123 protein-coding genes and 3 pseudogenes are annotated in these 114,960 nt (G+C 50.5%); 114 read left to right on the top strand and 12 right to left on the bottom strand.

Features of this window, described 5'->3' with window-relative positions; all coding sequences use genetic code 11:
- Positions 1–821 precede the first annotated feature (821 nt).
- The 4 genes from LBW89_RS20395 to LBW89_RS20410 all read left to right on the top strand — a co-directional run bounded on the left by LBW89_RS20395 (position 822) and on the right by LBW89_RS20410 (position 4,390).
- Positions 822–1,409, top strand: coding sequence for a TetR/AcrR family transcriptional regulator (locus LBW89_RS20395; protein ID WP_225040122.1), 588 nt, complete (start codon positions 822–824; stop codon positions 1,407–1,409).
- A 75-nt stretch (positions 1,410–1,484) separates the two neighbouring features.
- Entirely contained in the window at positions 1,485–2,693 is a 1,209-nt protein-coding gene (locus LBW89_RS20400) for an MFS transporter (protein ID WP_225040124.1), read from the top strand.
- 152 nt (positions 2,694–2,845) lie between these two features.
- Positions 2,846–3,532: a FadR/GntR family transcriptional regulator gene (locus tag LBW89_RS20405; protein WP_148450151.1), complete on the top strand. Its 687-nt coding sequence runs from the start codon at positions 2,846–2,848 to the stop codon at positions 3,530–3,532.
- Between the two features lie 78 nt (positions 3,533–3,610).
- Positions 3,611–4,390: an ABC transporter ATP-binding protein gene (locus LBW89_RS20410; protein ID WP_225040126.1), complete on the top strand. Its 780-nt coding sequence runs from the start codon at positions 3,611–3,613 to the stop codon at positions 4,388–4,390.
- A 66-nt stretch (positions 4,391–4,456) separates the two neighbouring features.
- On the opposite strand, the gene LBW89_RS20415 is transcribed toward LBW89_RS20410, so the two are convergent.
- Entirely contained in the window at positions 4,457–4,741 is a 285-nt protein-coding gene (locus LBW89_RS20415) for a hypothetical protein (protein ID WP_225040127.1), read from the bottom strand.
- Positions 4,742–5,932: 1,191 nt separating this feature from the next.
- On the opposite strand from LBW89_RS20415, the gene LBW89_RS20420 reads away from it, so the two are divergent.
- The 17 genes from LBW89_RS20420 (at position 5,933) to LBW89_RS20500 (ending at position 29,714) form a co-directional block, all read left to right on the top strand.
- Positions 5,933–8,002, top strand: coding sequence for a bifunctional aldolase/short-chain dehydrogenase (locus LBW89_RS20420; RefSeq protein WP_225040129.1), 2,070 nt, complete (start codon positions 5,933–5,935; stop codon positions 8,000–8,002).
- Positions 8,003–8,100: 98 nt separating this feature from the next.
- The gene (locus LBW89_RS20425; RefSeq protein WP_225040131.1) at positions 8,101–8,859 is read left to right on the top strand and encodes a DeoR/GlpR family DNA-binding transcription regulator; all 759 of its coding nucleotides are present in this window, start codon (positions 8,101–8,103) and stop codon (positions 8,857–8,859) included.
- Between the two features lie 54 nt (positions 8,860–8,913).
- The gene (locus tag LBW89_RS20430; protein WP_225040133.1) at positions 8,914–9,642 is read left to right on the top strand and encodes a (Fe-S)-binding protein; all 729 of its coding nucleotides are present in this window, start codon (positions 8,914–8,916) and stop codon (positions 9,640–9,642) included.
- The gene (locus LBW89_RS20435) at positions 9,639–11,207 is read left to right on the top strand and encodes a LutB/LldF family L-lactate oxidation iron-sulfur protein (protein ID WP_225040135.1); all 1,569 of its coding nucleotides are present in this window, start codon (positions 9,639–9,641) and stop codon (positions 11,205–11,207) included. Before LBW89_RS20430 ends, LBW89_RS20435 begins: the two co-directional genes overlap by 4 nt.
- Complete coding sequence (locus tag LBW89_RS20440) at positions 11,152–11,886, top strand: LutC/YkgG family protein (RefSeq protein WP_148450140.1); 735 nt, start codon at positions 11,152–11,154, stop codon at positions 11,884–11,886. The genes LBW89_RS20435 and LBW89_RS20440 overlap by 56 nt, the downstream gene beginning before the upstream one ends.
- Before the next feature lie 229 nt (positions 11,887–12,115).
- The gene (gene rhaB / locus LBW89_RS20445) at positions 12,116–13,579 is read left to right on the top strand and encodes a rhamnulokinase (RefSeq protein ID WP_225040137.1); all 1,464 of its coding nucleotides are present in this window, start codon (positions 12,116–12,118) and stop codon (positions 13,577–13,579) included.
- 47 nt (positions 13,580–13,626) lie between these two features.
- A complete protein-coding gene (gene rhaA / locus LBW89_RS20450; protein WP_225040139.1) occupies positions 13,627–14,883 on the top strand; it encodes an L-rhamnose isomerase in 1,257 nt (418 codons plus the stop codon).
- A 76-nt stretch (positions 14,884–14,959) separates the two neighbouring features.
- Positions 14,960–15,811 (top strand): rhamnulose-1-phosphate aldolase, encoded by an 852-nt coding sequence (rhaD, locus tag LBW89_RS20455; protein WP_225040141.1) that lies wholly within the window; start codon positions 14,960–14,962, stop codon positions 15,809–15,811.
- Positions 15,812–16,534: 723 nt separating this feature from the next.
- Positions 16,535–17,521, top strand: a complete 987-nt coding sequence (locus tag LBW89_RS20460) for a hypothetical protein (RefSeq protein WP_225040143.1) — start codon at positions 16,535–16,537, stop codon at positions 17,519–17,521.
- A gap of 15 nt (positions 17,522–17,536) precedes the next feature.
- Positions 17,537–17,806 (top strand): helix-turn-helix domain-containing protein, encoded by a 270-nt coding sequence (locus LBW89_RS20465; protein WP_148450135.1) that lies wholly within the window; start codon positions 17,537–17,539, stop codon positions 17,804–17,806.
- A gap of 407 nt (positions 17,807–18,213) precedes the next feature.
- Positions 18,214–23,811, top strand: coding sequence for a glycerophosphodiester phosphodiesterase family protein (locus LBW89_RS20470; protein WP_225040145.1), 5,598 nt, complete (start codon positions 18,214–18,216; stop codon positions 23,809–23,811).
- Positions 23,812–23,875: 64 nt separating this feature from the next.
- Complete coding sequence (locus tag LBW89_RS20475; RefSeq protein WP_225040147.1) at positions 23,876–24,454, top strand: glycerol-3-phosphate responsive antiterminator; 579 nt, start codon at positions 23,876–23,878, stop codon at positions 24,452–24,454.
- 213 nt (positions 24,455–24,667) lie between these two features.
- A complete protein-coding gene (locus LBW89_RS20480; RefSeq protein ID WP_225040220.1) occupies positions 24,668–25,477 on the top strand; it encodes an HAD-IIA family hydrolase in 810 nt (269 codons plus the stop codon).
- Between the two features lie 142 nt (positions 25,478–25,619).
- Positions 25,620–26,987: an ABC transporter substrate-binding protein gene (locus LBW89_RS20485; RefSeq protein WP_225040149.1), complete on the top strand. Its 1,368-nt coding sequence runs from the start codon at positions 25,620–25,622 to the stop codon at positions 26,985–26,987.
- Position 26,988: 1 nt separating this feature from the next.
- Complete coding sequence (locus LBW89_RS20490) at positions 26,989–27,870, top strand: carbohydrate ABC transporter permease (protein WP_225040151.1); 882 nt, start codon at positions 26,989–26,991, stop codon at positions 27,868–27,870.
- Positions 27,871–27,912: 42 nt separating this feature from the next.
- On the top strand, positions 27,913–28,728 hold the full coding sequence (locus LBW89_RS20495; RefSeq protein WP_225040153.1) for a carbohydrate ABC transporter permease: 816 nt from the start codon (positions 27,913–27,915) through the stop codon (positions 28,726–28,728).
- 56 nt (positions 28,729–28,784) lie between these two features.
- Entirely contained in the window at positions 28,785–29,714 is a 930-nt protein-coding gene (locus LBW89_RS20500; RefSeq protein WP_225040155.1) for a sugar phosphate isomerase/epimerase family protein, read from the top strand.
- A 522-nt stretch (positions 29,715–30,236) separates the two neighbouring features.
- On the opposite strand, the gene LBW89_RS20505 is transcribed toward LBW89_RS20500, so the two are convergent.
- Positions 30,237–33,362: a glycoside hydrolase family 2 TIM barrel-domain containing protein gene (locus LBW89_RS20505; protein ID WP_225040156.1), complete on the bottom strand. Its 3,126-nt coding sequence runs from the start codon at positions 33,360–33,362 to the stop codon at positions 30,237–30,239.
- A 309-nt stretch (positions 33,363–33,671) separates the two neighbouring features.
- Here LBW89_RS20505 and LBW89_RS20510 point away from each other — a divergent pair, with 309 nt between their 5' ends.
- Entirely contained in the window at positions 33,672–34,496 is an 825-nt protein-coding gene (locus tag LBW89_RS20510; protein ID WP_225040158.1) for an AraC family transcriptional regulator, read from the top strand.
- A 108-nt stretch (positions 34,497–34,604) separates the two neighbouring features.
- Positions 34,605–35,174: an Imm41 family immunity protein gene (locus LBW89_RS27755; protein ID WP_318249421.1), complete on the top strand. Its 570-nt coding sequence runs from the start codon at positions 34,605–34,607 to the stop codon at positions 35,172–35,174.
- Here LBW89_RS27755 and LBW89_RS20525 read toward each other — a convergent pair.
- Complete coding sequence (locus LBW89_RS20525; protein WP_225040160.1) at positions 35,169–35,882, bottom strand: M50 family metallopeptidase; 714 nt, start codon at positions 35,880–35,882, stop codon at positions 35,169–35,171. The genes LBW89_RS27755 and LBW89_RS20525 overlap by 6 nt on opposite strands.
- A 154-nt stretch (positions 35,883–36,036) precedes the next feature.
- On the opposite strand from LBW89_RS20525, the gene LBW89_RS20530 reads away from it, so the two are divergent.
- From LBW89_RS20530 to LBW89_RS20580, 9 genes and pseudogenes are all read left to right on the top strand, one after another.
- Positions 36,037–37,962 carry a TerB N-terminal domain-containing protein gene (locus LBW89_RS20530; protein WP_225040162.1) on the top strand — a complete coding sequence of 642 codons (1,926 nt, stop codon included), beginning with the start codon at positions 36,037–36,039 and terminating at the stop codon, positions 37,960–37,962.
- A gap of 50 nt (positions 37,963–38,012) precedes the next feature.
- The gene (locus LBW89_RS20535; protein ID WP_225040164.1) at positions 38,013–39,356 is read left to right on the top strand and encodes an ATP-binding protein; all 1,344 of its coding nucleotides are present in this window, start codon (positions 38,013–38,015) and stop codon (positions 39,354–39,356) included.
- Entirely contained in the window at positions 39,353–41,563 is a 2,211-nt protein-coding gene (locus LBW89_RS20540) for a DEAD/DEAH box helicase (RefSeq protein ID WP_225040166.1), read from the top strand. The genes LBW89_RS20535 and LBW89_RS20540 overlap by 4 nt, the downstream gene beginning before the upstream one ends.
- Positions 41,564–41,634: 71 nt before the next feature.
- Complete coding sequence (locus tag LBW89_RS20545; protein ID WP_148450121.1) at positions 41,635–42,282, top strand: pentapeptide repeat-containing protein; 648 nt, start codon at positions 41,635–41,637, stop codon at positions 42,280–42,282.
- Between the two features lie 130 nt (positions 42,283–42,412).
- Positions 42,413–43,963, top strand: a pseudogene (locus tag LBW89_RS27960) (IS3 family transposase).
- Between the two features lie 203 nt (positions 43,964–44,166).
- Positions 44,167–44,703 (top strand): DUF6932 family protein, encoded by a 537-nt coding sequence (locus LBW89_RS20565; RefSeq protein ID WP_148450117.1) that lies wholly within the window; start codon positions 44,167–44,169, stop codon positions 44,701–44,703.
- Positions 44,703–45,746: a hypothetical protein gene (locus LBW89_RS20570; RefSeq protein WP_148450116.1), complete on the top strand. Its 1,044-nt coding sequence runs from the start codon at positions 44,703–44,705 to the stop codon at positions 45,744–45,746. The genes LBW89_RS20565 and LBW89_RS20570 overlap by 1 nt, the downstream gene beginning before the upstream one ends.
- Before the next feature lie 302 nt (positions 45,747–46,048).
- Positions 46,049–46,390 carry a YolD-like family protein gene (locus LBW89_RS20575; protein ID WP_148450115.1) on the top strand — a complete coding sequence of 114 codons (342 nt, stop codon included), beginning with the start codon at positions 46,049–46,051 and terminating at the stop codon, positions 46,388–46,390.
- Between the two features lie 387 nt (positions 46,391–46,777).
- On the top strand, positions 46,778–47,284 hold the full coding sequence (locus LBW89_RS20580; RefSeq protein WP_091033306.1) for an HIT family protein: 507 nt from the start codon (positions 46,778–46,780) through the stop codon (positions 47,282–47,284).
- Between the two features lie 207 nt (positions 47,285–47,491).
- Here LBW89_RS20580 and LBW89_RS20585 read toward each other — a convergent pair whose 3' ends face one another.
- Positions 47,492–47,710, bottom strand: a complete 219-nt coding sequence (locus tag LBW89_RS20585; protein WP_148450114.1) for a helix-turn-helix domain-containing protein — start codon at positions 47,708–47,710, stop codon at positions 47,492–47,494.
- A 100-nt stretch (positions 47,711–47,810) separates the two neighbouring features.
- Here LBW89_RS20585 and LBW89_RS20590 point away from each other — a divergent pair, with 100 nt between their 5' ends.
- Positions 47,811–48,083, top strand: coding sequence for a DUF6809 family protein (locus tag LBW89_RS20590; RefSeq protein WP_170287001.1), 273 nt, complete (start codon positions 47,811–47,813; stop codon positions 48,081–48,083).
- Positions 48,084–48,543: 460 nt separating this feature from the next.
- Here LBW89_RS20590 and LBW89_RS20595 read toward each other — a convergent pair.
- A pseudogene (locus LBW89_RS20595) lies at positions 48,544–48,609 on the bottom strand (putative holin-like toxin); the annotation flags it as partial.
- A 158-nt stretch (positions 48,610–48,767) separates the two neighbouring features.
- Here LBW89_RS20595 and LBW89_RS20600 point away from each other — a divergent pair.
- From LBW89_RS20600 to LBW89_RS20650, 11 genes are all read left to right on the top strand, one after another.
- Positions 48,768–49,013 carry a hypothetical protein gene (locus LBW89_RS20600; RefSeq protein WP_148450112.1) on the top strand — a complete coding sequence of 82 codons (246 nt, stop codon included), beginning with the start codon at positions 48,768–48,770 and terminating at the stop codon, positions 49,011–49,013.
- The gene (locus LBW89_RS20605; protein ID WP_148450111.1) at positions 49,010–49,435 is read left to right on the top strand and encodes an NUDIX hydrolase; all 426 of its coding nucleotides are present in this window, start codon (positions 49,010–49,012) and stop codon (positions 49,433–49,435) included. The genes LBW89_RS20600 and LBW89_RS20605 overlap by 4 nt, the downstream gene beginning before the upstream one ends.
- A gap of 200 nt (positions 49,436–49,635) precedes the next feature.
- Positions 49,636–50,118 carry a DinB family protein gene (locus LBW89_RS20610; RefSeq protein ID WP_148450110.1) on the top strand — a complete coding sequence of 161 codons (483 nt, stop codon included), beginning with the start codon at positions 49,636–49,638 and terminating at the stop codon, positions 50,116–50,118.
- 183 nt (positions 50,119–50,301) lie between these two features.
- Positions 50,302–50,940, top strand: a complete 639-nt coding sequence (locus LBW89_RS20615; RefSeq protein ID WP_148450109.1) for a DUF4304 domain-containing protein — start codon at positions 50,302–50,304, stop codon at positions 50,938–50,940.
- 371 nt (positions 50,941–51,311) lie between these two features.
- Positions 51,312–51,551, top strand: a complete 240-nt coding sequence (locus tag LBW89_RS20620; protein ID WP_249043311.1) for a DUF5071 domain-containing protein — start codon at positions 51,312–51,314, stop codon at positions 51,549–51,551.
- Positions 51,552–51,739: 188 nt separating this feature from the next.
- Entirely contained in the window at positions 51,740–52,207 is a 468-nt protein-coding gene (locus tag LBW89_RS20625; RefSeq protein WP_148450108.1) for a hypothetical protein, read from the top strand.
- Positions 52,208–52,426: 219 nt separating this feature from the next.
- Positions 52,427–53,077 carry a lysozyme inhibitor LprI family protein gene (locus LBW89_RS20630; RefSeq protein ID WP_148450107.1) on the top strand — a complete coding sequence of 217 codons (651 nt, stop codon included), beginning with the start codon at positions 52,427–52,429 and terminating at the stop codon, positions 53,075–53,077.
- A gap of 326 nt (positions 53,078–53,403) precedes the next feature.
- Positions 53,404–53,499 (top strand): putative holin-like toxin, encoded by a 96-nt coding sequence (locus LBW89_RS20635; protein WP_019639195.1) that lies wholly within the window; start codon positions 53,404–53,406, stop codon positions 53,497–53,499.
- A gap of 727 nt (positions 53,500–54,226) precedes the next feature.
- Positions 54,227–54,751: a DinB family protein gene (locus LBW89_RS20640; RefSeq protein WP_148450106.1), complete on the top strand. Its 525-nt coding sequence runs from the start codon at positions 54,227–54,229 to the stop codon at positions 54,749–54,751.
- A gap of 81 nt (positions 54,752–54,832) precedes the next feature.
- Complete coding sequence (locus LBW89_RS20645; RefSeq protein ID WP_148450105.1) at positions 54,833–55,309, top strand: NUDIX hydrolase; 477 nt, start codon at positions 54,833–54,835, stop codon at positions 55,307–55,309.
- A 640-nt stretch (positions 55,310–55,949) separates the two neighbouring features.
- Entirely contained in the window at positions 55,950–56,432 is a 483-nt protein-coding gene (locus LBW89_RS20650) for a hypothetical protein (RefSeq protein WP_225040168.1), read from the top strand.
- A gap of 106 nt (positions 56,433–56,538) precedes the next feature.
- Here LBW89_RS20650 and LBW89_RS27760 read toward each other — a convergent pair whose 3' ends face one another.
- Positions 56,539–56,913 (bottom strand): hypothetical protein, encoded by a 375-nt coding sequence (locus LBW89_RS27760; protein ID WP_148450103.1) that lies wholly within the window; start codon positions 56,911–56,913, stop codon positions 56,539–56,541.
- A 513-nt stretch (positions 56,914–57,426) separates the two neighbouring features.
- On the opposite strand from LBW89_RS27760, the gene aac(6') reads away from it, so the two are divergent.
- The 16 genes from aac(6') to LBW89_RS20735 all read left to right on the top strand — a co-directional run bounded on the left by aac(6') (position 57,427) and on the right by LBW89_RS20735 (position 68,082).
- Positions 57,427–57,867 carry an aminoglycoside 6'-N-acetyltransferase gene (gene aac(6') / locus LBW89_RS20655; protein WP_148450102.1) on the top strand — a complete coding sequence of 147 codons (441 nt, stop codon included), beginning with the start codon at positions 57,427–57,429 and terminating at the stop codon, positions 57,865–57,867.
- A 30-nt stretch (positions 57,868–57,897) separates the two neighbouring features.
- Complete coding sequence (locus tag LBW89_RS20660) at positions 57,898–58,719, top strand: GNAT family N-acetyltransferase (RefSeq protein ID WP_148450101.1); 822 nt, start codon at positions 57,898–57,900, stop codon at positions 58,717–58,719.
- Between the two features lie 14 nt (positions 58,720–58,733).
- Positions 58,734–59,168, top strand: a complete 435-nt coding sequence (locus tag LBW89_RS20665) for a hypothetical protein (RefSeq protein ID WP_148450100.1) — start codon at positions 58,734–58,736, stop codon at positions 59,166–59,168.
- A gap of 220 nt (positions 59,169–59,388) precedes the next feature.
- The gene (locus LBW89_RS20670) at positions 59,389–59,838 is read left to right on the top strand and encodes a GNAT family N-acetyltransferase (RefSeq protein ID WP_148450099.1); all 450 of its coding nucleotides are present in this window, start codon (positions 59,389–59,391) and stop codon (positions 59,836–59,838) included.
- A 77-nt stretch (positions 59,839–59,915) separates the two neighbouring features.
- Positions 59,916–60,332 (top strand): hypothetical protein, encoded by a 417-nt coding sequence (locus LBW89_RS20675; RefSeq protein WP_148450098.1) that lies wholly within the window; start codon positions 59,916–59,918, stop codon positions 60,330–60,332.
- 10 nt (positions 60,333–60,342) lie between these two features.
- Complete coding sequence (locus tag LBW89_RS20680; RefSeq protein WP_148450097.1) at positions 60,343–60,876, top strand: hypothetical protein; 534 nt, start codon at positions 60,343–60,345, stop codon at positions 60,874–60,876.
- Positions 60,877–60,927: 51 nt separating this feature from the next.
- Positions 60,928–61,497, top strand: coding sequence for a histidine phosphatase family protein (locus LBW89_RS20685; RefSeq protein ID WP_148450096.1), 570 nt, complete (start codon positions 60,928–60,930; stop codon positions 61,495–61,497).
- A gap of 567 nt (positions 61,498–62,064) precedes the next feature.
- Positions 62,065–62,511 (top strand): VOC family protein, encoded by a 447-nt coding sequence (locus tag LBW89_RS20695; RefSeq protein WP_148450095.1) that lies wholly within the window; start codon positions 62,065–62,067, stop codon positions 62,509–62,511.
- Positions 62,512–62,542: 31 nt separating this feature from the next.
- On the top strand, positions 62,543–63,331 hold the full coding sequence (locus LBW89_RS20700) for a metallophosphoesterase family protein (RefSeq protein ID WP_225040170.1): 789 nt from the start codon (positions 62,543–62,545) through the stop codon (positions 63,329–63,331).
- A 33-nt stretch (positions 63,332–63,364) separates the two neighbouring features.
- Positions 63,365–63,907 carry a GNAT family N-acetyltransferase gene (locus LBW89_RS20705; RefSeq protein ID WP_148450094.1) on the top strand — a complete coding sequence of 181 codons (543 nt, stop codon included), beginning with the start codon at positions 63,365–63,367 and terminating at the stop codon, positions 63,905–63,907.
- Positions 63,904–64,647 carry an ATP-grasp domain-containing protein gene (locus tag LBW89_RS20710; RefSeq protein WP_225040172.1) on the top strand — a complete coding sequence of 248 codons (744 nt, stop codon included), beginning with the start codon at positions 63,904–63,906 and terminating at the stop codon, positions 64,645–64,647. Before LBW89_RS20705 ends, LBW89_RS20710 begins: the two co-directional genes overlap by 4 nt.
- Before the next feature lie 16 nt (positions 64,648–64,663).
- The gene (locus LBW89_RS20715; protein ID WP_225040174.1) at positions 64,664–65,086 is read left to right on the top strand and encodes a DUF6843 domain-containing protein; all 423 of its coding nucleotides are present in this window, start codon (positions 64,664–64,666) and stop codon (positions 65,084–65,086) included.
- Between the two features lie 27 nt (positions 65,087–65,113).
- Entirely contained in the window at positions 65,114–65,593 is a 480-nt protein-coding gene (locus LBW89_RS20720) for a GNAT family N-acetyltransferase (protein ID WP_148450092.1), read from the top strand.
- 31 nt (positions 65,594–65,624) lie between these two features.
- On the top strand, positions 65,625–66,764 hold the full coding sequence (locus tag LBW89_RS20725; protein ID WP_148450091.1) for a hypothetical protein: 1,140 nt from the start codon (positions 65,625–65,627) through the stop codon (positions 66,762–66,764).
- A 10-nt stretch (positions 66,765–66,774) separates the two neighbouring features.
- The gene (locus LBW89_RS20730) at positions 66,775–67,236 is read left to right on the top strand and encodes a GNAT family N-acetyltransferase (RefSeq protein ID WP_148450090.1); all 462 of its coding nucleotides are present in this window, start codon (positions 66,775–66,777) and stop codon (positions 67,234–67,236) included.
- A gap of 45 nt (positions 67,237–67,281) precedes the next feature.
- Complete coding sequence (locus LBW89_RS20735) at positions 67,282–68,082, top strand: class I SAM-dependent methyltransferase (protein WP_148450089.1); 801 nt, start codon at positions 67,282–67,284, stop codon at positions 68,080–68,082.
- A 137-nt stretch (positions 68,083–68,219) separates the two neighbouring features.
- On the opposite strand, the gene LBW89_RS20740 is transcribed toward LBW89_RS20735, so the two are convergent.
- A complete protein-coding gene (locus LBW89_RS20740; protein WP_148450088.1) occupies positions 68,220–71,162 on the bottom strand; it encodes an S-layer homology domain-containing protein in 2,943 nt (980 codons plus the stop codon).
- Between the two features lie 497 nt (positions 71,163–71,659).
- Between LBW89_RS20740 and LBW89_RS20745 the strand changes: the two genes are divergently transcribed.
- The 29 genes from LBW89_RS20745 (at position 71,660) to LBW89_RS20880 (ending at position 88,578) form a co-directional block, all read left to right on the top strand.
- Positions 71,660–72,124, top strand: a complete 465-nt coding sequence (locus LBW89_RS20745) for an NUDIX domain-containing protein (RefSeq protein WP_148450087.1) — start codon at positions 71,660–71,662, stop codon at positions 72,122–72,124.
- Positions 72,125–72,168: 44 nt separating this feature from the next.
- Positions 72,169–72,645 (top strand): DinB family protein, encoded by a 477-nt coding sequence (locus LBW89_RS20750; RefSeq protein ID WP_148450086.1) that lies wholly within the window; start codon positions 72,169–72,171, stop codon positions 72,643–72,645.
- A 102-nt stretch (positions 72,646–72,747) separates the two neighbouring features.
- A complete protein-coding gene (locus LBW89_RS27965) occupies positions 72,748–72,867 on the top strand; it encodes a SecDF P1 head subdomain-containing protein (protein WP_412067020.1) in 120 nt (39 codons plus the stop codon).
- Positions 72,868–73,415: 548 nt separating this feature from the next.
- The gene (locus LBW89_RS20755; RefSeq protein WP_225040225.1) at positions 73,416–74,216 is read left to right on the top strand and encodes an aminoglycoside phosphotransferase family protein; all 801 of its coding nucleotides are present in this window, start codon (positions 73,416–73,418) and stop codon (positions 74,214–74,216) included.
- A 35-nt stretch (positions 74,217–74,251) separates the two neighbouring features.
- Positions 74,252–74,572 (top strand): hypothetical protein, encoded by a 321-nt coding sequence (locus LBW89_RS20760; protein ID WP_148450084.1) that lies wholly within the window; start codon positions 74,252–74,254, stop codon positions 74,570–74,572.
- Between the two features lie 52 nt (positions 74,573–74,624).
- On the top strand, positions 74,625–75,020 hold the full coding sequence (locus LBW89_RS20765) for a DUF6508 domain-containing protein (protein ID WP_148450083.1): 396 nt from the start codon (positions 74,625–74,627) through the stop codon (positions 75,018–75,020).
- 166 nt (positions 75,021–75,186) lie between these two features.
- Positions 75,187–75,780 (top strand): O-acetyl-ADP-ribose deacetylase, encoded by a 594-nt coding sequence (locus LBW89_RS20770; protein ID WP_148450082.1) that lies wholly within the window; start codon positions 75,187–75,189, stop codon positions 75,778–75,780.
- Between the two features lie 5 nt (positions 75,781–75,785).
- Positions 75,786–76,460 (top strand): HAD family hydrolase, encoded by a 675-nt coding sequence (locus LBW89_RS20775; RefSeq protein ID WP_148450081.1) that lies wholly within the window; start codon positions 75,786–75,788, stop codon positions 76,458–76,460.
- A gap of 50 nt (positions 76,461–76,510) precedes the next feature.
- Positions 76,511–77,233 carry a hypothetical protein gene (locus tag LBW89_RS20780; protein ID WP_148450080.1) on the top strand — a complete coding sequence of 241 codons (723 nt, stop codon included), beginning with the start codon at positions 76,511–76,513 and terminating at the stop codon, positions 77,231–77,233.
- A gap of 132 nt (positions 77,234–77,365) precedes the next feature.
- Positions 77,366–77,914 carry a GNAT family N-acetyltransferase gene (locus LBW89_RS20785; RefSeq protein WP_148450079.1) on the top strand — a complete coding sequence of 183 codons (549 nt, stop codon included), beginning with the start codon at positions 77,366–77,368 and terminating at the stop codon, positions 77,912–77,914.
- Positions 77,915–77,936: 22 nt separating this feature from the next.
- Positions 77,937–78,632 carry a HEAT repeat domain-containing protein gene (locus LBW89_RS20790; RefSeq protein ID WP_148450078.1) on the top strand — a complete coding sequence of 232 codons (696 nt, stop codon included), beginning with the start codon at positions 77,937–77,939 and terminating at the stop codon, positions 78,630–78,632.
- Between the two features lie 163 nt (positions 78,633–78,795).
- Complete coding sequence (locus LBW89_RS20795) at positions 78,796–79,317, top strand: hypothetical protein (protein WP_148450077.1); 522 nt, start codon at positions 78,796–78,798, stop codon at positions 79,315–79,317.
- A gap of 51 nt (positions 79,318–79,368) precedes the next feature.
- A complete protein-coding gene (locus tag LBW89_RS20800; protein WP_148450076.1) occupies positions 79,369–79,935 on the top strand; it encodes a hypothetical protein in 567 nt (188 codons plus the stop codon).
- A 57-nt stretch (positions 79,936–79,992) separates the two neighbouring features.
- Positions 79,993–80,211, top strand: a complete 219-nt coding sequence (locus tag LBW89_RS20805; protein WP_148450075.1) for a hypothetical protein — start codon at positions 79,993–79,995, stop codon at positions 80,209–80,211.
- Between the two features lie 3 nt (positions 80,212–80,214).
- On the top strand, positions 80,215–80,523 hold the full coding sequence (locus LBW89_RS20810) for a hypothetical protein (protein ID WP_148450074.1): 309 nt from the start codon (positions 80,215–80,217) through the stop codon (positions 80,521–80,523).
- A gap of 16 nt (positions 80,524–80,539) precedes the next feature.
- Complete coding sequence (locus tag LBW89_RS20815; protein ID WP_148450073.1) at positions 80,540–81,190, top strand: class I SAM-dependent methyltransferase; 651 nt, start codon at positions 80,540–80,542, stop codon at positions 81,188–81,190.
- 36 nt (positions 81,191–81,226) lie between these two features.
- Positions 81,227–81,631 carry a hypothetical protein gene (locus LBW89_RS20820; RefSeq protein ID WP_148450072.1) on the top strand — a complete coding sequence of 135 codons (405 nt, stop codon included), beginning with the start codon at positions 81,227–81,229 and terminating at the stop codon, positions 81,629–81,631.
- A 321-nt stretch (positions 81,632–81,952) separates the two neighbouring features.
- Entirely contained in the window at positions 81,953–82,414 is a 462-nt protein-coding gene (locus LBW89_RS20825; RefSeq protein ID WP_148450071.1) for a hypothetical protein, read from the top strand.
- 35 nt (positions 82,415–82,449) lie between these two features.
- Complete coding sequence (locus LBW89_RS20830) at positions 82,450–82,986, top strand: SecY-interacting protein Syd (protein ID WP_148450070.1); 537 nt, start codon at positions 82,450–82,452, stop codon at positions 82,984–82,986.
- Between the two features lie 107 nt (positions 82,987–83,093).
- Complete coding sequence (locus tag LBW89_RS20835; RefSeq protein WP_225040176.1) at positions 83,094–83,378, top strand: hypothetical protein; 285 nt, start codon at positions 83,094–83,096, stop codon at positions 83,376–83,378.
- Positions 83,379–83,404: 26 nt separating this feature from the next.
- Positions 83,405–83,890, top strand: a complete 486-nt coding sequence (locus tag LBW89_RS20840; protein ID WP_225040178.1) for an NUDIX hydrolase — start codon at positions 83,405–83,407, stop codon at positions 83,888–83,890.
- Between the two features lie 39 nt (positions 83,891–83,929).
- On the top strand, positions 83,930–84,295 hold the full coding sequence (locus LBW89_RS20845; protein WP_225040180.1) for a DUF4180 domain-containing protein: 366 nt from the start codon (positions 83,930–83,932) through the stop codon (positions 84,293–84,295).
- Positions 84,296–84,312: 17 nt separating this feature from the next.
- Positions 84,313–84,618: a DUF5316 domain-containing protein gene (locus LBW89_RS20850; RefSeq protein ID WP_148450063.1), complete on the top strand. Its 306-nt coding sequence runs from the start codon at positions 84,313–84,315 to the stop codon at positions 84,616–84,618.
- Between the two features lie 14 nt (positions 84,619–84,632).
- Positions 84,633–85,016, top strand: coding sequence for a nuclear transport factor 2 family protein (locus tag LBW89_RS20855; protein WP_148450061.1), 384 nt, complete (start codon positions 84,633–84,635; stop codon positions 85,014–85,016).
- 15 nt (positions 85,017–85,031) lie between these two features.
- Positions 85,032–85,826, top strand: a complete 795-nt coding sequence (locus tag LBW89_RS20860; protein WP_148450059.1) for a hypothetical protein — start codon at positions 85,032–85,034, stop codon at positions 85,824–85,826.
- A 31-nt stretch (positions 85,827–85,857) separates the two neighbouring features.
- On the top strand, positions 85,858–86,820 hold the full coding sequence (locus LBW89_RS20865) for a hypothetical protein (protein ID WP_225040182.1): 963 nt from the start codon (positions 85,858–85,860) through the stop codon (positions 86,818–86,820).
- A 27-nt stretch (positions 86,821–86,847) separates the two neighbouring features.
- Positions 86,848–87,642 carry a GNAT family N-acetyltransferase gene (locus LBW89_RS20870; RefSeq protein WP_225040185.1) on the top strand — a complete coding sequence of 265 codons (795 nt, stop codon included), beginning with the start codon at positions 86,848–86,850 and terminating at the stop codon, positions 87,640–87,642.
- A 32-nt stretch (positions 87,643–87,674) separates the two neighbouring features.
- Complete coding sequence (locus LBW89_RS20875; RefSeq protein ID WP_225040187.1) at positions 87,675–88,145, top strand: hypothetical protein; 471 nt, start codon at positions 87,675–87,677, stop codon at positions 88,143–88,145.
- Positions 88,146–88,170: 25 nt separating this feature from the next.
- Positions 88,171–88,578 (top strand): hypothetical protein, encoded by a 408-nt coding sequence (locus tag LBW89_RS20880; RefSeq protein WP_225040189.1) that lies wholly within the window; start codon positions 88,171–88,173, stop codon positions 88,576–88,578.
- Between the two features lie 334 nt (positions 88,579–88,912).
- Here LBW89_RS20880 and LBW89_RS20885 read toward each other — a convergent pair whose 3' ends face one another.
- From LBW89_RS20885 to LBW89_RS20900, 4 genes are read right to left on the bottom strand one after another with little or no spacing between them, the layout of a single operon-like run.
- Positions 88,913–89,737: an ABC transporter permease gene (locus LBW89_RS20885; RefSeq protein ID WP_225040191.1), complete on the bottom strand. Its 825-nt coding sequence runs from the start codon at positions 89,735–89,737 to the stop codon at positions 88,913–88,915.
- On the bottom strand, positions 89,734–90,711 hold the full coding sequence (locus LBW89_RS20890) for an ATP-binding cassette domain-containing protein (protein ID WP_148450048.1): 978 nt from the start codon (positions 90,709–90,711) through the stop codon (positions 89,734–89,736). Before LBW89_RS20890 ends, LBW89_RS20885 begins: the two co-directional genes overlap by 4 nt.
- 19 nt (positions 90,712–90,730) lie before the next feature.
- Positions 90,731–91,555, bottom strand: coding sequence for an NAD(P)H-binding protein (locus LBW89_RS20895; RefSeq protein WP_225040193.1), 825 nt, complete (start codon positions 91,553–91,555; stop codon positions 90,731–90,733).
- The gene (locus LBW89_RS20900) at positions 91,552–92,469 is read right to left on the bottom strand and encodes a helix-turn-helix transcriptional regulator (RefSeq protein ID WP_225040195.1); all 918 of its coding nucleotides are present in this window, start codon (positions 92,467–92,469) and stop codon (positions 91,552–91,554) included. The genes LBW89_RS20895 and LBW89_RS20900 overlap by 4 nt, the downstream gene beginning before the upstream one ends.
- 204 nt (positions 92,470–92,673) lie before the next feature.
- Between LBW89_RS20900 and LBW89_RS20905 the strand changes: the two genes are divergently transcribed.
- From LBW89_RS20905 to LBW89_RS21005, 21 genes and pseudogenes are all read left to right on the top strand, one after another.
- Entirely contained in the window at positions 92,674–93,159 is a 486-nt protein-coding gene (locus LBW89_RS20905; protein ID WP_148450042.1) for a tetratricopeptide repeat protein, read from the top strand.
- 17 nt (positions 93,160–93,176) lie between these two features.
- Positions 93,177–93,599 carry a hypothetical protein gene (locus LBW89_RS20910; protein WP_148450040.1) on the top strand — a complete coding sequence of 141 codons (423 nt, stop codon included), beginning with the start codon at positions 93,177–93,179 and terminating at the stop codon, positions 93,597–93,599.
- Positions 93,600–93,623: 24 nt separating this feature from the next.
- Positions 93,624–93,815: pseudogene (locus tag LBW89_RS20915) on the top strand (GNAT family N-acetyltransferase); the annotation flags it as partial.
- Positions 93,816–93,842: 27 nt separating this feature from the next.
- Complete coding sequence (locus LBW89_RS20920) at positions 93,843–94,304, top strand: GNAT family N-acetyltransferase (protein ID WP_148450036.1); 462 nt, start codon at positions 93,843–93,845, stop codon at positions 94,302–94,304.
- A gap of 1 nt (position 94,305) precedes the next feature.
- Complete coding sequence (locus LBW89_RS20925) at positions 94,306–94,959, top strand: NUDIX hydrolase (RefSeq protein ID WP_148450034.1); 654 nt, start codon at positions 94,306–94,308, stop codon at positions 94,957–94,959.
- 20 nt (positions 94,960–94,979) lie between these two features.
- Positions 94,980–95,618, top strand: a complete 639-nt coding sequence (locus LBW89_RS20930; RefSeq protein ID WP_225040197.1) for an HAD family hydrolase — start codon at positions 94,980–94,982, stop codon at positions 95,616–95,618.
- A gap of 15 nt (positions 95,619–95,633) precedes the next feature.
- Entirely contained in the window at positions 95,634–95,894 is a 261-nt protein-coding gene (locus LBW89_RS20935) for a hypothetical protein (protein ID WP_213504905.1), read from the top strand.
- A 30-nt stretch (positions 95,895–95,924) separates the two neighbouring features.
- Entirely contained in the window at positions 95,925–96,443 is a 519-nt protein-coding gene (locus tag LBW89_RS20940) for a DinB family protein (protein ID WP_225040199.1), read from the top strand.
- Between the two features lie 44 nt (positions 96,444–96,487).
- Positions 96,488–96,997 carry a GNAT family N-acetyltransferase gene (locus tag LBW89_RS20945; RefSeq protein ID WP_225040201.1) on the top strand — a complete coding sequence of 170 codons (510 nt, stop codon included), beginning with the start codon at positions 96,488–96,490 and terminating at the stop codon, positions 96,995–96,997.
- Positions 96,998–97,264: 267 nt separating this feature from the next.
- Entirely contained in the window at positions 97,265–97,810 is a 546-nt protein-coding gene (locus LBW89_RS20950; protein WP_148450029.1) for a GNAT family N-acetyltransferase, read from the top strand.
- Positions 97,811–97,837: 27 nt separating this feature from the next.
- Positions 97,838–98,398, top strand: a complete 561-nt coding sequence (locus LBW89_RS20955; RefSeq protein WP_225040203.1) for a GNAT family N-acetyltransferase — start codon at positions 97,838–97,840, stop codon at positions 98,396–98,398.
- A gap of 17 nt (positions 98,399–98,415) precedes the next feature.
- Positions 98,416–99,345 (top strand): AraC family transcriptional regulator, encoded by a 930-nt coding sequence (locus LBW89_RS20960; RefSeq protein WP_148450025.1) that lies wholly within the window; start codon positions 98,416–98,418, stop codon positions 99,343–99,345.
- A gap of 31 nt (positions 99,346–99,376) precedes the next feature.
- A complete protein-coding gene (locus LBW89_RS20965; RefSeq protein ID WP_148450023.1) occupies positions 99,377–100,210 on the top strand; it encodes a class I SAM-dependent methyltransferase in 834 nt (277 codons plus the stop codon).
- A 52-nt stretch (positions 100,211–100,262) separates the two neighbouring features.
- Positions 100,263–101,918, top strand: a complete 1,656-nt coding sequence (locus tag LBW89_RS20970; RefSeq protein WP_148450020.1) for a spore germination protein — start codon at positions 100,263–100,265, stop codon at positions 101,916–101,918.
- Between the two features lie 28 nt (positions 101,919–101,946).
- Complete coding sequence (locus LBW89_RS20975; protein WP_148450018.1) at positions 101,947–103,050, top strand: GerAB/ArcD/ProY family transporter; 1,104 nt, start codon at positions 101,947–101,949, stop codon at positions 103,048–103,050.
- Positions 103,043–104,239: a Ger(x)C family spore germination protein gene (locus LBW89_RS20980; RefSeq protein WP_225040205.1), complete on the top strand. Its 1,197-nt coding sequence runs from the start codon at positions 103,043–103,045 to the stop codon at positions 104,237–104,239. The genes LBW89_RS20975 and LBW89_RS20980 overlap by 8 nt, the downstream gene beginning before the upstream one ends.
- Before the next feature lie 91 nt (positions 104,240–104,330).
- Complete coding sequence (gene yqeK, locus LBW89_RS20985; protein ID WP_225040207.1) at positions 104,331–105,464, top strand: bis(5'-nucleosyl)-tetraphosphatase (symmetrical) YqeK; 1,134 nt, start codon at positions 104,331–104,333, stop codon at positions 105,462–105,464.
- 3 nt (positions 105,465–105,467) lie between these two features.
- Complete coding sequence (locus LBW89_RS20990; protein WP_225040209.1) at positions 105,468–106,082, top strand: NUDIX hydrolase; 615 nt, start codon at positions 105,468–105,470, stop codon at positions 106,080–106,082.
- A 52-nt stretch (positions 106,083–106,134) separates the two neighbouring features.
- Positions 106,135–106,743, top strand: coding sequence for a DUF4269 domain-containing protein (locus tag LBW89_RS20995; protein WP_225040211.1), 609 nt, complete (start codon positions 106,135–106,137; stop codon positions 106,741–106,743).
- Between the two features lie 10 nt (positions 106,744–106,753).
- Complete coding sequence (gene cysK, locus LBW89_RS21000; RefSeq protein ID WP_148451145.1) at positions 106,754–107,689, top strand: cysteine synthase A; 936 nt, start codon at positions 106,754–106,756, stop codon at positions 107,687–107,689.
- Between the two features lie 152 nt (positions 107,690–107,841).
- Positions 107,842–108,261, top strand: a complete 420-nt coding sequence (locus LBW89_RS21005) for a YjdF family protein (RefSeq protein WP_213504891.1) — start codon at positions 107,842–107,844, stop codon at positions 108,259–108,261.
- 73 nt (positions 108,262–108,334) lie between these two features.
- On the opposite strand, the gene LBW89_RS21010 is transcribed toward LBW89_RS21005, so the two are convergent.
- Positions 108,335–109,171 (bottom strand): helix-turn-helix transcriptional regulator, encoded by an 837-nt coding sequence (locus LBW89_RS21010; RefSeq protein WP_148450006.1) that lies wholly within the window; start codon positions 109,169–109,171, stop codon positions 108,335–108,337.
- Between the two features lie 143 nt (positions 109,172–109,314).
- Between LBW89_RS21010 and fabF the strand changes: the two genes are divergently transcribed.
- The 4 genes from fabF to LBW89_RS21030 all read left to right on the top strand — a co-directional run bounded on the left by fabF (position 109,315) and on the right by LBW89_RS21030 (position 114,584).
- Complete coding sequence (fabF, locus tag LBW89_RS21015; RefSeq protein ID WP_225040213.1) at positions 109,315–110,553, top strand: beta-ketoacyl-ACP synthase II; 1,239 nt, start codon at positions 109,315–109,317, stop codon at positions 110,551–110,553.
- Positions 110,554–110,767: 214 nt separating this feature from the next.
- Positions 110,768–112,093 (top strand): hemolysin family protein, encoded by a 1,326-nt coding sequence (locus LBW89_RS21020; RefSeq protein ID WP_225040215.1) that lies wholly within the window; start codon positions 110,768–110,770, stop codon positions 112,091–112,093.
- A gap of 140 nt (positions 112,094–112,233) precedes the next feature.
- Entirely contained in the window at positions 112,234–113,292 is a 1,059-nt protein-coding gene (locus LBW89_RS21025) for a DUF4349 domain-containing protein (RefSeq protein ID WP_225040216.1), read from the top strand.
- 137 nt (positions 113,293–113,429) lie between these two features.
- Positions 113,430–114,584, top strand: a complete 1,155-nt coding sequence (locus LBW89_RS21030; protein ID WP_225040218.1) for a response regulator — start codon at positions 113,430–113,432, stop codon at positions 114,582–114,584.
- Positions 114,585–114,960 lie beyond the last annotated feature (376 nt).

Raw genomic sequence — 114,960 nt, forward strand, 5'->3', positions numbered from 1 at the left:
ACTGAGTGACAAGATTTTCAAATAGGTTTGTGAGTTGATTTTCTGGTATCATAGTCATTGAGTAGAGTCCCTTCTTAGTGGCGTCGTAACCCTGAGAATACTCTACTTTTTTATGTTTTGGATAGACTCCAAAACTTGGTACACAAACTATTTTACGTCATCTCCCTTAGAAGCCGGGCGGGTGGATAAGGGCTTTTTGAGGCGTTATTTTGTCGAATTCGTCCTTTTTGTGAGAAATAGCGGTCTTTTGGGGCCTTATTTTAGGGAAAAGCAGGCCGAAAACCGATTTTTGGACTCGCACCAGAGAAATAAGGCCCTTTTTGGCCGCTATTTTTCCCGAAAACGCAAATGGGGTCGAAATAGCAGCCCAAAACGCCGCTATTATAACGGGCGGCAAGTGAGATTGCGGGGTCGGCAGCACCATGTTAGTTTTAATGCAACACCAGTGGCTAAAAAGCCGCTATTTCGCAGTGCTAAGCCGGATTCGACAAAATGGCGGCGTAAAAGGCTTCTGTCACTATTCACCTGTCTAGCTTTCAAAAGGGAAACGGGCTCCGCCGAATGCGATAAGGTGTTTGGCCCAGAAGTGCAAATCTGCAGGAATTCTATGTATTCAATGGTTGTCTGAAGGGGCGCTAGCTTGCGGGAAGCTATGGAGGCCTGCCCGGGACGAGCCTGGCTACTTGATGGCACGGTTAAGAAAAATTGCGAAATCTTTTTTTATCCCGTATAATACTGAAGAAACGTTCAGTATTATTGTTTTACTGAGCGACGCTTAATGCCCAGGGTCTTCATCAACTGCTTTAGAAAGGGGTGAGCGGGTGAACAAAAAGAAACAGCAGACCGAGCAGACCAAGAAGCGGATCGCCGATGCGGCCAAAGATTTATTCGTTCAAAGAGGCTACAAGGCTACATCCATCGAGGATATCGTGAAAGCCACCGGGTGCAGCGCCGGCAATATTTATTATCATTTCAAAAGCAAGGAAGGCTTGTTTTTGCATTTGATCGAGGAATGGAACAGGGAGTGGGAAGAGAATTGGCTGGCCAAGGAACCGCTCTATCCGACCACGATCGAAAAACTGTACGGCATGGCCGAGCATTTGGCTAACGATCAATTTAACCATCCGTTGACCAAGGCGATTGATGAATTCTACACAAACGCGGAGAAAGCTTCGGACATTGAGGAACGCATGAACGACATGGTCAAAGGCTACATCGCCTTTAATGAGCAGCTGCTGCAGCGGGGCATCGATAACGGGGAGTTCAGGAGCAGGGATGTCACCGGACTGGCCATCATTCTGGACAGCTTGATCATCGGTTTGAACCAACATACGCTAAGGATGGACCGCGAGCGAGCGCTGGAGACCTACCGTTTGGCGATGGATGTTTTTTTGCATGGGATTGTTTAGCCGTCAGGCTAATTTTTTTACAAAGATATAGAATAAAAATTCAGTATTCCGTTTTTTTGGAGGAGAGTTAGAGAAATGGCACTATTACTTAAAAGTCGGGGAGCTATACTGATCCTGATGCTCAATCTGTTTCTTGTGTTTACGGGAATCGGTCTTGTCATACCGATTATGCCGAAGTTCATCGAAAGTTTAGGCATTACCGGGGGAATTGTCGGTATGCTGGTGGCGGCCTTTTCGCTCACCCAGTTCTTGTTCTCGCCGGTGGCCGGCCGTTTGGCCGATTTATTCGGACGGAAAAGACTGATCGTGTTCGGCATGCTCCTGTTTGCCTTCTCGGAAGCATTGTTCGGCTTCACGAGCTCGACGGTACTGCTGTTTGTGTCCAGAATGCTCGGCGGCATCAGCGCGGCCATGATTATGCCGGCCGTTATGGCTTATGCGGCGGATATCACGACCAATGAGGAGCGGGCCGCGGGGATGGGATTTATCAACGCGTCCATCACGACGGGATTTATTATCGGTCCGGGCCTTGGCGGGTATGTCGCCGAGTTGGGGCTGCGGGTTCCGTTTTATTTTGCGGCGGTCGCCGGCGTGCTTGCGGCTTTAATCAACTTGTTGATCCTTCCCGAATCCAAGCCGGTTAAGCGGGAAAGTTCGAAATCACCGGCAGTGGATAAAAAGCCGAGAGGCCTTTTGACACAGCTGCGGTATGCGTATCGGGAGCCTTACTTTTTCAGCTTGATCATCGTATTTGTCATGTCTTTCGGCTTGGCCAACTTTGAGACCGTCTTCGGGTTGTTCGTCGATCACAAGTTCGGATTCGGGCCGCAGGATATCGCGTTTATTATCACGTTCGGCTCCATATCGGGCGCGGTGATTCAAGCCACCGGCTTTAGCTGGATTCTGAAGCGTTTCGGGGAGAAGCGGGTCATTTCCGTTTGCCTTCTTTTTGCGGGCGTGTTTATTCTTCTGACGCTGTTTGTACACAAATTCTGGCTGATCTTTGCGGTCACGTTCATTATCTTTCTCGCGATCGACATCCTGCGTCCGGCCATCAGTACGCAAATGTCCATGGTAGCCGAAGATCAGCAAGGCTATGTCGCCGGCCTCAACTCGGCCTTCACCAGTTTGGGCAATATCGTCGGCCCGATCGTGGCCGGATTTTTGTTCGATTTCGATATCAATTATCCGTATATGCTTGCGTTTGTGGTTCTGCTGCTTTGCTTCTTCCTGTCCATTCGGACGGGGAAACCGGGACGACAGGAAGCGCCGGCATCATCTTGATAAAATGAATAAAAGGCAAAAAGGGGCCGTTCCGAGCAGAGTCATCCGCTTGGAACGGCCCTTGGCGTAGGGTGAAAAGGCGGCAAAGCGCCGGTTTGTTCTTGTCGGCGAAGTCAGGATATGCTAAACTTCTGAAAACAGGAGATGATCAGATGAATGGGAAGCTGTCGTTTAAAGCCTTGAACCAGCCTAAGCTGGTGGACGAGGTCGTCAATCAGTTACAGCATAAAATATCCAGCGGCGAAATTCGTCCCGGAGATAAATTGCCTATAGAGCCTGAACTGATGGAGCTGTTTGGCGTCGGCCGTTCCACGATCCGGGAGGCGATCCGGGTGCTGGTGCACGCCGGTTTGCTGGAGAAGAAACAAGGATACGGCACATATTTGAAGAGCGCTCCCGTAATTCAGGAACCGCTGGTTCATCGTCTGCATCGGGCGGAACTTATGGAAGTGTTCGAGGCGAGGAAGATGCTGGAAGTCGAAATTTCCAGGCTGGCCGCCCTTCGCCGCGAAGATGAGGATCTGCGGAACATGCGCCAACACCTGGACACACGCAGTTTAGCCCTGCAGCAAAACAATCGCGACCTTTACGTGAAGTCGGATATCGAGTTTCATTTGTCCATCGCGATCGCCAGCAAGAACGGCGTCATCATCGATATGTTCCGTACGTTTTCGCACGTATTAAGCGATGCCATGAGTAAACTAAACCAAGAGTACAGTTCGCATGATCCGCAATCCCATAGCCATGAGCAATTATATGAGGCGATCCGCGGCATGAATCCGGATGTTGCCGTATCATGGACCCTGAAAATTTTGGAGGGCACCATGGCGGAGTTATAATCCATCAGTTGCCATTAAACAGCAGATGATATGATGAATAGGTGGTTGTAACCCAGACGATGAGGAGGAGAACAGGGGATGTCAAATATTGTTGAAGTGAAAGATGTTTATTGGAAACGCGAAGAGAAGGTCATTCTGAAGGATGTCAACTGGACGATCTCCAAAGGCGAACATTGGGCTATCCTAGGCCTTAACGGTTCGGGGAAGACAACGTTATTGAATATGATTACGGGATATATCTGGCCGACGGGGGGGCAGATTTCCGTGTTGGGCGAACGTTATGGAACGGTGGATCTGCGGGAAATGCGGCGGCGGATCGGCTGGGTCAGCTCGTCTTTTCAAGAACGGATTCATCCCAATGAACAGACGCAGCATTTGGTCATCAGCGGGCTTCATGCTTCCATCGGCTTGTTCGAGAAACCTACGGACGAACACATTCAAAAAGCCGTCCACCTGATGGAGACGCTGGGCTGCGGACACCTGGTCGACCGCCAATACCAGACCTGTTCTCAAGGGGAAAAGCAGAAGCTGTTGATCGCCCGCGCGCTGATGGCTTCCCCCGAACTGCTGATCCTGGACGAAGCATGCAACGGACTGGACCTCCTGTCCCGGGAATCCCTGCTGCAGAGCATCGCTAACTTGATGAAGGAAAAAGAAGCGCCCACGCTTTTATATGTCACACATCATGTGGAGGAAATTTTGCCGGAATTTACCCATTCCTTGCTGCTTCGGAAGGGAACCGTGTTTGCCAGCGGAAGAACGACGGAGGTTCTTACGAGCGAGCGGTTAACGGCTCTATTTGAAACCCCGGTTCAAGTCACCTGGAAAAATGAACGGGCTTGGCTTTCGTTAACCTAATCAACGGGAAAGGGCCGCCTAGAGCAACCATTACATATCGGTTGTTCCTGGGCGGCTCTCGTTATTTCAACACGGTTCCGGCTTAAGTGGAGGGGGTTGAGGCGGGGGCTTTTTCGCTTTGGACAGCAGCAAGAGCTGGATGAAGGTTAGCAGCGCCGCCCCCAGGATACAGGCCAAAGCCGCATACATGGCCGTATGATAAGCCCCGCCGCTCGACTCGAGCACGGCGAAGTAGAGCGTACCGATGAGCGCGACGCCCAATACATTGGCCGTTTGCATCATCCTGCTGAGCATGCCGGAGGCGGCGCCGATGTGGTTCGGGCCAACCCGCGACAGGATGGCGGTAAACAAGGGCGCGCCGACGATTCCTTGGCCGATTCCCGCAAGAAAGAGCGAGGGGAAATGCGTCCACTGCGGGTTTTCCCCATCTAAACACCATCACCGCCGCACCGGCGGGAAGCAGCCGGAACCCCCATCTCTTAACGCCGCGCGGCGCGAGCATCGATCCGAGAAAAAATCCGACGCCGATGGATAGGAAAGAGAGCGCCGACGTCATCGGTGAGAACGATAGGCCATCCTGCAGAAACAAAGACAGGGTCAAAAACAGCGCGGCATTTCCGTTTTTTGCTGCCCTCCACCAACGATTCCCGGACAAAGGGCAGAGTCATTGCGATCAGACCGATCGGCAGATTGATCGGAAACACCGTTCGCCAACCGAAGCCGAACAAGTCGGCGTGAAGAAGAAGTTAATGGTTTGGTTCGAATTAAAGGGAATTCCTCCCGTTAATTTGGTGAATATGCGGCTGCAGAGGCGAATTAGCTGGAAAACCTCCCGTTAATTCGCCTGAAATTGTGTATATCGGCAATCGGGCCGCGAAATAGATGGAGCTTTTCCAGCTAATTCCGGCCAAAGAGCCAAGAGCGGTACATTAACGGGAGATTTTCCCGTTATTTGATGTAGACTCCGACGGTGGGTTTTCAGTGAATAAGTACCTTAAACGGCGCGATTTTGTCGAACTTGACTCATCGCTGTGAGATAGCGGTGTTTTAGCACTGGCGTTGCATTAAACCTGACATGGTGTTGCCGACCCCGCAATCTCACTTGCCGCCCGTTATAATAGCGGCGTTTTAGGCTGCTATTTCGCCCAAATTCGCTTTTTCGGGAAAAATAGCGGCTAAAAAGGGCCTTATTTCTCTGGTGCGAGTCCAAAAATCGGTTTTCAGCCCGTTTTTCCTTAAAATAAGGCCCCAAATGACCGCTATTTCTCATCGAAAGGACGAATTCGACAAAATAGCGCCTCAAAAAGCCTTTATCCACCCGCCCGGCTTCTAAGGGAGGCGGTTACGGTCATTAGACCCTTCGGGTTAATGAAACGCCAGTGCTGTTTTAGGCCACGAGGGCGCTATGTCGGCGGGCGGCTAGGCTCCTCAGCCGTATAGGCCGAATTTATTTTGTTTTTTTGTTCGAATTACATATATTCAAAAATAAACAATTGAATTATAATCATAAACAAACACAAACAAAAAAAGGAGGTTCGAATCATGGTACAAAATCTTTGGCAACCCTCCCAAGCCCCAACGGAGAAAAACGGGTTGGCCGAACTCGTTTACCGCTCCAATCTGATCGGGACGGATCGGCGGGTCTGCAACTGGGGCGGCGGCAACACCTCCACGAAAACCCGGGTCATCGACTTTAGGGGGCGGGAGGTGGAGGTCATGTACGTCAAAGGCAGCGGCTCCGACCTGGCCACCATGGGTCCCGGCCATTTTACGGGCCTGAGACTGGAGGATATCGCTCCGCTCTTCGAGAGAAGCGAAATGTCCGACGAGGAGATGGTGGCCTACCTGGCGCAGTGCATGATCGACAGCAAGCATCCCCGGGCTTCCATCGAGACGCTGCTGCACGCCTTTTTGCCTTTTCCGCATGTTGACCACACGCATCCCGACGCGATTATCAGCATCTGCTGCGCGGACAACGGCCGCGAGATCGCCCAAGAGATTTACGGCGACCGATTCGTATGGGTGCCTTATATACGCCCCGGGTTCAAGCTGTCGAAAATGATCGCCGAAGGCGTACGGGCCAATCCGAAGGCGGAGCTGGTTCTGATGGAGAAGCACGGTTTGGTGACCTGGGGGGATACCTCCGAAACCTGCTATGCCCAAACGATTAAAGTCATTAATGAAGCCGAAGCCTATATCGAGGCGCGGATCGATCCGAAGACCCTGTTCGGAGGCGAAAAATACGCCCCGCTGACGGCGGACGACCGTCGCAGTCTAGCTGCTCAAGTGCTGCCGGCTATACGGGGATTCGTCAGCGATGGGCGCAGCATGATTCTTACTTTCGATGACGAAGAAGATGTGCTGCAATTCGTCGGCGCCCGGGATGCCTTGACCCTATCGCAAGTCGGAGCCGCCTGCCCCGATCATCTCGTTCATACCAAGGTGACGCCGCTGTTCATCGACTGGAATCCAAACGCGGAGGATGTGAGCGGGCTCTTAAGCAAGATCGAAGCAGGGGTCGGTCAATACAAAGAACAATACAAAGCCTACTTCGAGCGGAATAAGGCGCCCGGTGATGTCATGTTCGAGCCTGCGCCGCGGGTCATTCTGATTCCCGGCCTGGGCATGATCAACACCGGTAAGAGCTGGGCGAACTCCAAGGTGAGCGGGGCGCTGTACCATCGGGCGATCGCGGTCATGCGGGGAGCCACGGCGCTCGGCCGCTTCGTCTCCTTGAGCGAGAGCGAGTCGTACAACGTGGAGTACTGGCCTCTGGAGCTCTACAAGCTTTCTCTGGCCCCGCCCGAAGCGGAATTTTCCCGGCAGGTCGCCTTTATTACCGGCGGTGCCGGCGGCATCGGCAGCGAGACCGCCCGCCGTTTGGCAGGCGAAGGAGCGCATGTCGTTCTGGCGGATTTGAACCTGGAAGGGGCCCGTAAAGTCGCGGAGGAGATCAATGCCAAGTACGGGGAAATGCGCGCGCTGGCCCTCCGCATGGACGTGACCCGCGAAGAGGAGGTTCGGACCGCCTTTCTCGAGGCTTCGCTGAATTACGGAGGCGTCGATATTTTAGTGAACAACGCCGGATTGGCGACTTCAAGCCCGTTTGAAGAAACGTCGCTGAAGGAGTGGAACCTCAACCTGAACGTGCTCGGCACCGGGTATTTTCTCGTGGCCCGGGAGGCTTTCAAAACGATGAAGCGTCAGGGCCTGGGGGGAAGCATGGTGTTCGTCGGTTCGAAAAATTCGGTCTACGCCGGCAAGAACGCCTCCGCTTACAGCTCCGCCAAAGCGCTGGAAGCCCATCTGGCCCGCTGCATCGCTGCGGAAGGCGGGGAGTACGGCATCCGGGTGAACACCGTGCTGCCCGATGCGATCCTGCAAGGCTCGGCGATTTGGAATTCCAGCTGGCGCGAGGAGCGGGCGGCGGCCTACGGCATCGAGCCTGACCAGCTCGAGGAATATTACCGCAAGCGGACGACCTTGCAGGTCAACATTTATCCGCGGGATATCGCGGAAGGGATCGCTTTCTTCGCCTCCTCCAGGGCGGGCAAAACGACAGGCTGCATGCTGACGATCGACGGCGGGGTTCCGGCGGCGTTTACCCGCTAAAGCTTTTGATGGGTTCCGGCCGCATACGTTATAATTTATTTCATGATTGGAACAACGCACGTGGTTTCATCAAATCCGTATCGAAAAGAGGATGTCAGATGCTGGTTGCAGAGCGTTACGAAAAAATCGTTCAGCTTGTGAATGAAAGGGGAAGTATCCGGGTCACCGAGTTAAGCGAGCTTTGCTCCGTCACGGAGGAAACGATCCGAAGAGACCTGGATCGGCTGGAGCAGGCGGGACGGCTCAAAAGATCCCACGGCGGAGCGGTTAGCGTAAAGGAAGCCCAGCTCGAGGTCCCCTACTTCGAAAGGGAAGTTACCCGGTCGGAGGAGAAGAAACGCATCGCCGAGGAAGCGGTCAAGCTGGTTCGGCCGCATGACCGCATTTTGCTGGACGCCAGCACCTCCGCCTGGTATATGGCGAAAATCATGCCGGATATCCCGATGACGGTCCTGACCAATTCCATCAAGGTCGTCACGGAACTGAGCACCAAGGAGAAGGTGGAGGTCATCTCCGTCGGGGGACGGCTGTCCCCCCGTTCGCTGTCGTTTGTCGGGCCGCTCGCCGAAAAGTCGCTGGAGTCCTTCCATGTCGACAAGCTGTTTTTCTCCTGCAAAGGGGTGCACCTCGAACGCGGCATCAGCGAATCCGGCGAACTGCAGGCCCGGCTTAAGCAGCAGATGATGGGCATGGCGGAGCAAAAAATTCTGCTGGCGGATTCCAGCAAGTTCGGCGTGCAGGCTTTTACGCAGGTGGCGGATTTGTCCAGTGTGGACACGGTGATCAGCGATTCCAGCCTGACGCCGGATATCGTGGAATCCCTCGGCGCAGCCGGGCTCACCGTCAAGAGGGCCTGAGTCTAAAGAAGGCGGGCCATCGCAAACTTTTACATGGGAAAGAGGGTGAACGGGTTGAAGGTGTCCATGTTTATTACCTGTGTCAGCGATGCGGTATATCCCCGGGTCGGGGAAACGATGATGCGTCTCTTGGCCAGGTACGGGATCCTGCTGGATTTCCCCAAGCTCCAGACCTGCTGCGGGCAGCCGGCCTATAACAGCGGTTACTGGGCGGAAGCGAAAGCCGCCGCGAGGACGATCCTCGCCGCTTTTGCGGACAGCGACTTCGTCGTTTCGCCTTCGGGTTCTTGCACGTATATGCTTCATCATTACGAAGAGTTGTTCAAAGACGAGCCCGAGTGGCGGGAACAAGCGCGTCAACTCCGGCACAAAACGTTCGAATTCACGCAATTTCTGGTTCGGGTGCTGGGCATTACCGATGTAGGCGCCCGGTTTCCCCACAAAATCACGTATCATCCGTCCTGCCACGGCAGCCGGCTGCTGGGTGTGAAGGATGAACCGATGGAGCTGCTGCGTCACGTCAAGGAGTTGGAGTTCGTTCCGCTCCCTTTTGCCGAGGACTGCTGCGGATTTGGAGGAACCTTTGCCGTAAAGATGCCGGATATTTCCGGCGCGATGGTTGCGGAAAAGGTCGATCATCTCAGGGAGACCGAAGCCGAAGTCTTGGTCGGGCTGGATATGGCCTGCCTGATGAACATCGCCGGTCACTTGCGTTACCGGAACGAGCCGGTTCGGGTGATGCACCTGGCGGAACTGCTCTATGAAGGGGTGGAGCTGGCATGAGCGCAGGGAAGAGTAGCGAGCGAACCGTACAGGAGCGGGCCGGCCTCGCCTTGAACGACGATTTTTTGCGGAAGGCGGTCCGCTTTACGACGGAACGGCTTCGCAGCGGCAAGCGGAAAGCGGCCGAGGAACACGGGAATTGGGACGAATGGCGGGAGCGGGGCAGGCAGATCCGGCTGCATACAATCGCCCATCTGGATTACTATCTCGGCCTGTTTGCGGACCAGGCCCGGGCGAACGGCGTGCATGTCCATTTTGCCGATACAGCGGAGGAAGCCGTTTCACTCGCTCTTGAAATCGCTTCCAAACATGCGGCGGCGACAGTCGTAAAATCCAAGTCGATGGTGACGGAGGAGATTCACCTGAATCGGGCTTTGGAGTCGGCGGGCATCGAGGCGGTTGAAACGGATTTGGGCGAATATATTATTCAACGGGCCGGGGAAACGCCGTCCCACATCATTATTCCGGCGATTCACAAAAACCGCTATCAGATCGCGGACCTGCTGTCCGAGGACGCCGGCGAACGGCTTGCTCCCGAAACGACGATACTGGCGGGGTATGTCCGGAAAAAACTGCGCGAAAAGTTTCTGGCCGCCGACATCGGCGTCACGGGCTGCAATTTTGCGATTGCGGAAACCGGCTCGATCGTTCTGTTCGAAAATGAGGGGAATGCCCGCATGGTCACCACCCTGCCGAAGACGCAGATCTCGTTCATGGGCATGGAGCGGATCATCCCCTCATGGAGCGATCTCGAAGTGATGGCGACGCTGCTTCCCCGTTCGGCGACCGGACAGAAATTGACGGTCTACATGTCGGGAATTACGGGGCCGAAGCGTTCCGGAGACGCGGATGGCCCGGAGGAGATGCATGTCATCGTTCTCGACAACGGGAGATCCTTGCAGTTGGGCGATCCCGAATTCCAGGAGCTGCTGAATTGCATCCGGTGCGGAGCGTGCCTGAACGCTTGCCCCGTGTACCGCCATATCGGGGGCCACGCCTACGGCGGTACTTACAGCGGGCCGATCGGGGCCGTGCTCACCCCGGCGTTGAACAAGAACGTCGCGGAGTGGGACGATATCGCGGGCGCTTCCAGCTTGTGCGGGGCATGCTACGAGGCCTGCCCGGTCAAGATCCCGCTGCATGATATGCTCGTCTCGCTGCGGCGGAGAAAGGTCGAGCGGGGATACGGCGATGCGCGCGAGACGATCGGAATGAAAGCGTACGGCTCGCTGATGTCCCGCTCCAAACGCTATCACGGGTTTTTGAGGCTGGGGAGGCTTGGACAGAAGTTGATCGTGCGAAACGGCGGGATCACCCTGAAACTGGGGCCGCTGAAAGGCTGGAACCGCTACAGAGTGGCGCCGGGCCTGGCCGCCGAACCGTTCCGGGAACGTTATCAAACGTTGGAGGCCGAGCTGCGGCAAGGGCTGCAGGAACTGCCGCCGGAAATCGCGGAGCGGATGCGAAAACGGATCGGCAGCCGAGAGAAGAGCGCGGGAGGTGAGGAACATGGCGGAAGATCACCGGGAGTGGCTGGATCATCTGGATCAACGCTCGAGAGCTAAGCAGGAGGAATTTCTGGGCAAGATCGCTTCAAGGCTGCGGCGTCCGCGTTTGACGCAAAAACCGCGGCAGCCGTACCGGGGAGCGCCCGACTTCTGGAACTCTTACGATGGCTCGGAGGACGATAATCTTCAAAGGTTTACGCGGAACTTTGAGGAGGCCGGGGGTTATGTGATTCGGGCGGACAGCTTGCAGGAAGCGGGCCGGTTCATGACGGAAAAGGCGCTGGAGCTGCAGGCCAAGCGAATTCTAAGGCATGACCGGCCGGCATTGGCGGACCTGGGGTTGGAGTCCTCACTGCCGGAGGCAAAAGTGCAAGTATGGAATTGGAACCGGGAGGCGTCCGAGGACTGGAAGGCGCGCGCCGCCGAAGCGGATATCGGCATCATCATGGCGGATTACGCGGTGGCTTACACCGGGTCCATCGCCATACTTTCCGGCCCCGACAAGGGCCGATCGGTCAGCCTTTTGCCGGCGGTCCTTTTTGCCGTCATCCCGATCGCTTCGCTGGTTACCAGACTGGGCGAGGTGCTGACGGCGTTCGACCGGACCGGGCGGGAAGGATTGCCGGCCGGCATTCATTTTATCTCGGGGCCGAGCCGTTCCGCGGATATCGAGAACGATCTCACCATCGGCGTGCATGGTCCGGGTATCGTTTATGCCGTGCTGGTTTCAGGTTGAACCGAACCGTAGGCGGGAAAACGGCGGTCTCCGGGTCGGGAGGCCGCCACACTCCAGTATGTTGTTTTGTTCTTGATTTAATCGTCAAATCGAAACGAAATCAACCTAAAACAAATAATAAACAAAAATAAAAACATATAAACAAACATAATTTCATTGACAATCGGAAATTTAGCGATTAGGATGAAGGAAAATCCTTCACTTTATTTGACCATAAGGGGAAGAACTTATGTTAAATCATATCGCGGTGGATATCGGGGCTTCCAGCGGGAGGCTGGTGCACGGCGCCTTGATTGCCGGACAGATGGTGATCAGGGAGCTATACCGGTTCGACAACCGGTTTCACAGGGTAGAGGGCCATGATTTTTGGGATATCGATCATTTGCTTGAAGAGATTTTGGCCGGTCTTGTCTTAGCCAAGCGGGGGGGAATCGGGCACTGCACGCTCGGCATCGATACCTGGGCCGTGGATTATGTTCTGCTGGACCGGACGGGGAAGCGGATTCACGAAGTATATGCTTACAGGGATTCACGGACAAATGGCGCGCCCGATAATTTCCACCGGGTGATACCGCGGGAGGCGGTGTACCGCAAAACCGGGATTCAGGAGCTGTCGTTCAACACGTTGTACCAGCTTTTTGTTCATGATCCCGAACAGTTGAAGCGGACCGATGCCATTCTCCTCGTTCCGGATTATTTGTATTTCCGCTTGACGGGGAGACAAATCAACGAGCTGACAAATGCGTCCACCACCCAATTGCTGAATTTGCAGGATGGAGAGTTCGACCCGGAACTGCTAGGCATTCTCGGGCTAGACCGGGCGCAGTTCGCGGAGCTGACGGAGCCGGGGATAAAACTAGGGCCCCTTCTCGCCGAATTGAAGGAAGCTTATGATCTCCCGGAGTGCGAACTGGTCGTGGTGCCGACCCATGACACGGCTTCCGCCGTCGTCGGGGTCCCGGCGGCCGGCGATAGGCCGTGGGCGTATCTCAGCAGCGGAACCTGGTCTCTCCTTGGGACGGAGTTGGCGGAGCCGCTAAATACCGGGTCCGCCATGAGCTGCAATTATACGAATGAACGGGGAGCTTACGGAACTTTTCGGTTTCTGAAAAACATTATGGGGCTGTGGATGATCCAGGAAACCCGCAGGGTTTCGGCGATAGACTGCAGTTTTGCGGAGTTGGTGCAATGGGCGGAAGAGGCTCCTCCTTTCCAAAGCCTGGTTGCCTGCAATCATCCGCGTTTTTTGAACCCGGCCGATATGATCGAAGAAATCCGCAGCTTTTGCCGGGAGACGGGGCAGCAGCTACCCGCGACGGTAGGGGAAGTGGCGCGATGTATCTTTGAAAGCCTGGCGCTTACGTACTGCGATGCGATGGAAGAGCTGGAGCGATTGACGGGCGGCGCGTTCGAAGTTCTTCATATCGTGGGAGGCGGGTCCAATAACGTGCTGCTCAACCAATTAACCGCGGATTTGTTGGGGAAACCGGTGTTTGCCGGGCCTTCCGAATCCACCGCCATCGGCAATCTCGCCGTGCAAATGATTGCTTGCGGATGTCTGTATGACGTCAGGAATGCACGGGAAACCATCGCCGGATCGTTTCCGATTACCCGATATACGCCGCGACCCGTCGAGAATCGGAAGCAGTTGCTGGAGCGGTGGGAACGAGTGAAAACCAGCCCGGTGTTTTAGCGGCGGTTGGAAGGAATTTGAATCTCATGTGAAAAGGAGCGAACCAGATGGATGCCAAAATCGTCGAAAATTACGAGTATGCCAAAGATCTCTATAGCCAGCACGGGATTGATGTCGACCAGGTGCTGACCCAGCTTGCGGATATCAAAATTTCCTTGCACTGCTGGCAGGGGGATGATGTTCGCGGGTTTCTATTTCGGGATAAAGCATTAAGCGGCGGCATCGCGGTAACCGGCAGTTATCCCGGGCGGGCCGGGACTCCCAGCGAGCTACGTCAGGACCTGGAAAAAGCGCTCTCGTTGATCCCGGGGAAACATAAAGTGAACCTGCACGCCATCTACGCGGATACCGAAGAAAAGGTGGACCTGGATCAGCTTGAGCCGAGACATTTCCAAAGCTGGGTGGACTGGGCGCGGGAGCAGGGGCTCGGATTGGACTTCAACCCGACCTGTTTCTCGCATCCCAAGGCGGAGGACGGATTTACGCTGAGCCATCCGGACCGGAAAATCCGCGATTTCTGGATCGCCCATGGCCAAGCGTCGCGCCGGATCGCGGAATATTTCGGCAAGGAACTCGGGCAGACTTGCGTGACGAATTTCTGGATTCCGGACGGTTACAAGGACACGCCGGTGGACCGGCTGTCACCGCGCAGAAGGCTGAAGGAAGCGCTGGATGAGATTTTCCGGGAGGCTATCGATCCCCGCTACAATATCGATGCGGTCGAAAGCAAACTGTTCGGGATCGGATCGGAGAGTTACGTCGTGGGTTCGCACGAGTTCTACATGGGATACGCGATGTCCGCGGGAAAAGCGCTCTGTCTGGACGCGGGGCATTTTCACCCGACCGAAGTGATATCCAACAAAATTTCGTCGGTTCTTATGTTCGTGGACCAGCTTCTCCTGCATGTCAGCCGTCCGGTCCGCTGGGACAGCGACCATGTCGTCGTCATGGACGATGAGCTGCTCGAGATCGCCCGGGAACTGGTGCGGGGCGAGCTGTTGCCGCGAACCCACGTCGGCCTCGATTTCTTTGACGGCAGCATTAACCATGTGGCCGCCTGGGTGATCGGGACGCGCAACACGATCAAGGCGCTGCTCCGGGCCATGCTGGAGCCGGTCGAGCGGTTGAAGGCGGCGGAGCTCGACAAGGATTACACGACGCGGCTCGCGCTGACCGAAGAGTTCAAATCCTATCCGTTCGGAGCGGTCTGGGATTACTACTGCGCTAGATCCGGCGTCCCCGTACGCGAGCAATGGCTTTCGGAAGTCCAGGCGTATGAGCGGGATGTTCTTTTGAAAAGATAGGGACTTGGGATTTTTACATTTAAGGCATTCATAGTTAGCCATTATAGCGAATTTTTATAAAGGGGATTGGATGGTCATGACGGCTTATGTCACGGAATCGCTAAATTATATCGGGTCGGGGGAAGCGCCTTTTATCCGGGAGATGTCCGAGGTAACATCCAATATGTGGAAATACGGATGGGACGAACGGAATGGCGGAAACGTCAGCTATTTGCTGAATGAGGCCGAGGTCGCGAAATACATCGATATTCATCGTGTACTGCGGGTGATCGAGCCTGCTTTTCCGGTGGATGCCTTGGCCGGCAGGTACTTCATCGTGACGGGATCGGGAAAATACTTTAAAAATGTCGGCGATGATCCGGAAGCGAACCTTGGCGTGATTCGCGTATCGGCGGACGGCGAGCGGTTGGAACTGCTCTGGGGCTTTAAAGACGGCGCTGTGCCCACCAGCGAACTGGCCGCTCATTTTATGAGTCATATCGAGCGGCTTCAGGCGGACCCGGGCCATCGCGTAATTCTCCACACCCATGCGACAAATGTGATAGCGATGACTTTTATCCATGACCTTGACGAGAATGCCTTTACCAAAACGCTGTGGGAGATGTGCACGGAATGTCTGGTCGTCTTTCCGGACGGCGTCAGCATTGTGCCGTGGATCGTGCCGGGCACCGCCGAAATCGGTCGCGCGACGGCCGAAAAAATGCGCACCAGCCGCGTGGTCATTTGGCCCCAGCACGGCATTTACGGCGCCGGCAACACGATGGATGAAGCCTTCGGCCTGATCGAAACGGTAGAGAAAGCGGCGCAGATCTACATGCTGATCGCTCCGCATGAGATCAAGCAGCGAATTACGGAAGCGCAGCTCCGGGACTTGGCCTGGGCGTTCGGGGTTACGCCGAAGCCCGGGGTGCTGGGGCGGACGCAGTAGCCGGAAGCGCAGGACTCGGGCACGACGTCGCCGGACGACCGGACATGAATGAACCGGTCTAACGAATAAACCGGACTAAAGAATAAACCGGTCTAACGCGCACGATAACGCTCGGGGCCCGGGCAGGGCAGAGCACCATTTGTTCTTCGTGAATAACGCCTTTTTGGGGGCGTTATTTTCTTTTTTCCGGGAGGATGGCGTTTCTCGGGTTCGCTTGTTTGTCCGTTTACAGAGGTGAGCGGGAGCCGCCGAGTCAAAAAGATGCAAATCTGCAGGAATTTTCAGCGATTGAAGGGGCCATATGAGAAATTGATGCAAATCTGCAGGAATTTATTGAGATTTTTTCGAAGGGGGAAGATTTTGCCCAAAAAACCTGCAGATTTGCAGGAATTTTTAAATTAAGGGCGAACGGAAGAAAAAAGCCTGCAGATTTGCAGGAATTCGCCAAAGAGGAATGAGGTTTTGGTGAGCCAAGTGATCGAGCAGCTTAGAGCCATCGGCCTTTCCGATTTGGGCAGACATTATGAGAACATCAAACGGGAGTTCGGGGGCGTTATTTAAATGGCGGACGAAGACAATGGCGGAAGAGCTGTTGTCTTTTTTATATGCAAGTGTTGCGGGCCTGATTAGATTCGAATATCATAAGTAGTAAGTAGTAAGTAGTAAGTAGTGAAAAGTTGAGTAATTAGCATGCCCTAATCGCAAAAAAGGGAGGTCAGGTCCATGCACGATTTTAGTCTGGTTCAGGAGTTCTCCATGATTTCGCTAAATGCGCAGCGAAGCCGGCATATGACCACAGCCAAGAAAGTCGCGCTGCGCTGCATGGCGGCGGCGGTGATTTTGGAAGCTTATATGGAAGGGTTCATGACGGGGCCCGAAGATCAGCTTGGTGTGAGTAAGGAGATTCAGGCCACTTTTTCATCTGTTCCTTACCGGGAAGTGTTTTTTCAGGATTCTAATTTTGCGAATAAAAGAGGAAGCCTGGGCGCGTGGTTAAAAAGAGCTTCAAGGCTGTCCAAAAGAAAACTTAGCCGATTGGAGACGGTCGTCTCCGCATCGTTACTTCAAATCGGGCTGTTGGAAGAAATTCCGCATCTGATGGGGTGCGATCTTTATTTTCATTCGGCGGGACTTTCCATCAAAGAATACCGGTGTCACATGCAGATGTACCCGAGAATTACCGAGCGCTGTCGGGCGGAGATTCTCGAGGAGGGAGCGGTCGATGAGAAGACGATCTGTATGTTGTGGCTGCTCCGGGAAAGCGGATGCATGCATGATCTTTTTTCGAGAAACGAGTTGGAACGGGTTGCTGTCCGCATGAATGAACTGCATAAAAATAACCCGCTTGCCCGGCAAGTGTATCCGATTCGCATCCGGCACGGCTGGGAATTGGCGGTCAAGCGCTTACTTCGGGCGAAAACGCAGTTTGTTAAAACCCCGGTGGGCAGCGGGGTAAACTTCATATTCCCGATCATGGAGCGGGCGCAATCGGTGTTTATCGAAACGGAGGCCTGGTTCTCCAATCCCCAGGAAAGGCTGAACGATGTGACGAGACGGCTGGAATCCAACGGCCATTCGTACACCATCCTAAGGACGGGGCCGATTCCGACACTGAAAATCGATAATGTGGAGTATGAGGCGGTCCCGCAGGCTATTTACGGCAGAGTTCCCATTCATGGCGTACGCCTGCTTCCCAAGCGCTCTATTTAGAGGAGAGAACCCTAGATGTCGAGACAACGATCGATGGAGGCGATTCTGGCGTCAGAATACGTATCTATCGGAGAATTAGTCAGGTTGACGGAATCCCGCTACAGCACGCTCAAATTTTACACTGAAGAAGGTTTGCTTCCCTACGAGCAGGCGGAGGAGAACTTAACGCGCCGATACAAACGGGAGGAGACGATTGCCCGAATTCATTGGATCCGTGAGAAAAAAGCGGCAGGATTGTCCATTCCCCAAATTAAGGAGGCGCTGCAAATGACCGGAGGTTCCTGAACTGAAACTTTCCGGGCGAGGAGACGAAAAATTAATTCCCGTGATTTACAATCCCTTTACTTGGATCAGATACGGTGAAAATAATTCCGCTTTAAAGTGTAGGTATCGTGGGATGAGGACAGACAGCCCCTTGCGCGAGTAGGGCAATGCTTTGCGATCCAGGCGGCGAATGTGTGATCATGCCGTTATCGCAAAACCCAATCGAATACCGGGTAGAGACCAGGAGAAAACCCTCTTTTCGCTACGGAAAGCCAAAGGCCCTTTAGGGCGGGCTTAACGGAGCGACGGACGGGTTTTTTTGTGCTGCCCAACGAAGCGGGGCTGAGGCCAATGGTTCGCCCGTGGTCTTGACCGGGAGGGGAGTCTGCCGCATCCTTCAACCTATTCTTAGGAGGGATACCTAACGCATGAAAAAAGCGAAAAAGCTGCTGCACCTGATCACGGTTCTGTCTCTACTGGCCGGTTTGGCAAATATGGGGCCGGCTATCCTTACGGCCGCGGCCGCGGAGAAGGGACCGGGCAGGGCGGAGATGGAGGCGGTACGAACGCGGACGGCTCCGGTCATTGACGGCCGTTTGGAAGAGTCTTTTTGGAGCGTCAGTGAACCGCTCACGGTTCGCACCGACCCGGCTTCGAACGACAACCATCAGTTTGGACTGCTGTGGGACGACACTTATTTGTATATCGGGGTGCGGATCGAGGACGATACGGTGATCACCGGGGGCAGCGGATACTGGTTCGATCAGGACAGCCTTAATCTGTTTTTCGACCCGACCTTGCATCGGTCCTCCCCGTTTGCCCCGGAGGATATGCAGATCGGTTTGCTTTACGGGCAAGACGGAAGCGCGCCGGAGTTCCGGTTTGGTGCGGCGCTGAATAATCATGCGGATAAGGATGAGAAGAAGGTGCTGCGCTCGATCCACACCACACCCGAAGGCTGGAGTGCGGAGCTGGCCGTTCCGTGGGACATGCTTGGCATGGACCCCCGGCTTCAGAAACAGCTCGGCCTCGAAGTCGGCGTCACCAACCGTTATGATGCGGCGGATCCGGCGAAACAGCGAACGAGCTATTGGAGCGCCTACAATTCCTCCAGCTTTTGGAACGATACGAGCGGGTACGGCGTGGTGCATCTTTCGGATGCCGCACCGGTTTCCGGCCCGGTAAATCCGGTGCTGCTGGAGGAGAACTTCGAAGGGTACGAGGAGGGAACGCTTCCGCCAGGCTGGATCTCCGACGTCAATGGAGGGAGCCCGGCGTTTACGGTGACCCGGGACACGTATTCCTCCGTGACGGGGGACACGTATGGCGGTGGGGCGGCGGATCCGGCACCCTTCGGCAAAAGACTGCGTTTCGACGGCAGCAAGTCCGGGTGGCAAGCGCGGATCACCGCGCCCGTGCAAGCCGACAACTACACGGTGGAAGCGGATGTCCGGTTTGAAAGCGTGCTGAATCCGGCGCGCTGGGCGGCGCTGATGTTCCGCGTTCCCGCGAACGGCAAGGCGCCGTACAATCAAATGGCCGTAAGGCAAAACGGCGCTTACGAACTGGCCTACCGAAACCCGGACAACCAATGGAACGTCCCGGAGAGCGGGACCTGGCAGCCGCTTGCGCTCGGCAAGGACTACACGCTGAAAGTGCGGGTGTTCGGCGATAATGTCAAGGAATACATCAAGGCCAAGGACGAAGCGGAGTTCGCCCTGCTGATGGACGCCACGCTGGACAGCGGGCTTTTGGAACGGGGGAAGGTAGGCTTCCAGGCGGATCAGGCTTCCGTTTCCTTCGACAATCTGAAGGTGACCCGCCTTACCGCGGACCGGCTGGATCTGGTACTGCCGGATTCGGCGGAAGCGCTCAGCGGACCGATGACGGTAACCGCCACCGTTTATTACTCCGACGGGGTGGTTGAGCCCGTCCGGCCCAAGGACCTTAAGCTGTATTCTTCGGATGAGCGCGTCGTCAAAATTGTCGACAATCGGCCCATACCGCTGAAGGAAGGCGAAGCGGTGATTACGGGGGTTTACCATCAGGCGGAATCGGGCGTCCATGTCCGGGTGACTCCTTCCCTGACCGGGCCGAAGGTGGTGAAGCTGGCGCATGATCCGGGCTATTTGCTGGTCGCGGCGGGCGACCCCGTTCCGCTCAAAAATATCCGGTTTACGGCGGAATCCGGCGATTATTCCTCGGCGGAAATCGACGGGAGCCGATTGAACTGGACCGCGGACAGCGGGGAAGTTACCGCGGACGGGACGGATCTCATGGTGAAGGCTCCCGGCGTTTATGAAGTGAAGGCGGGCATCGACAGCGCCGAGTTCCGGTTGATTGTGGTGGCGAAGGCGGCGGATCAGCAGGAATACACCCTGTATGCGGAGGATTTTGACCGCATGGCGGATGGAGCGTTCCCGGAAGGCTGGACCCGCAAGCAGGGGGCTTCCGGGGGAGCCGCGGGCGTGCGGGACGGGGCGTTCGAAATGCGCGCTACGGCTTCGCCGGACAATCCCTCCCGCGTTCTTTTGCCGGATTACTTGAGCTTGTTCGGCAACTATGCGATCGAGGCGGACATTACGAATACGGCAGCCAATAACGCCGCGCGGTGGAATTCCATCATGTTCCGGGTTCAAAACGGGGATTCCCCCTATTACCAGATGGCCGTACGCAAAGATCCTTCCGTTTACAACGGGGTGGAGTTTGCGGAGCGCACGGCGTCCAATCAATGGAATGTGATGGATCGCGGTTCCTATACCGAGCCGATGGAGGAAGGGAAGCCGCTTCGGTATACGGTAAAGGTCTACGGCAATCGCGTCCAGGAGTATATCAACGATGTGATGGTGATCGATACGGCGAAGGCGGAGGCGTACAACAAGGGACATATCGGATTTCAGGCCGACGGCAGTACCATGCGGATCGATAATATCCGGGTGACTCTGCTGGAGCAGCCGCTTCCGGTTCAGGAGATCACGCCGTTTGTCAAAGTGTCGGAACCCGATACCCGGATCGCGATGGCGCCTACGGTCGTCACCGAGGTGGTGTATGGCCAAGATCTCGCGAAACTAAAGGACGGACGGCTGCCGGCCACGGCGATTATTCATATCAACGCCGATCTTGCCGTGACCGAAAAGTACGGCGGCAAGGTGATTTCCCCGCTGAGCGACGTGCTCGAGACGATGGGGGAGAAGGTCATTCCGGCCTTTTATGTCAAAGAAGAGCTGGCGGTTGACCGGCTCGTTCACGAGCTGCGCGAGCGCGGTTTGGAGGACGCCTTCGTCGTCTCCGACCGTCCGGACTTGGTCCGGCGGGCCAGAGCGGCTTATCCGATGATCCGCGGCATCCTGGACTTCACTTCCCTCCTCCATCCAACGCCGGAGCAATTGCTCGATATCCGCAGACAAACCGCGTCGAGCCAGGCGAGAATCGCGCTGCTGCCGGCGGGGGCGGCTACCCGGGATAACGTGGCTTACCTGCAGAAGCTGGCGGTGATGGTCTGGGCGCAGGAAGTCCCGGGCACAACCGGCGGGCCCCTGCCGCTGCACCGTTTGATCACGGCGGGCGTCAACGGGGTTGTGGCCGCCGAGCCGGTGAAAGCGCACGAAGCGCTGGAGCTCTACAACCGCGATACGACGCTGGTTCGCAAAGTGTACATGATCGGGCATCGCGGCATGCCTTCCGTATCCCCGGAGAATACGATCGAGAGCAATATTTTGGCGATTGAGGCCGGTGCCGATTACATTGAGAACGACATGTTCCTGACCAAGGACGGATATCTGATCATCACCCACAATGCTTCCCTGGAAACGACGACGGACGGAAGAGGGCAGGTCGAGAATTTCACCCTGGAGCAGCTCAAAGCGCTGAACGCGAACAAGCCTTATCCGCAAGGTTATCCGCTGGTGAGGATGCCGACCCTGGACGAGCAGCTGCAGCTGGCCCGGGAGCGGGGACGCCTGGTTTATGCGGAGATCAAGACCCAAACCCCCGGGGCGGTGGATGCGTTCGTAGAAACCGTCAGAAAATACAAGGCGGAAGATATCGTCAATGTGATGTCTTTTTATCCGGCTCAACTGGAGCGGCTTGCTCTCTTGATGCCGGAAATGAACGCGGGTCTGCTGACCGGTTATTTGTCGAGCGAATCCAATGTGGAAGGTTCGCTGCGGGAGACGATCAAAGCGCTGTCCAGGCAAAACTGGACTTATAATACGGATTTTAACGGTCTCGGGCCGAAATTTATGGAAGCCGCCAAGCACCGCGGGCTGCTGATTTCCCCGTGGACCCTGAACAAGCGCGATGATATCATCAAGTACTTCAAGATGGGCGCGTTTGCCATCACGACGGACTATACGTACTACGCTTCGGATTGGGCGGCTGCGCTGTCCGCGAAGGAATCCGCGCTGGTGTTAAACCAGGGGGAATCCCGGAGTATAAGCGCGGTCGCGGAAACCTATAGGGGCGACAAAAAAGAGGTTGCGCCGGACGTTGTGATCATCGAGGGAAGCGATATTCTTCAGGCGGACGGCAACACCGTCAAGGCGGTCGGAGCCGCCGGAAAGGCCTATGCGCTGCTGCGCTACTCGGCTTCGATCGAAGGGGGCGGCACCTATGATCTGTATTCGGAGCCGATCGAGATCGCGGTTCGCGGGGGCCATAACGGCGGCGAAACGCCGGGCAACGGCGGAGGCAACGGCGGAGGTACAGGCGGAAACGGGAACGGAAGCGGAAACTCCGGCAAACCTGGCGGATCGCAAGGCCTTCCCGGAACACCGGCGGGCAGTGAGACTGGGCAGCCTGATACCGGCGCCGGGACTACCGTACTTGAAGCGACAAGTGGAGCCGTTAGAACGGAGGACTTGAAAAAAGCTGTGGAGGCGGGAAAACCTGTCGAGGTCCGCTTTAGAGGGGAGAGTGTTAGGGTTCCTTTAGCCGGTCTGACGCCGGAGTCGTTACGGCGGACTGAAATTACGCTGACGCTGGTCAACCGGGATCTGCAAGCCGGCTACAGACTGCCGCTGCGGAACATCGATCTTTCAGCGGCGTCGCGTTTACTTGGAGGCTCCGCCGCCGAGTCCGCCGAGCTTGTCGTCACCGTCCGCGAATGGGACGGAGCGGAGAGAGCCGCTGTGGCGAAAGCGGCCGAACGCACCGGAGGAACGCTGTCCGGTCCGGTTGTGGAATTGGGGCTTCGCCTATCATCCGGGGGCGAATCCGCGTCTGAGCGCAGCGTATCTTTCTCCATGGATGACGCGGTTCAATACATCGGAGTCGTGAACGGCGAGAAGAACCGTACAGGGACGGGCGTTCGTTTCGATCGGGCCGGGAACAAACTGGTTTATACGCCGAGCCGTTATGCCGCCGAAGCTAACGAGGTGATATTGACGCGCGGCGAAAACGGAATCTTCACCGTGCTGTCCATGGAAAAGGCATTTGCCGACATGAAGGGCCACTGGGCGGAGCAAGAAGCCCGGAAGCTGGCGGAGCGGCTGCTGCTGGAGGGAACCGGCAGCGGTGCGTTTGAACCGGGCCGTCCCGTGACGCGGGCCGAATTCGCGGCGATGCTGGTTCGGGCCCTGGGCCTGGATGCGGAGGCTGAGGCCGGATTGGCGGCGGGGAACGGGGAAACATCGGGCCCGGCCATGAAGGATGTCGCTCCCGCGGCTTGGTTCGCCCCTTATGTACGGGCGGCGGTTCGGGCCGGGCTCGCCGGCGGATACGAAGACGGGACCTTCCGCCCCGACGCCCCCGTCACCCGCGGGGAGCAGGCGGCGATGATGGCCAGAGCGATGCGGATCTCCGGCTCCGCTGCCGATTCCGGATCCGGTGAAGGCACCCGGCGGCTGGACGGCTTCAAGGACGCCGCGGAAATCAGATGGAAGCGGGCGGATTGGGAAACGGTCCTTCAGGCCGGCCTGTTCAACGGCGCCGCCGGGAACCGGCTGGATTCGGCCGCATCGTCCACACGCGCACAGTCCGCGGTCGTGCTGTATCGCTTCCTTCAATGGTGCGGCGATATCGAATAGATGTTTTTATCCAGCGCTGATAAACGGCCTCTATACTAGTGACAAACAACAAGGAGGCGTGAGAATGAAAAATGGACTGTTCACGGGAACCTGGGGACGAACGATCATCCCCGCCGTGAGAAAGCCGGAGGATCTGGCGGCGGCCTGCGCCAGCGATTGGCCGATCTTGTTCCTGCTGACCGGCGATTTGTTTACGGTGCAGGACTATGTCCGGCAGGCGGATGAGGCGGGGAAGAAAGTGTTCCTCCATGTCGATTTTCTGGCGGGCCTGGCCAGCGACCCCGTCGCCGTGGAATACATCGCGGACAAGGTTCGACCGACAGGCATCATATCGACCAAAAGCCATATGGTCAAACAGGCCAAAAAGTGCGGGCTTCAGGCGATCCAACGATTGTTCCTCATCGACACGTCGGCCCTGGAACACGGTATTCATACCGTGCGCCAAAACCGGCCGGACGCGCTGGAGGTAATGCCGGGCTTGATCCCGAGAGTGATCGGCGAGCTGCGGGCGAGCACGTCTTTGCCGATCATCGCGGGAGGCCTGATCAAGGACCATGAGGAAATCGAAACGGCGCTGCGCGCCGGGGCCGCCGCGGTATCCATGGGAAATCAAAGCTTGTGGCATTCTTTTGCAATGTCTTAACACGACGTTAATACGCCCTTGACACTGGGGGGCTACATTAGAGGAGAAAGAAAGCTTAGAGTTTCAAGTTCAATTTCATAATTTAGGGTCGGAGACGAGGAGAAAGCCCTTATGCAGAGAGCCGGAAACGGCATGGTTCGCCATGTCCGTTTCCAGGGCGGCTGCATAACGGGCTTTTTTGTGTTGTCCGCCCCAAAGGAGGATGTTCAATCATTGCCGGACACGCTGTCATTTGAGACGTACTTTTTTGATCTGGACGGCACGATTTTTCTGGGTGACGTCCTGCTGCCCGGCGTGCGGGAAACGCTGTGTTATTTAAGGAGCCAGGAGAAGAAGGTAAGATTCTTGAGCAACACGACCATCCGGACGAGAAAGGAATGCCGCGACCGGCTCCGACGGCTTGGACTGGCGGCGTACGAGGAAGAAATCGTCACGGCGGGGTCGATGTCGGCCGTTTATTTCGGAGAACGGCCCGAACGGGTCCGGGTTCTCGTCGCCGGGGAACAGGCGCTGGTCCGGGAGCTCGCCGCCGAGGGGGTCGATACGACGGAGAATCCGTCCGAAGCGACGCATGTGCTCGTCGGTATGGACCGGGAGTTCAACTACGGGAAGCTGCATCGCGCGATGAAGGCGGTCCAGGGCGGCGCGCGGCTGATCGCGGCGAATCCCGATCCGAACTGCCCAGTGGACGGCGATTTGATCCCCGACACCTGGTCCATGGTCAAGGCGATCGAGGCCGCGAGCCTGGGAACGGTGGAGGAGATCATCGGCAAGCCATCCGCCTACTACGCCGCCAAGGTGCTGGATTGGAGCGGCACGGACGGGGACCGCTGCCTGATGGTCGGCGACCGGCTGGACACCGACATCCTGTTCGGCGCCGGCCACGGAATGCGCACGGCGCTCGTACTGACGGGGGTATCGACGCTTACGGACCTGGATCGGTTCCCGGTTCGGCCGGATTACATCTGGGCGACGATGGACGAAATGCTTCCGCGCTCGCAGCGGGCCGGAACGGTCATGTAACCGGCGGGCGGAATTTAACAGCATTTTTACCCCATGCTTACGAAAGAAATATACGGATTTGGTAGAGTGGAAGAAATGCCGGCCCCTAAAGCTCGGGAGTTCTTCCGGAAACAGCTTAACTAAATTGGAGGAGATGGACGTTATGCGGAAATGGAGCACTAAAGTACTTGCGGCGGCCTTAGGGCTGTCGCTGCTTGCGGGATGCGGTGGAGGCAGCGGAAACGGGAACGGAACCGGGAGCAGCAACGGTAAGGGAGATGACACAGCGGCTTCCCAAGGGACGGCTCAGACGGCGTCCGCGGCGAACGGCGGGAAGAAAACGGAGCTGACCTTCTACTACCCGATCGCGGTCGGCGGTCCTTTGACCAATACGATCGAAGCGATGACCGCGGATTTTGAAAAAGAGCATCCCGACATCGATGTCACCCCCGTGTATACGGGCAGCTACGCGGATACCGCGGTAAAAACGCAGGCGGGCGTTCAAGCGAAGCAGCCGCCGGATGTGGCGGTACTGCAATCCACGGAGTTATTCAGTTTGCTGGATATGAACGCGATCGTTCCGCTGGACGACTTCATCGCCAAGGAAGGCAACGATTATTTGGCGGATTTCTATCCCGCCTTCATGGCGAATTCGCAAACGGACGGTCATACCTACAGCCTCCCGTTTCAGCGCAGCACGATCGTTCTGTACTACAACAAGGAGATGTTCAAGGAAGCCGGACTGGACCCGGAAAAAGGGCCGGCGAACTGGGAGGAAATGCAGGACTACGCGATCAAGCTGAAAAAGGACGGACGCCACGGGCTGGAAATCCCGGTTACGGGCTTCGCTTACTGGATGATGCAGACTTTCGCGCTGCAAAACGGGGAAAACCTGATGACCCAGGACGGTAAAAAGGTGATGTTCGACACCCCGGAGAACGTGGAAGGACTTCAATATTGGGTGGATCTTGCGGCCAAGCATAAGGCGATGCCGGAAGGGGTCACGGATTGGAGCACGGTGCCGTCCGACTTCCTGGAAGGCAAGACCGCGATGATGTACCATACGACGGGGAACCTGACGAACGTCAAGAAGAACGCCACATTTGATTTTGGCGTCAGTTTCCTGCCGGCCAAAAAGCAGTACGGCAGTCCGACGGGCGGAGGCAACTTCTATATTTTCAAAGACATCAGTCCGGAAAAACAGCAGGCCGCCTGGGAATTCGTTAAATTTATGACCGAGCCGGAGCGCGCGGCCCAATGGAGTATCGATACCGGTTATGTCGCGGTGCGCAAGTCCGCCTATGAAACGGAGCGAATGAAGAAGTATGCGGCCGAGTTCCCGGCGGCGCTGGTGGCCCGTGATCAGTTGGAATATGCGGCAGCCGAACTGTCCACGCACAATAACGGCAAGGTGATGAAAATTTTGAACGATAACGTTCAGGCGGCATTGACCGGCACATTGTCTCCTGCGGAGGCCTTGAAGAAAGCCCAGACGGAAGCCGATCAGGCTCTGGCTTCCTTCAATAAATAGCATGGCCGGAAGCCGCTGGAGAAACAACGCCTTTGCCTGGATTTTGCTGCTGCCTTCTTTGGTTATTCTGGCGTTGTTTACTTTCTATCCGATCTTTCTGACGCTTCGTCTCAGTTTGTTTCAGGCCGACCTCGCCGCGCCGGAGCCCCTATTTGTCGGATGGGATAACTTCCGCAGGTTGGCGGAGGACGAAGTGTTCAAAAAGGTGATGGGCAATAATACGATATTCGCGCTGGGGACGGTTCCTACGGGGATCGCCCTGGCCCTCTTGATGGCGGTTTTCGCCAATAAGATGATGCGGGGAAGAGGATTTATGCGGACGGCCTTCTTTTACCCGACGCTGATCCCCATGATCGCGGTCGCCAACATCTGGCTGTTTATTTACACGCCGGAATACGGTCTGGTCAGCCGGCTCCTCTCCTGGACCGGACAGGCCGAACTGAACTGGCTCGGTACGCCGGGTCTCGTGCTGTGGGCGATGATCATCATGATCATTTGGAAGGAAGCGGGCTATTTTATGATTTTTTATCTGGCCGGCCTGCAAAATATCCCCAAAGAGTTGTATGAAGCCGCCCAAATGGACGGGGTCGGGAGTTTTACCGTGTTCCGTAAAATCACATTCCCGCTGCTCATGCCGACCACGCTGTTCGTGAGCATCGTCGCCTTGACGAACGCGTTCAAGCTGGTCGATCATTTGATGATTATGACCCGCGGGGGGCCCAACAATTCAAGCAATTTGCTGCTCTATTACATCTACGAGACGGCTTTCAGCTTCTGGGACCAGGGCATGGCTTCCGCGCTGACGGTAGTCATGATCGGACTGCTGCTGCTGTTTGCGGCGGTTCAGTTTTTCGGACTCGACAAACGCATTCACTATCATTGATTCCGGACAGATCGTCCGGAAAGAAAGGCAAGGCTCAAAGATATGCCGCAGAAATATGTGTCTAAAATCGGCCGTTCCCTGATGCTGCTGCTGGCCGCGATCTGGCTGGTGCCGCTGATCTGGATGACGGCGACCGCGTTCCGCTCGCGTCAGACGGCTCTTTCGGGGTTCTGGTCGGCGGATTTCACCCTGGACAATTTCGCCACGGTTTGGTCGGCGGCCCCCTTTACCGTATATTACCTGAATACGATCCTGATCGTGTTCGGCGTATTTGCCGTACAGATGCTGACGGCGACGATGGCCGCCTTCGCGTTTGCGCGGGTGCCGTTCGCCGGGGGCGGGATCGTGTTTCTGATATTTCTGGCACAGATCATGATTCCGGCGGATGTGCTGATTTTTCCAAACTACAATATTCTGAAGCAGTTCTCGCTGCTCGATACGAAATTGGGCATTATGCTGCCGTATCTCGCTTCTTCCTTCGGGATTTTCCTGCTTCGTCAGGTTTTCAAGACGATCCCCCTGGAATTGGAGGAAGCGGCACTCATGGAAGGCTGCAACCGGTGGCAGGTGTTGTGGAAAGTGTATTTTCCGCTGTCCCGGCCTACCTATGTCGCCTTTGCGCTCGTGTCGATCAGCTATCAGTGGAACAATTTCCTGTGGCCGCTGATCGTCACCAATTCCGTGGAAAACCGGCCTCTCACGGTCGGGCTGTCGATTTTCGCCCAATCGTTCGAAGTCGGGGTCCAATGGACTGAGGTCAGCGCGGCGACGCTGCTCGTCATCGTACCGCTGCTGGTCATTTTCCTGGCGTTTCAGCGCCAATTCATCGACAGCTTTATTCATTCCGGCATCAAGTAAGTAAAGAATGAGGGAACCGACCCGGCAGGACCATCCCATTTGAAGGAGTGATCCAGATGATCGCACGCGAAGACTATTCCGTTTCCACCTATGCTTATATCGAGCGACCGCTTCAAGAGGCGGTGCTGACTTTGGCCGAGGCCGGCTGGAAGCAGATCGAAATCATGTGCGAGGGCGGCCATGAAGAGATCCTGGTCTGGCCGGAAGCGCGGCTGGCGGAACTCAAGCGGACCGGGGAGGCCTATGGCATCCGGTGGAGCCTCCACGCGCCGATCACCGGCTGCAACCCGGCGGCCCGGGACGAGGCGGAGGCGGCCCGATCCGAGCATCTGCTCGTGGAAACGCTGCGCGTGGCGGAGCATTTGGGATGCCGCCATGTCGTCCTGCATGCGGGCACCGAGGAGGAGGCCGCGCTGCCGCAGGCCGAGCCGACGCCCGGGAACGAGGCGGCGGCAGTAGGCATGGCCGAGGGGGAGGGTGCGGCGGAACCGGCGGGGGCCAGAGCGGGGGGTGAGACCGCGACCGAATCGGCGAAGCGGCGGGTCGTCGGCTTTCTCACCCGGGTGCTGGAGCGGACGGCCGGCGGCGGCGCGGTCATTGCGCTGGAGAATGTCCCGCCTTACCCCGGTTTGCTCGGCGTGGAGGTGTCCTTCCTGTGGGCGATCGCCGACGAGATCGATTCCCCGCGAGTCGGCCTCGTCTTCGATTGCGGCCACGCTCATATGACCGGCAGCGGACGCTGCCTCCTCATGCTTCAGCAAGCGATGTCCCGGCTGGTGGCGCTGCACCTCAGCGACAACACCGGGCAGGCGGATGATCATTTGGGGCTCGGCGGCGGCACCGTGCCGATCGAGGCGATGGTGGCCTGGCTGGCGGCTTGCGGGTATCGGGGCTCCTGGGTGCTAGAGATGAGAAAGCCGGAGGATTTGCAGCCATCCGCAGACAGGCTGCAAAGTCTGACCCGGCAGTTTTCGAGCAGCTTTTAGCGAATCGAATTAGGCTCCAATAAGGGAGCTAATGCCCCAGGGGACTAATGGCTGTAATCGCCTCCCTTTGAGCCGGTCGGGTAAATAAGGGCATTTTGAGGCGTTATATTGTCGAATTCGTCCTTTCGGTGAGAAATAGCGGTCTTTTGGGGCCTTATTTTAGGGAAAAGCGGACCGAAACCTGATTTTTGGACCCGCATCAGTGAAATAAGGCCTTTTTTGGCCGCTATTTTTCCCGAAAACGCAAATCGGGCCGAAATAACGGCCTAAAACGCCGCTATTAAGACGGACGGCCAGAGAGAGTGCGGATAGGCAGCACTAAGTCAGGTTTAATGAAACGTCGGTGCATCATCGCACCAAAAACTTGCAGAGTATTTGCGGGTTTTTATAAATTGAATGCAAAAGATAAGGAAAAAACCTGCAGATATCTGCAGGTTTTTTATATAAGCATATGGGGCCGACCAAGCTCTCCTCAAAGTCACCTTAAGATCATCTCAAGGCCTCGCCTCAAGGGCCCGCCCGTTACACGGGTCGAACCCGGAACTTGAAGGAATAAGGCCGGTTTGCGGGAAGCGTGTAAGCTTTGTGCGTCCGGGCTCCCCAGCTGTCGTCACCGCCAACGCCCATTTGTTTGAGGTTGATTCTTACGATGGTATGACCGGTTTCGGGCAGCTTGTAGACATGGTCATGCGCTTCCAGTTCGTCCGGGGACCAAGGCAGCGCATTGAAGTCGAACGGCACCGGACTTTCAAACCGGAGGGCGGCCGCACCGTCAGCGGCGCTCTGCGCGATTTCGGCATACCGGACGTCGGTCTTGTTGCCGCACTCCTGCGGGCGCAGATAAGGAACGAACTGATCCCGGACGGCACCGGTGTAATATCCGAGACGCGCCCCGGTCTTCCGGTCCCAATAGTTCTCGTGCGGACCGCGGCCGTACCAGGATACGGTGTCATGGCTCTTGTTCAGGGCGAAAAGCAGCCCGAACTCCGGCAATTCAGGCAGATTGCCGTCCGGCACCAAAGTTTGCTCCACCTCGATTGCTCCATCGGGGAACAGGCGGTAGACAAGGGATAGGGTGCTCGAAGGCTGATTCTCCCACGCGTACTCGGCATAGACGGCACAACCTTCGCCTTCCGGCCGATGTTCGAACCGGGTCAGCTTCAGTTGGAACGGGGCGGTTTTCCAAAAAGCGCAGCGTTCATGAAGCTTGCTGCCGAGATCGTTGTCGGTAACCGCGCGCCAGAAATTCGGCCGCACGTCTCCGGCGAGCCGCTCTTGGCCCGATATTTTATAGGAGACCAGGTTTCCTGAATGGCGGTCAAAAGAAACAGAGAAGCTTTCCCCCGATAGGGTTAGCCGATCCGCCTCGATTTCCGGTTTCAGAGGGGAAAGCCCTTGAGCCTCGGAGGAACCCCACGGCACCGGCACCATGCGAGGCTTCAATACGAACTGCTCCCACGCGACTTCGTGTCCGGCCTTGGCCCACTTCTGATCATCTTTCGTGACGAAGGAAACCGTCAGGACGGCTTCCCCATCCCCCACGAAAGTCGGCTGGAACGGAATCCGGATTTCCGCCGTTTCTCCGGGCTGCACCGGACACGTCAGCGTCCCGCTTTGCACGGGCACCCCATCCACAGCCACGCTCCACACGCCTTCGTATTGCTCCAGATCCGTGAACAGCGCTTGATTCCGAATCCGAATGAGTCCTTGACTCAGATCGACGGCTTCGAAGCGCAGATCCTGATAGCATTTCTTAACCTCTTGCAGCTTGGGCGTGACGGTCCGGTCGGCAAAAATGAGCCCGTTGCCGCAAAAGTTGCCGTCATGCGGCGTCTCGCCGAAATCTCCGCCATAGGCAAGGTATTCCGTCCCGTCTTCCGCGGTCGTCCGAATGGCCTGGTCGATCCAATCCCAAATAAAGGCTCCCTGCAAAATGTCGTACTTGTCAAACAGTTCCCAATAAAGATGAAGTCCGCCGCAAGAATTTCCCATGGCATGGCTGTATTCGCAGAGGATATACGGTTTGTTGGGACGGCTAAGCGCGTAGCGCTCGACATCGCGGGGCTTCACGTACATGGTGGACTCGATATCGCTGGCCGCTTCCGATTTGCGGTAATGAAACACCCCTTCGTAATGGACGAGCCGCGTCGGGTCGGCCTGTTTCAGAAACTCATACATGGCGATGAAGTTGTCTCCGCCGAAGGATTCATTGCCGAGCGACCAGATGATGACGGACGGGTGGTTTTTGTCCCGCTGAAACATGGAATTGCAGCGATCGAGCACGTTGTCGCGCCATTCCGGCCGGCTGCCCGGCACATTGAATTCATTCAATTCCTGCTGCCCGTATTGCCAGGATCCATGCGTCTCCAAATTGGTCTCGTCGATCACATAAAGCCCGTATTCATCGCAAAGTTCGTACCAAAGCGGCTGGTTCGGATAGTGTGAGGTGCGGACCGCGTTGATATTGTGAACTTTCATGAGCTCGATGTCCCGGATCATCTCCGCCTTCCCGATGGCCCGCCCGGTGTCTTGCGAAAATTCGTGCCGGTTGACGCCCTTGAATACGATGCGGCGGCCGTTGATTTTCATCAGTCCGTCCTTCAGTTCGAATTTACGGAATCCGGTCCGGCAGCGGGTCGCTTCGAGGACACGCCCCTCGCGATCTTTAAGCGACAGTATGAGCGTGTAGAGATGGGGCGCCTCCGCGCTCCACTTCAGCGGATTCCGCACCGCTGCCGAGAGTTTCAAAGTGCGGGATTCTTCGCCTTGAAGGATGGAGGTGAAGGACAGCGGCGCATCAAGAACGGCCCGCCGGTCTTCATCGTATAGTTGGGCTTCCATGGTGATTTCGCCGGTATTTTCTCCGGTATAGTTGGTGATTTGGATATCAAGCCGCAGTTCGGCATCGCGGTAATCGGCATCCAGGTCGCTGCGCACAAAAAAGTCGGCGATATGCACCGGGCCGGGCGAATAAAGGTAAACATCGCGGAAAATCCCGCTGAGCCGCCAAAAGTCCTGGTCCTCCAGCCAACTGGCGTCGCACCACCGATAGACCTCCACGGCCAGTTTGTTGTCCCCCTCCACCAGGTAGGGGGTGATATCGAATTCGGCAGGGGTGAAGGTATCCTCGCTGTACCCTGCCAACTCGCCGTTCACCCACACGTAGAACGCGGATTCGACGCCTTGAAAACTGAGAAACACAGGGCGTCCTTTCCAGTTCTCCGGCACGGTAAAGGTGCGGATATATGAACCGACCGGGTTGTAGAGCGTCGGCGCAAAAGGAGGTGTAAGCTCCGGCTCGGAGACCGACCAGGGGTATTTTACATTCGTATACTGCGGATAATCGTAGCCTTGAAGCTGCCAATGGGAAGGGACCGGCATATCCCCCCAGCCGCTGGCGTCGAAATCGGTCCGGTAGAAATCCCGGCTTCGCCGGTCCGGCGTCTCCGCGAACGAAAACTTCCACACCCCGTTCAGCGATTGGTAGTAGGGGGAAGACTCGGGATCGTTTGAGAACGCTTCCGAAACGGAAGGAAAAGGCATCAGGGACGCGTGGGCGGCGAGCCTCCCCAATTGAAACAGCTCCGGATTGTTATTCCACTCGGGATAACCGTTGGCCGGGGGTGCGTAAACGAGTTTTTGGCGCATGATATCGTAACAACTCCCTCCTATATAAATTGAACTAATTGATTTACATGTACGGCCGCCGTGTGAAATGTTCTTCCGATCGCTGTTGCTCCCAGATTTCTTTAATTAAGTTTATAAGGTAGAAATCCGCTCACAAAGGCGAACACTTCGCTTCTCCAGAATCATTTCACACTCTAGCCTATTGGCAAATCTTAAATCCAATTTATATATGTTATAATATATTCACATTATAAGATTCCGTGGAGTATTAGAAAATAAAAGAATATTCGCCCTGTGTATTAAAATATGAAACAAAAGGAGGGTTTTCCGTTGAAGTCCCGGATCATCTTCGGAAAGACGGAGGAAACCTCCCGGCTGCCTGTGTTTATGACGACGCTGGGCTACTGGGAGCATCAGGACGAAACGCATCGTCCCGCGGGTTTTCCCGATTATCAGGTGCATCAGGTGATTCAAGGCCAAGGCTCACTGATCCTGGGCGAGGAGGAGTTTCTCGTGGGGCCTGGGGAAGTCTTCTTCTTGTTCCCGGGAATTCCGCACAAGTACATGCCGGTTAGCGACCGCTGGGAACTGGCCTGGGTTTCGTTTCAAGGGAGGGAAGCAAGCCAGTTGCTCGCCTATGCGGGGGTCAACGGATCAGGTGTCGGTCGGCTGCGTACATCGACGCTGCTGGCCCCCCTTTACCGCATGCTTGAGGCGGAAGAAACGGGGACCGAGGATTTTGAAACGGAGTGCTCCAAGCAGTTGTACAACCTATTGCTGGATCTAAAAAAAGAGTTGATCGAACCCGCGGCAAAAAACGATGAACTGGAACGAATGCGTCCGGTGCTTACCTACATCGCGCAAAACTTGTCGCGTCCCTTGCCGCTCGGCGAACTGGCGGAGATCGCGGGCGTTTCGCCGCAATATTTGTGCCGCCTTTTTCAGAAAACGCTGAAGCTCCGGCCACTCGCTTATATCAATCAAGAACGCGTCAATCTGAGCAAAAAGTTAATGTTTACGGAGCGCGGCAAAAAGATCTACGAGATTGCGCAAAGGGCGGGATACGAAAACTCCAGCTACTTTTGCGCGGTGTTTAAACGGTATACTGGAATGAGCCCCGAGGAATTCAAAAGGATGCACGGACTCGGTTCCTGAGGTAAGGTGACTTAAGGCGGCCAGGCGGATCGTTTAGCGGGAACCATTCCAGCTAAATTGGCGTGTTGAGCGGTTGAAAATTGAACGATGAAGGAAGGGGGAGCACGGATGAAAAACGAAGCGATCAAAGTGCTTGAAGCCAATAGTAACGGGCAAGAGGGGAGTTTTATTTATTATTTGCACGAAGAGGACTTGTTTCATGAGGCTTCATACTGGGAACTGTACCACGCGATGGTCGATATCATTGAAGCTACGAAACGGGAACCGCGGCTGGAGCGAGGGATCAGCGCTGCGATCGCTAAGGTGTTTTCTTTTATCTACCGCAGCTTTATGTGGAATTATTGCCCTAACGATCAATATTCCATTCAGGGGCTGCCGGGTGAGGAGCATTTTCCGGATATGGTGGACCGGCTGGATGAGGTCTTTGGCGCCTATTTTCATGGAATATCCGTGAAAAGGGAGGCTGCGGATAGCGAGATTCCGAAGCATATCGGTAAGCCTGCGACGCGGGCTCTTGCCCAAGCGGGATACCGGGAGCTGGACCAGCTCGCTTCGATCCGCGAACGAGATCTCCTCAAGCTGCATGGAGTAGGCCCCAAAGCCGTGAGGATCCTGCGCGAAGCCTTGGAGGAGAAGGGGCTTTCTTTCGCCCCGGACAGCTCTCCCCGAAAGTCATAATCCGGACCGCATCCTTGGTGTCATTTCGGATCTGTCCGGTCTAGCCGCCCGGTCCCGCTTCCAGTACAGCTGCAGCGCGAAGAGTGCGCACCAAAGGGAAATCACGATGAAAATCATCGACCACACCAGTGCCGGCACCAGGGTCAGATCGGCCAAATTGGCGGCGTCGCCGGCTTGGCGGGGATCGATGACGGAGCGCTGCAGCAGGATCATCGGCCCCATCACGGACTCTTCCAGACACAGGAAGGCCAGCAGCAAATAGTAGAAGTTTCGAATCTTTCCGCCAATATAGTAAAATACCGCGTTGATCAAAATAAAGCCGATCAGCCAGCCCACCCCGTACCCCGATCTCACGAAAAATAGTATCGTCGCCAGCGCCATGGCGCTGATTACCGCAAGCCCCAGGGCTTGTTTTTGTTTGGCATAGCCGTAAAACATACCGACGGCAAACAGCGAAGCCGAAATGTAGCCGGCCAAAGAAACGACAATCTGGCTCCATCCGGAAGCCAGCATGGAGTAGGTGACCCCGCTGTGATCGGGATTCAGTTCAATTCGCAGCACGCGGCCGGAGACCAGCAGCGTCGCCACGGCGTGACCGAGCTCGTGCACCATCGTATCGAGCATGCGGAACCAGTCGGAAAAAGGGATCAGCCGGGTCAGAAACGCGGCCCCCAGCAAAAAAAGCAAGGCCTTAAGCCATTTGTTCATATGGGTTATCCTTTCGGGTTATCGCTGACAACCGAATCTCCCGTGGAAGAGCCGACTGTCACTCCATTATAATAGAGAACAAAAATGCATTCAAAAAAGCGAACAAATTTTCGCTTCGATGGTATAATGGTGTCATGATGGAGGACATTGGACGATGAACGAAGGAGCGGACAAGCACGGCATGTCTCAGGATAATAAAAACCCGCGAACCACCCGGGAACAGGGGCTTACGTTCGCCGAACTGGAGCTTGATTTCACGGACCGCGAGGAGCATGCGGACGCTGTGAACCCTATGGCCGGGGCGAACCCGCAAGGGCAAAGCCGGATCGTGATGCCGGATCGCGAGGAGCGGGAAATCGACTGGAGGGAAAACTTCAGGTATGTTTCCCGCGAGGAGCAATTTGTCCAGCAGGCTAAGGAGCTGGAAGGGGAAACGGTGGAGACGGCCGATTTCGTCCCGTTCCAAACGTATTGGCCGACCTATGCGGAAATGCAGCCGCCACAACTGAAATGGTATTTGCATTGGCGCGGAGAGGTCCGTGCGGGAAGGTACCCGGATACGGATCTGTCGTATCTTTTTGTATATATGTATGAATTGATTCATGGCATCGGCTGGCGGGAGCCGTCGCAGGGGCTGGATCTCCTCTTCCGGGTTTGGCGGGAATACCGTGAGCGTTACCCGAAACTGGAGGTGTACGCGAGGGAATGGCTGTATGATTTTGCCCTGGTGTTCGGGCTGGATTTGCCCGGGATGGATCCCCTGCTGAAATTTCCCCGGAACCTTTCGGCCGAGCTGAGGGAACTGGAATGGTACCGGAGGTTCACGGCCGAACCGCTCGGACTGACCTGGGACATGCTGACGCCGCTCCTCGATTATGAGGTGGAGAAGAGTCGCTTTTATACGGGCCAAGGACGGAAAGACTTGCAGCAGTATGCGCCGAAAGTGGTGTCCCTGGTTGACGGCTATTTGGGCAAGACGCAGGGGAATCGGCTTATAGACCGGTTTAAGCCGCGGGAGAAGAAAGTCAAGCGGTACTTGTTCCGCAGCGCTGTCTACGATTTTGAACTGTACGGGCGCAGCGTTCCGGTCACGATGATTCCCGTGAGCGAGCATCCGCCGCTCCGCGATTATGTGACCCAACTCGTCCGGTTGACGGAGAACAAGCTCCGCGATCTGACGGGATTCAAAGGCAAGCTGCGGGGGATCGTCGTGGAGCCGGACGTCGAGCAGCTTGTCGACCGTTTTTTGCGCAAGGAATTCGAGCAGCGCAAAGCGGAGGAAGTCAAGGCCCGGACCCCCAAAGTGAAAATCAACACGGCCAGGCTGCGCAAATTACAGAAGGAGTCGGATGAAGTGCGCGATCTTCTGCTTGCGGAGGAATTGGGCGGCTTTGGGGAAAATGCTTGGGGTGAGCCTAAGACGGCGGCGTCCCCGATCACGGAGACCAAGCCGGACCGGCGTCGAGATTCCTCGCATAAGCGAAAGCAGTCGGGACCGCAGCAGACGGAGCTTGATTTTGAGCGGGGCTGGCTGGTCTTTGCGGAAGAACCCGAGGAATTCCGGGACATGGGGACGGGCGCACTGGCGATTCCGCCGACGGCGTCCAGCGAAAGCGACACCGACATCGACATCGAAAGCAAAAGCGTAGGCGAAAGCGAAAGCAAAAGCCAAAGCCAAAGCCAAAGCCAAAGCCAAAGCCAAAGCCAAAGCGAAAGCCCGGTAGCCCGACAAGAAACGGTGCTTTGGACCGAACGGGAGGCGGTTGCCGGGAGCGAATCGACGGCGGCGTTTTTCGCAGACCGAATCCAAGGGGGGGACGAGCTGCCGCCCGGGTGGCGGGAGATGTCGGCGCGGTTCAGCGGGGCGCATCTTGAAATGCTGTCCGCTTTGTTGAACGGCGAAGGGACGTCCGGCTTAAATAGGATCGCCGAGCTGGCCGGCTCGATGCCCGAGCTGCTGCTGGACGAAATTAATGAAATCGCCATGGAAGAGATCGGCGATTTGCTGGTGGACGGCGCCGAAATTCCCGAGGAATATCAGTCTGAGCTCGCCGGGCTGCTTGGGAAAGCGGCCGAGTGAATGGGAAGCGGCGAGGGCGAGAGAAGAGAAATCAATGAGGTGAAATGTCGATGAAACAGGTGCAAATTCCGAAGCGGCTCACGACGGCGCTGGTGAACTCCCTGACGGCGGGGGTGGTGCCGCGGGTCGGGCTGGAGCATATCGCCGTCGGGCGCAAGGCCGAGGTCGCGTCGATGCTTCAAGATATGAACAATATCGCGGAGGGCGGGGCAGCCTTTCGGTTGATTACCGGGCGGTACGGCAGCGGCAAAAGCTTCCTGCTGCAAATGATGCGCAACTATGCGATGGACCGCGAGTTTGCTGTGGCGGACGGCGACCTTTCTCCGGAGCGCCGCCTCGTCGGCACGAAGGGGCAAGGGCTCGCGACTTACCGGGAGCTGATGAGGAATATGTCCACCCGGACGAGGCCGGATGGCGGCGCATTGGAACCGATGCTGCAGAAATGGATCGCCGCGCTGCAGCAGGAGCAGATGCAGGCCACGGGACTGCGGCCCGGAGATCCGCAACTGCTTGACGCGGTGGAGCTGCGGATTTACGCGGTGAGCCAGGAGCTGCAGAACCTGGTGCACGGGTTTGATTTTGCCAAGGTGCTGGCGGCTTACTGGAGCGGATACAAACTCGGGGACGAGGACCGGAAGGCGGCGGCGCTCCGCTGGCTGCGGGGCGAATTTCCGACGAAGACGGAAGCCCGCAAGGAGCTCGGCGTCGGCGTGATCATCGACGATGACAACTGGTACGACTACATGAAGCTCTGGGCGGAGTTCGCCGTGCGGATTGGGTATAAGGGACTGCTGCTTTTTATCGATGAAGGCGTGAATTTGTACAAAATCACCAACAGCATTTCCCGCCAAAGCAACTATGAGAAATTGCTGACGATGTTCAACGACACGATGCAGGGGAAGGCGCAGTACCTCGGCATTTACCTCGGCGGAACCCCGCAGTTCGTGGAGGATGAGCGGCGGGGATTGTTCAGCTATGACGCTCTCCGCTCCCGGCTTATGGACGGGCGCTACAGCAGCGGTGAGCGGCGGACGTACACCTCGCCGATCTTGAAGCTCGATATGCTGTCGCATGAAGAAATTTTGATTCTCCTGCAAAAACTGCGGGATATCCATGCCATGCATTTCGGCTACGCGGCGAAGCTGACGGACGAGCAGTTGATCGCGTTTATGCAGGCGGCGGTAGGCCGGCTGGGCGCCGAGGAGCTGCTGACAACCCGGGAAGTCGTCCGCGATTTCATGGACGTGCTGCATATGCTGCACCAGCATGAGACGCTGAGCTTCGAGGCGTTGATGGGGGAACGGGAGCACGAGTTTGCGGCATCGGGCGGCGCGGGTTCGCGTAAAGAAGCGAAGGATGAACTGGACGATTTTTTGGCGGAGTTTGACCTATGAGCGGAAACAATTCTTTTTCCAGGCTGGCTCCGTTCATTCAGGAATATATTTACCGCAAACAATGGGACTCCCTGCGCGAAGCCCAGGTCGAGGCCTGCCGGGTGCTGTTCGATACCCCGCATCATTTGCTGATCGCTTCGGGGACGGCGTCGGGGAAGACGGAGGCGGCCTTTTTTCCGGCGTTGACGGAGCTGTTCGAACGGCCGTCGGAATCGGTCGGCATTCTGTATATCGGGCCGCTCAAGGCGTTGATCAACGACCAGTTCGAGCGGATCACCGAGCTGCTTCGCGAGGGGGAGGTCCCGGTCTGGCATTGGCACGGGGATGTGTCTCAGGCGGAGAAAACCAAGCTGATGCAGCGCCCTTGCGGCGTTCTGCAGATTACGCCCGAATCGCTGGAAGGGCTGCTGATGAACCGGCCCAATGCGATCCCCGCGCTGTTCCATGATCTAAGGTATATCATGATCGATGAGGTGCACGCGTTTATGGGGGCGGACCGGGGGATTCAGGTGCTGAGCCAGCTGACCCGGCTATCGCGGCTGGCCTCCTGCTCTCCCCGGCGGATCGGCTTGTCGGCCACGCTGAGCGATTACGACACGGCCGCGCGCTGGCTCGGGGCGGGCACCGGACAGCCGGTCGAGGTCGTCTCGCCGCAGGGCGGGCGGAAGCTGAAGCTGTCGGTGGAGCATTTTTCGTTCCCGGACGCGCGGAATGAACGGGAAGCCGAGCATTTGGAGCTGGCCAAGCAGAACTATCACAACTTCATATATGACCACACGCACCGCAAAAAAGCGCTCATCTTCACCAACAGCCGCTCGGACGCGGAGCTGACGACGCTTGAGATGCGGCGGATCGCCGCGAAGCGCGAGGAGCGCGATGTGTTTCATGTGCATCACGGGAGCATTTCCGCGATGCTGCGCGAAGAGACCGAGGCCGCGCTGCGCTCCGGCCCCGGACCCGCGGTCGCCGCGGCGACGGTCACGCTGGAGCTGGGCATCGACCTCGGCGAGCTGGAGCGGGTGATCCAGCTCGGGGCGCCGTACAGCTGCTCCAGCTTCGTGCAGCGGCTCGGCCGCTCCGGACGCCGGGGCGACATGGCGTCCGAAATGATGTTCCTCGTCGCGGAGGAAGAGGACGAGGAGGCGCAGCTCCCCGCGCGCGTGCCGTGGACGCTGCTGCGGGCGATCGCCGTCATCGAGCTGTACGTCCGCGAACGCTGGGTGGAGCCGCTCGATCTGCGGCGGAAGCCGGTTGGCGTGCTCTATCACCAAACGATGAGCACGCTCAAGAGCATCGGCGAAGCCGAGCCCGCCGAGCTGGCGCGGGCGGTGCTGACGCTGCCTTCTTTTAACGGCTTCGAGCCGGAGGAGTACAGGCAACTGCTGCAGTACTTGCTGCAGACCGACCATATCCAGCAGACGGAGGAAGGGACGCTGATCATCGGGCTCGGCGGGGAGAAGGTGGTCAACAATTTCCGCTTCTACGCCGTGTTCAAGGATGACGAAGAGCATGCGGTGTACAACGGCTCCGAAGAAATCGGCAGCATCACCACCGTGCCGCCGCCGGGCTACTGCTTCTCGCTGGCCGGGAAGCTGTGGAAGGTGGAAGAGGTGGACAACAAGCATAAAGCGGTGTATGTCAAATCCTCCCGGGGCAAGGTGGACACACTTTGGCTCGGCGCCGGCGGAGATGTGCACACCCGGGTGATGCAAAAAATGCGTCAGGTGCTGGAAGAATCCACGCTCTACCCGTATCTTGCTCCCGGCGCCGTGAACCGGCTGGAGCGCGCGCGGCGGCTGGCCCGCGAAAGCGGTCTGCTGCGCAGTCCGGTGATTCCCGCGGGCGGCGATTCGGTGTTTATTTTGCCGTGGGCGGGAAGCAAACAGTTCCGGACTTTGGAGCGTCTTTTGAAGCATAACCTGTACGAATCCATGGGCTTGCGGCAGGTGGTGCCGATGGAGCCGTACTACATGGTCGTCGCCGGACGGGCCGGGGCGGATGAGCTTCTGACCGCGATCCAGGCCGAGCTGTCCGAGGTGAGAGATGCGGAGGGGCTGCTAGACGCAAGCGAGGCCCCCTACCTGGGGAAGTACGATGAGTTTGTTCCGCCCGAGCTGGTGCGGCGCGCTTTTGCCGTGGACGGATTGGATTTGAAGGGCTTGAAGGCAGCGTTGAACGGCGTTCCGGGGGATGGTTTTGCCGGTTGAAAGCCGAACAGCTAACGGAGCGGGAGCGCTTTAGATACGCATTAAATTTAATTTTTGAAGGGGATAAAGACATGGCGGCGAGAATAAAAATGATGGCACCTCAGCTTCCGGCGGAGTTGAACGAGGCACGGTGGGAGGATGTCCTGGAGGACGAGGACCGTGAACTAGTGAACGGGCTGCTCAGCGGCGACCGGTTCGAATATGAGGTCATGGATCGGTGCATTTTGGCCAAAGTAAGGCTGCGCGGATGTTCTTTTGCCCATACCACTTTCGACCGGATGGACCTGACCGACGCGGTTCTGGAAAACTGCGACCTGTCCAATGCCGTCTTGCAAAAAGGTGTGATCCACCGCGTCCATTTCAAGGACTGCAAATTGACCGGCATCAATCTGAGCAAGGCCAACCTCGGGTTCGTCACCTTTGAAAACTGTATCATGAACCTGTCCGATTTCGGCGAGGCTTCGCTCAAGCAGGTGCGCTTTACAGGCAGTGTTTTGCAGAATGCGACGTTTTATGGCTGCAAGTTCAAGGATGTGGAGCTCGACGTGTGTGACCTGAACGAAGCGGATTTCAACAACACCTCGCTGAAGGGGATGGATATCAGCACGTGCACGTATGACCGAATCGACATTCCGGTAGACGCACTGGCGGGATGCACCGTGGCGCCCGAGCAGGCGATCGGGTTTGCGAAGCTGTTGGGATTGAAGGTGAAGGGATAGAAGAGGAGTGCCCAGAGCATACATAAACGGGTATCCGAAAGCATCGGAAGGCAGAACTCTGCTGATATGCTCCCCATACAGTAGACAGGTGAAATAATAAAACCTGTTACTGTGAGGGGAGTTTTTTTTCATGCCTACAGACAAGCCCAGTGCTATTGAGAAGTTAGCCATCCTTCAAGAGATTGAAAGGGGCCTTATTGGAGTGAAGGAAGCCGCCAGGAAGCATGGCTTTAATAAGTCCACAATAGCCAAATGGCAACATCGTTATCGGTTATATGGATACGAGGGATTAGAAATCCGCACTCATAATCGGAGTTATTCCGAGAGCTAAAGCACCAAGCGGTTAAGGATTATCTGGATGGGGGGTGTCGCAGAATCAAATCATTGATAAATATCGGATTGCGAGTCGAACGCAACTCGCCAACTGGATTAAGAAGTATAATAGTCATAGCAGTTTAAAAGCCTATACAGGAGGAACAACGGCTATGACCAAGGGACGTTCCACGACATGGCAGGAGAGAATTGACATTGTCCTCTACTGCCTTGCAAATGGACAAGACTATACAAAAACAGCAAGGCAGTTCCAGGTTTCTTACCAGCAAGTATACGGATGGGTAAGGAAGTATGAAGTAGGTGGTCAGGATGCTTTACAGGACGGCAGAGGACGTACAAAGTCGCCTGAAGAGCTAAGCGAAACGGATCAGCAAAAGCTTGCCATGAAGAAGCTCGAGTACGAAAACGAACGGCTCCGAGCGGAGAATGCTTTCTTAAAAAAGTTACAAGATCTCGAAAGGAGGCGTCCCTGAGCCAGCATCGGCAAGAGAAGATCTACCTTGCCATTCAAGCTGTCCAAAAGCAGAGTCACTCAGTATACAGCTTTTATGCAGCTGCCGGGGTGTCAAGGTCAAGCTATTACAAGTGGCTTAACCACATTCCTGGGAAGCGCGAGATGGAGAACAGAGAGCTGACGGAGGTTATGATGTCCTTGTACGAGAAGGTCGAGGGCACCTTCGGTTACCGGCAATTAACACTACATATGTGTCGACAAATGCAAAAAGCGATTAACCTTAAGCGAGTGCAACGACTTATGAAGATTAAAGGAATCCAGTCCGTCATCCGTAGAAAGAAAAGGAAGTACCAGCGTTCTACGCCGCAGCAGGTGGCTGAGAACATACTTAATCGTAAGTTCCAGGCCGAAGCGCCGAATGAGAAGTGGGTAACGGATGTCACGGAATTTAAATACGGTAATGGCCAGAAGGCCTATTTAAGCGCAATCCTTGATCTTCATGACAAATCGATTATTTCCTACGTACTGGGACACTCCAATAATAATCCTCTCGTGTTTCAGACGTTGGATCTAGCCCTGCAGTCAGCACCCGATAGCACACCGCTGCTTCATAGTGACCGCGGTTTTCAGTATACATCACTGCGCTTTAAGGAGCTGTTGGACGAAGCTAAAATAAAGCAGAGTATGTCCCGTGTGGGTCGTTGCATTGATAATGGACCGATGGAATCCTTCTGGGGAACCTTGAAATGTGAAAAGTATTATTTGCATACCTACCGAAGCTTTGAGGAACTCAAAAAGGATATTGATGACTACATACACTTTTACAATTATGAAAGACTACAAGCAAAACTAAACGGCCTCAGTCCAATGGAATTCAGGACCAAGGCCGCTTAATTGACTTTTATTTTTTGTACTGTCTACTTGACGGGGAGCGCTTCAAGCTGGCGGGGGTCTTTTTATTTTATGTTTAAGTTTGGCTAAAGTTTAGTAACTTTTTTATTTTGGATCATATAACAATTGACATACCTTCTTTAATGGGTGAAAATTGAGGAGAATTAATACTCTCAAATATTACCATTATATAAAGAAGGGCTGTATTGATTTTGAATAATATCCCTGAATTTTGTGATGGATACCATTTACCTGAAGGTATTCATGAGTGTACAATAAAGGATATAGAACATGCGTTCTTATTCACGGAAAAAAGAAAAAAACTATGGAGAATGTTCAAGGGGTTAATCAATAGACTTATTGACGTCGGGTTAACACCAAAAGCTATATTAATCGACGGGAGCTTTGTTACAGGAAGAAAAGAACCTGGCGATGTTGATTTTGCAGCGTACATTCCACCGGAGGTTGTTTCTGAAGCATTTACTACCTTGGATGAGCATGATAAGCAGGCAATTACCTTGTTTTTAAATCCAAATAATCAATTAGCCATTAGAAATATGTTTGGAGCGCATTTACTACTGGCTGATTCAGAGGATATGTTGAATCAGTGGGCTTATTTTTTCTGCACTGGCGGATCGAAGGGGAAGCTTAGAGACAAGGATCCGGAAAGAGACCCTGATTGGGTTATAGTTCCTCGAAGCAAGGGTATACTTAAGGTATACTTAGATGGGGGTGAAATCTGATGGTTATTGACACCTTGTCAGAAACAATAGAAAAATTAAAAGAAGCCCAAAAGAACTTGGAAAGAATAAGATCAACTTATAAAGATAATTCTGAATTACTCAACATTTATGAACCTTCGGCAAAATATTTAGTGGACAGCATGAAAGATCGTCTTAATGAATTGTTAAATGAGGAAGTCGATTTGAAATTATCTCAACCTGACAAGGATGTTGACCTTTGGATTCGAATTAATGGAGAGGATTTCCAATCAGGTAAGGGGCCAATTGGCTTGGTTGGTAACTTTTTAAGTAAATTATCTAACGCTAATAGACAATCCTTAAACTTAATTGCAAAAGCTCGTAATATTGATATTAAATCTATTACAAATGAGTTTCCGCTTTCATTCGATCTTACTACAACAGCTACAGGAAGTCTGAAATTAGGTTTGAAATCGCCTAATTTGAAAGTAGATATCGATGATGAACAACTGGATATGTTTAGCTATAATAAGGATCCGTGGGAAAAACTTAGAGAACTAGCTACCCAAAATGAGATGGCTGTTGAATCAATGCAGCTATTATTATCTGCACTTGCTTCAGCAGAAGATGAAGAAATTTTAAGTGGGTTGGTTGAAAAGTATAACGAAAGAGATGTTTTAAAAATTATTCACTATGCTAAGCAGGTTACACCTAGTTCTCAGTCTAATATTGACGCAATTTCCTTTGAAGGAAACAGTGTAACTTTTCGTCAGCGTATAGTCAATACAACCAAACACACGCGTAAACAATTATCAAAACAAGCAAAAAAACTAGTGAATAAAGAATTTGTACATGGTAAGGGGAAAGTACGTGGTGTTGATTTAGACGATAAGAGTTTAATTATTCGACCATTTGTTTTTGAAGATGTTAAGCATGATGAAATAAGATGTTACTTATTAAATGATGATGGTGAGCAAAGTCTTGAACGATTTCTTAAAAAAAGAGTGAAGGTATCTGGCTTTGTTGTTTATTCAAGTAATAATAAATTACTGAGGCTAGAAGCCGAAGAAATAACTGTGGAATAATGAGAAAAAATCCCGCACCTTCACTGGTTAGCGGGATTTTTTCATCATGAACTCTAAAACACCGAATTTCTCAGCATTCATGCGCGAGTCCAATTCCGTATTTTCACACGGGCCTTTTCCACGTCTCCGTAAACAAAATCGATCCTCTCCGGTAACCACTCCCTGACTCACGCCATAAAAAGCCTCTTTCTCCGTCGGCCCCGCGCCAAGCTCGATAAATCCGATTAGAGAGCTATCGTAAAATTTTCTCGTTGAATAGGAACATTTGTTCGGTATATAATATCCGCAGAGGTGATTCGGATATGTCAACGAACAAACTTACGCCGGGGTCGAATATGCTATGCGAGTCCTCCCGCATGATCCTGCCAGAGGATAAAGAGGCGATGTTGCGCGCTCAACATGAGGAAAAACGCAAGAGCCGTCCGGAAATCGATGGACAGCTCACGGAGCAGATTTCGCGTTTTCTGGTCGAGACACATCGCGCTAAACAGCCGGTTAATTTGCGCATGTTTGACGAGTTCGAAGACGTGCGAGTCGTCGGCGTAATTGAACGGCTCGATCTACGGTCCGGCCGCTTTATGGTTGACGGCGAATGGTTCGGCATGGCGGATATACTCGAATTGGGATTCGCGCCAAGAGAATAGGAAGTGAACGTAGAAAAGCGACGTAAACTAAACGGCGGGAGGTTAAACTTTCTACCGGTCCGGGTGAATGGCAGTGGATTCGGATCGAGGATATATTGGCAGCCGAGTAAATGAAAAGACTACAGGAGCAATTATGCCTCTGTAGTCTTTTTTTGTTGTTGGGAGCATGCCCACAACTTGCCCACAAAATATATCAACTTTTGAAATATTCACAGACCCTGTGAAACCGTAAAAGCCGCTTGGATAAAGGATTTCACGTTTTTTAAACGAATTAAATATACGTATTAACTTAAGAGTTATCTAAGGCCGGGTCGCGTCATAGATGCGGAACGTTAGATGAAATTACGATGCAAGTTCTTTTCAAAATCAAAAACTATGAGGTGCATAATGCCAAGACTAATTACATTGGCTGATGGAAGATCAGTAGAAGTTGAATGTGTAAGCTGCGCATTGACAAGTGGTTTGATTTCTTCAACAGGTGGAGTGATTTTTGAATCAAGCAACTTTCATGTCCATCAGGATATTGCTTACCCAATTAAAGGGTTAGTTATATTGGCTTCAAAGAGGCATTTTTACTGTATGGATGAATTAACAGATGAAGAGCGATTAGAATTTATTTCGTTAATCCATAAGCTCAGAAGTGAACAAAGAAAACGATTGGGAATTGATAAGGTCTATTATTTTTATAATGAAGATACAACACACCACTTTCATTTATGGATGGTTCCTAGATATGAATGGATGTATCAATTTGGAAATTCAGTAGAATCATTAAGACCGGCATTATTACATGCAAGGAATAATATGAATGACGATGAGAATATGAAGAGTGTAGAAGAAGGGGTTAGCATGCTAAGAGAGGGCATGAGGGATTTTGTGAGTAGCTCAAGGTAACTTCATCTAACACCGTGTTCATGCATCGGGCTGACGCCCTCGGTTTGGCAGAGGAGTAGTCGGGGGAAGTGGATGCAGCCAGACAACCCTGCGAGGCTGAGTGGCAGAGCCACCAGGGGCTAGCGCTCCTTAAGCCTCTCGGGTTCGTGAACACAAGAACGTTAACTGAAATCAACGATAGTGAAATAAGTACCCCCAAAATCTTTTTCAATCTTTGGGATAAGCTTGTTTAATGTTAGTTCTATTAAGAAGATAATCGGTGCTGGTATGGTGGAAGTCGGCAAGTTTAATGAGTATGGCGGTTGGAATATCAACTTCACCGCGTTCATAATTACTGTATATACGTTGACTACAGTTGAGGTATGCAGCAATTTGAGATTGAGTTAAATCCTTATCTTCACGTAAGCTTCTAATTCTTGGGTACATACAAACACCTCCAACATAAAAATACTCTAGCGAGTAATTCGCTATTGAGATTTAGCGATAAAATCGCTAAAATGTTCTTATGAGAAATACAATGGAGGGAATGAGTAGCTTATTAGAGCAATTGTATTTTGGAGAAATTAGACCAGAAGAAAAGATTATACCAAAGAATCCAGAGTATAAATTGTTGAATAGCGAAATTTCAAACTTCAAGGAGAAGTTACTAACAAGTCTGACGGAGGATGAGGTAGAGCTTCTTGAAAAAATATATGATCTGTTGGGAAAGTCTTCTTCTATATACTCAACCGAAGTATTCATCTATGGTTTCAAAATGGGTGTTCAAATTGTAACGGAGGCTTATGCTGATAGAAAATAAAGAAGAATTTTAAAGACTGATATATAGAGGGGAAAGTAGCTCGAGGAAGTCGTTGACTTCAGTTAACACCGTATTCCCACTGCGTCGCTATCGCTCCTTGGTCCGGCCGGAGCATGAAGAAGCGGTTTCGAAGAGGCAAATTCAGTAGCAGGGAAGTGGAATCAAACCGGACAACCTTGCACTACCTAACCGCGTCGCGGCCACTCCCTCCGGTCGTTTAAGGCAGTGAAGGTTCGGGAATACCCGAACGTTAGGTGAAATTACTGCAGACAACATTACAGATCTTATATAAATAAAAATAATCAACAACCCATAAAAGCGTTATAAAATGAGTTATACTGAGGTAAGAATAAGTAAGGAGCCGTGCGCTAACACGGCTCCAAAGTACAATAACTGCATAAAGAGCAGTCGGCCACACTAGTCAGGTCGCAGAATAGACCGTTTCCTTAGGCAGGGCGGTCTATTTCTTTTTCATGTAGGTAAGCAATGCCAGAAGGAACATGCCGAACATGAACATTAAGGAAAGTGCATCTTAGACCTCCATGGGCATTACCTCCCTTCTGGGAGATTAGCCGACCGCCCTTATAGCCGTATATTGTACTGGGAAATTATAACATATAGGACATGATCAAATACCATTAATATACTATAATTATCTAGAATACATAGGAAACAAAACCGTATATGAGAAATGTAAACACACAGAAGGCAGTAACATCACTTAACAATGCATCTATGCTGCGGGGCATTCGCCCCTTGGTTGTTAGAAGCAAGCTCACAGACATAGATCCAGACAACACACGACCCGGCCAAGATAAGAGCAATCTAAGGCTGGGGCGTTTCGTGAATACAAGACCGTTAGATGAAACCTGCGGAAAGCATGTAAAAACTAAGAAAGAAGAAAAAACAATTGAAGGAGAAAAACGATGAATCCTCCGAAACATATCGTTTCTGCAGCTGCAATTGTAATAAATGATAAAAACGAATTGTTACTCATAAAAGGACCAAGAAGAGGCTGGGAGATGCCTGGAGGGCAAGTTGAGATTGGGGAATCCCTTACACAGGCAGCAATTAGAGAAACAAAAGAAGAATCAGGAATAGACATAGAGATTATTAAATTCTGCGGGATTTTTCAGAACACCGGTAATTCCATTTGTAATACTTTATTTTTAGCAAGACCAATTGGAGGAGAACTAACAACAACAATAGAAAGCTTGGATTCTGGATTTTTCCCAATAAAAGAAGCGCTAGAAATGGTTGAATGGAAGAACTTCAGACAAAGAATAGAATATTGTTTAAACCCTGAAATACAACCATTCTGTATTGAGTTTAATGACGAGAATAATATATGAGAGTATCTCAAAGAGCAGCAGGCATCATCTAACACCATATTCACGCCGTTGGGTCGTGAATGCGGGAACGTTATGCATAATTTCCGCAATCCCTAGCTAATCAAAGGAGGAATAATTTTGCTCGATTGGCAGGCAGTATTTATTGATCGAGACGGTACTATTGGAGGTACCGGCCACTTATCGAAAAGTGAGGTACAGGGATGAGTTATAAATCTATTCTCATAGACCAATTAAACGCCTGTTATAACGATAGGAGCTGGTTCATTCCGCTTCATGAAATTTTAATAGATTTAAATGCTACAGAAGCTGCACGGGAAAATGGGAGTAAACAATCAATTTGGTCGATCGTGAATCATCTCATTTTTTGGAATGAGAAGTGGCTTGAGAGATATTACGTCGAACAATTTGAATTAGAAAGTTCAATAAACAATGATGATACTTTTTACGTAAATCCACATACAATAAATGAATTGGAGTGGAAGAAGACCTTACAGAGACTTGAAACAGTCTTTAATAGTTGGAACAGGGCACTTGAGGAAAGCGAAGATCTCAAACTTATAAAAGAAATCCCTTCATATTTCAATGCTGCTTGGTGGGGAGTAATATCAAATTTATGTATTCATAATGCATATCATATTGGTCAGATAATGCTGCTCAAAAAACAATTAATAAGTATAGATTAATAAAGCATCGGGCCATCCGGCCCTCGGTCCAGTAGAGGGATTTCGGGGAAGTGGTGGCAGCCGGACATCCCTGAACTGGCTAAGTCCGTTGGACCCGGCGCTGTCGCGTCTTAAGCCAGTGAGGGTTCGTGAATACAAAGACGTTAGGCGAAATTCCACAAAAATCAATAAGGACAAAATCTAATGGACACAAAAACATTTAGAAGATTAATCAAAGACAATTTGAAGCCCATTTTAAATGACATGGGATTCAAAGGCACAGATCATCACTTCATTAAGAAAACTAATGATCATTATATCTATACGCTTGTTATCCAAGCCAATATCAAAGGTGGCGCTTGTATTATGGAAATGGGTGTAGGAATAGACTGTGTTGATTTGAATCGAAATAATAAAATTACTACTGTTTATGATTGTGAATTTAGAAAACGAATAAAACAAGAAATAACTTTATGGGATAGGTTAAGGGGAAACACTCTAGAAAAGTGGCATGATTATGGTGAGAATGAAAACCAAGCTCTTAAAACAATTAGTAAAATGTCCAAGCTTTTCAAGGTACAAGGACCAGAATTCTATGGTCAATTTGATCAGTTCCCGAATCCCTTAAGCAAGATTACTATAGAAGAATTAATCTCAGGCAGTGACAGAATAGATAACTTAGGCAGCCCACCTAAACTAAGGTTAGCTCTGATTTTATCCAAAACACATCAGTATATCGGGAATAAGAAGGAACAAATTTCTTTTGCCGAATGGGGTCTAAGGAATATTGGAAATGCATCCGCATTGGAAGAAGAATTTCGTAAGTTGATTCAGGATGTGTGAGCCTTCGCCTAACACCATGTTCACGCATCGGGCATTCGCCCTTGGTTCGGCTGAAGACAGAAGTGTATTCAGAGAGGGATTTCAGTAGCAGGGGAGCAGAATCAGCTGGACACACCCGCAATACCTAACCGCATCGCGGCCGTCCCTTACGGAACTTAAGGTGGTGGGGCGTCGTGAACACATTAACGTTATGTGAAATGATTGCAACAAATGAAAGGATCTGAAAACATGAGTGACCTCTACAAATTATTACCTAGAGATAAACATGACTTTGAGAGAGTAGATGTTTTAAAAAATATGGATAAAGACGACCTGATAAAACTAATCCGAAATTAATCGAGTGGCTGCAGGATATAAACTGGCCAATAGCTATGGATGTATCTAAATTACTATTAACAGTTCCCGTAGAAACGATTCCATTTATCCGAAATGTTCTTGCGGGTGACGATGATATTTGGAAAGAATGGTGTTTGAGATATATTGTAAAGGACCTACCTACGGAACTAAGAGAAAACTTAAAAGAAGATCTTGAGCGAATTGCATATAGACCAACAAAAGGAAAAGAACTTGAAGAAGTACATATAACCGCTCAAGAAATATTAAAGAAATAAATCGATTATGAAAGTGAAGTCAAGGGAGGCAATCACATCTGATAACACCGTATTCACGCGGCGGACCGTTCGGCCCTTGGATCGGCAGAAGATATGAAGTCAGGAAGCTGATTCAGGCAATCAACCCTGCAAGCTTACGTTTTTGACTCAGTCGCTACGTGCCAGACACCCAGCATACGTGCTGGGTCGTGAATACAGTAATGTTAGCAAAAATTGACGAAAAGCAGGTGAAAGACATTAAAAAACTGGGATCTCTTTTTATTATGGGACTCTTTATATCGCTATTGCTAAGTTCTTGTAATGATAATGAACATATAAAACTGCAACCAACAACAATATCAAACATATATCCGGGCGATATAACCAAAGTAAATAAGATAATTCTAGTAGACGGCTTTTCAGGTAAAAGAAAAGAGATTACTAAAAAAGAACAGGTAATAAACATGCTTGATCAAATAAAGGATGAACTGCTTATACCAGAAGAAAATCAAGAGGGGGGAGTAGGATATATTTTTAGAGTGATTCTATATGAAGATGAAAAAATAGTAATGGACTTTACTCCACATCATATACAAAACATTAATTTTAAATTTAATGACAATTTACATCAGAAATTAAAAGAGATATTCGAAGTGCAATTTGAAAGAAAATTCTAAGAAGCCGTCAACTTCTGCTAACAATGTGTTCACGCATCGGGGGACTAGCCGCCTCGGTCCGGGAAGATAAATCGGGAAAGCCGATTCCCGGGACACATCCGCACCACCTAACCGCAACGCGGCCGGTCCTTCGGTTTAAGGTGGCGGGACGTCGTGAATACAACAACGTCATGAGCCATTACCGGTAAATATTAAAGATAAAATTTAAGGAGATAATTTATGAAAGGTAAGATACTCTTATTATTTTTTATTACGATAGTGTTGTCATCTTGTCAAAATATTAGTCAATCGACTACCTTGAACAGCGAAACTAAATCAATAATGAATTCTGAACTGCCTCCTGATGTAGTAAGTACAGGTAATGGAACAGAATCGAAAGATATAACTGAAGGTCGATCAGATCCTTCTAACAATGAAGTGTTATCCATAAGCGTTGGGAACTATGATTTGACTGGAGAATTTTATGATGAAATGCTTCGAAATCCTATAGATCGTGATTATGAAGTGGAATTTAATGAATTACAAAACTCCGATGAGGTTACAACATTGGGATGGGGGGCGTTGGAAAGCAAATATACAGAGATTTGGGATAAAGAGTTGAATCAAATATATAAAAAGCTTCTTTCTAAGTTGGATAGAGAACCAAGGGAAGCACTAATTGAATCACAGAAAGAATGGTTACAGTATCACTTAAAGGAAACAAAATTTGTAGAGAAGACATTTATTGATAATGGTTACCTAGGAACACAAGGATCGGTAAGCCTAGGGAAGGTTATAAAGGAGAGAACTAGGGAAAGAACAATGCAATTATTTGAATATCGATATTTGCTTGATGGTAAAGTCGAGTTTTTATACCAAAGTAAAAAATAGAGTTGGAATCTTGATCAAAGGTTTTTAGGTTATGCTTCGAAGACAGTAACGGTGCATAACACTGTATTCGCGGATTGGGGCTGTCGTCCCTCGGTTATCAGATGTATAATCATGGAAGAAGCTCAGACAACAAACGCCCTAGCCTAAGAGAAGAGCTATCTAAGGCTGGGGCGTTTCGTGAATACCCAAACTTTATATGAAAGGAATGAAAGATACAGATTATTAAACAAATTGAGAACACTTGTACGCAGATATAAATAAAGGTAAAATATAACTACAATTGAATCTTGGGTGGGCATGGTTTCCCTTCGAAAGGAGGTGAAGCCATGGAAGTGAAAGATGCATTAACGATCATGTTCCTCTTTGGGACATTCATTCTTGCTCTTTTAACATACATCAATAATAACAACAAGAGAAAGTAAAAACCCACCCAAAGGTTGAGGCCAGAGGTGGGTTTTGTTCCTGTACGACTTAGAAGGGAATAGACCATCCAAGCCAATTGTACTGACCAAGTGTTCGCAGCACTTGGTCTTTATTACGTATATAATAACACAAAGAAAAAAATGTATCAAAGCGTGAAACAATATTGAAGGTGATAATAAGAAAAAAAGAGATAAGTTGAAAGTCAAAACGAAGATGGCATCCCCATCATGTAACACAGTATTCACGCATCGGCGGACAGCCGCCTCGGTCCCGGTAGATAACTCGAAGAAGTGATTGCCGGGACACATCAGCACCATCTAACCGCATGGCAGCCAGACCTAAAGGTTCTTAGGGCGTGGGACATCGTGAACACGAGAAAGTTATAGGAAATATTTAAAACACTTTATAGAGGAGTTCGCGAATGATTAATCAATTCTCAAGATTAAGGATGGAATTGATGAGTCCTACCCATCACAAGCTTATGCCAAAGAAATAAAAGTACTAATAGAATAGAACATCTGAAGGGCGTTTCAAGGGGGCAATAGGCATCACATAACACCGCATTCACGCATCGGGGCTATCGCCTCTCGGTTGTCAGATGTATAATCATGGAAGAAGCTCAGACAACAAACGACCCAGCCTAAGATATAGCTATCAAAGGCTGGGTCGTTTCGTTAATACAAAAACGTTAGGTGATATACAAATAAGAAATTGGAGGAACAACAAATGCTAAACATAGAGAATTTATTGCTTATAACAGATATTCCCGGTTATACCCCTCAAATCAGCCGTTTATTATCAATGATGAACTATGCTAGATTTACAACAATAGATGCAGTAAAGAGTCTTTCGCAAGAACAGCTTGATTTTTTGCTTGATTCTCAAAGTAACTCTATTGGAGCATTATTATTGCACTTTGCAGCGGTTGAATATGCTTACCAGGTCTCTACATTTGAAAAGCGGGAATTGAACGAAAAAGAACTCTCAATATGGAGTCCTGCTCTGAATTTGGGGAAGGAAGGTCAAGAAAAAATTAAAGGTAATGATTTAGCATATTATCTCAATCAATTAGATGGTGTAAGAAATAGGACGCTCGAATTATTCAAATCAGTTAACGATGATTGGTTATATATAGAGGAGAAATTCTGGTGGAATAAAGCTAACCATTATTTTATGTGGTTTCACGTCTTTGAAGATGAGATCAATCATAGAGGACAAATCAGAACGATTAGAAAAAGATTGAAAGTGTAAGCAGTAGATTTGAACCTCACCTAACAATGTGTTCAAGCAGTAGCTTAAAGATATACGCTTTACATATCAGGGGGAGTAATTATGAAAGATTATATAAAAGAAATGAGAAAACTCATAGGTACAAGGCCCCTTTTAATGTGCGGTTCAAGTGTTATTATTTTTAATACTGAAGGGCAAGTATTAATGTTACATCGAACAGACAACGACAGTTGGTGTTTCCCGGGAGGTGCAATCGAACCTGGGGAGAAGGTAGAGGAAGCGGCGTTGAGAGAAGTTTTTGAAGAAACAGGACTTACGGTTAGAGAATTGACGCTGTTTGGTGTATTTTCAGGAAAGGAATTGTACTACAAGTATCCCCATGGGGACGAGGTTTACAATATCGATATTGTATTTATGACCGAAGCTTATGATGGAGAACTGACACTTAATGAAGAAGGTAAGGATATTCGTTTTTTTGATCTTGATGGTTTGCCAGAAACGATAAGTCCCCCTGTTCGGCCCATCGTCAAAGAGTTACTAATAACTAAAGGGGTCAAAAAAATTGAAAGCTTTCATTAGCGTTCTGACTGTTTTTTTTGCACATTTTATTTTAATTTTATTTTTTGGGATCCGAGTGGAGGATTTCACATCCGAAACCGTGCTGTTTTTTATGTTATTTTATACCGTCCCCTTATTGCTATTAGTGTCTAATTCTGCTTTGGCTTATAGATCTAATAATAAAAGGAAAAGATGGATTTGGCTTGTAACAAGTGTTGTCCCGGGTTGCCTTGTAATTGTCTCGGCAAAGTATCAACCGACCTCACCAGGTGGGTTTCCAATTTTTCCGGATTATCAAATAGAATTGGGCTTTTTTTTACCTGCTATCCACTGCTTTCTTCAAATCATTTGGTTACTGGATTGGCTAGCAACTAGAAAGCACTAGCTGCCCCATCATGATAAAATTTATCCTAAGAGAAGGTATGGAAAGGAGACTCGGAGAGATGGCCTTAATGTTGATTATCGTACTGATTATTGGGTTTGCAGGGATTATTGGGAATCAATATGCAAGTCTAAGAAGGATGGACGACCTTCAAAGATCGATAAAAGAGATAGAGATGCAACTCCGAGATCTTCGAAACAAGGAAAAGTAGAACTCTGACGGGGTTAGCTTGCTCCGGAAATAATAAAAATTTTTTGAGAGAAAAAGGAGAGCTTTTTCATGCCCAAGCATGAATTCGTTGTGGAAAGTAGGCAAGATGCGGATAACCTCTCACTTTCATCCTTTTCCTGGAATTCGAAAGGAGAACTAGGGAGAGATGGGTTGTCTGAGGAGGATCATGTTTCTTTGGAGGATGAATTCATCTCCTACATCAATGATTCGTTGAATTGGCTTCCCACTTGGAACCCTAGTACCAAAACAGAAGGTATGGGATTGAACCACTACGGGGTCACGGTAATAAGCGGGCAAAATCTAAGGGTCTTTCGAGGTATACTCCAGGCATGGACGGATCTTTTGGGATTTGCCCCAGAGAACATCGGGCTCAAGGGAAGTTATTTTACGATTGTGGGAGTAGAAAATTCCGGGCAATATGAAAAATTGGAATATAAAAAGACCATTTTGATTAAACATTTGCAAAAGCTAATCAGAATGATAGATCGAGCTGTAGAAGAAGATAAGTGCATCCTGCACTTAGGGATATGAAAAAGACTCAGGGTGTGGAAAAAGCAACTTTGAGTCTTTCTTGCATGCAATAGATTCGGCAGCCTGGACGATAACATAAGCCCAAGGCTGCCGCTGATTCGAAGTGTTATTGTCTTATAATCAGGATGTCACGTGGCGGTCTTCCAGTGCTTTGGATTTGGGATATTTCGCTGTTAGTTAAATTGCGGCCTACCAGAATTAGTGATGATGTAACGTTGTTGAAATTCAAATTACCCAAGTTAGCCACATTTTGACTGCCCCGGAAAACCCGGAAGGACCCCTGAAAGTTAGTTCCCGAAAACAGTACCAGTGTTACTTGAGTGCTTTGCACAACATTTCTGAGTCGGAAGCTCGAAAGCGCATTGTTGAACCGAAACGCTCCAAGATCACGAACCGCAACCCCACCGCGTCTGAAGAGGATCCGACGACCAGAAAAATTAGTACCTGACCAAAGTGCAAGGCGTACATCACTGTTTGCCAACTATATCACTCCTTTTTTAAGGTTGATATAGTGTATTGCAGTTTTTGAGAATGGTGTAGACACGTAGAGCAGGGGAATAGCTTGATTTTTCTAATCTGGGGTACGTGTTATTTAAAAAAATGGAAAAACCTTCATCCATCCCCTAAAATAGAGTAGAGATGGTATGGCTTAAGCTGCCAACCTCCACCTAATCCGTGATGACGTTATGACCATGTGGGTTTAAGTGTGTAAGCAAGCCATTTTGCTATGAGGAGTTGTATCCGAGTGTTTTCAATCATACCGATGTTTCTGTTTATTGTCTACGGATTGTTCATTCTTCTTGGACTATATTGCTTATATTTGCTGATTAAATTATTGATTCGTGCGATAGAAGCTTTGGATATCCATTTGGAGGAAAAAAGAAATAGACGACTATAGAGCACAGATCCGCAGGGCCTGCGGTAGTCGGTTTGGCGATTTGATAGTAATGAATTACCTCAAATCCGTAAGACTAAATAAGAGAGGTGTGTCCTGATGAAGATTGTAAAAGCGGATCCATCCAACCTAAATGAATTAACGGAGCTAGCGTTGAAACTTTGGCCAGACAACGAACAGGAGCATTTAAGAGCCGAATTTGAAGAGCTATTGGATTCGGAGAGAGACATCCTTTATTTAGCAACTATTGAAGGTGGTTTTGTGGGATTTATTCATATGTCACTAAGAGTCGATTACGTTGAGGGTTCTAATTCGAGTCCCGTCGGATATGTTGAAGGAATCTATGTTGAGCAGGACTACAGAAACAGAGGGATTTCCAAAAAATTAGTTGAGGCTGGAGAGCAATGGTCGAAGTCGCTCGGTTGCCATCAAATCGCCTCGGATACACAGCTGGATAATGTTATAAGTCAGAAATTTCATAAGAAGATAGGATTTAAAGAAGCGGGAAGAATCGTAGCTTTTATCAAAGATATTAAGTGATTTGAGCTTGCGATGTAAGGAGGGATTCCCATGCAGGCTTTAGCGCCGGAATATTATTATACTGTTGAAAAATTACTAAATGACGGTTTTCAGCATCCTGAGGTTCTATCCATAATTGAACGGAATAATCCGGGCGCCATCTACGTGGATCAATTATTGAATCCAAGAAGTGCATTAGTTTGGAGCCAGGGGATTCAAGGATTTTATCTTATAGGGGATTACAGAAATGATTACTTTAATCAATCTCTAGATGGTTTTATAGCTGAGTATATTGAGCCCAGGATGAAGGCGACTTCCTTAACTCATTTAGAAATCTCGGGTCATCACGAGAAGTGGGATTTTGAAAGCATGTTTGCTTCCAGAAAACTTTATCAGTTCGAGCAATTGGTTTTAGAAATGCGAAAGGAACCCGTAGAAACGATTGAAAATACGGGCACATACCAAATCATCAATTTAAAAACTGATGAGTGGAATAACGGAAGTATAAGAAATGTAGAACTCATAAATAGCCATATCGATTTGTTTTGGTCCTCCAAAGAAGAATTTAAGAAAAAGGGATATGGGTATGCTGCTCTAGACGAATCAGAAGTCATTGGAGTATGTTACTCCAGTTTTGTAACGAATCAAACTCATGCCATTGGTATTGAAACGGTACCTCGATATCAGAACAAGGGTGTGGGAACTTATTTGGGATATCGATTGGTTAAAGATATACGTGACAGTGGGTATACTCCGTATTGGGACTGTTCGCTCGATAATGAAGCATCAAAAAGACTGGCCTGTCGATTAGGCTTTGAACAGGTACACCGCTACAAATGCAGAGGTTTTGAAATTGAAGTAGTTGAACAATAAGAATAGTAGAAAAGATGTGGTGCAAGATTAAAAAAGTGGTGACGCTTTCTCTTTTCTTCATAGTTGTGATTATAGGCATCCTGTATATCTCGAACAAAGCAACCTATACATCCCTGAAAAAAGAAGTTATGGACGAGATCAGCCTGACTAATTTAGTTAAAGTTTCTTTTAGGAGATATTCAGACGATAAAGGAACGATCATTAAGGATGAGAGAAGGATCGAGCAGATGTTAGCCGAACTGTCGGATATTGAGTTGAAAAAAGTGAGAAACATTTCTGCGGATCGGGAATATGAAGTAAGGATATATCTGAAAGATAAAAATCTTGGCTTCGAAGTTACGGAAGATTTGAATTACATGGTTATTTTTAAGGAGTCGGGCCACCAACTCTACAAGGTGCTTGATGGTAAAAATCATTTAAAAATGATTGAAGCCTTAGACTATCGGTAAAGTTCTGATATTGTAGGAAACGGAGCAATCCGCAATCCAGGCCCCAGTATAACATGCTGCTCTGCGGAGGTTCCGTTGGAAAGCTAATGTCTAAATTTTTGAAAGGTGTGATGTGGTATGAGAAGTAACCAAAGTATATTGAAAACTGGCTTGTCGGTGAAGGCTAAATTTTAGGTGGAGAACTTGAAAACAGGTCTCTCCACGAAATCGGAGGGTTCCTATGATTAGATTAGAAAGAATTGATAAAGATAATTGGGAAGAATGTGCTGAGCTGGAGCCGGCAGAAGAACAACAATCCCTTATTGCGCCGAATGTATATTCTATTGCTGAAGCTCAGTTTTTGCAGGGATTTTCGAGTGTGGCCATCTATAAGCATGAGACGATGATTGGGTATGCTCTATACGGAAAAGATCCGGATGATCATAATTATTGGATCTATCGTTTTATGATCGATCGGCGTTTTCAAGGTCAAGGGTACGGGTTCCTGGCTGTTTGCAGCATCATTGAAGAGATCAGAAGCCGCGCGGATCGGACGGATGTATTGGTTTTAGGGTATAAACCTGAGAATGAGCGAGCAAGAAGATTGTATTCAAAAGCCGGATTTATAGAAGATGGATTGGCTCCGTGGGGAGAAATGATTGCAAAATACAGCTATGTGAGTACAGAGTAAGTTTAGACAACCAGCGGCCCAGCCTAGATCTGAGTGATCTATGGCTGGGCTAATCCCTAATCGGGGGAGGTCCCATATTGAAGAAATTCATAAGATTGAATGTTGTTAGTATCCTCTATGCTTTTTTTATATTTATTCCCCTGGAACTTATGATTAACGTGTACAGAATTAATAGACTGACAGGTTGGGACATTAACACCGTAAATAAGATTAGTTTAGCAACTGCTGTTATTGAAATGTGTTTGGGCACGCTCATTTTATATTTTTTAACAAAAAAGTGGCTTGGTAGAGGGGGGGCAAACTATTTTACTGTGATCCTCTGGATACCTTATTTGATGCTGCTCGTCTACACTTTTTCCTCTTTATTTCCTATCACGGAGAGAGGAGACAACCCCAATCCCGCATCAGGTCTTATCGCAATAGGAGCTTTATTCTTATACCCCATATATATTCTTATCATCAATTTCATAAGTTTTTTAACTGACTATGAATAGGACGGTACTCATGACTTATTATTTGTATCATTATTTTGAGAAAGAAATGGGTCCATTCAAGAACTTGTCAAAGCTATCAATGGATGATGCAGCAAAAGTATCTAATCAAATAAAAAAAGAGGGTAAGGTGTTTGCCAGTCGAAGAAATGATGAATATTTGATGATCAGAAGAGAATTGGAAAGAACAGCGAGAGACCTATTTATTAGTAAAGGCGGGAAGCCAGTCAATACTTTTCCTCACTATATGACTTTGGGGGCTTGTAGTTGGCTTCAGACATGGTATTTGGAACCGGGGATCATCACAATAGATTGGAATGAAATCGCTAAGGAATCCATGAGTTTTACATACGGTGATTTATTCCCAACTATGCGATATCCCGATGAAAAACCATACAGAAAACAAGTGTATACTAAAGATGAAATTATTAAAGTTATTGATCAATTTGGCTTTCCCCAAGATTGGAACCATGATGGAGCTAAGGGACCGGAAAGATACATAGAAGTGCAAATATGGGATGAACAAATTATTCAAAGATATCTGTAAGTGACGCAGTAGAAGTAAATCAGCCGAGCCGGAGAGGATTGGACGAAATACATGAATACAATCATTTATATGGTAAGACATGGTGAATCGCCAAAAGTTGAGGGTAATGAGCGGACTCGGGGGTTAACCGAGAAAGGGAAGACGGATGCAAAACGAATTACAGAATTGTTGAAGCACGAAGGAATCGATGTTTTTTTCTCAAGTCCGTACTCCAGAGCAATAATGACTCTCGAAGAATTGGCGCAGACGGCGGGAAAGCAAATCCAGCTCCATGAAGATCTTAGAGAGTTAACGTTTTCGAACGATGACAAGATCACGTCAGACAAAGAACTATACCCTTTGGTAAGTAAGATGTTTTCAAATCGGGCAGCAGTCTCGCCTGGTGGAGAGTCCGCTATCGGTTGCCAAACACGTGCAGTAGCTGTCCTCAAGGAGATTTTAACGAAAAATCGTGGTCAGCGCATTGCGATCGGAACTCATGGAGCCGTGATGACTTTGATCATGGAACACTTTGATAGCAGCTATGATTTTGATTTTTTAATGAGAACATCAAAACCGGATGTTTACAGGATGGAATTTAAGGATGATGAGTTAATAAAGGTTGAGAGATTATGGAAATGAAGATGATGAGAATGTTATGATATCATTACTCCAAATCTTTTACATAGAGATCCTTTTCCTTACGATCAGGAAGAGGAAGCCTATCACTTCTTCACCAATGAAGTCGGATTTAACGGACCGAGGGATGAAGTAAAGCAAATTGTAGCCGCAAATAGAACGAAATATGAGAAAATTTACATCATGGGCTTTAGCGTCGGAGCAACGATGGATGGATATGCAGCGAGTTTGAGGTTGACGGCGTGATTGGGTTTTATGGATCCCGAATTCGGGACTATGTTGAGATGGAGCCAGGATGTCCGACTTTATTATTTTTTCCCGAATCGGAAAGATCGTTTCATGTTCCGGATCTGATCGACAAACTGAAGAACAAGAAAAATGTCACAGTAGCAGCCATTCATGCCGACCACGGATTTATGAACCCCTTTTTTAGAGCCTATAGCCGTAAAGACTATATGGAATGCATGAACAAATGCTTAAAATTCCTGAAGCAAATCGATGAGACCGATTCAACCATCTTGTCAGGGTAGCCGAAGAAAATGAAATCAATAAACTAGGGAGGCCTGTCATATGAAACAGGATTTTGCTTTTTCAAGAATAGGTTACGTCTATATTCCCACCACGCAGATCGATGAGTCCATTCATTGGTATACGGAGAATTTGAATTTTAAACTGATGAATAAGTTTCAAGACCGCGGGACATTCGTTGCCGTTTTACACCACCCGCATCAAAACTCCATAGCTTTATTGCTCATTGAAACACAAGACAAGCAATCCATGGAAATCACAAGAAACGGAAAACCATTTCCGGTCATGGCCATGAACTGTCCCAATATTGAATACACATATCAATTATTGAAGGATCGAGGCGTAATGGTGGAGGATTTACATACGCTCGGTAATGGAGAAGCCAAGTACTTTTATTTCAGAGATCCTGAAGGTAATCTGTTAGAAGCGGCCTGGTCCATATGGGATCCGGTGGACGAATTCAAAGAAGACTTTGTAGAGCAAGAGTAAATCATCATGTTATCGGAGAACCAATTCGTACATGCCGAGCGTTGCAGCGCTTGGCTTTTTTAAAAAGGGGAGAAAGATTATGCACGATGCCATAGCTATAATCTCGGATATACACAGTAACCGTTTTGCATTAGAGGCGGTATTAGAAGATATATCCACGCGAAACATTCAACGGATCGTAAATTTGGGGGATAGTCTATTCGGCCCCGTTGACCCGCTCGGTACAGCCAAAAGGTTGATGGAGCACGATAAGATAGTGCATATCATGGGAAACTGCGACGCGGCTTTACTGGAAAAAGAGATGGATTCCGCTACATTCCAATACGTTAAACCTTTACTGGGGCGTGAGATTGAGGAATGGATAAGAACGTTTAAAGATACATGGGTATATAAAGACCTGTTCTTTTGTCATGGAACTCCTTATGCAAACGATCGTTACTTATTAGAGACCATAGATGGGAATGGGGTTAGTTACAAGAAGCCTGACTTTCTCATGAAAGAACTTGGCTCCATTTCGCAAAATTATATTTTTTGCGGCCATAGCCATGTCCCCAAATCCATATTTTTGCCCGACGGTAAGCTCATCGTCAATCCGGGGAGTGTGGGGTTGCCCGCCTATGAGGAGGAATTGCCAGTTCCGCATAAAATGGAGTCGCTGTCCCCTTTTGCGGATTATGTCATTGCCTATCAGACGGAGATGAGCGTATGGAATATAGAGCATGTTATGGTTCAGTATGATTGGGAGCAAGCCGGCTCGATGGCCGAGTCAAACGGACGAATGGATTATGCGGTTGCAATCAGGACGGGAAGAGTAACGTGAGAAAAAAATACGATTTTTAAGGGGGGACGCACAATGAAAAACTTACCAACCATACAACTGGAACGACTTATATTAAGACCTTTCTGTTTAGATGATGCCAAAGAAGTCCAGACCTTGGCCGGTGAAAAATCTGTTGCCGAAATGACGTTAACGGTTCCTCATCCGTATGAGGATGGGATGGCGGAACAATGGATTGAAACGCACGCTGACAATTTTAATGAAGATCGGGCACTTCAATTGGCTATCGTACATAAGGATGAAAGTTATTTAATCGGTGCTATAGGATTAAGTATTAATAGAGGGTTTGAGCATGCAGAGCTTGGATATTGGATTGGAAGCAAGTATAGAAATCAGGGTTATTGTACTGAAGCGGCTAAAGGGATCATGGATTTTGGATTTAAGAAACTGAAGTTAACCCGCATTTTTGCATGCCATTTAGGGAAAAATCCCGCCTCGGGAAACGTAATGACCAAATTAGGCATGAAATATGAAGGAACATTAAGACACCATGTTAAAAAGTGGGATCATTTTGAGGATCTTGTTTATCATGGTCTTTTAAAGGATGAGTATGAATGATGAGAGCTTATATTCAGACCGATAAGAACGGAAATTTTTACAACGTAAACGCGTTTATCGCGAATGAAGGTTTTACTTCCTTGGGTTGGGAGACCGTTAAATTCCATGACGTACAGGAGATCAGGGAGTTTGATCCTGAACATATCCTGGTGAGCGGGATCGGAAACGTGAGAAAGCGCCTTGAAATTTTGGGGTTTGAAAGAAAACAGGGAGAAATCGATTATCCGCCTTCTTTGTCACGCTATTTCGGCAGAAAAATTTGGGCCACCACCCTTCAGGAACTTATCCAGAAACCACAGGATTGGGGTATATTTATTAAACCTAAAGACACGACCAAACAGTTTGCCGGGCGAGTTGTGAAAGAGTATCGGGATTTTATAGGATTGAATGACGAGGATGAACGGACGACGATTTGGTGCTCCGAAGTGGTGCATTTTAAAACGGAATGGCGTTGTTTTATCCGATACGGTCAGATCCTTGATATCCGCTACTATAAAGGGGCCTGGGATTCTAAAATAGATCTCAGGGTTGTCGAGAATGCAATCCGTGATTTTATCGATGCACCAGCCGCCTACGGGATGGATTTCGGAGTTGACCTCAATGGCGAAATGAAGTTGGTGGAGATCAACGACGGCCATTCTTTGGGGACTTACGGGATCAGTCCTTTAAACTATGCAAAATTTCTCTCGGCCAGATGGTCCGAATTAACGGGGACAACGGATTATCTTCGAACTCTTTAGGGAAAGGACCTGGCGTATGAAGCAAATGCTCCTCGCTATTTTGTGTTTAGCCTTAACAGTAGGATGTGCTTCCCCATACCAACGAGGAACTTATGACCTCTACCTTATACCGCAAGGTTACGAGGGGATTATTAGGGTCACTTATAATGTAAAAGGGGCTCCACTTCTCGAAAGGGAAGGGAAATACGACGTTATACCTGTAGATTCAAACGGGAAATACGAAACATCGAACCCTATGTACGATTACGGAGAGGTTATTGATCAGTATTTTTATGTGGATGAAAAAGGCAACCGGACGGCCATCGACCCGACCTGCGTGAACATTAGGGGGACCGGCGGAACCAGTGTCGGTGGAGTAGAAACGCATCACACGGAAATTGAAGTAACGAATTCGCTTTGTGGGGAAGATTTTATGCTTCATGGGTCGAACAGAAGTTGAGATATATTTTGATTAGGGAGAGCAAGTATGGAAAAACTAGACGACATTAAATTGGTTCATTTGGCGGAAAAACATGTAGCTGAGTTGAACAAATTTGAGCTTCCTGAGGAACAACGGCAATTTACGGCGCTGCCAAGTGAAGTGCTTAATGTAACGGAAGGTCAGTATCCCATCGTTATATTAGATGAAGGGGTGGCTGTGGGATTTTTTTTGCTCCATGCCACGGATCGGGTTAAAGACTATACCACCAATCCAAACGCTATGCTATTAACGGCTTTATCCATCAATTTAAAACAGCAGCGCAAGGGATATGCGAGAAAAGGAATGCTTCAGCTGCCTCTTTTTGTGAGAAAAGAATTTGAGCATTGTGATGAAGTCGTCTTGGTGGTCAATCACAAAAATATTCCGGCTCAACAGCTGTATTTGAAAGTGGGATTTGTGGACACGGGGGAAAGAAGAATGGGACCGATCGGAGAACAAATCGTCATGAGTTTAAGCATAGCCTAAGATTTGCCGCCGGAAAGGAGAGGCCATATAGATGGGGCTCGACTACAGTTATGTACTTGTGATCAAGAAAGTTAGAAGAGATGAATTATTTCATTTCGTGGAAGAGCATGGAGAGGTTGATTTATCAGATCATTTCAGTGCTTATTTCGAACTCGACTCCCATGTTCTGAAGTATTTGGAAGGGGGATATGATTGGAAACCGCATTACGATAAAGCAGAAATTCAAAAATATCTGCTGCCGGACAACCGGGCCAGGATTGGCGGCATTGATTATGACGAACGAACTCCTCAGGCAAATGACGAGGAGCTCGTGGTAAGATTTACGGCGGTTACATCCGATATGAGCCGGCTATTCGAGGATTCCGTGTCCGTCAGAAACTGGTTTGTGGCTCTGAGCAGAAGGGTAGACGCCAAGTTGACTTACTTGGACCTGGAATCGGAAGGACGCAGGGTCATCTTTTTGGAGGGTTCGGAAGCCTTTTTAGCGTTTAAAGGGGAAGGCCTGTTCGAGGTAAGTCAAAAAAATTTTCTTGGGGCTATGGATGAATTCTCTAAAAATTTACCGGATATCCTCGCTTCTTATGAGACGAATTACAAGTTTGAAGAAGAGTATACTTTGATCCTGAGGAAAGCCGATCTCGAACCATTGCGAAGCTATATTGAGAGGCAGGGGCACTTTGACAACGGTCAGGTTGTTTTAAAGTTTGATCTGGACTCGGCGCTGATGAGGTATCTGGAAGAAGGACATGGCGAGCAAGAGTATGGTATATCTCAAGGCGGTATTCCCTACTTCAACAAAGAAATCGTCTATAAGTATATAGAGCCGGATTACAAAGTGCAAATCGAGAGGATCGATTATTCGGAAGAAGAACTTGGTGGTGATGAAGACCGGGTCGCGGTACGATTTATTCCAAAAAAGTGGAAGACAGATCAGTTGTTTTCCCAATCCGAATCGATCCGTCATTGGTTTGTAACTCTGAGCAGGGAAGTCTCGGCCAAGCTGACTTATCAGAGTTTATGGAATGATGGGTATGCTCACAGGATTATTTGTTACGAAGGCGAGCATGCGAATATCGAGTTTACAGGACATTATGAGCTGGAAGTATCTCGTTTTAAAGAAATATATCGGGTTTTCTCCATGTATTTTGACCAGTTTTATGATTTAGAGTGAGGGGGAAATCATGCTAATTACAGACATCGACGAAATGAAAGCCATGCATGAATCCGCCGTTGTTGATAGCGGTTTTGTTGCAACTTGCGGCAGAATGCATGATTTAAATACACTCCCCGGGTTTGCGGCTTTAACTGACGAGGGAATTCTAGGGACGGTATTTTATCTCATTGAAAATCATGAATGTGAGATCGTTTCCCTTGAAAGCCGGAAAGAGAACCTAGGCGTAGGCTCTGCACTGGTCCAACGTGTCGTTGACCATGCCCGGACAGCAAGCTGCAGAAGAGTATGGTTAGTAACAACCAATGAAAATTTAAGGGCGATTCGGTTTTATCAAAGGCGCGGATTTGAGATGAAGGCCATACACAGAAATGCGGTGGAGGCCGCGAGAAAGCTTAAACCGTCGATTCCCTTCACAAGTGAAGACGGGATTCCGATAAAGCATGAAATTGAGTTTGAAATGTTGCTGTGAGGAGAAACTCTCTCTCATAGACGCAAACCAAGGGGAGAATAAACCATGGAGGCAATCATTCGTTACTATAACCAATATGACGAATCGTCCAGGCTCACAACGGACCACTCCAGAAGACTTGAATTCATCACCACCACCCATGTGCTGGACCAGCATATCTCGAATGATCATGAAATTTTGGATCTTGGAGCGGGTACGGGAATTTATTCTTTTTATTACGCGGAAAAAGGGAATCCTGTGGTCTCCACCGACATTACGCCTAGACATGTCCAGATGATAGAGACCAAGGCGGATGAATTAGGAATGAATCATGTCCGGGCGAAGGTGATCGACGCGAGGGACCTTTCCCGTTTCGAAAACGGGCGTTTTGATGTTGTCTTATGCTTAGGGCCTATTTATCATCTAACCGACCCGAGGGATCAAGAACGGTGTATTCGTGAATGCATTAGGGTTCTAAAACCAGGGGGGATTCTTGCCGTAGCGTATGTCAATAAGTTCTTTATTCTTCCCCATTTGATCCAAAAAGACAGAAAATACTTAGAAGAACCCTGGGTGAGTAAAATATTGGATGAGGGCAGGATTTTTTCTCACGAAGTTCCAGGCTTTTGGACGGATGCTTATTTTCACTCGCCGAGCGAAATGGAACAACTGTTAACCCAGCGAGGTATCGGCAAAATCGCAAATGTAGCCACAGACGGGGTGGGCCAATATTTGCGGGATATGGTGAACGATTTCAGTGAAGAAGAGTTTAAACTATGGGTGGCGTACCATTTACGAACTTGTTCGGAGCCCTCGATCCTGGGAATGAGCAATCACGGACTCTTTGTGGGCCGGAAAGTGGATTAGTTGTCTTCAAAAGATGACAGGGAAACCCCTTATGGAATATTTTCACAATCGAGCAGCCTAAAAAAGAACCGAAAGCGATATGCTCTCGGTTCTTTTTCTTTAAAACTCGGGTTCCAAAGCCCCTCGAATTAGGACTTTTATTGATAATTCACTTCCTCAGCGAAGTAAATCTGCTTCAAACGATCCTTTATGCGCTGAATTTCCTCTGCGGTTAACGGAGCCGTAGGACTTAGCTTGAAGTTCCTTCCGGTGATATAGCTTACATCCGTGTTCTTGTTCAGGTTGTAAGGTGTCTTTGGAACCGGACTGCGAGTATAGTCGGTGAAATCAATAACGGACCATGCCTCGTCTCCATCCTCTTTGGATAAAATAATCCGCTGTGAGGCGTTTTCCGTCCACAAATAGCGCAGATTGGCCGGTGAATTATTGGAGTCCATAGCCGTCTTAAAGCCGGAGCCTCTGAACATGAGTGTAAATTCTGCATGATCATTATTCGATCCGGCTGATGATTCATAAATCTGTTTCAGTGCGTCCACGCCCACAATCTCGACTTCGCGGTCATCAGGGAAGTGGTTCACAAAGTTCTCCCAGATTTCGGACATGTTAGGGTTACTGGCAAGCCAGTTAATGTCCAAAATAATGGACAAATAGTTTACCGTATTTATACGTTGAAACGGATTATCTAAATATTGTTGCGCTATATACAGTTGTGGTGCCGCATCCGTTTCATTCACATAGGGGTCACCCGGATGGAGAGTCCAGCGGGAGGAATCTTTGGTATAGCGCGATCCAATCGGATCAATCGTAATCGAATTCATGAATACGGTGCCGCTATTATCCGAAACTCTCTGCGCAGGGACCATCGGATTGTCTTTATTGGACCAGTAAGGCATCAAAGGTGAACCCTCACCATACATGCCGTTCACATTATATTGTGTAGCCGACCACCCCATCGCGGAAGTGATCTTAAAGTGATCTTTGAGCCATTGGGTTTGCTCGGGATTCACTGTAAAGCTGGTCAATGATTTAGGCAGATACTTCCGATATTGGTCTGTATCCATGCCTTCAAACACTGAAGGTGATCCCATCGTATTGGATTGGTGCAGTTCATTGAGCGCATTGTAACGATACATATACAACCACTCGTTCATCCGCAATTCCCATAAAGGGAGGTCATACAGGTTATTCGGATACCCGTCCAAAATACCGACTTCATCACCGTACTGGTCGACGTATTCCAAAACCTTTTTAAGCTGCGGACGATTCGTTTCTACGAAAACAAATCGATTTTCCATGGCCCAAGTTACTTTTATGTTAGGGCCAAAGTGGTCCATCAGCAATTGACGAGCCTGCTCGATTTGTTCCACCGTGGTCGTACTGCCCGGATCTTGCCCCTGCAGCATTAGTGAGACAGCAAAATATTGCTTTTTGCGTTCTCCCGGTACTACCGTCAATTCGGCATCGGAGATGAAGTGAATTCCTTGGGATGACGATTCAACTTCGATCTTGAATGGTATGACAGAGTTCACCGGAGGAATCAGATGCAGGTTGGCTATGTGTCCATCCTGGTCAAATATTCCCCTGGAATCCTCGATCCGAAGCTTCAAGTCTGACGGTAACAAACCTGATGGTATGACCTCTCCTTTGGCATTCCGAAATATGTAGGGCATACTCCAGGATGCAGGGTCTAGAGTAATAGACTGCGGAATGTTATTCGTCGCCAAGTATACGGAGCTGATGACACTCGGATCCTCCGCCGGAGGAGTCTTGCCTTTTACGATCAGCTTGGTCTGTGCTGTAAGTACCCGATAGGGCTTGGCAATGGTGATTTTTATCCCTACAGGAATGAAGCTGTCAGCCGTCGGAATATTCCCGGTATGTGCGATTTTCCCTTGTTCATCAAAAACATCTAATTCATCACTAAATGTATAAGTTACACTTGTGACGCTGGCAGCGGGAATGGTTACCGGCCGCCCTTCATTGTAGAGCTGAAAGGACAACTGATACGAAGGATACGTTTCCGGTTGATTTACCAGCTCCGGTGCTTTGATGACGACTTCATCCGCTACAAAATCCACAGAATCACCCACTGGAAGCACCGGTGGTTTTGGCGGAGCTGTTGGATTTGTCGCTGGTGGTGTCCCTGGTGGCTTTATAGGTGGTGTCTCCGGTGGTTTAGGGTCAGCCCCTGGTGGAATCTCAGGCTGCTCCGGCTTCGGTTCAGTTGGAGTTATCGGCTCCGTCGGTGTTACCGGACTTGCTGGTGGATCAGGTCTAGGACTATGGCTGCTAGGCCCCGTGGTTTCCAAATTCGCAGGCGGTCTGCTAATCTCGGGTGCCAGATCGCCCGTTGCCTTCTTCGGTTCCGTTGGGCTGATCGGCTGATTCTCGGTTGCAGGTCCTTGTCCTAATGACTCCAGTAAGCGCTGGGCGCGTTCTCTCAGATCGTCCCCGCTAAGCCAGACGCGATAAGCAATTAGCACAGCGTCCTGCCGTGTCACAAATTGTTTGGGATGGAAATAATGATTCGTATCCCCCTCAATCAGCTCTAATTCCTCCATCAGCCACACGCTCGTTTGTGCATAGTCCGATATATCGGACCGATCCACAAAGCTGGATATCCCGGAGGATAGGGTATGTTCAGAAACACCGAAATACCTGGCATACCAAACGGCCATATCCTGGCGACTCAAATTGTTCTTGGCGCCGAATAATTGGTCACCGATTCCCTTAGTAATACTCTCTTCCTGCAAGATTTGTACATAAGGTAGAGCCCATGTTGACACATCGCGAAAAGAAGTTAGACCTTTGTTATTAGATGCTCGCTTTATGATTTTGGCGAAAATGCTTGCGCATTCCTGCCGCGTAATAAAACGCAAAGGCCGAAAGCTCCCATCCTCATAACCAGTTACATAACCTTGGGCAGCCATGACCTCGATCGCATCGGCCGCATAGGAATGTTCAATATCGTTAAAGGCTCTGTTTGCAAAAGCGGGAACACTATGTATAAAGAACAACCAAACAGCCAGTAAACCAGCCACGTAACGACTAAATCGTTTTATTTTCTTTTCACTCTTCATTATTTCGGATCATCAACCTCCTCTGTGAGACATCATCGTGGTCACTTTAGCCTGCACCTCCATGTCAACCTTGAAAACCGGTCTTTTTTCAACAGGTTTTCATTCCCATTACAAAAACACCCAACTGTATATACTTGGATTATCGGAATAATCCCCCTGGGATTGAATAAAACCGGCAAAAAAATGACTTGAGAAATGTGTCTTTTAAAGACACAATTCCCTACCAATTTACATTGGTTTTCATTGGTAATTAGGGAAACCCTATTCTATATAGTTTTTAAGCTGCCGAAACGGGATTGTAATCGTTAGGGCTAGCCTAACGAGGGAGTTTGCCTGTATAATCATGGGAGAAAAACATTCAGTGACCCAGCCTCCTTTTGATTTAGGGCTGGGTTTTTGTATGAATACAGGAATGCAGTCCATTGATAATGGATTACGTTTGTGGCTCTTAATAGCAAGGAAGATCCGGCTGTAGTATAGGATAGGGAGGTTTTTACGTGCAAAAGCAAGCTCAACCACAGAAATACCACGTATTGGCCCGAGGTGTCATTTTGGCGGATCATCACCTCTTGGTTGCTCATTGTAAAGGCATGGATAATACGTTTTTACCGGGCGGCCATGTGGAATTTCACGAAAGCATTCGAACCTCATTGCAAAGAGAGATCCATGAAGAGCTGGGCCTGGCGTGTGAGGTCGGTGCTTATATCGGGGCGGTGGAGGCCGCATATGAAGATAAGGGAGTGTATCACCAAGAGATCGGTCATGTTTTTGCTACCTGTTTGGACCACACGGATCCTGGAAGAAATCCCATATCCCAAGAGGACCACTTGGAGTTTTATTGGATTCCCTTAGGTGAAATGGAAAGACACAACCTGCTCCCCGTGCCGGTGAGAAACATGATTGAAAACTACACCAAGGGCGTGGCGGGGCCGGGTTTCGGAAGTACGTTTGAAGATGAATGAGTCACAAATGGATAGATCTCAAAAAAATAAAGGATGGATGATAAATGTCAATGTCCGTGAAAAACCAAAAATTAATCAAGTCTTTTGTAGAATGGATCGCGTTCGTAGACACCCTTAAGCAACTGGATAAGAGTACCTGGAACTCTAGCCTGAAACCCGGAAAATGGACGATCAAAGACATCGTTAGTCACATGATGTTATGGGATAAGTACTTTTATGAAGAAGCCATTCACAAGATTGCCACGCATCAGGAATTGACGCTAAAGCATTTGAACTATGATGAATTCAACCGGGAAGCTGTGGTTTACAGTAAAGCGATAACGACAGACGCATTGGTGGAAGAAGCCATAGATTATCGTAAAAAGATCATAGAAACGATTGAAGCGCTGCCGGAAGAGGCGGTGGAGCAAAATTATACGGACGGGGACGGTAATGTTTTTCATATCCCGCAATACTTGAAGGATTTTATTTGGCATGATCGGCATCATATGAAACCCATGAAGGAGTACCTTAGAAAGTGAGAGTAAGCTCATGAAATTGAATATTATTTTATTTTTTTTGCTGTCCCTTCTATTTTCGCATGTTTCCCCTTATGGTGGGAACTTACCCAAAGAATTGGGGAGTTGATCGCAGCTCCAACGGTACAAACGGTTTTAGTTTCCGGGGAATTCAGTATTTCGGGAAGTTTCACTTTAAGTGAAGCTAATGAGTTGAAGGAGTTGATCAAAATAAGCGCTGAGTGAAGGAAGGGGAGTAGCAATATTGGGGCTGTAATTTACTTGGGAAAGAAGTTAGTATTGGCGTTGGGCAAGGATGTGATAGGTTTCGGAACTACGTTGCCAACATCCACAACTGTAGATATAAAGTCCCGCCGTCGGAGTCTGAATAATTAACGGGAAAATTTCCCGCTAATGTACCGCTCTCGGCCCTTTGGTCGGATTTAGCTGGAAAAGCTCCATCTATTTCGCGGCCCTATTGCCGAAAAACACCATTTTTAGGCGGATTAACGGGAGGTTTTCCAGCTAATTTGCCTCTGCAGCCGCAGACGTACCGAATTAACGGGAAGAATTCCCGTTAATTCGAACCAAACCATTAGTTGCAGGTCAAGAGTGCGAAAAGAACCCCTTTACACCGCTGTCTAATATGCAAATCAATAGTTCAACCTATGTTGAACCTATATAAATAATTTTAAGTTCATGAAAGGGGGGAGAACACCATTACTCAAATTCCCGAGATTCAATGGGTCGAAGGTGACCAGGAGGCGATTACCCATATAAAAAATCGTCACGAGCTGTTTTCTCTAAATCCGGGACTTGAAGCTGAAGTCGTCAAGGTAGAAACCGAACATGGCGCGTATGTTCTTAAGATATGGAACAAGGATTCGAAACCGGATGTCGGAAAGCAGTATCACCTTCTATCCGAACTGTATACCAAGGGGATCCGCGTTTCCAAACCGTATGGTTGGGGAACGGATATGAATCAAAATCCCGTATTGCTGACCAGCTACGACGGGGTGCCCATTTCCAAATTGGACAAAAGCAAATTGAAAAAAATCGTACAGATGTTGGTCCAAGTCCATAACTATCATGAAAACAGGGATATGGCGTTGATTCCGAAGTACGATTTTGTGGCTTACTTTTTTCCTCGGCTGGAGCAACACCATGATCTGAAAAATAGTTTGGTTAAGCTGTTGGACCGGATAGAAATTCGGCAGGATCGTTTCATTCACGGCGATTATAATTTAGGGAATATTTTGGAGCATCAGGACAAGTTAACGGTCATCGATTGGACAAATGGTCAGTTGGGCGACATCAGATATGACATAGCTTGGTCTGTTTTTTTAGTGCGGGTTTACGTCGGTGAACGGTACGGCCGGATGTATGCTTCTGAATTCAGGGCATTAATCCCAGGTTTTTCCTTGGAAGATGCTGAAATTTTTGAAGCTGTAGCGTGTTTGCGCTGGATTTTGTTAAGCCGGATGTCCGATTTGTCCCAGGGCTCGTCCATTCTAAAACGCGTGAATGAAATCATTCTGAGCAATCCGTGGTTAGATGAGGAGCTCATCTTGAAAGGTAAGTCGAGGCGGCTATGAGCCCGGAGCCACGATTGAAAGGAGGAGATTAACCGATGTCTGTCGCGGCCTTTATTATCGAGCCTCAGGACAGGGATTTCTATGTCCCCGTAGCTTCGGAAGCTTTCTTTTGCAAGTGCTGGATTCCTGCGTCTATTGAACTCAAATTGCAATACATTCCGCTTTTCCAATCCGGGGTTGATATCCAAAAAGATGATCTCCCCCTTTTATTTCAGGAGCTTTCGCATCTCATGAATTGGTCTAAACAAAATTTAAGTAAGGAGGATGGCTTACATCTTTGTTCCCGAGTAGATTTCTTAAAGACCAAGCTGACGGAAGCCTTCTCCGAAGAAGGGGTTATCGTATTTATAGGATAAGGCTTTATGTCCGCGTAAAATTTTAGTTCGTCTCGAAATGAGGTAGTGGCAGATGTCGCAACATAAAGAGCTTACGAAACAAGATATCGAGAGTTTAGTCGGTTTTCTTGATTACTTTCAGAATTCCGGCAATACGTTTTACGAAGTGGTCAACGGATATTATAGGGAGAGTCCGGAGGTGGAACGCTTCCGGGAGGAATTGAATCGCACCGGCTTCCTGGTCGTTTTTAACTGGCACGAATGGTTGGCGGATCACGAGGAATTCACGGATTTGGCCCAACCGATCGATGAACCCATCAAGAATGCGGACCTGGATACGCTGAGAAAATTAATGACCAGCTATATCCGTGGAGACCGGTTCAATGAAGGCTTGTTTATTCGGGCCGTTTTGAACGGACATATCACCTGTATTTTGTTACGACTCAAAGCGTTAAAAGATCAAGTGTAACCCCCCCTCGGAAAGGCTTTCTTTGGAGCGGGGGGCTTTTTGCTTCTTATGCCTTAATTTCTATAATCCATTCTTATCCTGTTCTCCCCATGGTAAATTAAGGTACTATGAGTATAACAAATTTCATTTGGAAAAGTTGAGAAGCGGTCCAAAATGAGGGGACGACATGTCCGCAAGAGGAAAGGAAGAATCATTCGTGCAAGTTACCATCAAGAATACCATAGTCGAACTAATTCAAGGGGATATCACGAAATGCGAAGTGGACGCGATCGTCAACGCGGCAAATACAAGTTTGCTGGGCGGGGGCGGAGTGGATGGCGCTATCCATCGGGCTGGAGGAAAAGCGATCCTGGAGGAGTGTTTGAAAATCCGCAATCAGAAGGGCGGCTGTGCCGTAGGCGAGGCCGTGGTGACAACCGGAGGGAACTTGAAATGCCGTTATGTCATTCATACGGTGGGTCCGGTTTGGAACGGCGGAGCCAAACAGGAAGAAGAGAAATTAAAAAGCTGCTATAGAAGCTCATTAAAGCTGGCTGATTCCATGAACGTCGAAAGCCTGGCCTTCCCCAATATAAGTACGGGAATATACGGATACCCGAAAGAACGGGCCTGTATTGCAGCTATTGATGAAGTGACTGCCTATTTGGTAAATAGCGGGACCAGCATAAAGAGGATCATTTTCGTTTGCTTCGATGAAATCAACTACGAACTATATAAACAAGAATTGAAAAAGACCGCGAGTAATTTGAAGAAAGGTTGAACCCTATGAAACCGTTCGAAGTAATAAGTCTCGATATGTTTCAAACCTTAGTCAACGTAGATTCTAGGAAAGAACATATTTGGAGGCAAATCCAAAATGATTCCTATACATCTGACCTGGCTGAACAATGCGGAGGACGGTTACTGGAGCTTTTTTGGGATCATTCCAGCGATTTCAAGGCGACGAAACAATTTCATCTCACTCAAGACATTTATAAACGGTGTTTTGAAAGTTTGTTTAAGGAAAAGGGCATGACTTATGATCCGCTAGAGGCTACCAGGATCTTGATCAGCGAACACACCCAATCGGAACTGTACGAAGATACCGTGGAGTTTTTAGAAGGAATTATAAATAAATATAAGGTTTGTATAGTTAGTGATACGGATGAGGCGATGCTGCCCAAGTTTTACTTGGACTATAGCCTGCGCATATTCACTTCCGAGCAGTATCAATCCTATAAAAATGATGATCACAATGCGATGTTTAAACAATTGCTTCATACCTATCATGTAAATCCCAGTCAAGTGATCCATATTGGAGATTCCATATCCGATGTTGTGGGAGCCAAGCGGGAAGGTATCGTGAGCTGCTGGTTGAATCGGGAGAGGAGATCCTGGCGGCACGAAGTGAAGCCTGATTTGGTTATTCATTCACTTAGAGATCTGGATACATTGTTGTAACGGGTACGATTCGCAAAAAAAAGATATAGAAGCAGATAGGGAGCAGTCATGTGAAAAAGGCTATGATACGGATCTTATGCGGGACGGTTTTACTTTCAAGCTTACTGTCCGGGTGCGGGGGAAGTTCGAACCTTCAACAGAAAAGTCAAAATTCGAAGGCATCTCCCCAGCCGGAGGCATCTAAAACCAAGGACGAAATCGCCCTTAAGGTCGATTGGACTTCGTTGATCCCCCCGGGTTGGCACATTCTTATAGCGGAAGATGAGTCCGTTAAAGCCGAAGGCGATTTAAACAAGGACGGGATCAAGGATATCGCGGCCGTGATTGAAGGTGCCTCAAGTGAGGATACAGCGCCTCCGCGTTCCCTTTTGATTGCCTTTGGGGACAAAGAACGGGGTTACCGGCTATCGATTATTGCGGATAAAGTTCTATTGAAAGCCGATGAGGGCGGTGTATGGGGCGATCCTTTTGAAGGCTTGGAAATTAACCGGGGGTCTGTCGTTGTGAGCCACTACGGCGGAAGTAATTGGCGTTGGTATCAAAAATACAGATTCAGGTATCAAAATGACGATTGGTATTTGATCGGGGCGACGACAGGCAGTTATTTTAATGGGACGCCGATGGAAAGCATGGAAGAAGACGACTACAATTTGCTGACCGGCGACTATATCGAGAAACGGACGAATGATCAAGGGCGCACCGTGACGAAAAAAGGAAACCGAGGCGTCAAGCCATTGGTTACGCTTAGGGAATTTAATATCGAGGACATGTGACTGAGGGGTTGCCGAGTATGGAAAAATTAAAATTTAAGCGGGAAAATATCAAAGCAATTCTTTTCGATTCGGGCAGAGTGTTAAACGAAGTTCTTGAAATCTTGAATAGGGAACAAGGGGGACTCGACCACAATGATACTTAATGGGAGGAGCGTGAATCTTTCACGGGTTACCGTGGATGATCTTGATTTCATTAGCGAACTGGAATGCAACAAGGATATATGGGTTTACGAAGAATATGTGGAATCGGATCGCGCAACCGTCAGAGCGGATTATTTGGAAAAAATGGACTCGGATACCGGTTATGACTTTGTTGTTACAGCGGATATAGATGGAAAGCATGAGCGAATCGGTTTGGCGCAGATCTGGAGTTACGTCGATCATCGAAACAGTTGGGAACTCGGTTTTGCTATCCTTCCTTCCTACCAGAGACAGGGGTACGGAGCGGAAGCGACAAAACTTCTACTGGATTTTGCATTCAGGCAATTGCAAGCTCATAAAGTTGTCGGCATGTGCCATTGTCATAACCTCAAATCCGTTAAACTTATGGAACGCGCGGGCATGAGAAGGGAAGGGATTTTCCAGGAAGAATTGCTGCTGGATGGACAGTGGCATGATCAATATTTTTATTCCATCCTGGATAAAGAATATATAAAGAAATATGCGATGGAGCTTGACTAAAATCAACTAGGAGTTGGAGAACATGTTTTTCAAAGATATCGTTAAATCTTTAAATATCAAATTGCCTGATGAGACCCTGGAGCCATTGAACAGACACTTCCGTCTCCAGGAAGAGGTGGATTTTTTCTTGCGGATGTTGCGTCAAGAAGAGATCGTGGAGATGCTTGAATTTATGTCCGAACTGGACGGGTTTCAAGACTTGCTTCCCCTCTGGACCGATGACAATTCCAACTACGTCTGCATGTATTATCGAGGGCCGCTGAGTTACCGAGTATGTTACGTGAATCATGAAGAGACCGATCTTTCCCCCGGTTTTAGAAATGTAAGTACCTTTATTGCCGCATTGGAGCCGAATCCGCAGAGCGAATGGGGGGACCTGGAAAAAAACTATCCGAATGCGCATCCCGAAAATAGCGAGTGGATCGCCGCGGATCTTGAAAGTATCGAGCAGATTTATCACATTTTGCAAAACTCCGATTTGGAAGACGAAGTGAGATGCCAGTATATCTACAGTGTTTTGGCGCTGACCCCCTATGACCATTTGGATTCTCTGGTGCAGTTTTTGGATGAAGACGATATGTTTGTTCAAGAACGGGCCTGTGATATTTTGGGGTATCACCAATACGTACCGGCCAGGGAAAAGTTGCGGGAGATCGCGGAGCACGGACTGCCTAATGCCCGCTCAGCCGCTAAGCGTGCGCTTGCTCGGATAGGTTGAGCAGCCAGAGGCGGAAGGAGGGAAAATCATGAAAGAAAAAGAATCGATACAAGCATCTTTTGGCGTTTTTCACTATCAAGAGGATTTTCAATCCTATGAACTCGACGACGGAATATGACGAAGTTTTTGATTTTGACTACAATTTCATAAAGGCGGATGTATAATGGGGAACTACATTGGATTGCCGGATGACCCGGCCTATGCCATTGAAACATTACATATGTCTAACGGATTGACTTCCGTTTTGTTGGAAGTCGTTGTTCTAAGCGGATCCATTCTGGCCGAAACCGATCGGGAGAAAGAGTTGATCATTTGGCTGGCGCAAAGAGACCAGGCTGCCGTTGGGATTGGAACGGTGGGTTTCGACCTCGATGAGATGCCGTGGACGTTGGACTCTTTTGAAGCGGAGAAAGCCTTTATGCTCCGTACGATTGAAGCCGCCATAGAAGGGCTGGGATGGGAACGGCTCGATTATGAGCCAAATAAAGATATAGTCCTGAATTGCTTACGGCAATTTGGATTCATGATCCAGGCTTTTGAGAGAAGAAGCGTGAATCTGGAGAATTACCTGGAATGGACGGAGATTGAGGAAGGGGACCCCTGTCCCACGATTCCTTATGGTTATCCGAAATGCGAGAAACATGGAGTTTACTTGTCCTTGTTTGGATGCATCATTTGCAATTAACTTTCGCGGTGGATTTCAACAACACGTTCATCATAGTTCGGAGGTAGTTTCATGGGGATGGATTTTACGGCGTTTATGGCACATCGTTTGGATGCATCCGAGATATTTAAATTTAGCGAGGAACTTAATGCGGCGGTTCATTCGTTTCCAAACATCCATCGATTTATCGATAAACTAAGCAATAGTACTAATGCACTCTCTCCAATGTGGACTTTAACTCCCGACTATATTGGGGGAACGACCCACCTTCAAGGACCGGTCGGGATTTCCTTATATTTTTCAGAAAAGGTATGCCATTTCAGCCATTATATTCGATGGGGTTCATTTCTCTTGGATACGGAGGGCATTCAAAGTTTTTTAAGAGGAGTAAGCTATGATCTAACAACTTTCTTTAAAGCTGAATATGCCATTTATGTCCCGGACAGCGGGGCCAAGGAATCGATTATTATGGACTTTATTTGGGACGATGAGAATCGGGATATGGAGTTCATCCGAAACTGGCTTGCTGCCCATTGCGGGCCGCCGAAGAAGCGTATTCAAGAGATTTATGCGGATCGGGAGTATGGGTGGGAGTCGGAAGGGTACTACATCGATGATTTTGGGGATTACAAAATATGAAGCGGTATATTCGGGTGTGGCGGTTACTATGTGGATGTCTATCATGAGGACCATTCGGTGATCTGGATAACGGAAGAAACGCCGTTTATGAATAAATCCGTCCCCGGTCAGCAGCGATTTGTGTTCCCGAATGACGAAATGAGCGCATTTGCCCAAGCTTTGGTAGATAAACTGGAAGAAGTCAGGGAAATGTGCCGTTCACATGGACTGAATTTTCAATATGATCGAGATCAATATATAACGGCCATTCGAAGTTATAAAAGCAAGAGAGGCTAAAGAATGAATTCCAAGGAAAAAAAGGAATTGGCGTTTCGCATCTATCCCTTGCCGCATGGAACGAGCTACGGGTATACCGATTTGCTCCAACCGGAAACGGTTGAAATCCTGTTCGATTACTGTCAGATCATGGAGGCCGTCATTTACAAAGAAGGATGGGATATGTTATTGAATTTCCACGGCCTTGAGACCTTATATGAGCTGAATAAAAAAAGCGGATGGTTTGATTGCGACAGCATGGATGAGTTTTTACAATACATAGAAGCTAACATCGAGGATACCTCTAATCGTACTAGAGGGCAGCTTTCTTAAAAAGGAGGAACGGGCATTGGGAGACTATTGGGAGCAAAGATTCAGCAGTGAAGGAATGATTTGGGGTAAATCCCCCAGCAGGACGGCTTATCACGCACTTGAGATCTTTAAGGAGCATCATGTGCAATCTGTACTCGTCCCCGGTTCGGGTTATGGAAGGAATACCAAGGCGTTTTCGTCCATCTTTGATGTTGAAGGGATCGAAATATCGACCGAGGCTTTGGCCATAGCGGAAGAATGGGACCCGGACAGCCGATTTATTCAGGGTTCTTGCCTGGAACCCATCTTACCGAATAAAACATACGATGCGGTCTATTGCTTTGATGTATTGCATTTGTTTTTAGCGAAGGAACGAAAACAATTGATCGAGAATTGCTTGCATCATCTTAACCCATCCGGTCTCGTGTACTTCACCTGTTTCTCGGACCAAGACAAGAATTACGGCGTAGGAGCGAAGATCGAAGAGGGGACTTACGAATACATACAAGGGAAATATGCTCATTTTTTTAGTGAGAAGGATTTGCTGCAACATTTCAGTCAACTTCAAATTTTGGAAACAGGATCCTGTAAGGAGATTTTGAATTATAACGATCACAGCACGAAGGAATATCATTTGAGATATATCGTTGGCCGGAAAATACAGAAGGTGAATCATGATGAACCTTAGGGATAAACCTACACTTCTGAATTCGAGGGCTGTGGAATGAAGAAAAAGACGAGAGAAATCATTGTGCGTGAAAAAGAATACGTCTATGTGCTGACCTCCAAATATTCTAACGGAGAGAGTTTAGTCAGACTAAATATCTCCTCGAAGGAAGATAAGCAATTTACCTGCACCTTCAAATTTTCCACATGGGATCATCCCATAGCAGGTAGTCCGCTTCTAACAGGAGTGGACCTTAGAAACAAAAAAACGAACGATACTGAGCGTTTTAATTTGCACCACCCTAAACGGATCAAGGAGTTAATTATATACGCTCTGGATCACGGATGGACCGGAGAAACCAGTATTGAATATCCCAATGGGCTGGATATTTTGGATCAAATGGGATGGGATACGGAATTCCTGCTTTTTGGAGGAGCCAATATTGAAGCCGACGTTAAATAGCGAACTATGGGAGCTCATCGAACGTTTAAATACCAAGGAGACGCTCCCCGAGACCGGGTTAAGACGCAACTCGATATACTATCCATTAATATCTTATATCAATCATACCATCGCACTGCTGCTCAGTGGTTCCTATGATGAGGCAGCCTTATTTATTCGGAGGGCGAGAAGGGAAATGCAAGATAGGAATTTTGAACGAACCGAATACATCCTCATATGTCAAACCTATCTGTCCCAACTTCAAGCGTATTTGAAGAAACATAAGCTGCTAAGCCCAATGGGTGAGGAATGGATAGATGAGGAATAGGAGGCCTTATGTAAATGATCGGTCCCGTTTTTCTAAGAGGTGCATTAATTCAGGAATTTAAAGATCACCTCATCAAGTTTCCCTATGCACCGGTAATTCGCCATGGAATAAGTAATCTGGATGCTGTCCCCAAGACGTTCACGCAGGAAGAAGCTGAGGCTGTCGTTCACGATTTTGCCAAGCAGCGCTTTCCGATCATATGTCGGGCCGGAAGTAAGAGTCCCATCCCTTTCTTTGATTTTCATGTCGCTCTCGAACATACCGAGAATGAAAGAGAAGTAAGAATCGTTGAAATGCTGGTATGCGATCCGGTCCGCGAAAATGCCGCTAAAGGCATATTGATGGCTTACTACACCCTTGTGAATGACAAAACGGGAATTGAAAAGCTGCAGGTTCCTTTTATACCCGAAGGCTTAGATGAAGGGTTGAATATTGAGCTGATGGGTGAGGTAAAAAATAGCAGAGCATATATGTAATCAAAGCCTAAACTATCGCAATAGGAGAAAAAACGATGAACCTCAAAGAAGTTATTTACGACTATTTCCAAACTAATCATCCTAGCTCACTTGTGGAAAACACAGATCTCCACGACTTCTCGATGATCGAGCAGGAATTGGGATTTAAGCTTCACCCTGATTTACAGGCGTATTTCGGAAGCTATTATTTTGATGAAATTGAAGGAATCCTGGCTTCATCCACGGTCCCGGCCACGGAGAAATGGGGCCATTGGTTTGAATTCAATCATGAGTTCAAACTCCCCGTCACGCTACACGGGCCGGAAAGAGACAAAGATTTGAAGGAACAGATCATGCGCGCCTATCAAGTTTGGACCGGCGGATATGACTTCGGCCAGCGGTTTTGGGTCGGGGAAATCTTTGCGAATATCGGGCAGATCCTGCTGGTCTTTAACAATGAAACAGGCGCCGTCGAATGGATCGACACGGATTACGGGAGCTTCGGCAATCTGGATCAGGACCCCAACGGTATTTTTACACCTACGTTAGTCGATTTGATCGTTGCCTTAACCGGCAGTTATCAACAGAGGTGATAACGACATGTTTGTTACAGGGGATCTGCACGGTTATGAGGACATTAGCAAGCTGAATTCATGATAAAGCATACAGAAAAGAAAACGTCAACTGGTGGCGGGGAGAATTGCCGACACAGGAGGAGTACCAGGAGGGATTGGACAATTTGGCGAGGCATCATTGGGAAGTCGATCTCGTGATTACGCACACTTGTCCCACATCCACCGTAACATCGTTGAAAGAGGCGCTGGGCACCCCTGTCGAAGCGGACGAGTTAAGCGATTACTTGGAACATATTCAGCAGCGTTTGACCTACCGGTCTTGGTATTTCGGTCATTTTCACCACGATCTATTGCTGCCGAAAAATTTAAGGCTGATCTATCACGATGTTGAAAAGATAGGGCGGGATTAGCAATCTAAGCGAAGTTGGTGCGGACGATGATAAAAAGATTGATAAAACGGCTCCCCAGCGACTTACTGGTGCGTCTATACACAGCCATGCCTTTTAAGGGAATAAAAAACTGGATCGTCTACAAAGCCCAGGATAAATTTCTTGTTGCGGTTCTGGGGGTCATTACGAATGAGTCGGGCCAGGTTCTGTTATTAAACCATGTTTATCGCGAAGAGCCTTGGGGTATCCCCGGAGGCTGGATGGAGTTGGAGGCTCCGGAGAAAGGACTCAAGCGTGAAATCCAGGAAGAAACCGGGCTTTCGGTAGAGATTACGGGGATTTACCGTGCGGTTTATCAAACGGATCCCGACCGTGTGGAATTGATTTTTCGCGGCGAAGTAAGGGGCGGGACGTTTAGACCCTGTGCGGAGATCTCGGACATTCTTTACTGTGAGGTCGGCTCCTGGCCGGCAGGTTTACCGGATACCCAAAAGTCCTTGATTCAAGAGGTCCTTGAAAAAACCTCGGTATGACGATTTTTTCGAAATGATATGTAAAAAGGGGGATATAGGATGAATATCGCAACGGTTCAAAACAACGGGGCGGATATAGCCCTAATTCACAGCAGCGAAGAACTGATCACGGATGTTCAATCGGCCTTGGACTTGATAGCGACCGTCCAATATGAAACCGGGTGCCATCGGATCGTACTTCATAAAACGGCGATTACGGAAACTTTCTTTGATTTGAAAACGAAACTGGCCGGGGAGATTTTGCAAAAGTTTATTAACTATCAAACGAAAATTGCCATCGCGGGCGACTTTTCCGCATACTCCAGCAAGAGTCTTCGCGATTTTATCTACGAGTGCAACCAAGGTAAAGACATCTTTTTCCTGGCCAGCGAGCATGAGGCGGTAGAAAAATTGAGCCACCTCTAAGGGAGAGGAGAAAAAACGTGAGAAACATAAGAATCACATTGCTTCTCGCTGCTGCCTTCGGTTTCCTTATCGCACTGGGATTCGGGATACTGGACTCCTGGAGCATGTCTTTAAAAGTAACGGGTGGAATCGGTATCGGTGCCTGGCTGGTGGCCGGGATTTTTACCGGGTCTTACATCAGCGGAGACCGTTCCAGAGCCAACGAGAGCATCGAGACGGCGGAGGATAGAACATTCCGAAACAAGGCGGCAAATCTGTTGTTCCTGATTGGAATCCCGTTTCTGGTTATCGCTTTAGTCTTGTATTTGATCACCGAATCATAACGGAGGTGCTATCCATGACCAAGGAAGAGAAAATCGCATGTATTCACAACTACGTTAACGCATATAACGCCTTCGATATTGAGGGAATGCTCCGGCATCTGCATGAGGATGTGGTGTTCAGAAATTATTCCAAAGGCGTTGTGGAAGTGGAGACCCATGGGATCCACGAATTTAAACGATTGGCTGAGCAATCCAAAGGGGTGTTTTCGAGCCGGCGTCAAGCGATCAAGGCAATAAAGATCAATGACGAAGAAGCCGAAGTCGAACTTGACTATAAAGGTGTACTTGCCGTAGACCTCCCTAATGGCCTAAAGACGGGGGACACAGTTGATTTGGAGGGCAGGTCAATCTTTCGCTTTTCCGGAAATAAGATATATATCCTTGAAGACCACAGTTAGGAGAGCTTGCTGGATATGGGATTGGATGCTTTTGTGAACTGCAATTGTCTCAGAGAGGGCAAGGTAAAGCCAGCCCCCTTTGATTTAAGTCTCTTGGAGTGGACGGATGACGGGATTGAAATGCCGGACACGGTGGAAGACGAAATCTTTTATCAGTTTCACGAATGGAAGGAACAGGCGTGTACCCACGAGGATATGCAAATATACTCGGACCGTGTAGGGAATACGTCTGGAATGAACGTCTACTATGGCGTGCTGGAGCGGTTGGGAGAAGAGCGGTTTCCGCTTTTACGCCGCATATGGGGCTCGCCTTTCACCGCCGAGGAATCGCGGAAGGCCCTCTCCGAGCTTGAGCAGTTCGAGCGCCGGGTGGGAGAGGTGGAGGGCATTTTCCTGCTGGAATCGGGCTCGATGGAAGAATATCAGATGACGCTCGTTGGCGAGGACAGGTGGTTTTATTCGGCGGGTAATGAAATTACTTACCGGCTTAACCCGGAAGGATTTTGCGTGCAGGATCGGGAGGGACGGGTGTTGTTCCAGTCCAGAGCTTTTACCCAAGAAACGGTCGAGACGAACCGAAGCGGCTGGCAGCGGTTCAATGCGCGCTTTAGCGATTCGGATACCGGAAGCACCTGCGAAACAACGTCTCCGATTTCCAAGAAAATCTGGGGGGTCGAGGAACTGTATTATCCCGCATCTTTCCAGGTTGTGAACCGGGGGTTGACAAGTTCGGATCTTCGGGCAATTCGAGTATTAAGAAAGCTGTTTGAAGCTTCGATTCAGACGGGAAACCCGGTGATTTGGGTCTAAAATTCAGTAACTGGAGGAGAACGACCGGACGATGACAAGGGATTTAACATTACTTGAAAAGCTGGAGCGATTTGCTGAAACGGACCGCGACGGGAGAGAGGCGGTAAAGGGGGGAATCATTGACGAGATTGGCTCCTTCGGCACGGCGCCGGAAGCTGCGGCCTGGATTGCAAACCGCTTTACCTGCGCAGGCAGTGAGCAGGGGGAGAAGGGATTTTTTACGGCCTTGGAGGACCCTGATCTCACCGCGGATTTGCTGGAGCTGGCGCACGAAACTCTAAGCGCAACGGAAAACCCCGAGCCCTATGTAACCCCGGTGGCAAGGCTTTTGTATATCGATAAAAGGGCATCCGATAAGTCGAGGGCGGAAGAATATGTTCAATATCGGGCGGCTGCTCTAATGGACCATTTGCTCATGTCGGATGTTCCATTGACGCGGGAGGCCGCTGAATTCCTGCTTACCGACTTTTACATCAGAGATCCGCTAACCCAAGAATTAATATGTCATATCTGGTGGGCATTAGCCGAACGGGGAATCGATATTTCCGGCCGCCTGAATTCGTTGTTAACGTCGCTCCATAACTACAAGACCCCGGCCTTGGCGCAAAATAGTATATTAGCCCTCTGGGCGGCCATGCGCCAGGGATTTTTCGATTCACCGATTCCGGGGAGCGATAAAACGAGCAGGATATGGCTTTGGCATCTTGTCACCAAATGTGTTGCGAAGATGAAGAAAAAGATTGATGAAGATACAAGGCTCGGCGCAGTGGGGTGTCTCCTGGATACAGCCTCTCGCTATCCCGAAACGCAGAGCCTGATTCTCGAATGTATGGAAAATTGGGGAATTCCCGAACCCAAAAAGCCGAGGAGCGATTTTCAAAAGGATCTGAAAGAACTTTATGAACGCTGCAAAAACCACCCGGGCACCACGTGTTTACCGGAGGGACATGTGATTACGAAGAAGGGGATTATGACGTTTAGCCGCCGAACCTAAGCACTTATAAGGAAGGGAGCCCTCGCAATGATCATAAGCCAGGCGTTAGCGGAGTTGATAGAGCAATCCGAAATGGATTATATGACGGATCGCATGGAGGCGATTCGAGCCCGTGAGGGGAATCCCGAAGGAGTTGAAGTCAAACGGTTTGGATCGGCCACCGCTTTTTACAGCCGGACAATGCCTTGGGGGTTATTCAATAATGTCAAAGGGAAGATCGAGGAGGAGAACGTCGAGGAGATTATCGCTTTTTACCGGGAAAGAGACAGAAATTTCGAAATTCAGATTACGCCCGGAAAGGTCCATCCGGCGGTCCTGAAGGATTTGGCTTATGCCGGTTTTTATCAGTCCGGCTTCCACACCTCCCTATACTGCGAAGCTCGGAAAACGGAACCCGACCACGTAGCAGAGGTGGAGATCCGCGAGCTTCGCCCCGAAGAGATGGATACGTATGCGGAAATCCATTGTCTGGGGACCGGTCTTTCCATAGAGGGAAAGCCCTCCGTTGCCGCCAATAATGAGGTGCTGTTTATGCGTCCGGGATGGCGTTTTTATATCGCTCTGTACAACAAAATTCCCGCCTCGGTAGCCGTGATGTATATGCAGGAGGACGCAGCGTCGCTTACGTTTGCCGCCACCCTTCCGGAATACCGGAACAAGGGGCTGCAGCGGAATCTGCTTTTGAAGCGAATCGATGAGGCATACCGAAACGGCTGCCAATGGGTTGTGGGGCAATGCGCTTACAGCTCCACCAGCCACCGCAACATGGAGCGGGCAGGGATGAAAATCGGGTACACCCGGGCGACCTGGACAAAGCTGTAAAGCTGTTAATACCCGGAGAGGAGAGAGCAACGATGAACCTAGAGACAACCCGAGTAAGGCTGGAGGATTTAAGTCAAATCGATTATGAAATACATATCGGAAAGTCGGCGGCCGTGGAATACCGTAGAGTGATGATTTTGAAATTTATCGGCAGCTACGGGTTCGGTTCGGGCGGGAATAGCGACGCCACCTATATGCGCGCCATGGGGGAAGCGGCGTTGGAAGCTTGGGACCCGGACGCGCTTATCCTCGATTTGAGCGATCTTGATTATGAGTGGGGGGATATGATGGATTATGTCTTTGATATGGGGGTGGATAAGTATGCCGACCTCCCTTTCCCCAAAGCTATGGTCGTTAGCGAAAGATGCGAGGAAGCAATAAGAACTTTGCTGCTAGGGCTGTATAGTCCCAAAGGGATCGAGGAAACGGGCTGGGTGTTCCGCAGCCTGGAGGAGGCCTGGAATTACGTGGAAAAGAAGCTGGTGGAGTACAAATCGAAATAAAAAGGGTACCGGGGAGATAAGAAAAATGGGGAAAATGCAGGAGTACGGCTTTTTGTGCGAGGCTAAAGACGAGAAGAAACTGATCAACGCGCTCTTGGGATTTCTGAAGCCTTTGAACCGGACGTTCTCCAAGTCCAAAAACAAAGGGATGCTGGAAGCGAGGCTTCCATATGTCTATCGGCATTTCTACTGGAATTTGAACAAAGAGATGCAGGTGTATGTCGAAATTTATCCGAACCGGGATGCGGAGGGGAAAGTTAAATTTTCCCATCCAGGCGTCGGTTGGGTGCTGTTCGCAAACTTAAAGGATGTTTCGGGCCCCTATCACGTCCCTTTGGACAAGCAGGAGGCGTATCTGCGGGACTTCCTGCAAGCGTCGGGATTTGAGTTTGTCGAGTTAAAAGAGTACCGTGACGATGAAGAGCGGATCTAACCGGCGAGGACAGTAAAGTTAAGAAGGGCAGGCCGGGGTTGGGGTGGTGTATCCCGCCCCGGCCTTTTATTTGGGGCTTTAGCCAGTGGAACTCGCGAAGCGTGCGAAACAAAAACCACATGATGGGGTCGTTATCATACGAGTGTTCAAGCTACTCCATATTATCAAGGTGGTCTGAAGGGGGACTAGTAATAAACGCACCCCTTCAGGGGTAGGCAAAAGCGGCAGCGGCATAGTAGCTTCAACGAAGTGAAGCTAGCGCCTTTAGACGCTAGCCGGTTATAAAGGCTAATAGCCTTAGAGCAAACCACCCGTTTGACGGTGGTTATGATGTTTAGCGAAGCGGTTTCGTCACATAAAAGTAAAACGTCAAAGGGGCGAACACCGCGATTAACACAAGGCAGACGCCCAGACTGGCAGCAATCTCCCCGCCGCCGGTCGTTCCTTCCATAAGTCCCCGTACGGCGGTAACCACTACACTGATAGGGTTCAGCTCGACCAGGCGCCCGATCCATCCGGGCATCGTACCGGGATCGACCAGGCTGTTGCTGGCAAACATCAGCGGATACAAAATCATCATACTGGTGCCCGAGACGGTTTCGGGGCGCTTCGCTACCACGCCGATCATGGAGAAGATCCAGCTAACGGCAAAAGCGAACAGCGCCGTTAGCAGCAGAGCCAACGCCGCTCCCCGGATTCCGCCGGCAGGGCGAAAACCCAGGAGCCGGCCTGCCGCGAGAATCACCACGAGGGCGATCAAATAGCGGACGGCGTCGGTAACCAACGGCCCCAACACGGCGGATGGCTGCCAGAAAGGCATGGTGCGGAACCGGTGGTATACTCCTTTGGAGATATCCTGGCACAGTGTAGTTCCGCTGTATACGGTCATAGGGGAGACCGTGAGCACCAGGATTCCCGGCAGCAAGTAAGGAATGTACGCGCCCGTGGAACCGGCAATCGCCCCGCCGAACAAATAGGTGAAGATAAGCAGCATCAGAACCGGGGAGAGGACCGCGTCCATGATGAAGCCAAAGCCGTTGTTTTTCGTATGCTGCCATGTTCTCCAAATAAAAACCCGGACCGAGTTGAAGGCCGTCGGACCGGCTTTTCTCCGGTTTTCGGCTGACAACGGCGGACTCCCCATTCCGTTGGTATTCATTGCGGCGACCTCCCTGAATCCCGCTTGGTTACAGCGCCGTCCCGGGAATCGCGGGTCAACGCCAGGAACACTTCGTCTAACGTAGGTTCCTTCAAAGAGAAGGATTCAATCCCGATCGGTGTTTCCAAAAGCGATTGGACCAGCTGGCCGGCGTGCGCAGCGTTATCCACGGGAATACGATAAACGAGCCGCTCGTCGCTCCGGATGTTCGATCTCCCGGAAGAATCGGCCAGCAGCCGAGTGAGCAGCACGGGATCCGCCGGTTCGGTCAAAATCAGCTCCAGTGTTTTTCCGCCTAGCCAGGTTTTGAGCTCGCGGGACGTTCCCTTGGCGATCATCGTCCCTTGATCCATGAGCGCAATCCGATCGGCCAGTTGATCGGCCTCCTCCAAATCCTGTGTCGTTAGAAGGATGGTCGTCCCTTGGGCAAGCAGCAGGCGGACCGTCTCCCAGACGCCCTGCCGGCTCCTTGGATCCAACCCGGTGGTGGGCTCGTCGAGAAACAGGATTTCCGGCCGAGACACGATCCCGGCGGCGATATCCAGCCGCCTGCGCATTCCGCCGGAATAGCCCTGTACGATCCGGTTCCCCGCTTCCGTCAAGCCGAAGGATTCCAGCAAATGCCCGGCGATTTCACGAGCCTCCTTGGCCGGATATCCATGCAGCCGGGCGATCATCCGCAGGTTTTGCAGACCTGTCAGCCCCTCATCCAAAGCGGCGAATTGCCCGGTGAGGCTGATCCTCGCCCGCACTTCCTTCGGTTGTTTCACCACATCGAAGCCGGCGATCCAGGCGCTCCCGCTATCGGGCGGGAGCAAGGTGGAGAGCATATGGATCGTCGTGGTTTTGCCGGCGCCGTTCGGTCCCAGCAGGGCCAGCAGCTCTCCCTTTCGTACCTCAAATTCGATTCCTTTCACCGCCTCCTGGCCGCGAAAGGATTTCCGAAGCCCCTGAACTTGGATGGCATAGGACATTTCATCATGTCTCCCTTCCTTAGGATATAAGCATGGCTTTATGTTCAGCCACCCATTCGGCTAACGTCCTGGCCGGCCGTCCCGTGACTTGTTCGACGGTGGGGAGGACGGTGTGCCCGATGGCGGGCGGATTTTTTCCCATTAGGATAAAAAATTCGATGTCCTCGTCGCTGTACCCCTGGGTCTTCCAATTTTGTCGCGCTTCTTCTTCCGTCAATTCCACGAAACGCAGCTCCCGGCCGATCCCTTCGCCAATGATCCTCACGGCTTCCCGGCGCGTCAGCGTTTCCGGACCGGTGAGCATATAGCTTTGGCGGTGGTGACCATCCTCAAGCAGAGACGTCACAGCGACAGCGGCGATATCCGCTTCGTGGATCCGGGAGCTCGGCGCATCTCCGAACACTTCCCGGACGGTGTGCTCGCCGCGGATGGAATCCGCCCAATCCACCAGGATATTGGCCATGAATTCCCCCGGCTTCAGGAGCGTCCATTCCATGGAGCTGGCCTGGAGCGCCGCTTCGACAGGCCCCTCTTCGTAGCCTACCAGCACCACAACACGTTTCACGCCCGAGCGTTCCGCCAAAGCGATCACTTCCGGCGAAGTTTGAAGCCAAGCGCCCGCCGCATCGCTGGAAGTAATCAGAAACATTCCGCTTACCCCGTCAAGCGCCAATCCCAACGTCTCCGGGTTGTTCAAATCCCCGGCCACCCCTTCAACCCCCGCGGGAAAGTTCGCCGCCTCGGGATTCCGGGACAGCGCCTTGATGCGAACCCCTTTTTCCGCAAGCTGCTTTACGACATGTTGTCCGACCGTTCCGGTCGCACCGGTTACCAAAATCGTCATTCGTCCATTCCTCCTACATTTGAGTATAAGCTTCCGATTTCTTTGATTTTTTGCAGCAAATCTTCTTTCAAGCTGTCAGGCGAGAGGATCGTCACCTCGGTTCCGTAGCTTAGTACGATCGAGAGGGCGTAGTCTTTCGTGTAGCAGACCGTTTTTACTTCCAGATGGCCGTCCCGCATTACGTATCCCCGCGGAAACTGCTCCATCGCGCGCAGCCTGGCACTGGGCGTGAACCTTAAATGGACCTCCATGCCTTGGGGCCGGTTTTTCTCCTCTTCCTCAGGCTTTTCGTGTCGCGCCGTAAACTTCTCTTCAGTCACCTGTAACCCGGAGATTCTGGAGACCCGGAACAACCGATTGGCCCTCCGCAGTTGGCAGAATCCCTTTAAGTACCAAGCTCCCTGTTCCCAAAACAGCTGAAGCGGTTCAACCGTTCTAGCGGTTTCCGTTCCCAAGGCGGTCACATAGGAGAATGAGATCCGTAAGTTTTGCCGGATCGCCGGGAGAAGCTGCTGCACCACGGTCTTTTCGCTATCGTTCGTACTCCATTCCAATATGATGTTGTGGCGGTCGTCCCCTCCATTCTTCAAAGCGGGCTGCAAACTGGTCAATTTGCGTGCCAGTGTAGTATAACTGCCTCCTAGAGCGGCTTCCAGGCCTTTCAAAAGGCTATAGATCACCGAAAAGTCGTCGATCGAGAAGTGCTGCCGTGTCAAAAAGAAACCGTCCATCAGTTCAAAACCGCCATCCGTTCCCGTGTAAGAAACAATGGGGATGCCCGCCTGATTGATCAAATCGATATCCCGGTAAATCGTTCGTACCGACACTTCAAACCTCGCGGCCAATTCGGCCGCGGTCACCCGGTTGCGGGTCATCAACTCCATCGTAATTCCAAACATCCGGTCCAGCTTCATTTCGTTTCGCTCCTCGGCTCCAACCTTATCGGTGGTTCGTTTTCATCCTACTCCATTAATTCTGACATCTTGGGTGTCAGAATTAAAAGAGTTAATTTCAAAAAAGGAACTCTTCTATTTATTACTTATTCGTCCGGCAATTGATTTTTGGATTCTCCCGATTGGCAGAAGCTGGTACAATACTCGTACGGGGAGGGGAGTTTTATGGAGAATTTAAATTTGGCCATCCGTTTAAGAGAATCGGGAAAACTGGAAGAAGCACGTACCATGCTGCTAGAATTGGTAGAAACGGAGCCGGAGAATCCGTCCGTTTGGTATCAATGCGCCTGGGTTCATGATTCCTTGGGTTTGGAGAAGGAAGCCGTTCCCTTTTATAAAGCAGCCTTGGCCGGAGGACTTGCTGTAGAGGAGAAACCAGGAGCTTATCTTGGCTTGGGCAGTACCTTCAGGGCGCTGGGCGACTACTCCGAAGCGAGGAACATCTTCGAGCAGGCTATGACCGAATTTCCGGATCACCGGGAGTTTCCGGTTTTTCTCGCGATGGTTCTATATAATCTGCAGGATTACAGCAAGGCGATGGAGATTCTGTTGAATCAGCTGGCGCAAACCAGTTCCGATTCCGGTATACGTCAATACGCCAGAGCGATAAGCTATTATGCCGATAAATTAGACCAGCGATGGGATGGATAAGGAGGAGAGATTAGCCTATGACAGGGAAATTAGAAGAAGACATTAGATTCACGGCGGAGAGTTTTACCCGAAACTTTGCGGATCGCGGAAACTTTGATTTTAGTATTGAAAGTCTGCAGCCGCTCGACGAATTGCTGGATGAGGCCGGCGATTTCGATCTGGGAGAAGAACAGCTGGACTCCATCTCCTCTATGGCGGGATGCTACGTGTTTGAGGTGGCCCGAAGAAATTTTGGCGGCGTCTACGTTTGGAGCCCGGATCGGCAGCAGCCTGTTCTGGTTACGGGGGAGCCGGACTTTTCGGTATCGCTGCTCGCTTTTGATAAAGTCAGAGGGCGAATTCAAAACGGGGCGGAGGACAATATCCCTTTTTATTTTTCAGGTTACGTGCAGGCGGTTGAAAAAGGGAGATCCACGGGATACCGTGCAACGATTCTATGATGAAAATAAGGAGTCAGATTCGGATTCGAGGACATGGGCTTGAACCGGATCGAGGCCCGCTGCAACAGTGAAAATTTCCGGTCCGAAAAGGTCATGCAGCGGATGGGGATGACCTTGGAAGGAATCATCCGTGAAGAATTGAAAATCAGAAACGAGTACAAAAGCCAGAAGCTGTATTCCATACTTCGCAGCGAATATTTGGCAAGTCGGCCATAGCGGCCTTCAGGAAGGAGAGCGGTTAGAATGGAACTTGAAATTAGAAAAATCACGCAGGCGGACGGATTTCCCTATGATTTGCTGCTTCTGGCGGACCCCTCCCGGGAAATCGTGGAAGAGTACGTAAAGCGGGGGGACTGTTATGGAGCCTATCTGAATGATGAAGTGATCGGCGAGTACGTTTTGATCAGAACCCGTCCCGAAACCGTAGAGATCGTCAATGTCGCCGTACAGGAAGATTATCAGGGCAGAGGCATCGGAAAAAGACTGGTCCTGCATGCGATTGAATCGGCGAAAAGAGAAAACATGAAAACCGTGGAAATCGGCACAGGCAATTCGGGGGTCCAGCAGCTGGCTTTGTATCAGAAATGCGGCTTTCGGATCGTAGGCGTGGATCCGGATTTTTTTGTCCGTCACTATGACGAGGAAATCTATGAAAACGGGATTCAGTGCAGGGATATGGTCCGCCTGAGATTGGAGCTGCCGTAAGATGTCCGGGCAGGAGCTATTCGATGTTTACGATGCGTCGATGGTGAAAATAGGCGTGGATACGCGGGAAAATGTGCATGCCAAGGGCTTGTGGCATCAAACGTTTCACTGCTGGATCGTGTCCCGACCGGACCATGAACCACCCAGGCTGCTGTTGCAGTTGCGACAGTCCACCAAAGACACCTATCCCGGTTTATTGGATATTTCCAGCGCCGGGCATCTTCAAGCCGGAGAAACTGTGGAGGACGGGGTCCGGGAACTGCGGGAAGAGCTGGGGCTTGAGGTCGTGTTCGAGGACTTATTCTATTGCGGGCTCGTCCCGGAAGAGGACCGGATTTCCCCCGTGTTAACCGATCGTGAGTTTAACCATGTCTTCTTGTATTCCTGCAACAAGGAGGCGGCGGACTATGATTTTCAAGCGGAGGAAATTGCCGGGTTGTTTTTTTGCGAAATTGAAGATTTCAAAAGGCTCCTTTTAGGTCAAACGACTTCGATTCCTATTGAAGGCGTTGTTTTGGACGAGAATCGAAAGGAGAAGGCGGCGGAGCGAAGAATGGTCGGGCTTCAGGATTTAACGCCCATCTCGAACGAATATAGGAATCGGCTTTTTGACAGCTTGGACATATATTTTGAAAAGATAGATCCGCCGACATAAATGAAAGATAGGGGTGGCCGATGGTTAAGGGCATTATTTTTGATATGGATAATACACTGCTGCGGTCCCGGATCGATTTCGAGGCGATGAAACAAGACGTATATCAATTTTTAGTGTCACACGGCATATTGGTGGAAGGTGTTGAGCTGAACCGGCACACGGCCTCCACCTTGATCGAAGCGGGCGTAAAGACAAACCGGATGAATGAGTCATTGATGAAGGAACTGTGGGATGTTCCCAAAAAACACGAGGTCATCGGCATGAAGGATGCGGAGCTGGAGCCCGGCGTAAAAGAACTGCTCAAAGAGTGGCAGGGCCTGTATCATTTGGTGGTCGTCACGAACAATTCCATTGAGGCGGCGGAGGCCGCCCTTCGGGGCCATGATGTCTTGCGCTTTTTTGAGCAGGTCGTCGGCAGGGAACAAGTTCGGTTCCTCAAACCGGCGCCGGATGCTTTTTTTCACGTGCTGCATCATTTTGGGGAGGTGTCCCCCGGGGAGTGGATTTCGGTGGGCGACTCCTGGATGGACGGCAGAGCTTCCGCACTTGCGGGCATCCCGTTTATCGCGTATGGCGGGGACGAAGCAAAAATGAACGAGATGGAAGTCTTTCCCCGCGCGTTCATCCGGGATCTCCGGGACTTGAACGCATATCTTTAAGGGAGGGGGGATCCCGTGAGCTGGTTGGGGTTGCTGTTCGGGGCCGGGATGGCGGCGCTTGGCCTTTTTGCCGGACCTTATGGAATAGCGTTATGTGTGGTGGTCTTGTTCGCCATGGTGTTCGACATGAACCGGAGAAGCCGTGAAATCCATACCGATCTGCAAAAAATCAAAAGCAAATGGCATCTGCTCAGCCCGGAAGAGGAGGAACGTTTCACCATTGAGGAAGAACTCGAGGCTTACGAGCGAAAGATGAACCGGGAAGAAGGGCCCTGATAAAAACGTAATGAAAAGGGGGATTGTATCGTGGAGTTTACCGGTTTTCAAAAAACATTTTTGAAAATTTCGCTTCATCGAATGAAAGATCTCTATTTTCTGAAGCTGAGGGCGGTGCTGGAAGATCTCCCGAATGAGGTGTTGTGGGCGGAAAGCTATCCCGGAGGGAACAGCATTGGATCCATCGTACTTCATATGGGCGAACATATCGCCAGAAACTGCCTGCGCCTTACCAACGCCGAAGGCCAGCTTCTTCCGGGGTTTGAAAATTTCTTTCCGAAAGACGCCGCTTCTTCCCTGCAGCTTATTCAAAAATTTGAGGAGCAGTTGCGTGAGTGGGAAGAAGTGATGGAGCGTTTTTTGCATAGAGAGTGCAGGTTGAGCGAAGAGCATATTCACCAGATCTACCACCTTGTGGAGCATACCGGCTATCATTTGGGGCAGATCATCGACAGAGTGCAGGGGGCGACGGGCAGGAAATTTCACTTTTGCGAAAATGGCTTGAATGAAGCCTTCCTGCGGGGACAGATCGATCAAAATTTGCCGTAATTCACTATCCTAGTGCCCCATCGGCTTAGACATTAGATGCGGAGGTGATCGTAATCGAGTCCTTATTTTATTTTCAGCCGATGACACGGGATTTGGCCGTCGAGATTTCCGGCTGGACCTATGCGGAGCCTTATTCGCTCTACAGCATGGACGGAAGCGAAGCCTGTATCGCCGAATTGCTTGGCGGAAGCTACTTTGCCGCGAAGACGTCGGCGGGTGGAGAACTGATCGGTTTTATCTGCTATGGAGCCGCGGCGCGCGTGCCCGGCGGATATGAGGTTGGACTGTACGACGCGGACAACAAGCTGGATATCGGGCTGGGGTTACGACCGGACATGACGGGAAAAGGATGGGGGCAACCGTTCTTGCTGGAGGGAATGCGTTTTCTGGCGGAACGATTATCCCCCGAAGAATTTCAATTGGTTGTGGCCGCCTTTAACCGGCGGGCAATTCAGGTGTATGAGCGTAGCGGGTTTCAGCGGGGAACGTTATTTCAAAGTAAAGCAGGCGAGCGGGAGATCGATTTTATAGCGATGTCGCGCCGATATGTGTAGAAGACTGCCCGTGGATGGGTCATGTACAAAAAGATGAGCAAAAAAGCTTGCAGATTTGCAGGAATTATAGAATAAGTCGTTCATTGCGCCAAAAATACCTGCAGATTTGCAGGTATTTCTTCCCTTGGGCGATGTACCGGTCGCAAAAGGCCCTTATCTACCCACTCGGCTTTAAGGGAGGCGGCTACGGCATTAGCCCCCTCGGGTTAATGCTACGCTAGTGGTGTGTACGGAACAACACACTATCTTAACAGGAGGTCGTGCTGGATGTTTGACGTTAAAATCGACGAAGAGGTGCATGTAAGACAGTTGGATCAACAGATGGCGAAACCTCTGTTTACCCTGATAGACGGACAAAGGCCGTATTTACGGGAATGGCTGCCCTGGGTGGACGCCACAAAAACGTGGGAAGATTCCCTCGCCTATATCGAATCGGCCGAACAGCAGGCGGCAGCGGAAAACGGATTTCATGCCGGGATCTTTTACAAGGGTGAAATTGCCGGCTGTATCGGCATTCACGGCATCGACAGAAGCAACCGCAAGACCTCTGTCGGATACTGGCTCGGCCGCGATTTCCAAGGCCGGGGTATTATGACCCGTTCATGCCGGGCGGTAACAACCTATGTGTTTCGGTCATTGGATATGAACAGGGTGGAAATTCGGGCCGGCGAAGGCAACCGCCGCAGCCGGGCGATTCCCGAACGGCTCGGTTTCGTGCTGGAGGGCAAAATCCGGCAATCGGAATGGCTCTATGATCATTTTATCGATCATATGGTGTACGGCATGTTGGCCGAAGATTGGAATGAGAATTAAATCCACCGAGGGGGAGGAGGAGGTAATATGGGTTGGATCGCACCGATTAAAATCGTCGACAAATACAACCGTTACATAGATCTTCGGACCGCGGAGGGGAGGGACGCCGAAAGTATCCTGGAATTCAACCGGACCGTCATTGCGTCGGAAGCCCACCTGCTGACGGTGCCCGAGGAATTCACTTTGACGGTCGAGGAGGAAAGAGACTGGATCGAACGGATGCGCGGCAACGACAATAACTTGGTGATCCTTGCGGAGGACCAGGGGAGAATTGTCGGTTTCCTCGATTTTCATAGCGGACAGAAACGGCGGATTGCCCACACCGGTTCGTTCGGGATGAGCGTGCGCGGCGATTACCAGGGGGGAGGCATCGGCAAGGCGCTCTTGCAAACGCTTATCGAGTGGGCGGAAAAGCACCCGAGGCTGGAAAAAATCAGCCTGGAAGTGTTTGCGACCAACGTTAAAGCCATTGAACTGTACATGAAGATGGGGTTTGTGCGGGAAAGCCTGCTGCGCCGGCAAATTAAGCTTCAGGACGGCCATTATGTCGATGTCATCGGCATGGGGTTGCTCCTGCCTGATAAATAACCGAGGAGAGCGAGACCATGAGTTCTTATTACAAGGAGAGAATGGCCGGCGTTGTCGATTACATGGAGAGTCACTACTCGCAAAAGATCACACTGGATCGTCTCGCCGACATTTCCGGTTTCTCCAAGTATCATTTTAGCCGGATCTTTGCTTCCGTCATGGGCAGCACCCCCGCCGTCTATTTGACGCGGCTGCGCTTAAGGGAAGCCGTCCGGTTGTTGGTGGAAACCGACAAGACCGTATTGGAAATCTCGATCCTGTGCGGATTCGAGTCGCCCTCCGGTTTTAACGCGGTGTTCAAAAGACATTTTCAGAAGACGCCGAGTGAAATTAGGGTATCCTCTCGGGCGGATCGCAATATTCCGCTATTAGACCGCAAGATGCAGGATGATGAATCCACGCCATCCTCCTATGCTAGAGAAGTAAAAACAAACTTCTTAAGGAGGATTTGGGACATGAACATTTCCATTCGTCAATTAGCCGACGCCGAGGTGGCCTATGTCAGGCATGTCGGCAGCTATTTGGACACGTATCAAGCGTGGGAAAAGCTGGGCGCATGGGCGGCCAAGAACGGGTTATACCCCCCGGAGCGTCAGTTTATCGGGATCTCGCTGGACGACCCTTCGCTGGTCGAGGAGTACGCCTGCCGCTATGACGCCTGCGTCACTTTGCCGGAGGAATTCGACCGGGCGGGACATCCGGATGAAATCCGGTTCGGCACGCTGCAGGGAGGGACTTATGCGCTTTATTCTTTTTATGATACCGTCGACCAATTAGGGATTGTCTATCAGACGCTATTCGGACAATGGCTTCCGCAAAGTGAATATGAGGCGGAAGATAAACCTTGTCTGGAATACTGCATGAACAATCCGGCCACGGATCCGGAGGGCAAAAGCAAGGTCGATCTTTACTTACCCATTAAACCGAAAGTTAATTTCCATTTATAACAGGTCCTGCTTGAAGGGAGCGTCGAAGGACATGAGCGAAACGGTAAAACGGTATTATGACGACAGTGCGGAACGGGAGTGGTCACGTTTGGATCACCCATATAGCAGGGTGGAGTGGTTGTCTACTCTCCGCCTCATGGACCGGTATCTTCCGGAGACCGGTCACATTTGCGATATCGGTTCGGGCCCCGGGCGGTATGCCGCCGAATTGCTGCAGCAAGGTTACCGGGTTACCTTGATAGACTTGTCCGTCAAGGCGTTGGCATTGGCGGAACAAGAGTTCCGCAAACTCGGGCTGCAAGCGGAGGCTTATCTATGCGAGGATGCCCGAAACCTGCACCTTCTGGAGGCGGATCAGTTTGAGGGCGCTCTCGTGCTGGGTCCCCTGTATCATATTTTGGAGGAAGAGCAGCGCCTGCAGGTGATCCGGCAGACGGCAAGAATTTTAAAGGCGGACGGCGTCGCTCTGTTCTCTTACATTAATTCCTGGGGCGTCCTTAAAGCGGGAGTTACCGAGTTTAGCGAATCTTATCGGGACCCCGAACAAATCTACGGGTATTTACAGGAACAGAAGTTGGATGAAAACCGGGGTTTTACCGAAAGCTACTTCACCATTCCCGCTAAAGCGCTCGATGAGGTTCGGGCCGGCGGGTTTGACATTCTTTCTTACGCCGGAGCGGAAAGCTTTTTGGCCGGAATGTCGGCCGAGGTGACCCGGTTATACCGTGAGGATCGGCTCGTCTACGATAATTTGCTGCAAGCCGCCAGCGAAACGAGCGAAGCCCCTCAGTATAGAGAGGCGACCGAACATCTGATCATTGTGGCTCGGAAAAAGGCGGCCGAACTAGAAAATCATGCATGGTAAATCGACTTCCAGGGCAGGATGAAGATAGTTCATAAGGTAAGGATGATTTGCGATGTGGACCAAAGTGCTATCTTACATCCCTGACTGGAAAACGTTTATGCAAGCGGGATTGGTGCTGCTGATCCCTTTGATCATAAATTTTGGCTATAATAAAATTTCCTCGCTTGTTTCGAATAAGAACAACCCGGCCAAAAAAACGACCGCCGGGGACACCACCGCCCCCGAAGAACCGTTATCCGGAGAATACGAACGTGACCTGGAGTTTCTAAAGAAGACGATCGGAACGAGCAGCGACGTTCATTTCCGGGAGTTTCAGATCACCGGGTTAAACGTCAGGGCCTGCCTGGTTTTTGTGGACGGCATGCAGACCGTAGATTTCCTCAATACGCATGTGATGCAAGTGTTGATGCGGGAGGCCGATCCGCAATTGAGGGAGCAGGGGCGGGCCCTGAACACTCCGGAGTTTACCGCTCACCTTAAGGAAAAAATTCTTCCACTCATCGATATCACCGAAGTTACGGAGAAGCTGGAGCTGACCCAGTCGATTTTAAAAGGGTTTACCGCCCTCTTGCTGGATGGAATGCCGCACGCTTTGCTGGTCGGTTTACCGAACGGCAAAACAAGGGCTATTGCCGAGCCGACCTCGGAGGCCCTGCTGCGCGGTTCGCGGATCGGTTTCACGGAAGTGCTCAGCGAGAATACGGCAATGCTGCGAATGCAAGGGAAAAGCGAAAATCTGGAGATGAAGAAATATGTGGTCGGAAGCCTGCTAAAAAAGAACCTTGTCATCGCTTATTTCAAGGATATCGTAAACCCCGAGCTGCTTCATGAGGTTGAGGATCGGATCACTAAAATCGATATCGATTTTATCGCCGAGTCCGGCTATGTGGAGCAGCTGATTGAGGACAATCCCCTCAGTCCGTTTCAGCAGGTGCAGAATACCGAACGTCCTGACCGGGTGATCAACGCCTTATTGGAAGGCAGAGTGGCCATTTTAGTGGAAGGGACTCCCTTTGCGCTGATCGTACCCGTTACGTTCAGCATGCTGCTGCAATCCCCGGAGGATTATTTTGAGCGATGGATGCCGGGATCGTTGCTGCGTACCCTGCGTTTTTTTGCATCCTTCTTGGCGCTGATGGCTCCCGCGCTATACATTTCCTTTATCTCGTTTCATCCCGGCTTGATCCCGACGGAGCTGGCCATCACGATTATTGAGGCCAGGCAGGGGGTCCCGTTTCCTTCCCTGATCGAGGTGTTGATTCTGGAGATCTCTATTGAAATTTTGCGGGAGGCCGGTCTGCGGCTGCCGAAACCGATCGGACCGGCGATGGGGATCGTCGGCGGTCTCATCATCGGGGAAGCGGCGGTGCAGGCCGGCATCGTCAGCCCTTTTCTGGTTATCGTTGTAGCGGTCACGGCGATCTCTTCGTTCTCTATCCCGATGTACAGCGCGGGGATCGCTCTGCGCGTCTTGAGATTTGTGGGCATGCTCTTTGCCGCCACTCTCGGCATGTTTGGCACTATCCTGTTCTTCCTGCTGATTTGCAGCCATATCTCCAAATTGAAAAGCTTTGGCGTTCCTTACATTACGCCGTTCTCCCCGTTCCGCCTGCAAGATTTCAAAGATTTGTTTGTACGCGCACCCTTAACTTTAATGAAACGCCGACCGGAAATGATGAAGACCGGGAATCGCCGCCGCCGATCTTAGAAATGCAACGAGAGGGATGTGACCCGCTGTGTTTTTACGTAAAGACGACAAAATCACGACAACTCAAGCCGCCATCTTCCTGACGGATACCGTTTTGGGAGCCGGGATTCTGACACTGCCCCGTTCGGTGTTGGAAGCGGCGGAGACGCCGGATGTCTGGCTCTCCGTCCTATTGGGAGGGGCGATCATCCTGCTGCTCATGCTGGTTATGGTGAAGTTAAGCCAGCGATTTCCGGGAAAAACCGTCTACGAGTACAGCAGAAGTATCGTCGGTACGATCCCCGGGGCCTTCCTCTGTCTGCTGCTGATCCTCTATTTTATAATTGTTGGCGGATTCGAAATTCGGGTGCTCGCCGAAGTGGCGATGCTCTATTTACTGGAGGGAACCCCGATTTGGGCCATATTGATTCCGTTCATTTGGACGGGGGCTTATTTGGCCTGCGGGGGGATTAACTCGATCGCCCGCGTATTTCAGATCGTTTTTCCGATCAGCCTCTTTTTTCTTATCTTGTCCTATGCTATGAGCATCCGGGTGTTCGAGCCGAATCATTTGCGGCCCTTGCTGGGCGGAGGAGTCATGCCGGTTATCCAAGGATTAAAATCGACGATCCTGGTGTTCACCGGTTGTGAAGTCATTATGGTACTGATCGCGCACATGCAGCATCCGGAACGGGCGGTCAAGGCCGTATTCGCCGGCATCGGGATTCCGATCATGCTGTATCTTTTCACCATTGTGATGGTGATCGGCGGTATGTCGGTGGATGCCGTTCTCCGAAGTACTTGGCCGACGATCGATCTGCTGCGGAGCTTTGAGGTGACGGGTCTTTTCTTTGAGCGTTTGGAATTTCCGTTTCTGGTCATTTGGATGATGCAGATGTTTTGTAATTTCACGAGCTTTTATTTCAGCGCCTCATTAGGAGTCTCGCAAATTTTCCGGATCAGGTTCGGCCCCGTTCTATTCGCGCTGATGCCCGTCATCTTCATCTCCGCCATGATTCCCAAACGAATCAATGATGTGTTTCAACTCGGCGGAGCGATCGGTTACATCGGCATCTTTTTTTTCGCCCTCTTACCTGCGCTTCTCTCGGCGATCTACTGGATTAGAAAGAAGGGGTTGAGGCAGGATGTTTAAGCGTTCGATGCGGCGGTGTTGCCTTCTTATCGCGGCCATGGCTCTAATCAGCGGCTGTTGGAGCAGCAAAGAAATCGAGGATTTGAGTATGTACGCGGGTTTGGCTCTCGATGTCGGGGACCCCACACCGTTGGAGCGGGAACTGGAACGAAAAGGAGCCACTTACGATAAAAAAAATCAGATCACCGCTACGATTCAGATCGTGCCCGCCCATTCCTCCAGCAGCAACCAAGGGGACTCCTCGACGAAGGGGAAGGTTCCCGAATTTTTGAACACGACGGAAACCGGGGATTCCTTGTTTGAGATCATGCGGACTTATTCGACCCGCCGGGAACGGGCCGTGATCGGCCACCATCTTAAGACGATCGTCGTCTCCAACCGGCTTCTGCAGAAGCGGGGGATCGATTCGATTATGGATTTTGTGCTGCGGGACAACGATATCCGCCCGAGCTGCGTCGTCTTTGTAACCGAAGGACGGGCCTTGGATACGTTTGCGAAAAATGCGTCAGGCACCGTACCCGCCCAGCAATTAAGGGATTTTCTGCGCAACCGCTTCAGAACGAACAGAATCATGGAAGGAGTTAACTTGACCCGCCTGGATGCTCTGATGAGAACGCGGCAAAGTTTCGTTCTGCAGAATGTGGTCGCCGCCAAAGGTGAACTGGAATTGTCGGGTGCCGGGGTCATTAAAGGAGCAAGCGGAAAATGGATCGGTTCGTTGAGTCAGACCGACGTGGAGAGTATTTCTTGGATTCGCGGCGACGGGGGAGGCGGAGCCATCAAAACCTACGACTGGCGCGGGGAGCCGATCGTTTATGAAATCGAGTCGATGAAAAGCAAGCAAAAGGCGAAGATCACGGGCGACGACATTTCTTTTCATGTCGAGATCAAATCCGAAGGACGCTTCATCGAAAATTGGGACATTCGGGAGGACCCGTCCAAACCGAAATATATGGAAAAGGCGGAACAGCTGTTTGAAGAGAGGCTGAACGTGATGCTCCGGGAATTTATGCGGAAGATACAAACCCAATATAAAGTGGAGGTGGCCGGCTTTGGGGAGAGTCTACGGATCCAGTCGCCAAAAACGTGGAAAAAGGTGAAGGACCGCTGGGATGAAGTCTTTTCCGAAGTCCCGGTAACCTTCGATATCGATTTGCATATTACGGATTTCGGGTCCTCGACCAAGTAAGCCGCCGATGATTCTTCCTAAACATCATTAGAAAAATATGCTAAATTAAAAGACGTATCCTAATGTGTTTTGGGAAGAAGAGGAGGCCAATATGGATAATCGAGCGAATTATGTGCCTGCAACCGGAGTGGCAGCTTTCTCGGCGGGTTTGGAGTTGACGGGAAGCCTGCTTCAGGATGTCGGCACATTTTTTAAACTGCACGGAGACCTGGAGACCTGGGACCATACGCTTAAGGTAACTTCTCAAGCGGTCCGCATCGCCCGCCTCTATGGCGCGGATGCCCAAAAGGCGGAGCAGGCCGCCCTGCTTCATGATATCAGCAACATCATTCCGGTCAGCCTGATGCCGCAGGTGTCCGAGCAGTGCGGGATTGAAGTGCTGGAGGAAGAGCAGCGTTATCCCCGCATTTTGCACCAGAAGCTGTCTCGGGCGATGGCCGAGACGATATTCGAAATCCGGGATACCGACATTTTGCAGGCGATTGAATGCCATACCACATTGAAGCCTCGGGCCTCCCTGTTCGATAAAGTGGTATTTATCGCCGATAAGGTGGCCTGGGATCTTCCGGGCGAGCAAACATACCTCCAGGAAATTCGCCGGTTGGTGGATGATATGCAATTGAACGCCGCCGTGCTCACCTACCTGAATCAGGTATGGGAGCGCAGGGAGCAAATGAAGCTGGTGCATTCCTGGTTGATCCGGGCCAGAGAAGAGCTGATGGAGGAGGAACGAGCCGGCTTGGAGGAAGGGTCTCCTGTCAAACAGCACTTGCTGCGGATGTTTGAGCATATGGCCTGGGCGAATCGGGAAATCGCGAATGCGCTGGAGCTTCAGGAAGCGAAGCTGCCGGAACGCGCGCTTCAGCTGTTCGCCCATATTTTGGCGGCGGAGGCCAGCTGGCTGGCCAGGCTGCAGCTTCAGGAAGCGACGGCAATCCCCCTTTGGTCCGGCGGAAAGGGTAAGGTCGAACACTACATCGAGCTCGCGGAGGACAATATCCAAGGGTTTCGGCGGTTTTTGGCCGCGATCCATGACGAAAAGCTGAAGGAGCGGATTCAATATCACAACAGCCAAGGGAAATCGTTTGATCGGTCTATCGGGGACATCCTGACGCATGTTGCGCTGCATGGCAGCTACCACCGCGGACAAATCGCCTCTTCCCTCAGGATGGCGGAGATTGCGCCGCCTGCAACGGATTATATTTATTACGTGAGAGGAGATTAACCGATGCAGTTGAAATGGCTGGAATGGGCGAAGCAGATTCAGGCGATCAGTCAAGCCGGGCTTGCTTATTCCAAGGATATGTACGATCTGGAACGTTTTGAGATGCTGCGCGATCTAAGCGTGGAAATTCTGAGCGAGTATACCGGCGTCGAACAGGAGCAGGTCCGATCGCTGTTTGCCGGGGAAAAAGGATACGCGACTCCGAAGGTGGATGTCCGCGCGGTGGTGTTTCGGGATGAACGCCTGCTGCTCGTCCGCGAAAAGGTGGATGGCAATTGGGCTTTGCCCGGCGGCTGGGCCGATATCGGTTTGTCCCCTAAAGAGGTGGCGGCCAAGGAGGTCCTGGAGGAGTCCGGCCTGATCGTGGAGCCCGTACGCCTGCTCGGCGTTTTGGATAAGAAGTTCCATGACCATCCTCCCGAGCCCTGGCATGTTTATAAAATGTTTGTTTTGTGCGAAGAGACGGGCGGAGAAGCCCAGGCGGGCATGGAGACGATGGAGGTCGGCTTCTTCCCCAAGGACCGGCTTCCTCCCTTATCCCAGGGACGAAATACGCTAAAGCAAGTGCTGTGGCTGTTTGAAACCAAAGGGGTCTCCCAAGAAGTTCGATTGGACTAAGTTAGAGGTTGTGTCGGGCTTCGCGCAAGGAGAGTTAAAGGGGGGAGATGGCATGGCCTTTCCGGACGGCGAAGACCTGGATTATTTAAAGCGGGGAACTCCCGTTCAGCGGGAAGTGTATCATTTGATTCAGCGTTACGCCCTTTGCGGGTTGTTGCGGGCTTATCATCCGGTCCTTGTCGGGACCGTCCCGCTCGAAATTCAAATTCCCGGAAGTGACCTGGATCTTATTTGTGAAGTTCATGATTTTGCCTGCTTTGCGGATGATTTACGCCGGCATTTCGGACATTTTCCGGAATTCAGGCTGACCCGAAGGCAGGTGCTCGGCGTAGAAAGAATTAAAGCCAATTTCTTCTGCGAGAATTGGCCTGTCGAAGTATTCGCCCAACCGATCCCCGTTCACCGGCAAAACGGATACCGGCATATGATGGTCGAAGCCCGGTTGCTGCACCTTTTTGGCGAGGATTTCAAACGCGCGGTGATCAGGCTTAAACAGTGCGGCTTTAAGACCGAGCCGGCTTTTGCCGCCTTGCTGGGCTTGGAGGGGGATCCTTACCTTAGGATGCTGGAGCTGGCCGATTGGTCGGACGAGGAACTTGCAGCTAAATTTACATCCCGCTTTGCGGGCGATAAAGTGGATCTGTCAAATATGGAAAAGTGAGGGATATCTGTTGTCGAATATCGCCAAAAATTTAACGGACTTAATCGGGAGAACGCCGATGCTGGAACTGAACAATTTCTCTGCCGCGACCCAGGCGGAGGCCCGGCTGGTCGCCAAGCTGGAATACTTTAATCCGGCCGGCAGCGTCAAGGACCGGATCGGTTTCGCCATGATCAAGGATGCCGAAGAGCGCGGGCTGTTGAAACCCGACTCGGTCATTATCGAACCGACGAGCGGGAACACCGGGGTAGGGCTTGCTTTTGCCGCGGCGGCTTTGGGGTATAAGCTGATCATTACGCTGCCCGAAAGCTTCAGCATCGAACGAAGAAAGCTGCTGGTCGCCTTAGGGGCCGAGCTGGTGCTGACACCGGCCGCGGAAGGCATGGGAGGCGCGATCCGCAAGGCGGAGGAACTGGCCAAGGAAACGCCGAATGCGTTTATTCCGCAGCAGTTCGAGAATCCGGCCAACCCGGATATACATAAACGGACGACCGCGGAGGAAATCTGGAGCGATATGGACGGGAAGGTCGATATGTTCGTTGCCGGTGTGGGCACCGGCGGGACGATTTCCGGCGTGGGCGCCGTACTGAAGGAAAGAAATCCGGAGGTGCGGATCGTGGCCGTGGAGCCGCATAAGTCGGCGGTATTGTCGGGCGGAACGCGCGGGTTTCATCATATTCAGGGGATCGGAGCCGGCTTTGTGCCGAAAAATTACAACAGCGAGGTTGTGGATGAAGTTTATCCGGTAAAAGACGAAGATGCCTTCGCGACTTCCCGTCTGCTTGCCCGGACAGAAGGATTGCTTGTCGGCATCTCGTCCGGGGCGGCCGCCTTTGCCGCGCTTCAACTGGCGAAACGCCCGGAAAACGCGGGTAAGAACATCGTCGTTTTGCTGCCGGATACGGGCGAACGGTATTTGTCGACGCCGCTTTTTCCTGAAGAGTGATTCCGGCAACCGGTATGTTTTGCTATACTAAAACCCGGAGCGCAAAAACACATTCTGGTTGGTAGTCCAGAAGCACGGTGTCCAGCCGTGTCAGTAACCTTCCCCCCTCGGGATGTCCGGCGCTTCGACGCATAACAAGAGGGGGATTTACCATGAAGTTGACGGTTTATTTTGAGGGACAGTTTTGGGTTGGCGTGGTGGAGGAGACGATCGGCGGGCAGTTGAAGGCGTACCGGCATATTTTTGGGTCCGAGCCGAAAGATCCCGAGATTTTTCAGTTTGTGAATCAAGAGATGCCCCGCATTTCGGAGGTGCTGTCGCGTTCGAGAGGCGTGGAAGGCGATGATGCCAACGAGGCCCGCAGAGTCAATCCGAAAAGGCTGGCCCGCCTGGCCGCTCGCGAGTTGAACCGTCGAGGAATCTCGACGTTTGCGCAGGAGGCCCTGAAGGAGGAACTGCTGCTTCGCAAGAAGGAGCGGAAGAACTTGAGCAGGGAGGACCGCGAACGTCAGCAAGCGTACAAACGCGAGCAAAAGGTGCTGAAAGCGAAGCAGAAGCACCGGGGTAGATAGGAAAAACAGCGTCCCCGCCGTAAAGGGGGCGCTGTTTTTCATTTCGTAATGCTGCCGAGCTAACCGCGTTAGCCTATCCCTCAAGGAGTTTTTTGAGTTTCGCCTCCGTGGCGGTTTGCGGGGCGGGCGTGTAAATGCTCATCCTCAGGTCGGATTCCCCTTGAACTTGGAGGGAGGAGAGGTTGAACAGCATTTTTCCGGCCCGGGCGTGCCGGAATTCGATCATGACCTCGGGAGCCGCACGGACCTCGCTTTGGTTCCAGAGTTCTTCAAAGTCGGGGAATTCGGCCGACATCCGGCCGATAAAAGCCGAATACCACGGATCGGCCACATATTGACCGTAATAGGCGCGGAAAATCGCCAAAAATCCCCGGACGAATTGAGCCCAGTTCACGGCAAGCGTTCGCAGCTCTTTTTTCCGAAACAGAAGATAGATTAAATTGCGCTCGGCTTCGGGCACCTGTTCAAAATTTAAAAAAACATGGGAAGCGGCGGTGTTCCAACCTACGATATGACAGTGGCGATCGGAAATAAGGGTGGGGCAAAATTTGAGTTCTTCAAGAATCTTGGCCAGCGACGGGCTGATCTCGGCCTCACGCCCCGGGGCTAGATCCGGATGAAAGCCGTTGTCGAGCGCAAGATCGAACAAGTATTTGCGCTCATCGCTGTTAAGATGAAGTGCTCCGGCTATGGCGTCGAGAACGGAAGCGGAAACCTTGATGTCCCGCCCCTGCTCCAGCCAGGTATACCATGTTGTGCTCACCCCGGCCAATTGGGCGACTTCTTCACGCCGCAGTCCCGGGGTCCGTCTGCGCGCCCCCGGCGGCAGCCCGACCGCGGCGGGATGCAGCTTGGATCTTTGGCTTTTCAGGAAATCGGATAGCGCTTTAAGTCGAGGGTCGTTTGGCATTCGGTAGGCCTCCTGTCTTATTGTATTATCCATTATACTAGGATAACTAAAAACTTGTAATAGGATAATCAGAGGTTACAATAGGGACAAACGGCTCCCGTTCTTTTTCAAGATGAGAACGGGATTAAAGGAGGCACTAACGTATGCAAAGCGTTGTTATAACCGGGATGGGGATCGTTTCGCCGCTGGGCCACGACGTCGAATTATTTTGGAACGGGCTGAAAGCGGGACGCTCCGGTATATCCGTTATTGATCATTTTGATGTGTCCGGCTTCGGGACAAAAATCGCGGGCCAGGTGCGCGATTTCGATCCGGAAGCACTGTTTGGGCGGAAGGATGCGAGAAAGATGGACCGATTCGTCCAGTTCGCCGTATATGCCGCGGAACAGGCGGTGCGGGACGCCGGTCTTGAACCCGAGCGGGTCGATCGGGAGCGTTTCGGCGTTTATGTCGGGACCGGAATTGGCGGTATCACGACCTTGACGGACAATATGGAGGCCTATCAGCAGCGCGGTCCGGGCCGGGTTAGCCCGAGTCTGGTACCGATGATGATCTCCAATATGGCCGCCGCGCAGATCAGCATCCGATACGGCGCGATGGGTCCGACCTTGTCCCCCGTCACCGCCTGTTCGATCGGCAATACGGCGATCGGCGAGGCGTTCCGCCTGATCCGAAGCGGGGAGGCCGATGTGATTATCGCCGGAGGGACGGAAGCGGCGGTGCATCCCCTGTCCCTGGCCAGCTTCGGCAATGCGACGGCCCTGTCGAAGCGGAATGAGACGCCGGAGCGGGCCAGCCGTCCGTTCGATGCGGAGCGGGACGGCTTCGTTATGGCCGAGGGGGCGGGCCTCCTTGTGCTGGAGTCGCTGGACCATGCCCGGCGCAGAGGAGCGCGCATCCATGCCGAGGTCATCGGGTATGGCGCCAGCTCGGACGCCTACCATGTCGTCGCCTCGCATCCCGAAGGGGAAGGGGCCTTCCTGGCGATGAAGCGGGCGCTGCAATCCGCCGGCGTTTCGGCGGCGGAAGTGGACGTTGTCAGCGCTCATGCCACGGGCACACAGGTCGGAGATCTTGCGGAGACGATAGCGCTCAAGAAATTGTTCGGCGACCAGGCGTCCCGGATTCCCGTTACGGCAAATAAATCGATGACAGGCCATATGTTTGGCGCTGCGGGAGGGGCGGAGGCCATTGCGTTGATCCAAAGTTTAAAAGAAGGCGTGATTCCGCCCACCGTCAATCTCGATCACCCGGATCCGGCCTGCGATTTGGATTATGTTCCGCATCATGCCCGCCAGGCTCCACTTCGTATCGGCCTCTCCAATTCCTTCGGTTTTGGCGGACATAACGCCGCCATTCTGCTCCGAAAGGCGGAATTTTAGAGACGACTTGACACCTCTATAGCGGGCTCTTTATAATATGTTTTAATATTTGGAAAGAGGTTTAATTGCGATGACCGATTCGGACGACCCGGACAGTAACAGCCCCGATCAGGGAAATCATATCGTTATACAGGCATAACCTGCGTCTTATTAGGCGTCAGGTTATGCCTTTTTGTTTTTTTAAGCTTTTCAAAATATACGGAGGTGTTTTGTTTTGGTTGAACTTCTCATTATTTTAATCCTGATTTTGATCAATGCCTTTTTTGCGGCCTCGGAAATCGCGCTGATCTCGCTGAACGATAATAAAATCCGTTTAATGGCGCAGCAGGGACACAAAAAGGCGAAAAGACTAATCGAACTGCTGGGAGAACCCAGCCGATTTTTGGCCACCATCCAAATCGGGATCACGCTGGCCGGCTTTTTTGCCAGTGCTTATGCGGGAGACAGCTTTGCGGGCGATTTGGCCGCGTTTCTTATAGAACTAGGCGTACCGTTATCACCCACGGTCTTGAGTACCCTGTCGCTCATCATCATCACCTTGTTCCTCTCTTATTTTCAGCTCGTTCTCGGTGAGCTGGTTCCCAAGCGGGTAGCGATGAAAAAGGCGGAGGGGATGGCGATGTTTGCCGTCAACACGCTGTATGTACTGTCAAAGGCGACGGGCCCATTCGTCAAGCTTCTTACGTTGTCCACGAATTTGCTCGTTCGTTTGTTCGGCATTGATCCGAACTCGAAGGATGAGGAAGTGTCCGAAGAAGAGATCCGGATGATGCTGGATACCGGTACCGAGCTGGGAACGATCCAGGCCAGTGAAAAATTGATGATCAACAACATATTTGACTTTGATAATATGAACGTTGCCGACATCATGACACACCGGATGGATGTGGTAGCTCTCCCGGTGGATTCCGATTTGCAGACGGTCGCCGAACTGGCCGACCGGGAACAATACACCCGTTTTCCGGTGTATGAGGAGACCATCGATAACGTGATCGGCGTGCTGCATGTGAAAGATTTGATCCGATATCTGAAGGTTGCGGAACATCAGTCATGGGATTTGCGCTCCATGCTTACGCGGCCTTATTTTGTCCCCGTATCCATGAAGACAAACGAGCTGTTTGAGGACCTCCAGCAAAACCGGATTCATCTGGCCGTCGTCGTCGATGAATACGGCGGAACGGCGGGGATTGTTACGATGGAGGATTTATTGGAAGAAATCGTCGGTAACATCTATGACGAACACGATGAAGAAGAGGCGGAATATGAGCAGCTTCGGGAGGGGGACTATCTTGTCCGGGGAACGATGTCTCTTCACGATGCGCAGGATCTGTTGGGCATAAGCCTGCCTGTTGAGGATTACGATACATTAAGCGGATTTATAATCGGTCAACTGAAACGGATTCCGACAACGCAGGAAAAACCGCAGTTGGAATATAACGGTTATATCTTTGCCGTTCGGGAGGTAGGTCAGCGCCGGATTCGCAAACTCGCCGTCACCAAAAAGGCCGAAGCGAACCCGCTTTCGGAAAGTGAACAGTAAATCTAGGATATCTCGGCAACCTTCCGGCTTTTGGAAACGTCAGGAAATGAGGAGCGGTTATTCGCGGTCATGGACTTTATAAAGAGACTCGGGCGAATGAACGAATTTCCTGATGATTTTCAATTCGGGGGGCGGTTGAAATGAAAAAACGATGGGGAAGCATCGCAGCCAGTCTAGGTCTTGTGATGGTATTCCTGCTGGGAGGCTGCGGGAGCGCGGACAAATCGGCCAGCAATGTCAGTTCTGCGGATTCCGGCAGCGGAGGCGGGTATGCTTCGGATGAGCTGTCGGTTGCTACCGCAGAGAATATGGCGGAGGTGTCGGATGCCAAGGGCGCCGCAGATGGCGGCGCTGCCGGGGGCGAGGCGGAAGCGCCGGCTTCGGCGGGGGAGAAGGCGGCTTCTCGGGTTGGCGGCGGGGTTCAGGTATCCAGCTTCGAAGAGGGGCTAAACAAGAAGCTGATTTACGAAGCGAACGTCACCATCGAAGTGGAAGACTTCAATCGGGTTCAATCGGAGATTCGCAATCTGGTCACTTTGACGGGCGGGTATATTGTTGAATTTTCCGAGAATCAATCCGACAGCGAGCGGGGCGGTACGTTTATTTTAAAAGTCCCCGCCAGCGGGTTTTCTTCCTTTCTCGACGAGCTTGAAAAGTTGAAATCCACGTCTTTTCAGCAGAGCATCCGGGGGCAGGACGTCTCCGAAGAGTATGTGGATCTGGAGTCGCGGCTTAAAGTAAAGCAGGCGATGGAGGCGCGTTATCTAAAGTTTGTGAACGAGGCGACGAAAACCGACGAATTGGTCAAGTTCGCCAACGAGCTGGAGCGCATCCAGACTGAAATCGAGCAAATCAAGGGACGCATGCGGTTTATTGATAATCACGTGGCGTTCTCAACGGTCGAGATTCGAGTTTTTCAACCGTTGGAAGACACCGTTTCCAAGCTTGCCAAGGAACAGCCTCCGCTATTGCAGCGGGCCGAACAGGCGTTGTCCGGCAGTTTGAAGGTGATTTCGATGATTTTGCAGTGGATCGTTATCGTCCTGGCCGGTGCCTTGCCGCTGATTCTGATCGCCGCGCTGATCGTGGCCGTTTATGTACCTGTACGGAAAAAGCGCAGGAAATCACAGCACGTGCGGAATTCGGAGTACCCTGAAAGTCCGGACCAAGCGGAGTCGGATGAAGTAGAGCCCAAGTAGAGCCGAAGTAGGAGATCGATGATTTGCCTCGGACGTGGTAGGTTCGAGGCTTCTTTGTTGAAGTTAATTATGGTATCCTTCTTAGTAGGCAAGCGATGAAAGTGCAATACACTCAAATCGATTGAGGAGTTAAATCTATGAGAGTAGTCATTGTGGATGATGAAGTGCTGGCTTTGGATTATCTGGAACGGCAAATCGCAAAAACGGATATTTCCGCCAACATCGTCGGGAGGTTTACCGATCCTCTCGAGGGGAAGCGGTTCCTGCTGCAAAACCAGGTGGATGTGGCTTTTTTGGATATCCACTTGCCGGAATTGAACGGGATCGAACTGGCCGAACAACTCTTGGAGGCCAAGCCCGAGCTCGTCGTTGTTTTTGTGACGGCATACGACGAATTTGCGGTCAAAGCCTTTGAACTCAATGCGCTGGATTACATAGTAAAGCCGGTCCGACTGGAGCGTCTTTCAAAAACTTTGTTGCGTGTCCGGGACAGTTTGGCTATGAAGCAGCCATCCGCGGTTGAATCGGATTCGGCGCAGGTGCTTCGTTTGAACTTGTTTAGACAGTTCAGTATCGCCGACGAGACGGGTGGGACGCATTTGCTGCAGTGGCGGACGACCAAGGCGCAGGAACTGTTCTTATACCTGCTCCAGCATCGCGGGCAATTGGTTCGCAAATCCACCTTAACCGACCTGCTCTGGCCCGAGTACGAGCTGGATAAAGTTTATTCACAGCTCTACACGGCGATTTACCATATCCGAAAAACATTGAAGCCGTACGCCAAGTATATTCAAATTACAAATACCACCGAGGGCTATATTTTGAGCTTAACGGAGGTACTTCTGGACATTGAGGAGTGGGAAGAACGGATCGGCAAACTCCCCCCGATCAGCGAAGCTTCCTTGGAGGAATACATAGATACCATGAAGCTGTATACGGGAGATTACTTGCAGGAGTACGGCTATTGGTGGACCGAGAGCGAATGTCAGCGATTGAAGGAGCAAGGACTGGGTGTTTCTTTCGCGATCGCGGAATGGTATCAGCAGCAGCAAATTTGGGATAAAGCGGCATCTTACTATCAGCGTCTGAGGTCTTTGTACCCTCAGGAAGAGCGCACTTATTTTGAACTTATGAAAATTTATGCTTCTACGCAAAACTCCGGTTTGGTCGAGCAGCAATATAAAGAGCTGCAGTTTATTCTGAAAGAGGAACTGGATGTAGCACCGAGCAAGTACATTACCGACTGGTACGAAGCCTGGTATCAAAACCAGGAGGCCGTCCGAAAAATTTAGGCTGGCTGAGCGTAGGGAGGGGGAGCGGCGGTACCTGCTCCCCTTCTTTGCGTCGGTGGAGGCGGCATGGAGAGGGTGTTGGGCCGTCAACCAGTTTATTCGCCGATTTAACGGCGGCGTGGGAAACGGGGTGGGGTACCTGCGGCTTCTCTTGCCTCCCATGGAATAACGGCCTTTTGGACCGTTATTTCGGTTCAATTCGGCTTCACGGGCATAATAGCGGTCAAAAAGGGCCTTATTTCACTGATGCGGGCAGCAATCTTGCAAAAAAAATGACATAACAAGTAAGAAGAATAATTTACAAAAAAAGGAGACCCCAGTTATCGTAGAATTGTACAGATACATACGAAAGGAGGTCTCCTTGAATACAAAGATA

It is taken from the genome of Paenibacillus sp. alder61, from assembly GCF_020179875.1.
Classification (GTDB): domain Bacteria; phylum Bacillota; class Bacilli; order Paenibacillales; family Paenibacillaceae; genus Fontibacillus; species Fontibacillus faecis.

Coding starts and splice junctions, on each gene's coding strand:
- LBW89_RS20770 (WP_148450082.1), top strand. CDS start 75,187: ATGTCCGCAAGAGGAAAGGAAGAATCATTCGTGCAAGTTACCATCAAG.
- LBW89_RS20500 (WP_225040155.1), top strand. CDS start 28,785: ATGATCGCACGCGAAGACTATTCCGTTTCCACCTATGCTTATATCGAG.
- LBW89_RS20710 (WP_225040172.1), top strand. CDS start 63,904: ATGATGAGAGCTTATATTCAGACCGATAAGAACGGAAATTTTTACAAC.
- LBW89_RS20440 (WP_148450140.1), top strand. CDS start 11,152: ATGGCGGAAGATCACCGGGAGTGGCTGGATCATCTGGATCAACGCTCG.
- LBW89_RS20460 (WP_225040143.1), top strand. CDS start 16,535: ATGCACGATTTTAGTCTGGTTCAGGAGTTCTCCATGATTTCGCTAAAT.
- LBW89_RS20950 (WP_148450029.1), top strand. CDS start 97,265: ATGTTTGACGTTAAAATCGACGAAGAGGTGCATGTAAGACAGTTGGAT.
- LBW89_RS20585 (WP_148450114.1), bottom strand. CDS start 47,710: ATGTACCCAAGAATTAGAAGCTTACGTGAAGATAAGGATTTAACTCAA.
- LBW89_RS20905 (WP_148450042.1), top strand. CDS start 92,674: ATGGAGAATTTAAATTTGGCCATCCGTTTAAGAGAATCGGGAAAACTG.
- LBW89_RS20610 (WP_148450110.1), top strand. CDS start 49,636: ATGAGTTATAAATCTATTCTCATAGACCAATTAAACGCCTGTTATAAC.
- LBW89_RS20685 (WP_148450096.1), top strand. CDS start 60,928: ATGAATACAATCATTTATATGGTAAGACATGGTGAATCGCCAAAAGTT.
- LBW89_RS20570 (WP_148450116.1), top strand. CDS start 44,703: ATGGTTATTGACACCTTGTCAGAAACAATAGAAAAATTAAAAGAAGCC.
- LBW89_RS20960 (WP_148450025.1), top strand. CDS start 98,416: ATGAGTTCTTATTACAAGGAGAGAATGGCCGGCGTTGTCGATTACATG.
- LBW89_RS20885 (WP_225040191.1), bottom strand. CDS start 89,737: ATGAATACCAACGGAATGGGGAGTCCGCCGTTGTCAGCCGAAAACCGG.
- LBW89_RS20525 (WP_225040160.1), bottom strand. CDS start 35,882: ATGAACAAATGGCTTAAGGCCTTGCTTTTTTTGCTGGGGGCCGCGTTT.
- LBW89_RS20470 (WP_225040145.1), top strand. CDS start 18,214: ATGAAAAAAGCGAAAAAGCTGCTGCACCTGATCACGGTTCTGTCTCTA.
- LBW89_RS20495 (WP_225040153.1), top strand. CDS start 27,913: ATGCCGCAGAAATATGTGTCTAAAATCGGCCGTTCCCTGATGCTGCTG.
- LBW89_RS20400 (WP_225040124.1), top strand. CDS start 1,485: ATGGCACTATTACTTAAAAGTCGGGGAGCTATACTGATCCTGATGCTC.
- yqeK (WP_225040207.1), top strand. CDS start 104,331: ATGGATAATCGAGCGAATTATGTGCCTGCAACCGGAGTGGCAGCTTTC.
- LBW89_RS20775 (WP_148450081.1), top strand. CDS start 75,786: ATGAAACCGTTCGAAGTAATAAGTCTCGATATGTTTCAAACCTTAGTC.
- LBW89_RS20855 (WP_148450061.1), top strand. CDS start 84,633: ATGACCAAGGAAGAGAAAATCGCATGTATTCACAACTACGTTAACGCA.
- LBW89_RS20490 (WP_225040151.1), top strand. CDS start 26,989: ATGGCCGGAAGCCGCTGGAGAAACAACGCCTTTGCCTGGATTTTGCTG.
- LBW89_RS20740 (WP_148450088.1), bottom strand. CDS start 71,162: ATGAAGAGTGAAAAGAAAATAAAACGATTTAGTCGTTACGTGGCTGGT.
- fabF (WP_225040213.1), top strand. CDS start 109,315: ATGCAAAGCGTTGTTATAACCGGGATGGGGATCGTTTCGCCGCTGGGC.
- LBW89_RS20425 (WP_225040131.1), top strand. CDS start 8,101: ATGCTGGTTGCAGAGCGTTACGAAAAAATCGTTCAGCTTGTGAATGAA.
- LBW89_RS21010 (WP_148450006.1), bottom strand. CDS start 109,171: ATGCCAAACGACCCTCGACTTAAAGCGCTATCCGATTTCCTGAAAAGC.
- LBW89_RS20405 (WP_148450151.1), top strand. CDS start 2,846: ATGAATGGGAAGCTGTCGTTTAAAGCCTTGAACCAGCCTAAGCTGGTG.
- LBW89_RS20875 (WP_225040187.1), top strand. CDS start 87,675: ATGAACCTAGAGACAACCCGAGTAAGGCTGGAGGATTTAAGTCAAATC.
- LBW89_RS20970 (WP_148450020.1), top strand. CDS start 100,263: ATGTGGACCAAAGTGCTATCTTACATCCCTGACTGGAAAACGTTTATG.
- LBW89_RS20825 (WP_148450071.1), top strand. CDS start 81,953: ATGATCGGTCCCGTTTTTCTAAGAGGTGCATTAATTCAGGAATTTAAA.
- LBW89_RS20995 (WP_225040211.1), top strand. CDS start 106,135: ATGGCCTTTCCGGACGGCGAAGACCTGGATTATTTAAAGCGGGGAACT.
- rhaD (WP_225040141.1), top strand. CDS start 14,960: ATGACGGCTTATGTCACGGAATCGCTAAATTATATCGGGTCGGGGGAA.
- LBW89_RS20890 (WP_148450048.1), bottom strand. CDS start 90,711: ATGTCCTATGCCATCCAAGTTCAGGGGCTTCGGAAATCCTTTCGCGGC.
- LBW89_RS20725 (WP_148450091.1), top strand. CDS start 65,625: ATGGGGCTCGACTACAGTTATGTACTTGTGATCAAGAAAGTTAGAAGA.
- LBW89_RS20540 (WP_225040166.1), top strand. CDS start 39,353: ATGAGCGGAAACAATTCTTTTTCCAGGCTGGCTCCGTTCATTCAGGAA.
- rhaA (WP_225040139.1), top strand. CDS start 13,627: ATGGATGCCAAAATCGTCGAAAATTACGAGTATGCCAAAGATCTCTAT.
- LBW89_RS20990 (WP_225040209.1), top strand. CDS start 105,468: ATGCAGTTGAAATGGCTGGAATGGGCGAAGCAGATTCAGGCGATCAGT.
- LBW89_RS20980 (WP_225040205.1), top strand. CDS start 103,043: ATGTTTAAGCGTTCGATGCGGCGGTGTTGCCTTCTTATCGCGGCCATG.
- LBW89_RS20790 (WP_148450078.1), top strand. CDS start 77,937: ATGTTTTTCAAAGATATCGTTAAATCTTTAAATATCAAATTGCCTGAT.
- LBW89_RS20870 (WP_225040185.1), top strand. CDS start 86,848: ATGATCATAAGCCAGGCGTTAGCGGAGTTGATAGAGCAATCCGAAATG.
- LBW89_RS20925 (WP_148450034.1), top strand. CDS start 94,306: ATGTCCGGGCAGGAGCTATTCGATGTTTACGATGCGTCGATGGTGAAA.
- LBW89_RS20680 (WP_148450097.1), top strand. CDS start 60,343: ATGACTTATTATTTGTATCATTATTTTGAGAAAGAAATGGGTCCATTC.
- LBW89_RS20615 (WP_148450109.1), top strand. CDS start 50,302: ATGGACACAAAAACATTTAGAAGATTAATCAAAGACAATTTGAAGCCC.
- LBW89_RS21005 (WP_213504891.1), top strand. CDS start 107,842: ATGAAGTTGACGGTTTATTTTGAGGGACAGTTTTGGGTTGGCGTGGTG.
- LBW89_RS20765 (WP_148450083.1), top strand. CDS start 74,625: ATGTCGCAACATAAAGAGCTTACGAAACAAGATATCGAGAGTTTAGTC.
- LBW89_RS20605 (WP_148450111.1), top strand. CDS start 49,010: ATGAATCCTCCGAAACATATCGTTTCTGCAGCTGCAATTGTAATAAAT.
- LBW89_RS20650 (WP_225040168.1), top strand. CDS start 55,950: ATGCCCAAGCATGAATTCGTTGTGGAAAGTAGGCAAGATGCGGATAAC.
- LBW89_RS20760 (WP_148450084.1), top strand. CDS start 74,252: ATGTCTGTCGCGGCCTTTATTATCGAGCCTCAGGACAGGGATTTCTAT.
- LBW89_RS20505 (WP_225040156.1), bottom strand. CDS start 33,362: ATGCGCCAAAAACTCGTTTACGCACCCCCGGCCAACGGTTATCCCGAG.
- LBW89_RS20785 (WP_148450079.1), top strand. CDS start 77,366: ATGATACTTAATGGGAGGAGCGTGAATCTTTCACGGGTTACCGTGGAT.
- LBW89_RS20880 (WP_225040189.1), top strand. CDS start 88,171: ATGGGGAAAATGCAGGAGTACGGCTTTTTGTGCGAGGCTAAAGACGAG.
- LBW89_RS20865 (WP_225040182.1), top strand. CDS start 85,858: ATGACAAGGGATTTAACATTACTTGAAAAGCTGGAGCGATTTGCTGAA.
- LBW89_RS20800 (WP_148450076.1), top strand. CDS start 79,369: ATGGGGATGGATTTTACGGCGTTTATGGCACATCGTTTGGATGCATCC.
- LBW89_RS27755 (WP_318249421.1), top strand. CDS start 34,605: ATGAAAAACGAAGCGATCAAAGTGCTTGAAGCCAATAGTAACGGGCAA.
- LBW89_RS20845 (WP_225040180.1), top strand. CDS start 83,930: ATGAATATCGCAACGGTTCAAAACAACGGGGCGGATATAGCCCTAATT.
- LBW89_RS20410 (WP_225040126.1), top strand. CDS start 3,611: ATGTCAAATATTGTTGAAGTGAAAGATGTTTATTGGAAACGCGAAGAG.
- LBW89_RS20715 (WP_225040174.1), top strand. CDS start 64,664: ATGAAGCAAATGCTCCTCGCTATTTTGTGTTTAGCCTTAACAGTAGGA.
- LBW89_RS20640 (WP_148450106.1), top strand. CDS start 54,227: ATGCTAAACATAGAGAATTTATTGCTTATAACAGATATTCCCGGTTAT.
- LBW89_RS20435 (WP_225040135.1), top strand. CDS start 9,639: ATGAGCGCAGGGAAGAGTAGCGAGCGAACCGTACAGGAGCGGGCCGGC.
- LBW89_RS20575 (WP_148450115.1), top strand. CDS start 46,049: ATGTCAACGAACAAACTTACGCCGGGGTCGAATATGCTATGCGAGTCC.
- LBW89_RS21030 (WP_225040218.1), top strand. CDS start 113,430: ATGAGAGTAGTCATTGTGGATGATGAAGTGCTGGCTTTGGATTATCTG.
- LBW89_RS20545 (WP_148450121.1), top strand. CDS start 41,635: ATGGCGGCGAGAATAAAAATGATGGCACCTCAGCTTCCGGCGGAGTTG.
- LBW89_RS20465 (WP_148450135.1), top strand. CDS start 17,537: ATGTCGAGACAACGATCGATGGAGGCGATTCTGGCGTCAGAATACGTA.
- LBW89_RS20965 (WP_148450023.1), top strand. CDS start 99,377: ATGAGCGAAACGGTAAAACGGTATTATGACGACAGTGCGGAACGGGAG.
- LBW89_RS20930 (WP_225040197.1), top strand. CDS start 94,980: ATGGTTAAGGGCATTATTTTTGATATGGATAATACACTGCTGCGGTCC.
- LBW89_RS20600 (WP_148450112.1), top strand. CDS start 48,768: ATGAGAAATGTAAACACACAGAAGGCAGTAACATCACTTAACAATGCA.
- LBW89_RS20645 (WP_148450105.1), top strand. CDS start 54,833: ATGAAAGATTATATAAAAGAAATGAGAAAACTCATAGGTACAAGGCCC.
- LBW89_RS20795 (WP_148450077.1), top strand. CDS start 78,796: ATGGGGAACTACATTGGATTGCCGGATGACCCGGCCTATGCCATTGAA.
- LBW89_RS20530 (WP_225040162.1), top strand. CDS start 36,037: ATGAACGAAGGAGCGGACAAGCACGGCATGTCTCAGGATAATAAAAAC.
- LBW89_RS20580 (WP_091033306.1), top strand. CDS start 46,778: ATGCCAAGACTAATTACATTGGCTGATGGAAGATCAGTAGAAGTTGAA.
- LBW89_RS20620 (WP_249043311.1), top strand. CDS start 51,312: ATGGATGTATCTAAATTACTATTAACAGTTCCCGTAGAAACGATTCCA.
- LBW89_RS20475 (WP_225040147.1), top strand. CDS start 23,876: ATGAAAAATGGACTGTTCACGGGAACCTGGGGACGAACGATCATCCCC.
- LBW89_RS20830 (WP_148450070.1), top strand. CDS start 82,450: ATGAACCTCAAAGAAGTTATTTACGACTATTTCCAAACTAATCATCCT.
- LBW89_RS20860 (WP_148450059.1), top strand. CDS start 85,032: ATGGGATTGGATGCTTTTGTGAACTGCAATTGTCTCAGAGAGGGCAAG.
- LBW89_RS20635 (WP_019639195.1), top strand. CDS start 53,404: ATGGAAGTGAAAGATGCATTAACGATCATGTTCCTCTTTGGGACATTC.
- LBW89_RS20735 (WP_148450089.1), top strand. CDS start 67,282: ATGGAGGCAATCATTCGTTACTATAACCAATATGACGAATCGTCCAGG.
- LBW89_RS21025 (WP_225040216.1), top strand. CDS start 112,234: ATGAAAAAACGATGGGGAAGCATCGCAGCCAGTCTAGGTCTTGTGATG.
- LBW89_RS20670 (WP_148450099.1), top strand. CDS start 59,389: ATGATTAGATTAGAAAGAATTGATAAAGATAATTGGGAAGAATGTGCT.
- LBW89_RS20955 (WP_225040203.1), top strand. CDS start 97,838: ATGGGTTGGATCGCACCGATTAAAATCGTCGACAAATACAACCGTTAC.
- LBW89_RS20660 (WP_148450101.1), top strand. CDS start 57,898: ATGCAGGCTTTAGCGCCGGAATATTATTATACTGTTGAAAAATTACTA.
- LBW89_RS20730 (WP_148450090.1), top strand. CDS start 66,775: ATGCTAATTACAGACATCGACGAAATGAAAGCCATGCATGAATCCGCC.
- LBW89_RS20920 (WP_148450036.1), top strand. CDS start 93,843: ATGGAACTTGAAATTAGAAAAATCACGCAGGCGGACGGATTTCCCTAT.
- LBW89_RS20810 (WP_148450074.1), top strand. CDS start 80,215: ATGAATTCCAAGGAAAAAAAGGAATTGGCGTTTCGCATCTATCCCTTG.
- rhaB (WP_225040137.1), top strand. CDS start 12,116: ATGTTAAATCATATCGCGGTGGATATCGGGGCTTCCAGCGGGAGGCTG.
- LBW89_RS20720 (WP_148450092.1), top strand. CDS start 65,114: ATGGAAAAACTAGACGACATTAAATTGGTTCATTTGGCGGAAAAACAT.
- LBW89_RS20840 (WP_225040178.1), top strand. CDS start 83,405: ATGATAAAAAGATTGATAAAACGGCTCCCCAGCGACTTACTGGTGCGT.
- LBW89_RS20750 (WP_148450086.1), top strand. CDS start 72,169: ATGTCAATGTCCGTGAAAAACCAAAAATTAATCAAGTCTTTTGTAGAA.
- LBW89_RS20910 (WP_148450040.1), top strand. CDS start 93,177: ATGACAGGGAAATTAGAAGAAGACATTAGATTCACGGCGGAGAGTTTT.
- LBW89_RS20485 (WP_225040149.1), top strand. CDS start 25,620: ATGCGGAAATGGAGCACTAAAGTACTTGCGGCGGCCTTAGGGCTGTCG.
- LBW89_RS20420 (WP_225040129.1), top strand. CDS start 5,933: ATGGTACAAAATCTTTGGCAACCCTCCCAAGCCCCAACGGAGAAAAAC.
- LBW89_RS20900 (WP_225040195.1), bottom strand. CDS start 92,469: ATGAAGCTGGACCGGATGTTTGGAATTACGATGGAGTTGATGACCCGC.
- LBW89_RS20630 (WP_148450107.1), top strand. CDS start 52,427: ATGAAAGGTAAGATACTCTTATTATTTTTTATTACGATAGTGTTGTCA.
- LBW89_RS20895 (WP_225040193.1), bottom strand. CDS start 91,555: ATGACGATTTTGGTAACCGGTGCGACCGGAACGGTCGGACAACATGTC.
- LBW89_RS20665 (WP_148450100.1), top strand. CDS start 58,734: ATGTGGTGCAAGATTAAAAAAGTGGTGACGCTTTCTCTTTTCTTCATA.
- LBW89_RS20695 (WP_148450095.1), top strand. CDS start 62,065: ATGAAACAGGATTTTGCTTTTTCAAGAATAGGTTACGTCTATATTCCC.
- LBW89_RS20820 (WP_148450072.1), top strand. CDS start 81,227: ATGAAGAAAAAGACGAGAGAAATCATTGTGCGTGAAAAAGAATACGTC.
- LBW89_RS20590 (WP_170287001.1), top strand. CDS start 47,811: ATGAGTAGCTTATTAGAGCAATTGTATTTTGGAGAAATTAGACCAGAA.
- LBW89_RS20700 (WP_225040170.1), top strand. CDS start 62,543: ATGCCGAGCGTTGCAGCGCTTGGCTTTTTTAAAAAGGGGAGAAAGATT.
- LBW89_RS20535 (WP_225040164.1), top strand. CDS start 38,013: ATGAAACAGGTGCAAATTCCGAAGCGGCTCACGACGGCGCTGGTGAAC.
- LBW89_RS20705 (WP_148450094.1), top strand. CDS start 63,365: ATGAAAAACTTACCAACCATACAACTGGAACGACTTATATTAAGACCT.